Annotated in this window: 107 protein-coding genes and 2 pseudogenes (2 of these 109 only partly in view); 67 read left to right on the top strand and 42 right to left on the bottom strand. The window is 52.7% G+C overall.

Annotated elements, in window-relative coordinates; translation table 11 throughout:
* From argC to mgtE, 19 genes are all read left to right on the top strand, one after another.
* Positions 1-381, top strand: partial view of an N-acetyl-gamma-glutamyl-phosphate reductase gene (gene argC / locus ACN06F_RS18245; protein WP_120386005.1) — the 3' end only. It extends 654 nt beyond the left edge of the window; the window shows 381 of its 1,035 coding nt (coding positions 655-1,035); the start codon falls outside the window, past its left edge; the stop codon is at positions 379-381.
* 215 nt (positions 382-596) lie between these two features.
* Complete coding sequence (erpA, locus tag ACN06F_RS18240; protein ID WP_038479889.1) at positions 597-950, top strand: iron-sulfur cluster insertion protein ErpA; 354 nt, start codon at positions 597-599, stop codon at positions 948-950.
* A gap of 149 nt (positions 951-1,099) precedes the next feature.
* Positions 1,100-1,870: a transporter substrate-binding domain-containing protein gene (locus ACN06F_RS18235; protein ID WP_038479887.1), complete on the top strand. Its 771-nt coding sequence runs from the start codon at positions 1,100-1,102 to the stop codon at positions 1,868-1,870.
* A 98-nt stretch (positions 1,871-1,968) separates the two neighbouring features.
* Positions 1,969-2,640, top strand: a complete 672-nt coding sequence (locus tag ACN06F_RS18230) for an amino acid ABC transporter permease (protein WP_038479884.1) — start codon at positions 1,969-1,971, stop codon at positions 2,638-2,640.
* A 10-nt stretch (positions 2,641-2,650) separates the two neighbouring features.
* Entirely contained in the window at positions 2,651-3,409 is a 759-nt protein-coding gene (locus tag ACN06F_RS18225) for an amino acid ABC transporter ATP-binding protein (protein WP_038479881.1), read from the top strand.
* 565 nt (positions 3,410-3,974) lie between these two features.
* On the top strand, positions 3,975-5,879 hold the full coding sequence (mnmG, locus tag ACN06F_RS18220) for a tRNA uridine-5-carboxymethylaminomethyl(34) synthesis enzyme MnmG (RefSeq protein ID WP_433924467.1): 1,905 nt from the start codon (positions 3,975-3,977) through the stop codon (positions 5,877-5,879).
* The gene (gene rsmG / locus ACN06F_RS18215; RefSeq protein ID WP_038479877.1) at positions 5,876-6,541 is read left to right on the top strand and encodes a 16S rRNA (guanine(527)-N(7))-methyltransferase RsmG; all 666 of its coding nucleotides are present in this window, start codon (positions 5,876-5,878) and stop codon (positions 6,539-6,541) included. Before mnmG ends, rsmG begins: the two co-directional genes overlap by 4 nt.
* On the top strand, positions 6,541-7,308 hold the full coding sequence (locus tag ACN06F_RS18210; RefSeq protein WP_038479874.1) for a ParA family protein: 768 nt from the start codon (positions 6,541-6,543) through the stop codon (positions 7,306-7,308). Before rsmG ends, ACN06F_RS18210 begins: the two co-directional genes overlap by 1 nt.
* Before the next feature lie 24 nt (positions 7,309-7,332).
* Complete coding sequence (locus tag ACN06F_RS18205) at positions 7,333-8,265, top strand: ParB/RepB/Spo0J family partition protein (protein ID WP_433924466.1); 933 nt, start codon at positions 7,333-7,335, stop codon at positions 8,263-8,265.
* A gap of 216 nt (positions 8,266-8,481) precedes the next feature.
* Positions 8,482-8,877 (top strand): ATP synthase subunit I, encoded by a 396-nt coding sequence (locus tag ACN06F_RS18200; protein WP_433924465.1) that lies wholly within the window; start codon positions 8,482-8,484, stop codon positions 8,875-8,877.
* 12 nt (positions 8,878-8,889) lie between these two features.
* Positions 8,890-9,717, top strand: a complete 828-nt coding sequence (gene atpB, locus ACN06F_RS18195; protein WP_038479865.1) for a F0F1 ATP synthase subunit A — start codon at positions 8,890-8,892, stop codon at positions 9,715-9,717.
* Between the two features lie 80 nt (positions 9,718-9,797).
* Positions 9,798-10,025, top strand: coding sequence for a F0F1 ATP synthase subunit C (atpE, locus tag ACN06F_RS18190; protein WP_038479860.1), 228 nt, complete (start codon positions 9,798-9,800; stop codon positions 10,023-10,025).
* 78 nt (positions 10,026-10,103) lie between these two features.
* A complete protein-coding gene (locus tag ACN06F_RS18185; protein WP_038479857.1) occupies positions 10,104-10,574 on the top strand; it encodes a F0F1 ATP synthase subunit B in 471 nt (156 codons plus the stop codon).
* 11 nt (positions 10,575-10,585) lie between these two features.
* Positions 10,586-11,119, top strand: coding sequence for a F0F1 ATP synthase subunit delta (locus ACN06F_RS18180; protein ID WP_271911271.1), 534 nt, complete (start codon positions 10,586-10,588; stop codon positions 11,117-11,119).
* 16 nt (positions 11,120-11,135) lie between these two features.
* Positions 11,136-12,680, top strand: a complete 1,545-nt coding sequence (gene atpA, locus ACN06F_RS18175; RefSeq protein ID WP_193085111.1) for a F0F1 ATP synthase subunit alpha — start codon at positions 11,136-11,138, stop codon at positions 12,678-12,680.
* A 65-nt stretch (positions 12,681-12,745) separates the two neighbouring features.
* Complete coding sequence (gene atpG / locus ACN06F_RS18170; RefSeq protein WP_038479848.1) at positions 12,746-13,633, top strand: F0F1 ATP synthase subunit gamma; 888 nt, start codon at positions 12,746-12,748, stop codon at positions 13,631-13,633.
* 76 nt (positions 13,634-13,709) lie between these two features.
* On the top strand, positions 13,710-15,089 hold the full coding sequence (gene atpD, locus ACN06F_RS18165) for a F0F1 ATP synthase subunit beta (RefSeq protein WP_038479845.1): 1,380 nt from the start codon (positions 13,710-13,712) through the stop codon (positions 15,087-15,089).
* A 24-nt stretch (positions 15,090-15,113) separates the two neighbouring features.
* Entirely contained in the window at positions 15,114-15,542 is a 429-nt protein-coding gene (locus ACN06F_RS18160) for a F0F1 ATP synthase subunit epsilon (RefSeq protein WP_038479842.1), read from the top strand.
* Positions 15,543-15,697: 155 nt separating this feature from the next.
* Positions 15,698-17,080 (top strand): magnesium transporter, encoded by a 1,383-nt coding sequence (gene mgtE / locus ACN06F_RS18155; protein WP_038479839.1) that lies wholly within the window; start codon positions 15,698-15,700, stop codon positions 17,078-17,080.
* Between the two features lie 36 nt (positions 17,081-17,116).
* Here the strand turns inward: mgtE and ACN06F_RS18150 are convergent, their stop codons facing one another.
* Positions 17,117-18,310, bottom strand: coding sequence for a cation diffusion facilitator family transporter (locus ACN06F_RS18150; RefSeq protein WP_038479836.1), 1,194 nt, complete (start codon positions 18,308-18,310; stop codon positions 17,117-17,119).
* A 199-nt stretch (positions 18,311-18,509) separates the two neighbouring features.
* Between ACN06F_RS18150 and ACN06F_RS18145 the strand changes: the two genes are divergently transcribed.
* The 4 genes from ACN06F_RS18145 to nhaD all read left to right on the top strand — a co-directional run bounded on the left by ACN06F_RS18145 (position 18,510) and on the right by nhaD (position 23,618).
* Positions 18,510-19,310, top strand: a complete 801-nt coding sequence (locus tag ACN06F_RS18145) for an undecaprenyl-diphosphate phosphatase (protein WP_433924464.1) — start codon at positions 18,510-18,512, stop codon at positions 19,308-19,310.
* Between the two features lie 62 nt (positions 19,311-19,372).
* Positions 19,373-20,473, top strand: coding sequence for an FAD:protein FMN transferase (locus ACN06F_RS18140; RefSeq protein ID WP_038479829.1), 1,101 nt, complete (start codon positions 19,373-19,375; stop codon positions 20,471-20,473).
* Between the two features lie 19 nt (positions 20,474-20,492).
* Positions 20,493-21,860 (top strand): bifunctional UDP-N-acetylglucosamine diphosphorylase/glucosamine-1-phosphate N-acetyltransferase GlmU, encoded by a 1,368-nt coding sequence (gene glmU / locus ACN06F_RS18135; RefSeq protein ID WP_038479826.1) that lies wholly within the window; start codon positions 20,493-20,495, stop codon positions 21,858-21,860.
* A gap of 291 nt (positions 21,861-22,151) precedes the next feature.
* A complete protein-coding gene (gene nhaD / locus ACN06F_RS18130; protein ID WP_433924463.1) occupies positions 22,152-23,618 on the top strand; it encodes a sodium:proton antiporter NhaD in 1,467 nt (488 codons plus the stop codon).
* Between the two features lie 102 nt (positions 23,619-23,720).
* Here the strand turns inward: nhaD and ACN06F_RS18125 are convergent, their stop codons facing one another.
* The 3 genes from ACN06F_RS18125 to ACN06F_RS18115 all read right to left on the bottom strand — a co-directional run bounded on the left by ACN06F_RS18125 (position 23,721) and on the right by ACN06F_RS18115 (position 26,538).
* Positions 23,721-24,338 (bottom strand): CBS domain-containing protein, encoded by a 618-nt coding sequence (locus tag ACN06F_RS18125; RefSeq protein ID WP_120386009.1) that lies wholly within the window; start codon positions 24,336-24,338, stop codon positions 23,721-23,723.
* Between the two features lie 102 nt (positions 24,339-24,440).
* Positions 24,441-25,853, bottom strand: coding sequence for an ATP-binding protein (locus ACN06F_RS18120; protein ID WP_038479817.1), 1,413 nt, complete (start codon positions 25,851-25,853; stop codon positions 24,441-24,443).
* A 25-nt stretch (positions 25,854-25,878) separates the two neighbouring features.
* Positions 25,879-26,538, bottom strand: a complete 660-nt coding sequence (locus tag ACN06F_RS18115) for a response regulator transcription factor (protein WP_038479814.1) — start codon at positions 26,536-26,538, stop codon at positions 25,879-25,881.
* A gap of 49 nt (positions 26,539-26,587) precedes the next feature.
* Between ACN06F_RS18115 and ACN06F_RS18110 the strand changes: the two genes are divergently transcribed.
* Positions 26,588-27,502: a GNAT family N-acetyltransferase gene (locus ACN06F_RS18110; RefSeq protein ID WP_433924462.1), complete on the top strand. Its 915-nt coding sequence runs from the start codon at positions 26,588-26,590 to the stop codon at positions 27,500-27,502.
* 223 nt (positions 27,503-27,725) lie between these two features.
* On the top strand, positions 27,726-28,568 hold the full coding sequence (locus ACN06F_RS18105) for a c-type cytochrome (RefSeq protein ID WP_038486438.1): 843 nt from the start codon (positions 27,726-27,728) through the stop codon (positions 28,566-28,568).
* Positions 28,569-28,650: 82 nt separating this feature from the next.
* Here the strand turns inward: ACN06F_RS18105 and rep are convergent, their stop codons facing one another.
* The gene (gene rep, locus ACN06F_RS18100; protein WP_433924461.1) at positions 28,651-30,720 is read right to left on the bottom strand and encodes a DNA helicase Rep; all 2,070 of its coding nucleotides are present in this window, start codon (positions 30,718-30,720) and stop codon (positions 28,651-28,653) included.
* Positions 30,721-30,960: 240 nt separating this feature from the next.
* On the opposite strand from rep, the gene ACN06F_RS18095 reads away from it, so the two are divergent.
* Entirely contained in the window at positions 30,961-31,437 is a 477-nt protein-coding gene (locus ACN06F_RS18095) for a tRNA (cytidine(34)-2'-O)-methyltransferase (RefSeq protein ID WP_433924460.1), read from the top strand.
* Positions 31,438-31,446: 9 nt separating this feature from the next.
* Here ACN06F_RS18095 and pyrE read toward each other — a convergent pair whose 3' ends face one another.
* Positions 31,447-32,112, bottom strand: a complete 666-nt coding sequence (pyrE, locus tag ACN06F_RS18090) for an orotate phosphoribosyltransferase (RefSeq protein WP_095603374.1) — start codon at positions 32,110-32,112, stop codon at positions 31,447-31,449.
* 152 nt (positions 32,113-32,264) lie between these two features.
* Between pyrE and ACN06F_RS18085 the strand changes: the two genes are divergently transcribed.
* Positions 32,265-33,032, top strand: a complete 768-nt coding sequence (locus ACN06F_RS18085) for an exodeoxyribonuclease III (protein WP_009723298.1) — start codon at positions 32,265-32,267, stop codon at positions 33,030-33,032.
* Between the two features lie 99 nt (positions 33,033-33,131).
* On the opposite strand, the gene rph is transcribed toward ACN06F_RS18085, so the two are convergent.
* Positions 33,132-33,869, bottom strand: a complete 738-nt coding sequence (gene rph, locus ACN06F_RS18080) for a ribonuclease PH (protein WP_038479800.1) — start codon at positions 33,867-33,869, stop codon at positions 33,132-33,134.
* Positions 33,870-34,012: 143 nt separating this feature from the next.
* Between rph and ACN06F_RS18075 the strand changes: the two genes are divergently transcribed.
* The gene (locus ACN06F_RS18075) at positions 34,013-34,891 is read left to right on the top strand and encodes a YicC/YloC family endoribonuclease (RefSeq protein ID WP_433924459.1); all 879 of its coding nucleotides are present in this window, start codon (positions 34,013-34,015) and stop codon (positions 34,889-34,891) included.
* A 36-nt stretch (positions 34,892-34,927) separates the two neighbouring features.
* Here the strand turns inward: ACN06F_RS18075 and ACN06F_RS18070 are convergent, their stop codons facing one another.
* The 9 genes and pseudogenes from ACN06F_RS18070 to ACN06F_RS18030 all read right to left on the bottom strand — a co-directional run bounded on the left by ACN06F_RS18070 (position 34,928) and on the right by ACN06F_RS18030 (position 48,597).
* Positions 34,928-38,464 carry an AAA domain-containing protein gene (locus tag ACN06F_RS18070; RefSeq protein ID WP_433924458.1) on the bottom strand — a complete coding sequence of 1,179 codons (3,537 nt, stop codon included), beginning with the start codon at positions 38,462-38,464 and terminating at the stop codon, positions 34,928-34,930.
* Complete coding sequence (locus ACN06F_RS18065; RefSeq protein WP_433924457.1) at positions 38,461-39,783, bottom strand: restriction endonuclease subunit S; 1,323 nt, start codon at positions 39,781-39,783, stop codon at positions 38,461-38,463. The genes ACN06F_RS18070 and ACN06F_RS18065 overlap by 4 nt, the downstream gene beginning before the upstream one ends.
* Positions 39,783-41,411, bottom strand: coding sequence for an N-6 DNA methylase (locus ACN06F_RS18060; protein WP_433924456.1), 1,629 nt, complete (start codon positions 41,409-41,411; stop codon positions 39,783-39,785). Before ACN06F_RS18060 ends, ACN06F_RS18065 begins: the two co-directional genes overlap by 1 nt.
* An 18-nt stretch (positions 41,412-41,429) precedes the next feature.
* Entirely contained in the window at positions 41,430-42,500 is a 1,071-nt protein-coding gene (locus ACN06F_RS18055; RefSeq protein WP_433924455.1) for a Fic family protein, read from the bottom strand.
* 118 nt (positions 42,501-42,618) lie between these two features.
* Positions 42,619-46,152 carry a type I restriction-modification system endonuclease gene (gene hsdR / locus ACN06F_RS18050; protein WP_433924454.1) on the bottom strand — a complete coding sequence of 1,178 codons (3,534 nt, stop codon included), beginning with the start codon at positions 46,150-46,152 and terminating at the stop codon, positions 42,619-42,621.
* A 146-nt stretch (positions 46,153-46,298) separates the two neighbouring features.
* Positions 46,299-46,837 (bottom strand): annotated as a pseudogene (locus ACN06F_RS18045) (PDDEXK nuclease domain-containing protein).
* 29 nt (positions 46,838-46,866) lie between these two features.
* Positions 46,867-47,952 carry a type II toxin-antitoxin system HipA family toxin gene (locus ACN06F_RS18040; RefSeq protein WP_433924453.1) on the bottom strand — a complete coding sequence of 362 codons (1,086 nt, stop codon included), beginning with the start codon at positions 47,950-47,952 and terminating at the stop codon, positions 46,867-46,869.
* The gene (locus ACN06F_RS18035; RefSeq protein ID WP_433924452.1) at positions 47,942-48,235 is read right to left on the bottom strand and encodes a helix-turn-helix domain-containing protein; all 294 of its coding nucleotides are present in this window, start codon (positions 48,233-48,235) and stop codon (positions 47,942-47,944) included. Before ACN06F_RS18035 ends, ACN06F_RS18040 begins: the two co-directional genes overlap by 11 nt.
* Positions 48,236-48,423: 188 nt before the next feature.
* The gene (locus ACN06F_RS18030) at positions 48,424-48,597 is read right to left on the bottom strand and encodes an AsnC family transcriptional regulator (RefSeq protein ID WP_217181843.1); all 174 of its coding nucleotides are present in this window, start codon (positions 48,595-48,597) and stop codon (positions 48,424-48,426) included.
* Between the two features lie 148 nt (positions 48,598-48,745).
* Between ACN06F_RS18030 and ACN06F_RS18025 the strand changes: the two are divergent.
* Positions 48,746-49,036 (top strand): annotated as a pseudogene (locus ACN06F_RS18025) (alcohol dehydrogenase catalytic domain-containing protein); the annotation flags it as partial.
* A 469-nt stretch (positions 49,037-49,505) separates the two neighbouring features.
* Entirely contained in the window at positions 49,506-50,255 is a 750-nt protein-coding gene (gene aqpZ / locus ACN06F_RS18020) for an aquaporin Z (RefSeq protein ID WP_433924451.1), read from the top strand.
* On the opposite strand, the gene ACN06F_RS18015 is transcribed toward aqpZ, so the two are convergent.
* Positions 50,252-50,863: a DNA-3-methyladenine glycosylase family protein gene (locus ACN06F_RS18015; RefSeq protein ID WP_120386021.1), complete on the bottom strand. Its 612-nt coding sequence runs from the start codon at positions 50,861-50,863 to the stop codon at positions 50,252-50,254. The two genes, aqpZ and ACN06F_RS18015, sit on opposite strands and share 4 nt — an antisense overlap.
* 375 nt (positions 50,864-51,238) lie before the next feature.
* On the opposite strand from ACN06F_RS18015, the gene ACN06F_RS18010 reads away from it, so the two are divergent.
* A complete protein-coding gene (locus ACN06F_RS18010; RefSeq protein WP_433924450.1) occupies positions 51,239-52,438 on the top strand; it encodes an MFS transporter in 1,200 nt (399 codons plus the stop codon).
* A gap of 7 nt (positions 52,439-52,445) precedes the next feature.
* Here ACN06F_RS18010 and ACN06F_RS18005 read toward each other — a convergent pair whose 3' ends face one another.
* The gene (locus ACN06F_RS18005; protein WP_038479748.1) at positions 52,446-53,141 is read right to left on the bottom strand and encodes an extensin-like domain-containing protein; all 696 of its coding nucleotides are present in this window, start codon (positions 53,139-53,141) and stop codon (positions 52,446-52,448) included.
* Between the two features lie 216 nt (positions 53,142-53,357).
* On the opposite strand from ACN06F_RS18005, the gene gmk reads away from it, so the two are divergent.
* The 4 genes from gmk (at position 53,358) to ACN06F_RS17985 (ending at position 57,044) form a co-directional block, all read left to right on the top strand.
* The gene (gmk, locus tag ACN06F_RS18000; protein ID WP_433924449.1) at positions 53,358-53,990 is read left to right on the top strand and encodes a guanylate kinase; all 633 of its coding nucleotides are present in this window, start codon (positions 53,358-53,360) and stop codon (positions 53,988-53,990) included.
* Between the two features lie 89 nt (positions 53,991-54,079).
* Positions 54,080-54,340 (top strand): DNA-directed RNA polymerase subunit omega, encoded by a 261-nt coding sequence (rpoZ, locus tag ACN06F_RS17995; RefSeq protein WP_038479742.1) that lies wholly within the window; start codon positions 54,080-54,082, stop codon positions 54,338-54,340.
* A gap of 44 nt (positions 54,341-54,384) precedes the next feature.
* Positions 54,385-56,517 (top strand): RelA/SpoT family protein, encoded by a 2,133-nt coding sequence (locus ACN06F_RS17990; RefSeq protein WP_038479739.1) that lies wholly within the window; start codon positions 54,385-54,387, stop codon positions 56,515-56,517.
* A 137-nt stretch (positions 56,518-56,654) separates the two neighbouring features.
* A complete protein-coding gene (locus tag ACN06F_RS17985) occupies positions 56,655-57,044 on the top strand; it encodes a RidA family protein (RefSeq protein WP_009723285.1) in 390 nt (129 codons plus the stop codon).
* A 128-nt stretch (positions 57,045-57,172) separates the two neighbouring features.
* On the opposite strand, the gene ACN06F_RS17980 is transcribed toward ACN06F_RS17985, so the two are convergent.
* Positions 57,173-58,054, bottom strand: coding sequence for an SDR family oxidoreductase (locus ACN06F_RS17980; RefSeq protein WP_038479736.1), 882 nt, complete (start codon positions 58,052-58,054; stop codon positions 57,173-57,175).
* Positions 58,055-58,203: 149 nt separating this feature from the next.
* Between ACN06F_RS17980 and ACN06F_RS17975 the strand changes: the two genes are divergently transcribed.
* Both ACN06F_RS17975 and recG read left to right on the top strand, forming a co-directional pair.
* A complete protein-coding gene (locus ACN06F_RS17975; protein WP_038486431.1) occupies positions 58,204-59,133 on the top strand; it encodes a hydrogen peroxide-inducible genes activator in 930 nt (309 codons plus the stop codon).
* Positions 59,130-61,208 (top strand): ATP-dependent DNA helicase RecG, encoded by a 2,079-nt coding sequence (recG, locus tag ACN06F_RS17970; protein ID WP_433924448.1) that lies wholly within the window; start codon positions 59,130-59,132, stop codon positions 61,206-61,208. The genes ACN06F_RS17975 and recG overlap by 4 nt, the downstream gene beginning before the upstream one ends.
* Positions 61,209-61,223: 15 nt before the next feature.
* On the opposite strand, the gene yccS is transcribed toward recG, so the two are convergent.
* The 4 genes from yccS to ACN06F_RS17950 form a co-directional block, all read right to left on the bottom strand.
* A complete protein-coding gene (gene yccS / locus ACN06F_RS17965; RefSeq protein ID WP_433924447.1) occupies positions 61,224-63,455 on the bottom strand; it encodes a YccS family putative transporter in 2,232 nt (743 codons plus the stop codon).
* Positions 63,456-63,699: 244 nt separating this feature from the next.
* Positions 63,700-64,056, bottom strand: a complete 357-nt coding sequence (locus tag ACN06F_RS17960; RefSeq protein ID WP_009723280.1) for a hypothetical protein — start codon at positions 64,054-64,056, stop codon at positions 63,700-63,702.
* The gene (locus ACN06F_RS17955) at positions 64,056-64,328 is read right to left on the bottom strand and encodes an HU family DNA-binding protein (RefSeq protein WP_009723279.1); all 273 of its coding nucleotides are present in this window, start codon (positions 64,326-64,328) and stop codon (positions 64,056-64,058) included. The genes ACN06F_RS17960 and ACN06F_RS17955 overlap by 1 nt, the downstream gene beginning before the upstream one ends.
* A 104-nt stretch (positions 64,329-64,432) precedes the next feature.
* The gene (locus tag ACN06F_RS17950; RefSeq protein ID WP_433924446.1) at positions 64,433-65,623 is read right to left on the bottom strand and encodes an NAD(P)/FAD-dependent oxidoreductase; all 1,191 of its coding nucleotides are present in this window, start codon (positions 65,621-65,623) and stop codon (positions 64,433-64,435) included.
* A gap of 87 nt (positions 65,624-65,710) precedes the next feature.
* Between ACN06F_RS17950 and ACN06F_RS17945 the strand changes: the two genes are divergently transcribed.
* The 6 genes from ACN06F_RS17945 (at position 65,711) to ACN06F_RS17920 (ending at position 70,654) form a co-directional block, all read left to right on the top strand.
* Positions 65,711-66,292: a chorismate--pyruvate lyase family protein gene (locus ACN06F_RS17945; protein WP_319618685.1), complete on the top strand. Its 582-nt coding sequence runs from the start codon at positions 65,711-65,713 to the stop codon at positions 66,290-66,292.
* Positions 66,293-66,326: 34 nt separating this feature from the next.
* Positions 66,327-67,217 (top strand): 4-hydroxybenzoate octaprenyltransferase, encoded by an 891-nt coding sequence (gene ubiA, locus ACN06F_RS17940; RefSeq protein ID WP_038479706.1) that lies wholly within the window; start codon positions 66,327-66,329, stop codon positions 67,215-67,217.
* A gap of 122 nt (positions 67,218-67,339) precedes the next feature.
* Positions 67,340-68,029: a phosphate regulon transcriptional regulator PhoB gene (gene phoB / locus ACN06F_RS17935; RefSeq protein WP_009723274.1), complete on the top strand. Its 690-nt coding sequence runs from the start codon at positions 67,340-67,342 to the stop codon at positions 68,027-68,029.
* Positions 68,030-68,031: 2 nt separating this feature from the next.
* Positions 68,032-69,348 carry a phosphate regulon sensor histidine kinase PhoR gene (phoR, locus tag ACN06F_RS17930; protein WP_038479701.1) on the top strand — a complete coding sequence of 439 codons (1,317 nt, stop codon included), beginning with the start codon at positions 68,032-68,034 and terminating at the stop codon, positions 69,346-69,348.
* Positions 69,349-69,630: 282 nt separating this feature from the next.
* Positions 69,631-69,933 carry a hypothetical protein gene (locus ACN06F_RS17925; RefSeq protein WP_038479698.1) on the top strand — a complete coding sequence of 101 codons (303 nt, stop codon included), beginning with the start codon at positions 69,631-69,633 and terminating at the stop codon, positions 69,931-69,933.
* Positions 69,934-70,327: 394 nt separating this feature from the next.
* A complete protein-coding gene (locus tag ACN06F_RS17920) occupies positions 70,328-70,654 on the top strand; it encodes a hypothetical protein (RefSeq protein ID WP_038479694.1) in 327 nt (108 codons plus the stop codon).
* Between the two features lie 98 nt (positions 70,655-70,752).
* Here ACN06F_RS17920 and ACN06F_RS17915 read toward each other — a convergent pair whose 3' ends face one another.
* The 7 genes from ACN06F_RS17915 to ACN06F_RS17885 form a co-directional block, all read right to left on the bottom strand.
* Positions 70,753-71,232 (bottom strand): copper chaperone PCu(A)C, encoded by a 480-nt coding sequence (locus tag ACN06F_RS17915; RefSeq protein ID WP_095603395.1) that lies wholly within the window; start codon positions 71,230-71,232, stop codon positions 70,753-70,755.
* Between the two features lie 125 nt (positions 71,233-71,357).
* On the bottom strand, positions 71,358-72,092 hold the full coding sequence (gene cysZ / locus ACN06F_RS17910; RefSeq protein WP_038479688.1) for a sulfate transporter CysZ: 735 nt from the start codon (positions 72,090-72,092) through the stop codon (positions 71,358-71,360).
* Between the two features lie 68 nt (positions 72,093-72,160).
* Positions 72,161-72,886, bottom strand: coding sequence for a phosphate signaling complex protein PhoU (gene phoU, locus ACN06F_RS17905; RefSeq protein ID WP_038479685.1), 726 nt, complete (start codon positions 72,884-72,886; stop codon positions 72,161-72,163).
* Between the two features lie 30 nt (positions 72,887-72,916).
* Positions 72,917-73,732 (bottom strand): phosphate ABC transporter ATP-binding protein PstB, encoded by an 816-nt coding sequence (gene pstB, locus ACN06F_RS17900; RefSeq protein WP_038479682.1) that lies wholly within the window; start codon positions 73,730-73,732, stop codon positions 72,917-72,919.
* Positions 73,726-75,150 (bottom strand): phosphate ABC transporter permease PstA, encoded by a 1,425-nt coding sequence (gene pstA / locus ACN06F_RS17895; protein ID WP_038479680.1) that lies wholly within the window; start codon positions 75,148-75,150, stop codon positions 73,726-73,728. The genes pstB and pstA overlap by 7 nt, the downstream gene beginning before the upstream one ends.
* Positions 75,150-76,268: an ABC transporter permease subunit gene (locus tag ACN06F_RS17890; protein ID WP_433924445.1), complete on the bottom strand. Its 1,119-nt coding sequence runs from the start codon at positions 76,266-76,268 to the stop codon at positions 75,150-75,152. The genes pstA and ACN06F_RS17890 overlap by 1 nt, the downstream gene beginning before the upstream one ends.
* 96 nt (positions 76,269-76,364) lie before the next feature.
* Positions 76,365-77,318 (bottom strand): PstS family phosphate ABC transporter substrate-binding protein, encoded by a 954-nt coding sequence (locus ACN06F_RS17885; RefSeq protein ID WP_433924444.1) that lies wholly within the window; start codon positions 77,316-77,318, stop codon positions 76,365-76,367.
* An 84-nt stretch (positions 77,319-77,402) separates the two neighbouring features.
* Here ACN06F_RS17885 and ACN06F_RS17880 point away from each other — a divergent pair, with 84 nt between their 5' ends.
* Positions 77,403-77,816: an acyl-CoA thioesterase gene (locus tag ACN06F_RS17880; RefSeq protein ID WP_038479674.1), complete on the top strand. Its 414-nt coding sequence runs from the start codon at positions 77,403-77,405 to the stop codon at positions 77,814-77,816.
* 79 nt (positions 77,817-77,895) lie between these two features.
* On the opposite strand, the gene ACN06F_RS17875 is transcribed toward ACN06F_RS17880, so the two are convergent.
* From ACN06F_RS17875 to hexR, 3 genes are all read right to left on the bottom strand, one after another.
* Positions 77,896-78,984 carry a TRAP transporter substrate-binding protein gene (locus tag ACN06F_RS17875; protein WP_038479672.1) on the bottom strand — a complete coding sequence of 363 codons (1,089 nt, stop codon included), beginning with the start codon at positions 78,982-78,984 and terminating at the stop codon, positions 77,896-77,898.
* Between the two features lie 136 nt (positions 78,985-79,120).
* Positions 79,121-81,319 carry a DNA helicase II gene (gene uvrD, locus ACN06F_RS17870; protein ID WP_433924443.1) on the bottom strand — a complete coding sequence of 733 codons (2,199 nt, stop codon included), beginning with the start codon at positions 81,317-81,319 and terminating at the stop codon, positions 79,121-79,123.
* An 81-nt stretch (positions 81,320-81,400) separates the two neighbouring features.
* Complete coding sequence (hexR, locus tag ACN06F_RS17865; protein WP_038479662.1) at positions 81,401-82,255, bottom strand: transcriptional regulator HexR; 855 nt, start codon at positions 82,253-82,255, stop codon at positions 81,401-81,403.
* Positions 82,256-82,535: 280 nt separating this feature from the next.
* On the opposite strand from hexR, the gene ACN06F_RS17860 reads away from it, so the two are divergent.
* On the top strand, positions 82,536-82,748 hold the full coding sequence (locus ACN06F_RS17860) for a PA3496 family putative envelope integrity protein (protein ID WP_038479659.1): 213 nt from the start codon (positions 82,536-82,538) through the stop codon (positions 82,746-82,748).
* A 135-nt stretch (positions 82,749-82,883) separates the two neighbouring features.
* Here the strand turns inward: ACN06F_RS17860 and ACN06F_RS17855 are convergent, their stop codons facing one another.
* Positions 82,884-84,227 (bottom strand): sodium-dependent transporter, encoded by a 1,344-nt coding sequence (locus ACN06F_RS17855; RefSeq protein ID WP_038479656.1) that lies wholly within the window; start codon positions 84,225-84,227, stop codon positions 82,884-82,886.
* A 153-nt stretch (positions 84,228-84,380) separates the two neighbouring features.
* Positions 84,381-85,235, bottom strand: coding sequence for a DUF72 domain-containing protein (locus ACN06F_RS17850; RefSeq protein ID WP_120386035.1), 855 nt, complete (start codon positions 85,233-85,235; stop codon positions 84,381-84,383).
* Between the two features lie 320 nt (positions 85,236-85,555).
* Between ACN06F_RS17850 and antA the strand changes: the two genes are divergently transcribed.
* From antA to kynA, 10 genes are all read left to right on the top strand, one after another.
* A complete protein-coding gene (gene antA, locus ACN06F_RS17845; protein ID WP_433924442.1) occupies positions 85,556-86,944 on the top strand; it encodes an anthranilate 1,2-dioxygenase large subunit in 1,389 nt (462 codons plus the stop codon).
* Positions 86,945-86,947: 3 nt separating this feature from the next.
* A complete protein-coding gene (antB, locus tag ACN06F_RS17840; RefSeq protein WP_038479649.1) occupies positions 86,948-87,433 on the top strand; it encodes an anthranilate 1,2-dioxygenase small subunit in 486 nt (161 codons plus the stop codon).
* A gap of 19 nt (positions 87,434-87,452) precedes the next feature.
* Complete coding sequence (antC, locus tag ACN06F_RS17835; RefSeq protein WP_038479647.1) at positions 87,453-88,469, top strand: anthranilate 1,2-dioxygenase electron transfer component AntC; 1,017 nt, start codon at positions 87,453-87,455, stop codon at positions 88,467-88,469.
* A gap of 7 nt (positions 88,470-88,476) precedes the next feature.
* A complete protein-coding gene (locus ACN06F_RS17830) occupies positions 88,477-89,616 on the top strand; it encodes a muconate/chloromuconate family cycloisomerase (RefSeq protein WP_433924441.1) in 1,140 nt (379 codons plus the stop codon).
* 28 nt (positions 89,617-89,644) lie between these two features.
* Positions 89,645-89,935: a muconolactone Delta-isomerase gene (gene catC, locus ACN06F_RS17825; RefSeq protein ID WP_089040225.1), complete on the top strand. Its 291-nt coding sequence runs from the start codon at positions 89,645-89,647 to the stop codon at positions 89,933-89,935.
* A gap of 65 nt (positions 89,936-90,000) precedes the next feature.
* On the top strand, positions 90,001-90,975 hold the full coding sequence (gene catA / locus ACN06F_RS17820; RefSeq protein WP_433924440.1) for a catechol 1,2-dioxygenase: 975 nt from the start codon (positions 90,001-90,003) through the stop codon (positions 90,973-90,975).
* Between the two features lie 42 nt (positions 90,976-91,017).
* Complete coding sequence (locus tag ACN06F_RS17815; protein WP_051626399.1) at positions 91,018-92,001, top strand: TRAP transporter substrate-binding protein; 984 nt, start codon at positions 91,018-91,020, stop codon at positions 91,999-92,001.
* Positions 92,002-92,011: 10 nt separating this feature from the next.
* Positions 92,012-92,578, top strand: a complete 567-nt coding sequence (locus tag ACN06F_RS17810; protein WP_231657885.1) for a TRAP transporter small permease — start codon at positions 92,012-92,014, stop codon at positions 92,576-92,578.
* Positions 92,575-93,834 carry a TRAP transporter large permease gene (locus tag ACN06F_RS17805; RefSeq protein ID WP_433924439.1) on the top strand — a complete coding sequence of 420 codons (1,260 nt, stop codon included), beginning with the start codon at positions 92,575-92,577 and terminating at the stop codon, positions 93,832-93,834. Before ACN06F_RS17810 ends, ACN06F_RS17805 begins: the two co-directional genes overlap by 4 nt.
* A 298-nt stretch (positions 93,835-94,132) precedes the next feature.
* Positions 94,133-94,993 carry a tryptophan 2,3-dioxygenase gene (kynA, locus tag ACN06F_RS17800; RefSeq protein WP_433924438.1) on the top strand — a complete coding sequence of 287 codons (861 nt, stop codon included), beginning with the start codon at positions 94,133-94,135 and terminating at the stop codon, positions 94,991-94,993.
* Between the two features lie 181 nt (positions 94,994-95,174).
* Here kynA and ACN06F_RS17795 read toward each other — a convergent pair whose 3' ends face one another.
* Both ACN06F_RS17795 and ACN06F_RS17790 read right to left on the bottom strand, forming a co-directional pair.
* The gene (locus ACN06F_RS17795) at positions 95,175-96,158 is read right to left on the bottom strand and encodes an AraC family transcriptional regulator (protein WP_038479627.1); all 984 of its coding nucleotides are present in this window, start codon (positions 96,156-96,158) and stop codon (positions 95,175-95,177) included.
* A 204-nt stretch (positions 96,159-96,362) separates the two neighbouring features.
* A complete protein-coding gene (locus ACN06F_RS17790) occupies positions 96,363-97,382 on the bottom strand; it encodes an AraC family transcriptional regulator (protein WP_095603409.1) in 1,020 nt (339 codons plus the stop codon).
* A gap of 173 nt (positions 97,383-97,555) precedes the next feature.
* On the opposite strand from ACN06F_RS17790, the gene ACN06F_RS17785 reads away from it, so the two are divergent.
* Positions 97,556-98,833 (top strand): dienelactone hydrolase family protein, encoded by a 1,278-nt coding sequence (locus tag ACN06F_RS17785; RefSeq protein ID WP_433924437.1) that lies wholly within the window; start codon positions 97,556-97,558, stop codon positions 98,831-98,833.
* Between the two features lie 231 nt (positions 98,834-99,064).
* On the opposite strand, the gene ACN06F_RS17780 is transcribed toward ACN06F_RS17785, so the two are convergent.
* Genes ACN06F_RS17780 through hemC form a run of 4 tightly spaced genes read right to left on the bottom strand, consistent with a single transcriptional unit; the run spans position 99,065 to position 103,563 of the window.
* Positions 99,065-100,330, bottom strand: coding sequence for a heme biosynthesis HemY N-terminal domain-containing protein (locus ACN06F_RS17780; RefSeq protein WP_038479618.1), 1,266 nt, complete (start codon positions 100,328-100,330; stop codon positions 99,065-99,067).
* Positions 100,327-101,826, bottom strand: coding sequence for a uroporphyrinogen-III C-methyltransferase (locus tag ACN06F_RS17775; RefSeq protein ID WP_287706598.1), 1,500 nt, complete (start codon positions 101,824-101,826; stop codon positions 100,327-100,329). Before ACN06F_RS17775 ends, ACN06F_RS17780 begins: the two co-directional genes overlap by 4 nt.
* Before the next feature lie 16 nt (positions 101,827-101,842).
* Positions 101,843-102,622 carry a uroporphyrinogen-III synthase gene (locus ACN06F_RS17770; RefSeq protein WP_287706600.1) on the bottom strand — a complete coding sequence of 260 codons (780 nt, stop codon included), beginning with the start codon at positions 102,620-102,622 and terminating at the stop codon, positions 101,843-101,845.
* Complete coding sequence (gene hemC / locus ACN06F_RS17765) at positions 102,619-103,563, bottom strand: hydroxymethylbilane synthase (protein ID WP_038479611.1); 945 nt, start codon at positions 103,561-103,563, stop codon at positions 102,619-102,621. Before hemC ends, ACN06F_RS17770 begins: the two co-directional genes overlap by 4 nt.
* 137 nt (positions 103,564-103,700) lie before the next feature.
* On the opposite strand from hemC, the gene ACN06F_RS17760 reads away from it, so the two are divergent.
* The 8 genes from ACN06F_RS17760 (at position 103,701) to ACN06F_RS17725 (ending at position 112,269) form a co-directional block, all read left to right on the top strand.
* Positions 103,701-106,151, top strand: a complete 2,451-nt coding sequence (locus tag ACN06F_RS17760; protein WP_433924436.1) for a sensor domain-containing protein — start codon at positions 103,701-103,703, stop codon at positions 106,149-106,151.
* A gap of 114 nt (positions 106,152-106,265) precedes the next feature.
* Complete coding sequence (gene argH / locus ACN06F_RS17755) at positions 106,266-107,669, top strand: argininosuccinate lyase (protein WP_198348765.1); 1,404 nt, start codon at positions 106,266-106,268, stop codon at positions 107,667-107,669.
* A complete protein-coding gene (lptM, locus tag ACN06F_RS17750; protein WP_084183632.1) occupies positions 107,666-107,797 on the top strand; it encodes an LPS translocon maturation chaperone LptM in 132 nt (43 codons plus the stop codon). Before argH ends, lptM begins: the two co-directional genes overlap by 4 nt.
* Positions 107,797-109,068 carry a diaminopimelate decarboxylase gene (gene lysA / locus ACN06F_RS17745; protein ID WP_038479602.1) on the top strand — a complete coding sequence of 424 codons (1,272 nt, stop codon included), beginning with the start codon at positions 107,797-107,799 and terminating at the stop codon, positions 109,066-109,068. The genes lptM and lysA overlap by 1 nt, the downstream gene beginning before the upstream one ends.
* On the top strand, positions 109,068-109,901 hold the full coding sequence (gene dapF / locus ACN06F_RS17740; RefSeq protein WP_038479600.1) for a diaminopimelate epimerase: 834 nt from the start codon (positions 109,068-109,070) through the stop codon (positions 109,899-109,901). Before lysA ends, dapF begins: the two co-directional genes overlap by 1 nt.
* A gap of 16 nt (positions 109,902-109,917) precedes the next feature.
* Positions 109,918-110,628, top strand: coding sequence for a DUF484 family protein (locus ACN06F_RS17735; protein WP_433924435.1), 711 nt, complete (start codon positions 109,918-109,920; stop codon positions 110,626-110,628).
* Positions 110,621-111,529: a tyrosine recombinase XerC gene (locus ACN06F_RS17730; RefSeq protein ID WP_038479594.1), complete on the top strand. Its 909-nt coding sequence runs from the start codon at positions 110,621-110,623 to the stop codon at positions 111,527-111,529. The genes ACN06F_RS17735 and ACN06F_RS17730 overlap by 8 nt, the downstream gene beginning before the upstream one ends.
* Positions 111,530-111,531: 2 nt before the next feature.
* Complete coding sequence (locus tag ACN06F_RS17725; protein ID WP_038479591.1) at positions 111,532-112,269, top strand: HAD family hydrolase; 738 nt, start codon at positions 111,532-111,534, stop codon at positions 112,267-112,269.
* Between the two features lie 85 nt (positions 112,270-112,354).
* Here ACN06F_RS17725 and yihA read toward each other — a convergent pair whose 3' ends face one another.
* Positions 112,355-112,990 (bottom strand): ribosome biogenesis GTP-binding protein YihA/YsxC, encoded by a 636-nt coding sequence (gene yihA / locus ACN06F_RS17720; RefSeq protein WP_038479588.1) that lies wholly within the window; start codon positions 112,988-112,990, stop codon positions 112,355-112,357.
* Between the two features lie 310 nt (positions 112,991-113,300).
* On the opposite strand from yihA, the gene ACN06F_RS17715 reads away from it, so the two are divergent.
* The 3 genes from ACN06F_RS17715 to ACN06F_RS17705 all read left to right on the top strand — a co-directional run.
* Complete coding sequence (locus ACN06F_RS17715) at positions 113,301-113,930, top strand: c-type cytochrome (protein ID WP_433924434.1); 630 nt, start codon at positions 113,301-113,303, stop codon at positions 113,928-113,930.
* 105 nt (positions 113,931-114,035) lie between these two features.
* Positions 114,036-114,668, top strand: a complete 633-nt coding sequence (locus tag ACN06F_RS17710; protein WP_038479582.1) for a thiol:disulfide interchange protein DsbA/DsbL — start codon at positions 114,036-114,038, stop codon at positions 114,666-114,668.
* Between the two features lie 2 nt (positions 114,669-114,670).
* Positions 114,671-115,343, top strand: the 5' portion of a protein-coding gene (locus ACN06F_RS17705) for an endonuclease/exonuclease/phosphatase family protein (protein ID WP_038479579.1). Its footprint extends 158 nt past the window's final position; the window shows 673 of its 831 coding nt (coding positions 1-673); the start codon lies at positions 114,671-114,673; its stop codon lies beyond the right edge, outside the window.

Below are 115,343 nucleotides of genomic sequence, written 5' to 3'. Positions count from 1 at the left end.
TTGAGCGATATGCAGTCAAACGCCGTGGGGCTTACCTTTGTGCCGCACTTAACGCCTATGATCCGCGGCATTCATGCCACGCTCTATAGTACGCTGACTGAAGAGCCAGGCGATTTACAGGCACTCTTTGAGCAGCGTTACGCCCACGAGCCGTTTGTTGACGTCATGCCTGCAGGCAGCCATCCGGAAACTCGCAGCGTCAAAGGCAACAATACCTGCCGAATCGCTGTTCACCGTCCTGGCAATGGCAATACCGTAGTAGTGCTCTCGGTAATTGATAACCTCGTTAAAGGCGCATCAGGCCAAGCGATTCAAAACCTCAACCTCATGTTTGGCTTTGAAGAAAATATGGGCCTCAACGCCCCAGCGTTGATGCCTTGAATCACACCAAATACCAGCATGCAGAGGGCAGCTCAAAGAGGAGGTCATTTGCCAGGGAAGGCAAATGTAGCGTCCAAGGAAGGATTCAAAGCGCCTCCTCGGCGAGCTGCCCTCTGCTTGATACCCCAACACAATAGTTGACCATTTTGCTGGGAATTACCCATAATCACACTCCGATGCCGATTATTCGTTCTTAAAGCTCGCGGGAGGTACCCATGAGCGGTGCAGAAGCTTTTGTTCCAACGCCTCTACTATTGTCTGATAGTGCTCGGAAACGCATCCAAGCACTTATAGCAGAAGAGGCTAACCCTGCGCTGAAACTCCGCGTTTATGTCACCGGTGGTGGCTGCTCGGGGTTCCAGTATGGGTTTGATTTTGCTGAAAACGTGGCCGAAGACGACACGTTAATTGAATTTGGCGATGCGATCCTCGTCGTCGATCCTCTCTCCTACCAATACTTGGTGGGTTCAACCATTGACTATGAAGAAGGGTTAGCAGGTGCCCGTTTTCGTGTTCAAAACCCCAACGCTACGACCACCTGTGGCTGTGGAGCTTCCTTCATGGTCTAACCAACGTTGGTAACAACCCCCTCCCCGTGACTTGACGCCTTGGTGGTTTCTCGCCAAGGTTAAAAGGTCAATAACGGTTGCAGACGGAATTTATAAGAGTAAATCTTCTTTAAATCGCGTCGCTAACCAAATAAAACACGGGGAAACGAATGAATTACCTACTAAAAAAATCTGTCATTGCTACCGCCCTTGCACTGGGCTTAGGCAGTACCACTGTCGCGTTTGCACAAACGCCTACTGTCAATGTGGCCACTGACCCAAGCTTTGTACCGTTTGAAATGATGGATCCAGAAACTGGCGAAATGATCGGTTTCGATATGGATATCATCAACGCAGTCGCCGAACGTGCAGGCTTTGAGGTTAACCTCACCACTATGGAATTCTCTGGCATCATTCCCGCCGTCCAAACCGGCAGCCAGGAAATCGCCCTTGCAGGCATCACCATTACAGATGAGCGTGCCGAAGTTGTCGACTTTTCCGCTCCCTACTATGACTCAGGTCTGCAAATTATCGTGCGCGCCGACAACGAAGAGGTCTCTTCGCTTGAGGATCTAGCGGGTCTCACCATTGCCACCAAAATCGGCTCTACCAGCTACGACTTCCTTCAACAGGAGCTCGGTGAAGATGCCGACATTACTCCCTATCCAGGCACCGCCGATATGTACATGGCGCTGTTAGGGCGCAACGTTGATGCCGTGCTGTACGACGCCCCTAACGTTGCCTACTTCTCACAAACCCGTGGCGAAGGCCGTACCAAAGTGGTTGGCCCGCTGTATGAAGGCCAGCAGTACGGTATCGTTTTCCATAAAGGCAGCGAGTGGGTAGAACCTACCAACGAAGCACTTGCTTCCATGCGCGAAGACGGCACCTATGATGAAATCTACACAAAGTGGTTTGGTGAAGCCCCCAGCGCTGAATAACATCGCTGTTCGCTATCACTAACGAGCGCTTTTCATCTCAGGGCCGGGCGGCTATACCCCCGGCCCTGTGTCGTTGTTTATTTTTCTGGAGATAACGCGTGGACGTTAACTTTCAGTTTGATTGGTCGGCCGCTTTTGGGTCGATCCCTTATCTGTTACCAGGTATTCCTTGGACGCTGCTTATATCATTCGGCGGCCTAGCGATCGGCTTCTTTATTGGCATATTCTTTGGTTTATTGCGTATTAGCCCAGTGCGCTGGCTGCGCTGGCCAGCAGTTTTATACGTCGAAGTGTTTCGCGGCACGCCCATTTTAGTGCAGGTTCTGTTTATCTTTTATGGCTTACCCCAATTGCTGGGAGGCCCGATCAACGCACTCGTTGCTGGCATTGCCGCGATCGCCATTAATTCAGGGGCTTATATCTCTGAAATTGTACGAGGCGGCGTGCAGTCTATCGAACGTGGCCAGCGAGAAGCATCACTTTCGCTAGGCTTGTCTCGAACTCAATCTTTTCGCTACGTAATTTGGCCCCAAGCTCTACGGCGCATGATTCCTCCACTGGGTAACCAGGGCATCATCAGTATCAAAGATACCTCGCTATTTTCTGTTATCGGGGTCGGTGAATTAGTCCGCCAAGGGCAAATTTATATTGCCACTACCTTTACCGCACTAGAGGTCTATTTCATGGTGGCGCTGATGTACCTTGCCATCACCTGGACTCTCTCTTTGATTCTGCGCCAAATTGAGCGCAGAGGCCTCGCAGGACAATAAGGAACGTGCAATGACCTCTACCCAATCGCCAATTGTGCGTATGCAGCAGCTCAATAAGCATTTTGGCAGCCTGCACGTACTCAATAATGTTGATCTTGAAATTGTGCCTGGTGAAGTCGTCGTTATCATCGGTGCCAGTGGCTCTGGTAAATCAACGCTCATCCGCTGTATCAACGGCTTAGAAGAGTTTCAAGCCGGCTCTCTTGATGTTGATGGCAACCAATTACTGCCCAATGGTAAAAGCAGTAAAGCGCTGCAAACTATCCGTACTGAAGTCGGCATGGTGTTTCAGCAATTCAACCTTTTTCCCCACTTGAGCGTGCGCGACAACGTTACCCTTGCGCCCATGAAAGTGCGGGGATGGAGCCGCCAAGATGCCGAAGAGACCGCTGAACGACTGTTAGAGCGCGTTGGTATTGCCGACCAAGCAGATAAGTACCCAAGCCAGCTCTCGGGTGGGCAGCAGCAGCGTGTGGCATTAGCCCGGGCGTTAGCCATGGAACCCCGCCTGATGCTGTTTGACGAGCCTACATCAGCACTTGATCCTGAAATGATTGGTGAAGTGCTGGATGCCATGCGTGAACTTGCAAAAGAAGGCATGACCATGGTGATAGTGACCCATGAAATGGGCTTTGCCCGTGAAGTGGCAGATCGCGTTATTTTTATCCATAAAGGCGAAATTGCCGAGCAAGGCCCTCCCGAGCAACTGTTCGATACGCCACAACATGAGCGAACACAATCCTTCCTTGCACGTGTTTTGAAGCATTAATGTCGGAATTAATCTGACTTTTTTGCCCATTTTTGCCCCGTAAAATGGCCTGTCATCGCGACAGGCCATTTTTTTTGCCTGTGGATACTATTTTTTACACGCTGCATCATATCGCGCTACGACGCCTAGCATGAGCGCTAACCAGGTCTTTATAAGATACCAATCGCACTTGTTCACAGGTGCGGTAACAAACTCGGTATGGGTCGGTGGATAACCCGTTGTCTGTCATGCCTGTGTGTAAGTCGCACTTTCATCCACAGGAGTAGCACCGCTTCTGCGCAGGTACTCCTCCGTTTAATCATGTAAAAACTAACAATTTAAGCAACTGAAATATATTGGTTTATTTAGGTTATCAACAGATTTTGTCCACACTAGTAGTTACAACATCAACAGAACTTCTCTTATATATTTTTATTTTGTTATTAATAATAGATTGATGCTTAGCTTGGGGTGTGGAAAAACCTGACGGTTACCCACAGGAGGTTTATACTGGCGGGCTTACTCAATCAGTGAACCAATACTGACTCACATCATCCGTGCCAAACGGCGCAAGACGAGGTGCCTCTTGAACTATCCCGACCGCTTTGACGTGATTGTCATCGGCGGTGGCCATGCGGGAACCGAAGCCGCATTGGCCTCTGCTCGTATGGGTTGTCAAACCCTATTGCTAACCCACAACATCGAAACGCTCGGCCAAATGTCGTGCAATCCAGCGATTGGTGGGATTGGCAAAAGCCACCTGGTAAAAGAAATTGATGCACTCGGTGGTGCAATGGGGCTAGCCACGGACTTAGGCGGCATCCAGTTTCGGGTATTGAACGCTCGTAAAGGTCCAGCCGTTCGAGCAACACGTGCTCAAGCAGACCGAATTCGCTACAAAGCTGCTATTCGGGGAATGCTGGAAAACCAGCCGAACTTAACGATTTTTCAGCAAGCCGCTGGCGATCTGGTTGTGGGTAACAACACTGTTCGAGGCGTTGTGACCGAAACAGGCATCCGCTTCCATGCGGAGTCCGTTGTGCTGTCAACCGGTACGTTTTTGGGTGGCGTTATCCACATTGGGTTAGATCAAAGCCGCGGTGGCCGCGCCGGTGACCCGCCTTCCAACGCGCTAGCTGAACGCTTACGCGCACTACCGTTTCGCGTTGATCGGCTAAAGACCGGGACGCCTCCACGAATTGATGCCAAAACCGTTGACTTCACATCGTTGGAAGAACAGCCAGGCGACACCCCAACGCCAGTCATGTCATACCTTGGTTCACGGGAGATGCATCCACAGCAGGTGAGTTGCCACATAGCGCACACTAATGAGCGCACCCATGAAATCATCATGGCGAATCTTGATCGCTCGCCTATGTATTCCGGTGTGATCGAAGGTGTTGGTCCGCGATACTGCCCATCGATTGAAGACAAAGTTCACCGCTTTGCCGACAAATCAAGCCATCAGGTATTTATCGAGCCTGAAGGGTTGGATACCCATGAGCTCTATCCCAACGGAATCTCGACGTCGTTGCCTTTCGATGTTCAGCTACAAGTGGTTCGCTCAATTAAAGGGTTAGAAAACGCTCATATCACACGGCCTGGCTACGCTATCGAGTACGACTTTTTTGATCCCAGGGATTTAAAACACTCCCTGGAAACTAAATTTATCCACAACCTGTTTTTTGCCGGGCAAATTAATGGTACTACCGGCTACGAAGAGGCTGGAGCTCAAGGGTTGCTGGCAGGTTTGAATGCCGCTCGTCGCGCCAAACAGTTAGAGGCGTGGCATCCCCGCCGTGATGAAGCTTATCTCGGTGTGTTGGTGGATGACCTGATTACTATGGGCACCAAAGAGCCCTACCGCATGTTTACCTCGCGTGCGGAATACCGTCTTCTGCTACGCGAAGACAATGCTGATCTACGTTTAACGGAAAAAGGGCGTGAGCTTGGGTTAGTCGATGACAAACGTTGGGCGTTGTTTAGCCAGAAACGCGAAGCCATAGAGCGTGAAACAACACGGTTAGCTACTGTTTGGGTGCAGCCCAATACACCAGCCGCCGCGAAAATTGCTGAAAAAACCGGTAGGCCGCTTCCCCGAGAATACTGTTTAAGTGACTTGTTAAAGCGCCCAGAGCTTAGCTATTCAGATATTACATCGCTGCCTGGCATTGAAAGCGGTGGTGTTGACGATGAAGCGGTTGCCGAGCAAGTACAAATTCAAGCGAAATACCAGGGTTATATCGACCGTCAACAGGATGAGATTGATAAACTCAAGCGCCATGAAGCAACACCGCTGCCAGCCGAGCTGGATTATCAACGGGTAGAAGGACTATCCAATGAGATCCGCCAAAAGCTTAGTGAAACGCGTCCTGAAACCCTGGCGCAGGCGGCTAGAATTTCAGGCGTGACTCCTGCAGCTGTCTCTATTTTGCTCATACATTTGAAAAAACGTCGCTTAGTCAGTACTACCGAGGTCGTTAACGGATGAGTCAATTAACGCCGTTGATTAACAGCTTGCCTGAAACCGTTGCCCCTCGGTTAGAGGAAGGATTAGCAGCACTAGGAGCCACTGTAACCCCACAACAGCGCGAACAGCTGCTAGGCTTGCTCGCGCTGTTGCACAAGTGGAATCAGGCTTATAACCTCACCGCTGTACGCGATGTTGAAGAGATGGTCTCACGGCACGTGTTGGATAGTGCTGCTGTCGCACCTTATGTTCATGGGCCACAGATACTTGATGTAGGCGCTGGCCCCGGTTTGCCCGGCCTTGTGCTTGCTATCATGAAGCCTGAACTGCAGGTAACGCTACTCGATAGCAATGGCAAAAAAGTTCGCTTTCAACGTCAAGCAGTGATGGAGTTAGCGTTGACCAACGTCACGCCAACTCAAGCGCGTGTCGAGCAATTCAATGGCCAGACGTTTGATCAAGTAATTTCCCGAGCCTTTGCCAGCTTGGTAGACTTTATCTCGCTAACCCGAGCGCTACCGGCAGCTCATGGGCAGTGGCTTGCTATGAAAGGCCCTGGCGCTGATGATGAGCTGCGGGAGTTGCCTGACTATGTTGAGCTCCAGGCGCGTCACCTACTGCGTGTACCCTTCGAGACGGCCGAGCGGCAGCTGTTGATTCTGACCCCAAAAGGAGTTGAGTAGTGAGCCAGATCATTGCCCTGACCAACCAAAAAGGCGGTGTGGGCAAGTCCACTTCAGCCGTTAATCTCGCCGCCAGTTTGGCAGCACTTGATCGTCGTATCTTGCTGGTAGACTTAGACCCACAAGGGCATGCCAGCATGGGCAGTGGCATCGACAAGTACGCACTCGAAAAAAGTGTACTTGATGTGTTGCTGGGAGAAACAAGCGCAAACGATGCCATTGTTCGCGGGCTTCCAGTGAAATACGACGTCCTACCAGGTAATGGCGACTTAACAGCCGCTGAAGTAGAGCTGCTCGATAGTGACCAGCGGCAAAGTCGTTTGTCGTTAGCACTGCAGACGGTGGCAGATGACTATGATGTCGTCCTAATTGACTGCCCGCCGTCGCTGAATATGCTTACCGTGAATGCGTTGACAGCCGCCAATGGTGTGCTTATTCCCTTGCAGTGTGAATTCTACGCATTGGAAGGGCTATCAGCGCTGTTGGATACTGTTGAGCAGATTAAACAGAGTGTTAATCCTGATCTAGCCGTTTCTGGCATTCTGCGTACTATGTACGATAAGCGCACCAGTTTGACGCGTGAAGTTGACAAACAGCTGAGAGATTTTTTTGGCGATGCGCTGTTAAAAACAACCATTCCGCGCAATGTAAAGGTTGCTGAAGCACCAAGCCATGGCTTGCCTGTTACTCAATACGCACGTTTTTCGCGGGGTAGCCAGGCTTATCGTGTGCTTGCAAAAGAGATGATTCGGCGGCTATCGCTGTAACGTAAAAAGTACGAGGGGAAGCGAATGACGCGTAAACGCGCGCTAGGACGTGGCCTGGATGCCCTGATTGGTGCGGGCGCCCGTCGTCGTGACAGTTTAGATCTTACCGGTGGCGTGACGCTGGATAGTGCAGACACGGCACTGCTGCCTGCAGCACCAACGGAAGAAGCGGCGGCTGAACGGCTAGAACGGTTACCTCTTGGCCAACTTACCCGTGGTAAATATCAGCCGCGTCGGGATATTCAGCCAGAAGCATTGGAAGAGCTTGCCGATTCCATTCGTGCACAAGGGGTGATGCAGCCTATTGTGGTTCGCCCAGTGGGTGAAAACCGCTATGAAATTATCGCGGGTGAACGCCGCTGGCGTGCTGCGCAGTTGGCTGAATTAGATGTTATTCCCGCCGTTATTCGCGATGTCAGTGATGAAGTAGCACTTGCACTGGCGCTGATTGAAAATATCCAGCGCGAAAACCTTAATGCCATTGAAGAAGCACTTGCCTTAAAGCGCCTTGGCGATGAGTTTGAACTTACCCAGCAGCAAATTGCTGATGCAGTTGGTAAATCACGCACTCAAGTCGCCAATTTATTGCGCTTGTTAGCGTTAGACCCTGAGGTGCAAACGCTGCTGGAACGTGGCGATTTAGATATGGGGCATGCGCGAGCCCTGCTATCGCTTAACAGTACCCAGCAACGCCAAATTGCCCATGAAGTGGTCAATAATGATTTGACCGTTCGTGACACAGAAGCGTTGGTTAAAAAAGTACAAGCTAACCAGACGCCTGCCCAGACACCGCCGCGTACTGCCAAAACACCGGATGTTGCACGACTTGAAACACATCTGGGGGAATTACTTGGCGCGCCCGTCTCTATTGATCACGGGCAAAAAGGGAAGGGGAAAGTGACAATTCGTTATACCAGTCTTGAAGAGCTCGATGGGATCCTAGCGCATATTAAATAGCAGGCTTACTAAATAGGCGCTTATTTTAACCCTTTGGTCGCAAGTCGACACTTAATCGCGCGAAATCGGCGCAACTTCGGTTGAAGGTATGATAGCGCTTCCCTATAATCGCGCAAGATTTGTGCAGGTGACTGATGATTTATTGAGCAACAAGTTGTAAGCGTGACTCATTTATTGGGCTGGGGAATCATGTGCTGAAGATCTATCTGAAGAACTATGCAGCGACTTGAGACCCAACGGCGAAAAGCTTACTTCTTCAGGCTGACAGCAATTCAGCTGCTAATGACGCTTGTTGGTATGCTATTGGCTTTCCCTGTTGCTCATATGGCAGGCGTATTGTCGGTAGTTACAGGAGCATTAGTGGCGCTGTTGCCGCACATTTTTTTTATACAGCGAATGGGAATTTTTCGAACAAGGCATCGCGCTCCGCGCGCAATGGACCTATTTCGCGCCGAAGCAGGCAAGTTTGGTTTGACGGTGGCACTTTTTACATTGGTGTTCGTTGTAGTGCCCCCCTCAAACCCCGCTTTCTTTTTTTGCGCTTACGTTGCGATTGTTCTGACGCATTGGTTAGCACCATGGCTAATGCTTGGGAATCGCACAACTAATTGAGGTGACATGTCTATGGCCGCAGGAAACGAAGTCTCAACGACTTACTATATCCAGCACCACTTGCAGAACCTAACCTTTGGCAAGCATCCAGAAAATGGTTGGTCGCTGGCACATTCGGCAGAAGAAGCGAGTGAGATGGGCTTTTGGGCTATCCATCTGGATACCATGGGCTGGTCCATTGCGATGGGCTTGTTGTTTATCTGGCTTTTCCGTAAAGCTGGTAAAATGGCAACCACTGGCGTGCCAGGCGGACTGCAAAATGCCGTAGAGATGGTGTTTGAATTTGTTGAAGATATGATCAAAGGGGCTTTTAAAGGGCATAACCCGATTATTGCGCCGCTTGCATTAACGTTGTTCGTGTGGATTCTGTTCATGAACACGCTGAAAATTATCCCGGTCGACTATTTCCCAGTGTTGTTCAGTAAACTGGGCGTCGATTACATGAAGATTGTGCCGACTACTGATGTTAATGCCACATTGGGGTTAGCACTGGGTGTTTTCGGTCTGATTCTTTACTACAGCTTCAAGGTGAAAGGCGTTGGTGGCTTTGCCAAAGAGCTTTCATTGACACCTTTCAACCATTGGGCCTTGATTCCTTTCAATTTGCTGCTTGAAATCGTTGCCCTACTTGTTAAACCGTTCAGTTTGGCGATGCGTCTTTTCGGTAACATGTTTGCCGGTGAAGTTATTTTTATCTTGATTGCTATGCTGCCGTTCTGGGCGATCTGGGTACTCGACGTGCCGTGGGCGATTTTCCACATCTTGATTGTTGTTCTTCAGGCATTCATTTTTACCGTATTGTCAGTGGTGTATTTAAGCGCTGCGCACGAGCATCACTAAGACGTGCTGCTTGTTAGAAATTAACCCTTAACATCAACCCTCAACCTTGACCTTTAACTTGAAAAACTAGGAGCATTACCATGGAACTAATCTACATTGCTGCCTCCATCATGATCGGCTTAGGCGCTCTGGGCACCGGTATCGGTTTCGCTATCCTCGGTGGCAAATTGATCGAATCTACGGCTCGTCAGCCGGAGCTTGGTGACCAACTTCAAACCAAAACCTTCCTAATGGCTGGTCTGCTGGATGCTGTACCGATGATCGGTGTTGGTATCGCGATGTACCTGATCTTCGTTGTTGCCGGTTAATGACAGCTTAGCCGGGCGGCAGTCCCGCTCGGTTTTGTTTCACTCCGGTCGCCACGAACTTGTCAGAGGTACATCCCTGTGAATATCAACATGACGCTTATCGGGCAGACGATCGCCTTCGCGATCTTTGTCTGGTTTTGCATAAAGTATGTGTGGCCTCCGATCAGCAACGCGCTTCACGAGCGTCAAAAGAAAATTGCTGATGGCTTAGACGCAGCCAGCCGTGCTACTCGCGATCTTGAGCTTGCTCAAGAACGTGCAGAGCAAACACTGCGTGAAAGCAAGGAGCAGGCTTCTCAAATCCTCGAGCAAGCCAATAAGCGCTCTGCTCAAATGGTTGAAGAAGCACGTGAACAGGCCCGCGCCGAAGGCGAACGCCTCATGGTTAGTGCACGTTCTGAAATTGAGCAAGAAGTTAATCGTGCAAAAGACGAGCTTCGTGCCCAAGTTTCTCATCTTGCCATTATTGGTGCCGAGCGTGTGCTAGAAGCTTCGGTCGACGAGAAAGCACATCGCAAGTTACTTGATGAGCTTGCTGCTGAACTGTAAGGAGGTGACCCATGGCGGAATTACTTACCGTCGCTCGTCCTTACGCTAAGGCGGCGTTTGAATACGCGCGTGATCATAAGGCGCTTGATAGCTGGACCCAAGCGCTTGGTTTTTTAAGCGCTGCGGTAGCTAACAGCGATCTACGTCGTCTGTTGGGTAGTCCAAAACTTGAAAACGACAAAAAGGTAGCGCTGCTTTCGGATATGTTGCCCGAAAAGCAGGAAGACCTGTCGCGGTTTTTGGATACCCTGGCTGACCAAGGTCGTTTGTTAGCACTGCCCTTCATTGCTGAACAGTTCGAGTACTTACGTGCCGAACATGAACAGCGTGTTGATGTGACGGTTACGTCAGCTTATAAGCTGACTGCCGCACAGCAGACCAAGCTAGCGAACGCGCTTAAGAAACGTCTGAATCGCGAAATCTCCATTACTACTCAAGTGGACAAGACGCTTATTGGTGGTGTCATCCTACGTGCTGGCGATACCGTTATTGACGGTTCGGTACGTGGTCGATTGAACCGCCTTTCCGAAGCGCTGACCGCTTGAGTCTGAGGGACATGGCATGCAGCAACTGAATCCTTCCGAGATCAGCGACATCATCAAGCAGCGAATTGAGAAGCTTGACGTCGCATCCGAAGCCCGTAATCAGGGCACCATCGTCAGCGTTTCCGACGGTATCGTGAAAATTCACGGCCTCGAAGACGCGATGTTTGGTGAAATGATTGAATTCCCTAACAGCATTTTTGGCATGGTACTGAACCTGGAGCGTGACTCCGTTGGTGCCGTTGTCTTGGGTGACTACCTGCAACTTCAAGAAGGCATGACCGCTCAATGTACGGGTCGTATCCTAGAAGTGCCGGTAGGCCCTGAGCTGGTAGGTCGTGTGGTCGATGCGTTGGGTAATGCCATCGACGGCAAAGGCGATATCAACGCCAAAATGACTGATGCGGTAGAAAAAGTAGCGCCTGGCGTTATTACCCGTCAGTCCGTTGACGAGCCGATCCAAACAGGTTTGAAGTCCATCGACGCCATGGTGCCAATCGGTCGTGGTCAGCGTGAGCTGATCATCGGTGACCGTCAGATTGGTAAGTCTGCCATTGCTATCGATGCGATCATCAACCAGAAAGGCAAAGGCGTTACTTGTGTTTACGTGGCGATTGGTCAGAAGCAGTCGACCATTGCTAACGTGGTACGCAAGTTAGAAGAACACGGCGCTCTGGAACACACCATCATTGTGGCTGCTGGCGCTGCTGATCCGGCACCGATGCAGTTCTTGGCCGCTTATTCTGGTTGCACCATGGGTGAGTACTTCCGTGACCGTGGTGAAGACGCACTGATCGTTTATGACGATCTTTCCAAGCAGGCTGTGGCTTACCGTCAGGTATCACTACTGTTGCGTCGTCCGCCTGGTCGTGAAGCCTATCCTGGTGACGTTTTCTATCTCCACTCACGTCTGCTAGAGCGCGCTGCGCGCGTTAATGCTGATTACGTTGAGAAGTTTACTAACGGTGAAGTAAAAGGCAAAACCGGTTCTTTGACCGCACTGCCGATTATCGAAACCCAAGGTGGAGACGTTTCTGCGTTCGTTCCGACCAACGTTATCTCGATCACCGATGGTCAGATTTTCTTGGAAACCAACCTGTTTAACTCCGGTATTCGTCCGGCGATTAACGCAGGTCTATCGGTTTCTCGTGTTGGTGGTGCTGCGCAGACCAAAATTATCAAGAAGCTGGGTGGCGGTGTTCGTCTGGCCTTGGCTCAGTACCGTGAGCTAGCGGCGTTCTCGCAGTTTGCTTCTGATCTTGATGAAGCGACCCGTAAGCAGCTTGAGCATGGTCAACGCGTTACCGAACTGATGAAGCAAAAGCAGTACTCGCCGATGTCAGTGGCGGAAATGGCGCTGTCTCTGTACGCCGCTAACGAAGGTCACCTGGATGATGTGAGCGTCGATAAAGTGCTGGACTTCGAACGTGCTCTGCACGATTACATGAAGTCTGAGCACAACGATCTGCTCGATAAGATCAACCAGACCGGCGACTACAACGGCGAGATTCAGGACGGCTTGAAGTCAGGTCTCGAGAAGTTCAAGGCGACTCAGAGCTGGTAATGTCCGGCCCGCCTGCGGGCGGGCTTGCATGCTTTCTGAGAGCCACGAACGAAGGGTAGATCGCTATGGCAGCTGCAAAAGAGATACGCACCCAGATCGGGAGCATTAAAAATACGCAGAAGATTACCAGCGCCATGGAAATGGTAGCTGCATCTAAAATGCGTAAAGCACAAGATCTGATGAAGGCTGGCCAGCCGTATGCCAAGCAGATTCGTAATGTGGTAGGCCACATTGCTGACGCAAACCCCGAATACAAGCACGACTACATGGTCGAGCGGAGTGAGGTGAAGCGCGTTGGTTATATTGTGGTATCTACTGACCGCGGTCTGTGTGGTGGCTTAAACGTCAACCTGTTTAAGGCAGTGGTGAAAGATGCCGTTGTCTGGAAACAGCAAGACGCTGAGCTAGACTTCTGCGCCCTCGGCTCTAAAGCCGGCGCCTTTTTCCGCAACTATGGAGGCAACCTGGTTGCTGCCAAGAGCGGATTGGGAGAATCGCCGTCTGTCGAAGGACTGATCGGTAGTATAAAGGTCATGTTAGAAGCGTACGACGCAGGACGTATTGACCGCTTGTTTGTGGTGTATAACGAATTTGTTAACACTATGACGCAGCGGCCCGTCGTACGTCAGCTTCTTCCGTTGTCGTCCGATATGGGCGAAGACGCGAAGCATGACGAAGAAAACGCCCGTCCCGGAAGCTGGGACTACCTGTATGAACCGGATGCCAAGGCGTTGCTAGACAGCCTGTTGGTTCGATTCATCGAATCACAGGTGTATCAGGCGGTAGTCGAAAACGGTGCGTGCGAACAGGCCGCCCGAATGATCGCTATGAAGAGTGCCACTGATAACGCGGGCAACCTGATCGACGATCTGGAGATGGTATACAACAAGGCCCGTCAGGCCGCCATCACCCAGGAAATTTCCGAGATCGTCGGCGGCGCTTCTGCCGTATAACGCCTAGGGGGCTAGCTATCGCAAAGGTAGCTCCCGGCAGACAGGTTTCATTTGCAGGTTTTTGAGAGGAACCAAGATGAGCGGACGTATCGTACAAATCATCGGCGCGGTGATTGACGTAGAGTTTCCGCGGGACTCTGTGCCCAAGGTCTACGACGCGCTGAAGGTCTCTAATGCTGAGACCATCCTCGAAGTCCAGCAACAGCTGGGCGACGGCGTGGTGCGCACCATTGCCATGGGCTCTACTGAGGGCTTGAAACGTGGCTTGGACGTGACCAACACAGGTACCGCGATTTCCGTACCCGTTGGTAAGGAAACGCTAGGTCGCATCATGAACGTGCTCGGTGAGCCGATTGATGAAGCTGGCCCGATTGGCGAGCAAGAACGCATGCCAATCCACCGTAAAGCACCAAGCTACGCTGACCAAGCAGCTTCCAATGAGCTGTTGGAAACCGGTATCAAGGTTATCGACCTCGTTTGCCCGTTCGCTAAGGGCGGTAAAGTTGGTCTATTCGGCGGTGCGGGTGTTGGTAAAACCGTTAACATGATGGAGCTTATCCGCAACATCGCCACCGAACACAGCGGCTACTCTGTATTCGCCGGTGTAGGTGAGCGTACGCGTGAGGGTAACGACTTCTATCACGAAATGACTGAATCCAACGTTATCGACAAGGTATCGCTGGTTTATGGTCAGATGAATGAGCCGCCCGGCAACCGTTTGCGTGTTGCGTTGACCGGTCTAACCATCGCTGAGAAATTCCGCGATGAAGGCCGCGACGTTCTGCTGTTCGTCGATAACATCTATCGCTACACCCTGGCTGGTACTGAAGTATCTGCACTGCTGGGTCGTATGCCATCTGCGGTAGGTTATCAGCCGACGCTGGCTGAAGAGATGGGCGTTCTGCAAGAGCGCATCACCTCTACTAAAACGGGCTCTATCACGTCTGTACAGGCCGTTTACGTACCTGCGGATGACTTGACTGACCCATCGCCGGCGACGACCTTCTCGCACTTGGACGCCACCGTTGTATTGGCACGTTCAATTGCAGAGCTTGGTATTTATCCTGCGATTGACCCGCTGGACTCTACGTCGCGTCAGCTAGATCCGCTGGTCGTTGGTGAAGAGCACTACAATGTAGCACGTGGTGTACAGAACGTTCTGCAGCGTTACAAAGAGCTGAAGGATATCATCGCGATTTTGGGTATGGACGAATTATCTGATGAAGATAAGTTGGCTGTATCTCGTGCGCGTAAAATCCAGCGCTTCCTGTCGCAGCCGTTCTTCGTCGCTGAGGTATTCACTGGTTCGCCCGGTAAGTATGTTTCTTTAAAAGATACAATTCGTGGCTTCCAGGGCATCCTCGCGGGCGAGTACGACAACCTGCCGGAACAGGCCTTCTACATGGTCGGCTCCATCGACGAAGCTGTCGAAAAAGCCAACCAGATGAAGAAGTAATCCCGTCCATTAGGGGGATTCGCTATGGCGAATAGCTTCACTTGCAATATCGTCAGCGCTGAAGATTCCATCTTCTCAGGTACTGTCGAGATGGTGGTAGCTGCAGGGATTATGGGTGACCTCGGCATTTTGCCGGGGCACACTCCGCTGCTGACCGAGCTTCAACCGGGCCCGGTTCGCGTGATCCACGATGGTGGCAAGGAAGAGAACTTCTTTGTCTCTGGTGGCTTCATGGAAGTACAGCCGACCATTGTTACGATCCTGGCAGATGCAGCGACGCGTGCTAGTGACCTCGACGAGGCCGCTGCTGAAGAAGCGCGTCAGCAGGCGTTGAAAGCCTTTAATGAAAAGTCATCGGAGCTGGATTATACCCGTGCTGCCGCTGAACTTGCCGAAGCCGTTGCACAGCTGCGAACGATTCAGCAGCTGCGCAAAAAGGCGGGTAAAGGCTAAGACACGCGCTAGCGTGCATAAAGCGCTCCTTGAACCCGAGAGGGTTTAAGGGGCGTTTTTTTTGTCTGGTACTATGAGAAAACGCATTCAGCGTAGGGATGCTCGTCTGTAACACTTCACCTGCACAATATGCGTCTGCACAAAGGGAGATAGCGATGTCATTGAACGATGAAGCCTTGCAGGAATTAAAAACCGAACTGCTCAACGAGTTGGCCAAGGAAGCGCCTAGTAAATCAGTACTATCTTTGCGTTTGGCCGAAACCCGCTCGGCGGATATCGGTGAAGTGCTTGAGGAGATGATTGAAGACGATGAGGAGTTGCCTGCGGCACTTTGTCTGTTGGATATTCTGTCTGCCGAGCGCGCTGCTAATGTCTTGGGTTATTTACCAGGAGAAAGCCAGCTTGAGGTAGTTGGTAAGCTGTCTGATACCCAAGTGCTTAAGCTTCTCGAAGAGATGGGGTCTGATGAGCGAGCGGATCTGTTTAATCTGCTTGGTGAGGACCGTCGCGAAGCGTTGTTGCGTCGTATGGCCCACCAAGAACGTGAAGATCTTAAACGCCTAGCAAGCTACGAAGAAGGCACGGCAGGCGCCATCATGACCTCTGACTATGTCGCCATAGCCAGTGGCATGACGGTGTCTCAAGCCATGATGCGGGTTCGCCAAACGGCCCCAGATGCGGAAACGGTGTATCAGCTTTATGTGCTCGACAGTAATGGCCAGTTAATAGGGACTATGTCACTGCGCCAGTTGATGGTGGCTCGTCCTGGTGCGTTAGTTGACGACATTATGATTAAAGACGTTATCAGTGCACCGGTCGATGAAGAGCAAGAAGAGGTGGCGCGCATTGTGGCTCGCTATGATCTGCTGGCATTGCCTGTGTTGGATGCTGATGGCCGTATGGTAGGCATCGTCACCCACGATGACGCCATGGACGTTGCCGAGTCGGAAGCTACCGAGGATATTCATAAAGGGATGTCTATCGGCCAGCTAGAGGATGGTGTTAGCCGTGTTCCGCTGTGGAGCCTTTACCGCAAGCGTGTTACCTGGCTGGTACTGCTGGTATTTGCCAATCTTTTTTCAGGAGCTGGCATTGCCTACTTTGAGGACACGATTGCAGCCCAAGTTGCGCTGGTGTTTTTCCTGCCGTTGCTGATTGGTAGTGGAGGTAACGCGGGGGCTCAGGCAGCCACGTTGATGGTACGCGGTATGGCGACTGGCGATATTGGTGTGAAAGACTGGAGTAAGATGTTAGGCCGTGAACTGCTGGTAGCTGGCTCGCTGGGCATCACCATGGCAATTGCAGTAGCACCTATAGGGATTTTTCGTGGCGGTGAAGCAGTCGCTATCATCGTGGCATTAAGCATGGTGACCATTGTTCTGTTTGGTAGCATGATCGGTATGTGCCTACCGTTTGTACTAGAGCGCTTTAAGGTCGATCCTGCTACTGCTTCAGCCCCATTGGTGACAACGTTAATTGACGCCTCTGGAGTATTGATTTACTTCACTATTGCCACCGCCATATTAACAAACGTATAGCTTGTTTTTGGGCAGCCAATTTTAACTTAGACAGTTTTAACGCATCGCACTGCTGGCAGCGCGGGTAATAAACATAACTTCCACGTGGCCTAGCCACTCAATATCGCTGGCGAGCGCCTTTAGTTGGCTGGCTAAGCACTGGGGGGGCTGGTGTACGGAATCGCCGATAATCAGCGATACCGACACTTTATCGTCTAAATAGTGGAGTTGCAGCTCGGTTAATGTGCGCCAGACAGGATGCATATACCAGCGCTCGTTCAGTGCGGCTTCCACTTCGGGCCGCAGCGGGAGGCCGGGGAGACGGCTGGGATCGCCTTCTCCAGCATCATCTTCGGGGTCAACGTGAAAAATAACATCGGTGAGCAATGGAAACTCATGCCGTAAACGTCGACTTACTTCGTTGCCGATTTCATGGGCTTCAGACACAGTGATTTTTGGCCCGACCACCACATGTAAGTCGACCATGACCCAGCCTGCAGACTGGCGGGTGCGTAAGTCATGAACACTGTCTACCCCTGGGACGCTTTGAGCAACATTATGCATTTGTCGTTGAACGCTTTCAGGTAGCGCGGTATCCACTAGTTCTCTTGCTGACTCCCAGAGTAAATCCCAACCTACTTTGCCAACTAGTAAGCCAACAATGATAGCGGCAACAGCGTCTAGCCAGCCCAAACCAAACTGTGCGCCAATTAATGCAACCAATACTACTGCGGTGGAGAGTGCATCGCTGCGGGAATGCCAAGCGTTTGCTTCCAATAGCTTAGATTTAACGCGTTTAGCAACGCGCATGGTATAGCGAAAAATCCACTCTTTACTGAACAAGGCAATGATTGTAATGACAATAGCCACCATGCCAGGGGCACTAACCTCAGTACCACTAAACAAACGATCAAGGCTAGACCAGGCGATACCACCTGCCACAAATATCAGTACGCTACCCAGCAGTAGCGTCGTTAGGGTTTCGATACGGCCATGACCGTAATGATGATCATCGTCTGGTTCCTGGCGGCCGTAGTGGATAGCAGCTAGTACAAAACCGTCGGTCACAAGATCTGAAAGTGAATGGATACCATCGGCAATCAGCGCCGCCGAGCCCACCCAAAAGCCTACCACGACTTTAACAATGCTCAACAAGCCATCCAGCCAAGCGCCAATATAAGTAACACGCTTGGCCTCTCGGCTATCTAGCTCATGCTTGGGAACCACTGGCGATTCTACGGTCTGAGTCATGAGGAACCTTGCTGGGGCACATACTTCCAATAGATGTCTATTGTAGCGCACAGTGTCTAAGCTCTATACCTTCTTGTGAATTTGCTCGTATGCTGGATGCGGACAATGAATTAAGGGATGTGTATCCTTAGCGCCATTGCGAGCGCATGAATGTCACAAAGCACATAAATATCATTAATAGTTAAGCACAGGATAACCCATGGATTGGTTACAGGTAGTTGTGTTAGCGGTAGTTCAGGGGCTCACCGAGTTTTTACCTATATCGAGTTCAGCCCACCTTATATTGGTACCTGTTTTGACTGCCTGGGAAGATCAGGGCCTTGCCTTCGATGTGGCGCTGCATCTTGGCAGTTTAAGCGCTGTTGTGATCTATTTTAGGCATGAAATTGGCAGAATGATCGCTAGCAGCTTGGCCGCACTTCGCGGCCAAGCGGTTAATAATGATGCCATGTTGGCGTTTTGGGTCGTTATTGCCACGTTGCCAGTGTGTATCGTCGGTTTTTTGCTTCACGATGTGATCTCAGGTTACATGCGCTCTACGCTAATCATTGGTGCCAGTTTGATTGTTTTTGGTCTGCTACTTGGTTACGCAGACTGGAAAAAACGCGGCACGCGTAGCGAATACCAGATGACGTTAAAAGATGTGCTCATCATTGGTGGCGCTCAAGTATTGGCACTTATTCCTGGTACCTCGCGCTCAGGCATCACCATTACGGCGGCATTAATGGTGGGGATGAGCCGAGAGGGCGCAGCACGGTTTTCATTTCTACTGTCAATTCCTGTCATTGTGCTGGCAGGTGGCCTTGAGGCAATAAACTTACTGAAAGACCCTCAGCTTATCGATATACCGGCCATGCTGGTAGGTACTTTACTCTCGGGCATTAGCGCCTATGTGTGTATCCACTACTTCCTGGTTGTGATTAAAAAGCTGGGCATGCAGCCATTTGTGGTGTATCGGGTGCTGTTTGGGGCTTGGTTGCTATGGTTTTTCCACTTCTAGTTCTTTCAGCGATAGAGGTTTTCCATTGTTAACCCAGTGCGTTTTATTCAAGGAAAAATAAAATGAAGATTAATTCTCGGTGGTTAAAATGTTCGGGACTATTGCTCATTGCTGCTGGGGCATTAATGGGGTGTTCAGAAAATGATCGGCCTTTAGATACTCCTGTTCGCTTTGAAGGCGGTATTTTTGGGACGTTTTATCAAGTCACCATTGCGGACCCGCTAACCCAAGGCGAAGCGAATGCATTGGAAGAAGGTTTCCTAGCGGAACTCAACGACGTTGATCAAGCGATGTCGACTTACCGCGATGACGCCGAGCTTGTGGTCTTTAATGATGCTCCCCTTAATGAATGGCAACCGCTTTCTAACGAGTTAATTGAAGTGCTTGCGATTAGCCATTCGGTATCAGAAGCAAGCAACGGCGCGTTTGATATTACCGTTGGCGATGTGGTCAATTTATGGAGTTTTGGCCCTGAAGCACGCCCTGAAGAGGTGCCTTCAGACGCGGAGCTTAGCGAACGCATGGCCACGATTGGCTATGATGCGGTTGAAATCGATACTCAGCTTATGCAGGCGCGGCGCTCGCGGGATGTATTTGCTGATTTGTCGGGTGTGGCTAAGGGGCATGGCACTGACCGCGTTGGGGCATATCTGGATCAACAGGGGATTGAAAACTACCTCGTTAATATTGGTGGCGAATTAATTGCCCGTGGATACCGTGACTTAGAAGAGCAAAGCCCTTGGCGTGTTGGGATTGAGGTACCACATAACGGCGTACCAGAAGCACAGCATGTTATTCCTCTTGAAAGTATGTCGGTTGCAACATCTGGGGATTATCGCAACTATTTTGAAGTAGATGGTGAGCGTTTTTCCCACACTATCGATCCTCGCACCGGTCGGCCGGTTAAGCATCAGTTAGCGTCCGTGTCTGTTTTTCACCCCTCTAATGCATGGGCCGACGCGTGGTCCACGGCTATCTCAGTCGCAGGTAGCGAAGAGGGGATGCAGATGGCAATTGAGAATAACCTCAATGTATTGATGTTAGTGAAAGAGAACGATCATTGGCGAAGCGTGGCCAGTCCCGCCTTCGTGGAATACTTCGATGAAGCGCTTATAGATGAACTGGGTATTGAAGCCTGGGAAGCTCCCGCCGCCAACCGTTAAACCGTTACAGGTGACTAAAATGCAAGACCTTGATGTCGTTATCCTTGCCGCTGGAAAAGGCACACGTATGCGCTCACAAACACCAAAAGTGCTGCATACGCTGGCAGGCAAATCTATGGTGCAACATGTGTTAGATACTGCCAGTGGTCTTACACCTACTCGTACGCATGTCGTGATTGGCCATGGTGCAGACCAACTACGCGAAGCGCTAGCAGAGAGCAATGTAACGTTTGCGGTTCAGGAAGAGCAAAAAGGTACTGGCCATGCAGTTGCTCAAGCGCAGTCTCAATTAGGTAATGGGAACGTGTTGGTTCTGTATGGTGATGTTCCTATGATCCGCCGTGAATCACTGATGGCACTTCTCAGCCAGGTTGATGAGCAGCACATGGGGCTACTGACCGTTACGTTGGAAGATCCGTCTGGTTACGGACGTATTGTTCGTAATGATGACGGTGAGGCAGTGGCTATTATTGAGCAAAAAGATGCCAGTGCCGACCAGCTTGCCATTACCGAATGCAATACCGGCATCATGGCGATGACCAGTGCTCAGCTTAAACGGTGGCTACCACAGCTTTCTGCCGAAAATGCCCAGGGCGAGTACTATTTAACTGATGTGATTGCGATGGCGGCAAACGAAGGCATCAAAGTGTGTACTGCCCAGCCAGCCAGTGCAGTAGAAGTTGAAGGCGTGAATAACCGTTCACAAATGGCTCGTTTAGAGCGCGCTTATCAACTGCAGCAAGCTGAGGCGTTAATGGCCCAAGGCGTTGCATTGGCCGACCCGGCAAGAATTGATATACGCGGTAAGCTCACCTGTGGTCATGATGTGTTTATCGACGTGGGCTGCGTGTTTGAAGGTGACGTAGAGCTGGGTGAAGGGGTGCGGGTTGGGCCTTACTGCGTGATTAAAAACAGCACGATTGGCGCTGAAAGCGTTATCGACAGCCATAGTGTGATCGATACAACAGTCGCTGCTGGATTGAACCAAGTTGGCCCCTTTGCACGGCTGCGCCCCGGCACACGCCTAGCAGTCAAAGCTAAAGTAGGAAACTTTGTTGAAACCAAAAATGCAGATGTCGGTGAAGGAAGTAAAATCAATCACTTAAGCTACGTTGGTGATGCTCGCCTGGGGCGGGATGTGAACGTGGGCGCGGGCACTATTACCTGCAACTACGACGGCGTGAACAAACACCGCACCGAGATTGGTGATAACGCCTTTATTGGTTCTAACACCGCCTTAGTGGCCCCTGTCACGGTGGGTAAGGGAGCCACTGTTGGTGCGGGCTCAACGATTGCTAAAGACGTTGCTGAGCACGCATTAGCGGTAACCCGCAGCCGACAGTTAGAAAAACCAGACTGGCCTCGCCCGGTTAAAAAAGCTAAATAAATTTATTATCTAGCTGACTTGTTAGGTTCTAACAGTGTTTTACCCTATCTAGAGATTAATGGTTATGCGTGGCGGTTCTAAAAAGCACGGATGTGGATCAGCCACGTCACCTAGCCAAGCGTGTTATGGTCGAGTAAAGCACTACTAGAGTAAATTTTTCGGGCAGTGTAAAACTGCTTTACAAGATGCGGCAAATGGCCGCATCTTTAGCACGCCCGCTGCGTTGCAGCACGTAATTAGTGTGCTTATCATCGTGGCGGTCTTTCTTAACCCTGCCAGGATCACTTCACTATGAAACCACCTAACGTCCTTGCAATGCGGCAGTCTACTTGCCGGTTTGCTTGGTTGTTGATTGCGCTATGTTTGTTTGCTTTTCCCACCCTCTCCTATGCCGCTTCTGGCCCTTTAGACCTTACCGTTTCGTTTGTTGGTATCGCCTCTGTTGTCATCTTCGTTCTTGCCTATGCCTTGGTGATGAGCGAAGAATTGATTCATATGCGCAAATCTAAACCAGTCCTGGTAGCCGCTGGGCTTATCTGGGCCCTGGTGGCGTGGGTCTATGTACAAGCGGGCATGCCTCATGAAGCGGAAGCTGCTTTTAAAGAAACGCTGCTTGAGTACACCGAGTTGTTACTGTTCTTGCTGGTAGCGATGACCTATATCAACGCCATGGAAGAGCGCCGTATCTTTGATGCCCTGCGGGCATGGCTTGTTCGCAAAGGCTTTAGTTACCGTAGCCTGTTTTGGATTACGGGCTGTCTTGCCTTTGGTATTTCTGCCATTGCCAACAACATGACCACGGCGATGTTGATGTGCGCGGTTGTGTTGAAGGTGGCCGAAGGCGATAAAAAGTTTATTAGTCTGTGCTGTGTCAACGTGGTGGTAGCATCAAACGCAGGCGGCGCGTTCAGCCCGTTTGGTGATATCACCACGTTGATGGTGTGGCAGGCGGGCCAGGTACCGTTTGGTGGTTTCTTTGCACTATTGATGCCTGCCATCGTCAACTTTATGGTGCCTGCGGTGATCATGAATTTCTTCATCGTTAATCGCCAGCCTGCATCGCTCAAAGAGAATGTCTGGCTCAAACGTGGGGCGCGGCGAATTATCGTACTGTTTTTGATTACTGTGGCGATCTCAGTGCTGTGCCACTCGGTGCTTTATTTGCCCCCGGCGATGGGCATGATGTTTGGCCTTGGCCTACTGCAATTCTTTGGTTACTACCTACGCCGCAGCCTGCCACGCTCCCTGGAGCGCAAGCGTGAGCGTTACTCACGTCGCGGCGACTGGAAGAAGCTGGAGCAACTGGGAAGTGTTGTTCCTTTTGATATCTTCAGCCGTATTGCCCGCTCAGAGTGGGATACGTTGTTATTCTTCTATGGGGTCGTGATGTGTGTTGGCGGCCTGGGTTTCATGGGCTATTTAAGTCTATTGTCAGAAACCCTTTACGGTAGCTGGAACCCGGTGTGGGCCAACGTGGTGCTGGGGATGATTTCAGCGGTCGTCGATAACATTCCGGTGATGTTTGCGGTACTTTCTATGGCACCGGATATGTCGGAAGGCAACTGGCTGCTGATTACCTTAACCGCCGGTGTGGGCGGTAGTCTGCTTTCGATGGGATCTGCAGCGGGTGTGGCGTTAATGGGCCAAGCACGGGGTATTTATACCTTTATGGGGCACATACGCTGGGCGCCCGCTATTTTGTTGGGCTATGCTGCCAGCATTATGGTTCACCTATGGATTAATGCAGCGCTGTTTTAAATTAGCGGCTAATTCAGATAGGTAAAACAAACGCCCCTTATCAATTGATAAGGGGCGTTTTGGTAAATGCTAGCGGTAGACTTGACCAGTTTGTCTTCGAGACTATAAATCGTGCCCGGTAATGACTTTGCAAATATCGGCAAAGCTACTGGCCGTTGGCACTGCTGAAGAGGTGGCCTGCATCGTGGTTTTATTGCCCATGGCGTGTTGTATATCGGTGGCAGAAATAATACCGCGTACGCTTAATGGTTGATTTTGTTTATGCTCAGTAATCAACAAGTGCTGTTCTGTAAAACGCTCCATGGAAAGCACAAGGTCTTCAATCGTTAATGAGTTAAGTTGCTCAAAGGGCATCGCACTAAGTTTTTGCCAGGGCGTCATAATCATATCGGCTGTAATTTCCGTACGATCAAGGTTTCTCTGCTGCATCGCCAAGTTAATGCGCCGTGTTCCGATGACTTCTTTGGCGGTGAGCACGCCAATGCAGTGGTTTGCTTTGTCGAGAACAAACAATAGGCGAACACCGCCATGGCGCATTTTTAAATGGGCATCGTCGATGGGCGTATCAGCGGATACTGACTGAGGCGTGACCTGAGTAAAATCTGTTAGCACCGATAACGCAGGGCTTTCAGGTGTTAACTGTTTTGCTGTTGGCGTAATAAGCAGTGGCGTTTCACCAAACTGGATCAGTGGTTTGGGGGAGTGGACGAGCATATTCATTCAGGGAATCTCCGTTATGTGAATAGATAGGTCGTTAATGGCATTGCCTATCTTGTACTTTCACACTTGCACGGAATTCTTATGGGAATCTTAACAGCTCTCTTATGGCCGATTATTTTTTGGCTGACGCTGTGTTAGGGCGTGCCTGCCCAACGTTACTCGCACGCGAAGCCCGCCGCTAGGGGCATGATCGAGCTGTAAGACGCCTTGATGGCGTTTGACTAAGCGCTCGACAATGGATAGCCCCAAGCCCGCGCCAGCACTAGTCCCTGCACGTTGGAAGCGCTCCATCACCCGGCTGCGTTGCGCTGCAGGAATACCGGGTCCTTGATCATCAACAGTGACGATAACGTCTCTTGTCGATGCCTCAAGCGTGACCGTGATAGCACCTTGCGCAGGCGAGTGTTGAATGGCGTTACCCACTAGATTTTGTACCAGTGTTTCGATAGCGCCGGGTTCTTCTTCTATTGCCCAGTTAGCTGAGTCATCCGCGTCCAGTAACAGCTGTTGATGTCGCTCTGCGGCTAGCGGAGAGAGCTTTGCCAAGGTTTCGCGCGTTTCATGTAATACATCGGAACAGCGATACTCTGGTAATGGTTCTTCTTCGGGGTCTAGGCGTGCCAGGGTTAATAGCTGAGAGACTAGCCGCGTTGAGCGGGCCACGCCGCTGCGTAAGTGGTGCAGGGCTTCCTCTCGGTCATCGGCGTTGTCAGCAGTGAGCGCATTTTGCGCATGCAAATCAAGTACTGCTAAGGGGGTGCGCAGCTCGTGGGCCGCATCGGCAATAAAGCGCTTTTCGCGAATACGCAGTTGGCGGAGCCGTTCCAACAGCCGGTTTATGGCGCCAGAAATGGTCTCCAGTTCTAGGGGAAGTGGATGAAGCGTCAGCGGTTTTAGGTGGTGGGGATCGCGGGTACGGATTTGCTCTGCCATACGCGATAAAGGAGCGAGCCCCCAGCCGATCGACCACCAGAGTAATAGTGTCAGTAACGGTAGACCAATGAGATCAGGTAATAAGGTGCGTAGTGCCACTGCACTGATCAGTTCACCACGCGCGTCCTCTCGCTCGCCCACCACCACGCGTTTGTCTGTGCCAGTAATTTCCAGGACGTAAATGCGCCAGTCATGCTGATTCACCGACAGCGTTGAATAACCCGGTGGTTGCTGGGTAAGCGGTGTATCGGGGGCGCTGGCGGAACGCAGCAGAAGACGGTCGCCTTCCCAAAGCTGAAACGCCAGCTTGGTTTCATAGCGATGGCCTGCAAAACGGTTATCGGATTGCTCTGCACGTAGCAGCGCATCCTCCACGCTATTTAATAAAAGCGTACGGTCGCTATCAGGCAGTGGTGCCTGTAGTAGCCCTTCTAGCAAACGGGCATTTTGTGCCAGGCTAGCATCATGAAGTTCTTCAATCTCATGGGCAGCATAGCGATAGCTAATAAAGCCAATCACTAGCATGCTCGCGCCAAACACAAGCAGCGCAAGCCCCAGGGTGCGCTGACGAATAGAACTCATAGGCTTGCCTGGTGCCATTTAATCATCACGATTTATCCATGACATAGCCGATCCCTCTTACGGTGCGGATGACCTCAGGAAACAGCTTTCGCCGTAAATGGTGGATATGCACTTCGATAGCGTTGCTTTCGACATCTTCCTCCCAGCCGTAGACTAATCGCGTTAAGGTATCGCGGGTGAACACACGGCCTGGATGGCTCATAAACTCCTGCAGTAGCGTTAGCTCACGGCGCGAAAGTGTGATCACTTGATGTTGATAACTCACCTGTAAGGTCTGCGGGTCCAGGCTAATCTCACGACAGGTGAGCAAGCCGCTGGATTGTCCTTGGCTACGGCGTAACAAAGCACGCAGACGCGCTTTTAATTCTGCTACTTCGAAAGGTTTAGTGAGGTAGTCGTCGGCACCCGCATCCAATCCCTCGATGCGGTTATCCATCGCATCGCGGGCGGTCAGAACCAAAATCGGCAGTTGGCTGCCATGCTGGCGAATAGCGCGCAGCACTTCCATGCCATCAATCGTCGGCAAACCAAGGTCTAGGATGACCGCATCAAAGGGTTCATTTTTAAGCGCATGAAGCGCGTTATTGCCATCGGCTAAATGATCTACCGTATAGTGCTCAGGTTTCAGCGCCATACGAATCCCCAACGCCAAACTAGGGTCGTCCTCAACCAGTAAAATGCGCATATCGATGGATGACTCCTTTCATTCACGGCGGGCTACTCAGGAACGTAACATGACACGTCATTCTTCTTTCGGCCACCGCTCCTTAGCCTGCGCAGTAATGCAGTGCCCACCTGAACAACGGCGTGAAGCATTACTGCATTTAGCTGCGGTGCATGATCCTGCGCAGCAGCCTGCATTACAGCATGCCTTATCAACGATAAAAGCTGGCTCTGACGCTGTTTGGCAGGGCCTTTGGATAGCTACCCAAGCGGGCCATATCGAAGCCGCCGCCTGGGTACAGCCATTGGCTAATCAAACGGCTCAGCTTTGGCTGCCCAGGCAACATAATTCGGCATCTGATGCGCTGTTGAAAGCCTTGCAAGGCTGGGTAAACGAGCAGTCGATAGCGCTATGTCATGTGGTGTTACCTGATAATGCAACCAACTGGGAAACGGCACTAGTCGCCCACAACATGCGGGTACTTGCCACCCTGGAGCACCTTATGTGGCAGTGCCAAACCGTTCAATCGCTCGCTAACATGCTAACGCTAAGCCCCTTTGCTGAATTGTCTCCCGCGCAACAGCGGGCGCTGGTAGCGAACGTCAGTGAAGGCTCGTTAGACTGCCCAGGGCTTCGCGAAGCGCTCACCATTGACACCTTGCTTGCTGGATTTTATGACCAAGCGCCGCAGGCACCAGAGCACTGGTATCAAGTGCGGCATCAGGGGGAAACCGTCGGCGTGCTATTACTTGCTCCTAACCATACGACCCAGCGCTGGTCATTGCAGTTGATGGGGCTGTTGCCTGAGTGGCGTGGCGGGGGAATGGGCAAGGCAATTATTCAACAAGCGCAGGCGTTGGCTAGCCAGGCGGGAGCCAGTGACATCACGCTCACCGTTGATGCGCAGAATATCCCCGCAAAGCGTGTATATGCTCAGGCAGGGTTTACGCGTTATGCTCAGCAGCGTTTACTGGCTTGGTGTTAACTAGGTGATCGTTGGCACCTTTTTTAAACTGCTGAATAAAGCACAGAGTACGGCATAGGTTGAATTGCCGCGCTTAGTAGCATTTTCTTACGCTTAGCGTTCTCGGTATACTAATGCGATATGCACGTCTTGGCGTCTCGGTTGCCGCAGGTTGATGATGTCGCTGCCGCGCGCAGGGGTTAAGCACAAAACGTTTTATGACAAAACTCAAGAGGTGGTGAGAGTGAAATCTAAGCTGATCATGAGCGGGCTGGCGGCCCTAGGCGTCATGGCAGGCACATCCGGTGCTTATGCCCAAGACGCAGCACGTGACGCAATCGCTGAGCGCCTAGCGCCGGTAGGTCAACTTTGCTTGCAAGGCCAAGACTGTGGTACCGCAGCAGCGCCGGCTGCCGCTAGTGGCGGCGGCGATGAGATCGATGGCGAAGGTATTTACAACAATATCTGTATGGCGTGCCACGAAACCGGCGCTGCTGGCGCTCCGGTGCGTGCTGATGAAGCCGCATGGGCTGAACGTACTGAGCAAGGCTTTGCCACGTTATTAGAGCATGCCATCAACGGTATTGGTGCAATGCCCGCTCGAGGCGGCAACCCCAACCTTTCTGACGAAGAGATGGAAGCGGCGGTGGCTTACATGGTTGAGCCTGTCATGGAGGTTCCCGAGCTAGGGGGCGGTGAAGAAGAAGCGGCTGCTGAAGCGACTGAAGAGGGCGCCAGCGACGATACGGCTGTGACAGAGGATGCCGGTGAAGAGACAACTGACGCTGCAGCTAGCGAAGAAGAAGCAGTCGCCAGTGAAGACGAAGCTTCTAGTGGTGGCAGCGGTTTAGATGGTGAAGCGCTTTATGCCAGTGCTGGTTGTGTGGCTTGCCATGCTGCCGGTGTCGCTGGTGCGCCCAAGCTAGGCGATGCCGAAGCGTGGGGCCCGCGTATCGAGCAGGGTACCGATGCGCTCTACCAAAGCGTATTTAACGGCAAAGGCGTGATGCCACCACGCGGTGGTAGCAGTGCCTCTGACGAAGAGATCATGGCCGTTGTCGATTACATGGTGTCTCAGGCACAGTAATTATTGCCGTTGCTGAATGATGTATCCACAGGCGGGTTGCTAAAACCCCCTGTGGATATTTTTTTGCTTATGATTTGTTTCTTCAGCCTAACAGTGAGCGAATGCCTGCCAAGGCATCTTTGCCACGCGCCTGCTTTTTCTCGGGATCTTCTTTATCGGCGCGTCCCTCCCACTCCAAATCATCAGCGGGCAGTTCGTCTAAAAAGCGGCTGGGCTGGCAGTCCATCAGCTCACCATACGCTTTACGCTGGCGGGCTAGCGTGAGTGTTAGCGTGCGTCTTGCCCGAGTGATGCCGACATAAGCCAAGCGGCGCTCTTCTTCTACTGTCTCCATTTCAATAGCGTTACGGTGGGGCAGCAAGTCTTCCTCTAAGCCCATCAAATAGACATGGGGAAACTCCAGCCCTTTCGAGGCATGCATAGTGAGTAGTTGCACACGGTCGGAGTCGTCTTCTTCGGCCTGTTGCTCAAGAATATCCCGAAGCACTAAACGCGAAATAGCAGCTTCGACGCCATCGGTTTCCGTCGCAGTGGAATCATCTGCATCTTCGGGGTCGCGGTTTAGCGACTTTTCTAGCTGATCAATCAAAATCCATACGTTGGCCATGCGTCGTTCGGCGACGGTCGGGGCACTGGCGTTTTGGTACAGCCAGGCCTCGTAATCCATATCGCGCAGCATGTCGCGAATGGCCGCGATGGCATCGTCTTGATCCATGCGTTTGCGCACGCCATCAATAAAGTGCGTAAAGCGTGACAGGCGCTCCACGGCCCGAGTCGGCAGCGTTTGCTCTAACCCCAGCTCGTGGCAGGCAGCAAACAGCGAGATAGAGCGTTCTGTTGCATAGTTGGCCAGCTTTTCCAGCGTGCCGGGGCCGATTTCACGGCGGGGCACATTCACAATGCGTAAAAAGGCATTGTCATCAGCGGGATTAATTAACAGCCGCAGATAGGCCATGGTGTCCTTGATCTCATTGCGAGAGAAAAACGACGTACCACCGGAAAGCTTGTAGGGAATTTGGTAATGCTGCAGCTTGAGCTCTAATAAACGTGCCTGAAAATTACCCCGATAGAGCACCGCAAAATCTCGCCATTCTGCCTTCTCTTTGATGCGCCGAGTCAGCATTTCGCTGGCTACCCGCTCGGACTCCGCCTCTTCATGGCGGTTGACGATAACCCGGATAGGCGCGCCATCGCCCATATCCGACCACAGAGTTTTATCGTAAACGTGCGGGTTATTGGCAATTAACGTGTTGGCCGCGCGCAAGATAGTGCCGGTCGAGCGGTAGTTCTGCTCCAGCTTAACCACTTTCAGGCGTGGGAAGTCTTCGCCAAGGGTCACCAGGTTTTCAGGCCGTGCGCCGCGCCACGCGTAGATTGACTGGTCGTCGTCGCCGACCACGGTAAAGGTCGCCCGCTCGGCCATCAGCAGTTTCACCAACAGGTACTGGGAAACGTTAGTGTCCTGGTACTCATCCACTAGCATGTAGTGGATTTTGTTCCGCCAGCGGGCCAGTGCCTCTGGGTCGCGTTGCAGGAGCACCACCGGCAGCAGAATCAGGTCGTCGAAATCCACCGCGTTATAGGCTTTCAAGTGGCGTACGTAAGCTTCATAAACCCGTGCGGCAAAGTGCTCGTCATCATCCGCGGCAAACGAAAGCGCATCACTGGGCAGCACTAAATCGTTCTTCCACGTGGATATTTTGGCTTGCACAGCGTTGATCTGCTCAGCGTCTACCTGAGCGTCTTTGTTCATCAAATCGCGCAGCAGTGCTTTGGCATCTTCCGGGTCGAACAACGAAAAGCCCGGCTTGTAGCCCAGGGTTTTCAGCTCGCCACGAATAATATTCAGTCCCAGATTGTGAAATGTCGACACCGTTAGCCCGTGGCCCTCTTTACCCTTCAGCATTTGCCCAACGCGCTCTTTCATCTCCCTGGCGGCTTTATTGGTAAAGGTAACCGCCGCTATTTTGCGCGCGCTCATGCCGCACTCTTGCACCAGATAGGCAATTTTGGTGGTAATAACGCTGGTTTTACCAGACCCGGCGCCCGCCAAGACCAAACAGGGGCCATCGATATAGCGCACCGCTTCCTGCTGGCTCGGGTTTAGCCCTTTGATGCGGCTAAGAATGCTCTTTGGCGGTTGGGGCGTCATGGTTAAAGGTGACCTCTACAAGTGTTTCTGGAAAACCTCTGATTAACTATTACGCTTTGCCATACTGCGTTAAAAATCGCCTCAAAATGCTCATTTACAACCCGTAAACTCCGCTTTTTCGTTGATTTTTGCCTTGTCTGGCCTGCGCTCATCACATTAATCAAAGGCTTCCTAGGCAAATTCCATTACAATCAGCGGCGCTGGGCGAACGCACAATGAGTTAATAATAGGCAGGTGGTAATGTTTGAAGTAGCGCTATTTGAACCGCGTATGGCACCCAACACGGGTAACATTATGCGCCTGGTGGCTAACAATGGCTGCCGATTACATTTAATTGAACCGCTGGGCTTTGATCTCGAAGAGAAAAAGCTGCGGCGCGCTGGGCTAGATTACCGCGATCTAAACAATGTTACCCGCCATGCCGATTTTACGGCGTTTCAAGCGGCGATGCAGGGGCGCACACTATGGGCGATTACTACCAAAGGCACCCGTGCTCACAGTGACGCGACCTTCGCCCCGGGCGACGTATTGCTGTTCGGTTCAGAAACCGCAGGGCTTTCACCCCAAGTGCACGCTGCGCTGCCTGAAGAACAGAAGCTGCGCATCCCCATGCAGCCCAATAACCGTAGCTTGAACCTTTCCAACGCGGTGGCCATCGTTAGCTATGAGGCGTGGCGCCAGCAAGGCTATGCTGGCGCATTAGGCAGTGAGCAATAGATTCAGCGATTAGCCCGTGATGCCGTAGCGGTCGCGATAAGCGCGCACGGCCTCGGCGTAAGCCAGCATTTCGCCTCCAGCATGCTCTTCAAGGTAAGTAAGCACTTGCTCTAAGGTGACAATACTGACAACCGGCATGCCGTACTGAGCCTGCACTTCCTGGATAGCGCTTTGCTCGCCCTGGCCGCGCTCTTGACGGTCAAGTGCAATAATCACGCCGCCTGCGCGGGCACCGCATTCCTCAATCAGGCTCATCACTTCACGGATAGCCGTACCGGCCGTAATCACGTCATCAATGATCAAAATATCGCCGGCCAGTGGCGCGCCGACAATATTGCCGCCTTCGCCGTGGGTTTTGGCTTCTTTACGATTAAACGCGTAGGGCATATCGCGGTCGTGATGGTCGGCTAAGGCCGCGGCGGTGACCGCTGCCAGCGGAATGCCTTTATAGGCTGGGCCGAACAGCACATCCGCCTGCAGGCCGCTATCGACAATCGCCTGGGCGTAAAATCGGCCTAACTTGGCCAAGGCACGGCCGGTTTGAAACAGGCCTGCATTGAAAAAGTAAGGGCTTACTCGCCCCGACTTAAGCGTGAACTCGCCAAACTTGAGCACGCCCTGCTCAATAGCGAAGGCAATGAAATCGCGTTGGTAGGGTTGTAGAGTGGTGGCCACGGTGGTCTTCTCTTGTCGATAGGAATGTAAGTAATAGGAATCTAAGTAAACGCAACAATAAAACGGGGTTAAATAGCAAGATTTGGTTTGTCTATTTACCCAAACGTCTAAACGTCGGGTATCATACAGCAGCGACGCAAAAGGGACGATTTATGAAAATTGCCAGCATCAATGTCAATGGTATACGTGATGCCGTCGACCGTGGCTTCCTGGACTGGCTGGCTCAGCAGGATGCCGACGTGATCTGCGTGCAGAACATCAAGGCAAAAAGCTTTGAACTGGACGACCATATTCTCTATCCGGAAGGCTACGAAGGCTACTTTCTGGATGCAGAAGAAGATGGTTTCTCCGGTGTGGCACTTTATTGCCGCAAAATTCCCAAGGCGATTATGTACGGTCTTGGGTTCCCTCAGTGTGATCACGAAGGGCGCTTTCTGCAGGCGGATTATGACCGCTTCAGCATCGCCACCTTCTTGATGCCTGATGGAAGTGATCAAAAAGCCAAACAGGCGTTTATGGAGCAGTATCAAGAGTACCTGACGAAGATGTCGCGCAAACGCCGCGAATACATCATCTGCGGTACCTGGCACGTTGCCCATAAAACCATTGATTTGGCCAACTGGTCGGACAATCAGCTTACCTCTGGTTTCCGCCCTGAAGAGCGTGCCTGGATGGATCAGGTACTTGGCCCAACCGGCTTTATCGACACCTTCCGCGAAATTAATCGCGACGCGGGTGAATATACCTGGTGGCCAAAGCTCGACCAAGACGTGCCCCGTGAGCGCCAAGAAGGCTGGCGAATCGACTACCAGCTGGTCGGCCCCAACTTCCGTCGCCATGTGGTTGACGCGTGGATTGATTACGATGCGACCTTCTCCGAGTTCGCACCGCTGATCGTTGAGTATGACTTAGCGCTGTAAGCGCTCACTTTCCCGCGTCGCGTTACCCGTCTCAGCAACAGGCCAGCTTAAAAGCTGGCCTGTTTGCGTAAGCGCGTAAGTTATTTGCCAAGTAACGCCTTAGCCGCGAATACCCAGTGCTTCGCGCTGTTTTTCGCGTAGCTCAGAGCCCGCTTTCTCAGCGAGATCAAGCATCGCATTCAGTTCAGTACGGTTGAACGCGCCCGATTCTGCAGTACCCTGCACCTCGATCAGCTCGCCGCTTTCAGTCATCACCACGTTCAGATCGGTGTCGGCTTTGCTATCTTCCGGGTAGTCCAGATCTAGTACCGGCACGCCTTTATAAATACCCACCGAAATCGCGCTAACCAGCTGTTTAAAGGGGTCACCTTTAATTTTCTTCTCGCGCTGTAGGTAGCGAATGGCATCCACCAGTGCCACGCAGCCGCCAGTAATCGACGCGGTACGAGTGCCACCGTCGGCCTGGATCACATCGCAATCCACGGTAATGGTGAATTCGCCCAACTTCTTCAAGTTCACTGACGCGCGCAGGCTACGGCCGATCAAGCGCTGAATTTCCAGCGTCCGGCCACCCTGTTTACCACGCGTCGCTTCACGGCCACTGCGGGTGTGAGTGGCACGGGGCAACATGCCATACTCAGCGGTAATCCAACCCTGATTTTTGCCACGCAGCCAGCGTGGTACGCCCGCTTCTACGCTCGCATTACACAGCACCTTGGTATCGCCAAACTCCACCAGTACCGAACCTTCTGCATGGCGGGTGTAATCGCGGGTTATGCGAATTTCACGAAGCTGGTCGGCTTCACGACCACTAGGGCGAACAACATCAGGACGCATAGCACCTCACATCAATTTAACAGTGGGAAAGCGCTCTATTGTACACGTCAACGCCGCCACTGATGGGCCTATTCAAGGCAGACGCATCTACCAGCACAAGATCGGTTAGACTGACCTAAATGCGCGATGAACAGGAAACTTTAATGGCCAACCCACGCCACGTACACAGCATGACCGCCTTTGCCCGCACCGAGCAGGCCGCCCCATTTGGCACCCTGCAGGTAGAAATCCGCTCGGTGAATCAGCGCTACCTGGAACCGCACTTTCGGCTGCCCGACGCTCTACGCGAGCTGGAGCCAGTGCTGCGCGACGCCTTACGCACGCGCCTAGCACGGGGCAAAGTAGAGTGCAGCCTGCGTTTTGAAGCCGCTGAAGCCAACCAAGCCCCTGCGGTTAACGCCCAACGCTTAAAAGAAATAGCCGATGCCCTGGCCGCTATTCAGCAACAGGTGCCCAGTGCCGTGCCGCCCACCACGCTGGCGTTGCTTAACCAACCCGGCGTTATGGAAACCCAGCATCTAGATCAAGACGCCATTAAAGCCGCCGCCAAAACGCTATTTGATCAAGCACTGAACGAGTTGATCGACGCCCGCGTCCGGGAAGGCGAAAAACTCGCTGAGATGATCACCACTCGCCTAACGGCTGTCAGTGAACAAGTCGCCACTGTGCGCAGCCTGTTGCCGCAAATTTTAGAGCGCCAGCGCGCCCAACTATTGGAACGCTTAGAAGTCGCCAAAACCGAACTCGACCCCCAACGTCTGGAAGCCGAACTGGTACTGGTGGCACAAAAAGCCGACGTAGATGAAGAACTGGATCGCCTCACCGCACATATAGAAGAAGTGAGCCACCAGCTGGCTCAAAAAGGCCCTAAAGGCCGCCGTTTGGACTTTCTAATGCAGGAACTCAACCGCGAAGCTAACACGCTGTCGTCAAAATCGGTGGTGGCTGAGACAACCCGCTGCGCGGTAGAGCTAAAGGTGCTGATTGAGCAGATGCGGGAGCAGATTCAGAATATTGAGTGATTGATCAAAGCTCGGCCTCAGCCGAGCTTTACCTGATTATTTGTTTAAAAGAATACGTCCATCCAACGCTGCCAACTGAACCTGTATTTCCTCACTTAAATCTCCACTATAGAGCATAGAAGTTTCCATATTTTTATATAGGCCTTCTCGCGCTGCGCTGGCCCAGTTATAAGATCCCACACAAAAGAACCTATCGTCGGCCATGATCAGCTTGCTGTGTACCTGATGAACCACGTTAATGGTCAGTCCCATTTCTGATAACGCTTTGCAGCACTGTTCAAAGCGCTGCTTTTTACCTTCATCTGGCACGTTATTGCTGGTGGTATTGAAATGGTGATCGGTATAAATCGTAATCGCGATATTTCGATGAGAAGCTTGGCGCAACGCCTCCAGTAGGCCCGTTTCGTTAAGACGCCTTAAAGAGATCCAAGGAGACACCATGGCGACCCATTGACGAGCGGTTTCAAGCAACTCTCGAATGCACTGATCATGCGCTTCAGAATCATTGATGATCTGAGGCGTCTGGCAAAGCGCGAGCAGATCAGGACGAGCAACGCTGGGGGTAAACGCTAGTTCGTTTTGCTCGTTGTTAAACAGATATCGGGCAAGCAAGTGGCGCGGCGTTCCTCGTGCACCTCTACCAATCACATCCATATCGCCAAACACAAGGAAGCTATCCTTGGCTCGTGATACTGCTACATTAAGTAGCGAAGGGTCTTGGTCGATAAAGTTGCCATCGTCGTGCCGCGAGTATACGGCTGAAAAAATGACGATAGGGCGCTCGGCTCCTTGCAGGGCATGCACGGTACCGACTGTCATCTCGCAGTCGCCGCGGCCTACCTTTATATCCCGTGCTCGGCACTCGATCTCGATCAATGTGGCCTGTGCCTTGAAAGGGGTCACGATGCCTACAATCTTTTCCAGTGGCTTGCCATGCACTGCTTCCAGCCGATCACGCTGGTCTGTCAGCCATTCGGCTATCGTGATCGCTTCAAGCCGGTTAATACGGCTGCCTGAAGGTGGTGTCTCAGCCCGGCCATCAACATGCACGTAGCCAAAGGGCGGCAGTTCGTGATCAGTAGCCAATGTGGTGCGCAGTGGTTGCAGCAATCCTCGATAGCAGAGGTCATTGCAGTAGGCGATGATGTCGTTTAGGCAGCGGCGATGCTCGCGCAGGAACATACCCGGTTCGGCCTGTTCGAGATAATGGTAACGGCTGGCCTGCTGAGCGATCCGCATCACGCTGCCATCGACCACGGAGCGCCCACCCTCACGCAGCCCTTCATACTCATCCAGAGTTGTCATGATACCTTGATGAGAAAGGTTGCCAACATCGACTGCCTGTGACTGCGTGGCAACCGGTTTAATCTGATGCACATCGCCAATGGCTAGTATCCGCTTGGCCAGTGCTATGGACGCTCCCGCCACATCAGGGGCCACCTGCCCCGCTTCATCGATAATCAGAAGGTCAATTTCATTGATGAGGTACTCGTTCCGATACTGGCCTTCGCCTTCAAATATGCTGTGGGTCATGTGTGAAGGTAACGAGTGCAACGTCGAAACGATGCAGGGAGTCAACATCATGCGTCGACGCCAGCGGGGGCGCACTTTACTAAGGCCCGGCTTTTCACGCCCTTTGGCCGTTTGTTCAGCCAGCTCCTCTGAACGCTCCGCGCACTCTTCGAGCCAACGCGCCTCCCAGTAATGCACGGACAGCTGGAAGAGGTGAAAACGCAGCGATGTATCCAGCCTCTGATCAAAGGCGTCAAAAGACGCCGGTAATTCATCGAGGCTCAGCTCTCGATAAGCGGATTCGAGCTTTGCCGTCGCCAGTTCTACCTCTTGTTGCCATTGCTGGCACTCTGTTAGGAAGGCTGCTTTCTGCTCAATGGCCTCGCGCTGCTTAGCTAGCCATGGTTTCAACACGGACTCTGGAGCGCTCGCCGCTGACGCTTGCTCGATCAACCGCTGCGTATCAGCGCTAAGGTGCTCATCGATAAACAGTTCTCGCCTCAAACTGCGCTTTTTGGCCACCGGTGGTAGCACTGCGAGCAGTGACAGCCATATTGGCTCTTCGGCACAGAAGCGTTGCCACTGCTTGAGGTCTGCCTGAATGACATCGTGATCCGTTTGAAGAGCGGAGAGTACCTTCTGCTCGCGCGCTAGCGTTTCCTCGGGCGTATCTCCCAGCGTTTTAATCAGCTGTGTTTGAAGCGCCTCTCTTACCGTCCAGTGCTGTTGCAAGGTAGACAGTTGTGCCTGCTTACTTTCCAGCCGTTGATGGAGCTGCTCTCGGACGCTATCTATACGATCAAGTGTCTCATCACCAAGGGCCTGGCGGGCACGTTGCATAAACAGCGACTCGGCGCTATCAAGATACTCCGGCGATTCGATTCGGCGATAGAACGATGGCGTCTGATAGTGTTTTGCCGCCTCGTTCTCCTTGCTACGGGCCGGATAGTAGCCGCCGTAACTGGTGATCTCAGGCAGCCAGCGCCCACCGAAGGCGTCATCCGTTTCTTCAAACTCCTTGGCGAAGGCTTCAAGCACATTGGTGACAGCCTGGTTATTGGTTGAAGCTGCCACAATCAACGGTGGTTCTATCTGATCAAGCGCGGCTTTTACCCATAGCGAAGCGACGGCCGACAGAACGAACGTGGTTTTCCCTGTGCCCGGTGGGCCGTTGACCGCCAGCACTTCACCTTCTTCCATCGCCATGACCTGGGCCAACGCATCGCGTTGGGCGACTGCCAGGGGGTATAGCGTATTGGCGTGACCAAGACGGTTCGACATACCCGATAATGGCTCTACGCAAGATTGGTACTGTTCGACCTTCGCCAGGGCATAGGTGTCTAGCAGTGGCAATGGTTTATCTGTGGTGGAAAGCCAGTCGTAGAGCTTAATGATATGGTGCGCAGCGCCCTGCTGTTCATCAACCTTGACGATTCGTGCTTCATCCGCGCTCACGAATGCCGTTTTAAGCAACTCTTTCGGGCACAGCTCGTCGAACAATTGACGCGAGATGTTGTAATACGTTTTCCATCGTGTCTGGTGTTCGTCTTGCTCACTTTTCTCAAGCAGCGTTTGCGCTTCGCTCTCTGACCAGACCTTAGGTTCAGCCTTGCTCAAGAAGCGGTCCTGATCCGCAACATCAGCTAACGTAAAGCGGTCATCGGCCTGGGGGCGAAGAAGATCACGGGGGATGACAGGCGGTTCGGCGGGAATCAAATGACCGTCGCGGGACACCCACAAACCACAGATTAAAGGGGTTATGACATCGGGGAAAAGCGCCTGCTTTTTAGCCCCATGTTCCAGCAGCACCTTGTACACAGCCGGGCGCAGCACGACGCGTACCAGTTGGGTGGCGTCCTCCTCTCCTTCGAAAAGGCGCGCGAGTGCCGGGTGGTTCTTCGGCAGTCGCCCTTCGCGATAGACCGTACTCGCGAGCGGCTCTGTTTTTCCCAGCTCTTTTTTAGTCAAAGCACCGCGACCGCTCTCGGCATCTGCTAGCGAGTTGCGCCAGTAGCGAAGCCACTGCTGGGCCGAGGGAGTGATGGTCTCTGCCTGCGTCATGCCGTTGCCTTCTTCCTTGTCCGTTTGGCAGGCGCTTTCGCTGCCCGTTCTGCCTTAATACGTTCCAGTAGTGCCTCGGCGCTGTTCTCGCCGCTGATCAGTTCAGGGTTATCCTTGCGCCACTGCTCGGTCAGCTCGCCACGAAACGCTTTAGCGAGGATGGATTGGGTGAGGTTTTTTACGCGTACTAGCGCTTGATTGACCTGCTGCTCAATACGGTCGGCGTAGGCGAAGAGTTGTTCGACTCGGCGGACGATTTCGGTTTGTTCTGGTAGAGATGGACGGGGGATCTTTGCTTCTCTGCATTGAGTTAGAGAAATATTCACTTGCCCAACGATACCTTTCAAATCATGGGTCACATCCCGCACCATAGAGCCTTCGCATAAGACGTAGTACAAAAAATTTGGTAGTAGTTCCTTCGGATCAGGCCGGAATAAAGTTATTGCCTGATTGAGATTCCATTCTGTATAGCTGTCAGGAAGAATGGCAACTTTGCCGAGAGGTGGCCCTACGATGTTCATCAAAACATCCCCCGGATAGCCAATTGATCTTTTCAGCTTCGTGTTATGAACTTCTTCGGTGATGAATTGCGGTCGGTATTCAAAGTCGATTTCCTGGTTAACGATGTTATAAACCTTCAGGAAAGGGATTGTACCGTTTTGATCGAACGGGTTGTTTTTCGGGGTTGAGCCGCTCTGTATTTTTTTGCATAGATCGAGTGCCGCCTGAACACCCCAAGAGCCGTGCTCAACCCCATGCTGTTTCCGCCACTCCTCCGTCAATTGTCCACTCACCGCCGCCGCGAGCACGGTTTGACGAAAGCGTTTGAGGATTTGCGGGATGCGCTCAAGGCGGGCTTTGGTGTTTTCTACCTGGGCCAGCAGGGTGTCGAGTTTGTCGGCGATGACTTTTTGTTCGGCGAGGGGAGGAAGTGCTATTTCTTGCGCATATGCGTCATCCCTGTTTAAACCAGGGATTGCAGTTGATCTGTTCAATTGGTTTAAAGGAAGAAAGGCTAGCTGATAAAACCAATATCGAACTGGTTGCTCGTAAAGCTGATTTACAAAGTAGGTAGTGTCAATTGGATAGAAGGGTTTGTCAGAAAACTGAACTTCTCCATAAGACCCTTTTCTGCCGACAATGATACCTGGCTCTGTAACGAGAGCTTCACTATGACTGCCTACAACCCCATTTGAGCCATAAACCGGAAATTCACCACCATCTCGCGTTTTTGCAGGGAGTGATTTTCCGTAATTAAGCTCTATTATTGAACCAAGATTAGTTTCAACCCAACCCATTGAGCCCGGTTTAGAACACATCAATTGACCTCACCCATCATTTCTTTCAACAACACCCGCTGCCCATCCGCCTCTTCCTCAGCCCCCAATTCACGCATCAAGCTATCCAACTCACCTATCGCCTGCACCAGCTCGCTCATCGCTTCACCGGCCAGCACCTCGGGCGCAGGCAAATCAGCCGCGTCGATGCTGTCCTTGTCCTTGAGCCAACTGATATCCAGTGAATCGCCTTTATGCTCGGCAATCCACGTGCGGCTGAAGCAGCGCCAGCGGCTGTGAAGCATGCGCTCGTCCACGCCCTGGTTTTCATCCGTGGCCTTGGTGGCTTCCGGCAGTTCGATCTTGTCTGAATGAAAGCTGTATTCGCCTTCCTGGCGCTGGCTGTCGCCATTGGGGCTTTCGCCGTACACCGCTTCAAACGGCTTCAGGTGCGTTTCACCGAAGGGCGTGCGTTTGCCAAAGCTGGGCATATTGGTGCGCAGGTCATACACCCAGACGTTTTCCGTGCAGCGCTCTTCCTGATACTTGTCTGCCGTGCTGCTCTTGGTGAAGAAGAGCACATTGGTTTTCACGCCCTGGGCGTAAAAAATGCCGGTGGGCAGGCGCAAAATGGTGTGTAGATTGCACTTGTCCATCAAGTCGCGGCGCACGTCGGTGCCCACACCGGCTTCAAACAGCACGTTATCCGGCAGTACCACGGCGGCGCGGCCACCGGGTTTTAGGTTGCGGTAGATATGCTGCAGAAACGCCAGTTGCTTGTTGTTGGTTTTATACGTCAGGTCGTCGCGGGTAATGCTGGCGTCACCGCCTTTGCTGGTGCCGAAGGGCGGGTTGGCCAGTATTACATCGGCTTTGGCGAGGCTTGTGCCTGCTTGGCCTAGGGCGTTGCCTAGATGCACCACGCCTTCGTCATCGCCTTCCATGCCGTGTAGCAGGCAGTTCATCAGCGCCAAGCGGCGTGTGCCGGGCACCAGCTCAATACCGACAAAGGCTCTGTTTTGCTGGAATAGCTGCTGTTGAGCGTCTAGGTCAGCGAGGTCGTCGGTGTGTTCTTTAATGTATTGGTCGGCAGCGGTTAAAAAGCCCGCGGTGCCCGCTGCGGGGTCTTGAATAAGCTCGCCGGGCTGGGGCTTTAGGCAACGCACCATGCTGTTTATCAGCGCGCGGGGCGTAAAGTACTGGCCCGCGCCGGATTTGGTTTCGCTGGCGTTCTTCTCCAGCAGGCCTTCGTATAAATCGCCCAGGCCGTCTTGTTGTGCGCTGAACCAGTCGATCTGATCCAGGGCTTTGATCATCTGCTCTAAATGACGCGGCTCCCGCAGGCGGGTTTGCGCATCGGCGTAAACGGCGCTGATCAGCGGGTCGGTATGAATCAATCGGCCGGTGCCATCGCGGCCGCTGGAGAGGCTGAGCAGAATACGCTTGTAGTCGTCCAGCAGATTAATGCCGGATTTATTGTTCAAGTCAGTCCAGCGGCAGCCTTCTGGCAGCGGGTGCTTTTTCAGGGTGCCCGCTTCGGTATTCTCATGCACCATCTTGATAAACAGCAGCAGCACCAGTTCGGTGACGTAGTCGGAGTAGTTGATGCCGTCATCGCGCAATACGTCACACAGATTCCAGAGTTTTTGAACGATGTCGTTGTGGGTCACGTTTGTTTCCAAGTTGATTTAACCGCGCTCAAGAAAAAGGGTCATCAGCGGCGTATTGATATAAAAGTTGCTGCGACCTACTTTGGTTTTATCCAGTAGGCCAGTGCTTACCAATTCTTCTAGGTACTTAGTAGCGGTGATGCGGCTAACGCCTAAATCATCCATCACAAATTCAATTTTGGTATAGGGGTGATTGAACAGGTTGTTAAGCAGCTCCTGTCGATAAATCTTGGGGCACTCCTCGCGCATTCTGTGCTTGGTGTGTTGTATTAGCTCGCGAATGTGGCCGATTAAGTCGATGGTTTGCTGAGCCGTTTGGCTTACCCCCTCCAGCATGTAAAGCAACCAGGGCTCCCAGTTGCCGGTGTCTCTGACTGCTTGCAACTCTTCGTAGTAGCGTGCCTTGGTCTGGATTAGATATCGGCTGAGGTAAAGCACGGGTAGATCCAGTAAGTCTTTGGCAACCAGGTACAGCATATTGATGATTCGTCCTGTTCTACCATTACCGTCATAGAACGGGTGAATGCTTTCAAACTGATGGTGAATGATCGCCATTTTAACCAGTGGGTCGGCATCGCAAAGAGTGTCATCATTGATGTAAGCCACTAGGTTCTCGATTAAATCGACGATTTCCCGTGCGGACTGGGGTGGTTCGTAAACTACTTCGCCAGTCGCTTGGTTTTTTAGTGCCGTACCCGGTAGTTTGCGTAAGCCTGCGCGATTTTTCTCAAGTGTTTCCTGGATAACGAGAATGTCATTGAGGCGAAGTAAATGGCTTTGCCGAACGCTGTTGAACCCGGCGCGTAGGGCAGTAGCGTAATCCTGAACTTCTTTGGTTTCGGGAGCTATGCTGGCTTCATCGGCTACCACTGCCCGATAAAGGTCATCCTGAGTGGTAATGATATTTTCAATTTCAGAACTATGCCGTGCTTCCTGCAGCGTGAGCGTGTTGATCAGAATTTCTTCATTGGGAATAGTCGCGGCAACGCCTTTAAGCTCGGCCAAGTAACGGTGCGCCTGAGCCGCTTGTTTTAATACGGCTCGGGTTTCCCACTGCTCTATGGCATCAAGAGGAAGGGTTGGCAGCACGGTTGATCCTTTTAATGTATAGAAAAAAGGAAAATCTATACATATCGAACGTCATATGCAAAGAAAATAGCGTTTTTCTATATATGAGAGGTATTACTTGTCTAGAAAAATGCGAAAACTATGCCCTTTTGGGCGGCCATATTGCCTCATTGAGTTCTTCCAGCACACTGTCCAACTGCTCCCCGAGCACCTTATCCAGTTGCTTCGCGCCGCCATGGAAGGCGGGGAGCTGGTTAACGGTGTCCCGGTCGAGAATCACTTCCTTGGTAAGCTGTTTGGCCAGCTTACCCAGCCACTTGCGCTGGTTGGGTGTCCAGTCGTGCTGGGTGTAGAGGCGATCCATGGCGTCAGCCACGCGCTGTTCAAACGGCTTTAATGGCTCACCTAGGGCGGCGCGGCGGATATGGCCGATGATGCTGGCGGCAATATCCTGGTTGGTGTGGTTGCGCACGGCGCTTTGCAGATTGGCTTCCGAGTAGCCGTGGTTATCCAGCAGCACTTTAACGTCTTTTAACTGCTGGCGAGTAAGGTCGCGAGGCTGGTTAACCACCACGGCCAGGGCGGCGGATTGGTTGATCTGCTCTTTGATAAACGCATTGAAGCTATCCAGGTAATCTTCCGGGCGTTTATGAACGCCGTAGCTCTGGCTACGCTCGCGAATCTCATCGTCGTGGTCGGAAATCACTGGCATACGTTCGCTGCCCACCAGCTGTTTTACCTCGGCTAGCTGGTGTATCAAGCCGCTATGCTGGCGAAGAAACGCGGATGCCTGCCTTGGGCCCAGCTTATGTAAATGCTCGTGGAGCTTATTTGGCTCCACGCCCCATAGGCTATGTAGGTCATCAAGCTTTTGCTTTAGCGCGGGTTTGTTTTCTGCTTTGGTCTCGGCTTTGCGTAGTACACGCATTACTTTTTGGCTGAGCTGGCTGAGCACGACATCAGCCTGGCTTTCGCCCTGCTGTTCGCCGGGGCTATTTAGCGCATTTTCCAACTGGTGCTCATCGGTCAGCTCATCTACCAACTGCTCAAGGCTGATATTAGGGTCTCGCACCAGCGGCTTCATGGTGTTGACCTCCGCCAGGGCGGCGTAGATATCCACCGGGTCGTAGATGGTGAACACCGTTTTGCCAATCTCGTCACAGCGGCGGGTGGCGCGGCCAATCATCTGTTCAAAAAGAATCCGCGAGCGCACCTGACGCATAAATACCAAGTGGCAGATTTTTGGCACGTCGATACCGGTGGTGAGTAGATCCACGGTAATCGCAATATTGGGGTAGCGTTCGTTTTTATAGCGACGGATCAGTTGGTCGACCTTATCGCTTTTGCCGGTGATTTTAGCCACCGCTGCCTGGTGATAGTTGCCGTTATATTTTGCTTTAAAGGCATCATCCAATAGCCGTTTGACCATGTCAGCGTGAAGGTCGGTGGCGCAGAAAATCAGCGTTTTTTCATCGCCAAACGGATCTAGCTCTTCGGCCAGCTGCTCGCAGATCACGCGGTTGAAGTTTTCGTTGATGACCTGGCGATTGAAGGCGTCGACGTCAAAGCGCAGCTCGTCTTCAAGCTCAGTGGTATCGACTTCGCCGGTTTGGGTGTTGATGACCTCGATGGGCTTACCTTTCTCAAACAGGATGCCTTCTTGGGTCAACAGGGTTTCATATCGGATGGGCGGCTCATGGTCGATCAGCCAGTCGTCTGCCACCGCTTCTCGGTAAGAGTAGGTGTACACTGGTTTGCCGAAAATCTCGCTGGTGTGCTTGGCTGGGGTGGCGGTAAGCGCGATTTTGATTGCATCGAAGTAATCAAGCACCCGGCGATAGCTGGAGAGGTACTGGCTGGCGTCACGGGTGGCCAGCTCGCCTTCGGTCATTTCCTGATCTAGCGTGTAGCCGCGGTGGGCTTCGTCGATAATGATGCAGTCGAATTGATCAATCGGCGGTGGCTGGTCGCTCATGAAAATGCGCTTCACCATGGCCTGCACGGTGGCGACCTGTACGCGAGTTTCGGCTTCTGCTGCCATATCGCCCAGTTCTGCCACGTTGTAGATTTTGCTCAGGGTTTGGTTCTGCTCCAGTGGCGCTTCGTTGAAGGCATCAATCGCTTGGTCGCCAAGGGCGGTGCGGTCGACCAGAAACAGAATGCGGTGAAAACGCTCGGTTTTAAGAAACCGGTACATCAGGCCAATAATGGTGCGGGTTTTGCCGGTGCCGGTGGCCATGGCTAGCAGGGCAGAGCGGGTGCCGCGAGCCAATGCATGTTCAGTCGCCAGAATCGCCTTTTGCTGGTACTCCCTGAGCCGGAGGTAACCGAAAGGCTCTTGTTTGAGCAGCTTGTCGGCGTTTTCTCGATCGCGTTCCAGTAGATTTAATAGGCCGCCGGGAGTATGAAAGCGGGGTAAGGCGCGGCGGGTGTTGCTGGGTTCTCGTGTATCTCGAAACCAGGTGCCCGACTGTTCTGCCAGCTGTGGCAGGTAAGGGCGTCCGTTGCAGGAGTACACGAAAGGTACTTTAAAGTGCCCTTCATCATCCGCGGGCCATGCAATGGTTCGCCCGGCAAGCTCCCAGGCACCGACCATCGGTGGCTCAACGCTTAGGCCTTTGCTGTAGCGCTCGGATTGATCAATCTTGCCCGCTACATTGATGTTCTCTTTTTTAGCTTCGACCACGGCAATTGGCGTTAAGCCACAAAAAAGCACGTAGTCGGCTCGTTCCTTTGGGCCATTGGTTTGATGCACTGGCTGAGTAGGCCATTCAGCAATAGCGCGGTAGATACCTTTCTCGGGGCGAGCGCCTTTTTGATAGGTAATCTCTTGGCTGTCGGCTTCCCAGCCCGCTTCATTGAGCTGCTGATCAATCAGTATTCGCGTTAACTCTTCACTCAGCACTAATGTGTCGCTGGCGGCTTTGGTTTTACTGGCTACCTGCTGGCGCTGCTGATTAACGCTGCTTTCGCCCTGTGCGGTGAGTTGCCTTTGTAAGGCGCGAATTTTGGCTTCGTAAGCCTGTTGTTGCTGGGCTAGTGCCTGTTCGTGGCTGTGCGCCTGTTTTGCTAGGGCGCGGGATTCTTCATCCATGGCTAAGGCCAGCGCCTCGTATTCCTGCTTTTCTTGCTCGACCAGTTGGCTGAGCTGCTGGCTACTATCCAACGCTTTATTGGCGTGTTGAAGCTCGTGGCGGAGTTTTTCAATATCGGCCTGAAGCTGGCGCGACTGTGCGCTGGGGTCCGTGGGTGGCACAAAGGGACCAGGCTTGAAGGTGGTGCCTGCCTTGCTAAAGGAGCGGTGGAACCAGATGGCCAGTTCACGGGCAAGCTTCAGGCCATCCATGGCTTCTTTGTGGCGGGTGCGAAACTGATGAGTGGCTTTGTTACCCTCGATGCGCAGGGTGTGAAACAGTTCTTTGACCTGGGGCTCAAGGCGCAGCTCGCGATTTAAACGGTAGAGTAAGTCGGCTTGGCTGGTTTGGTTGTCAAACGCTACCCCGGACATCGCCGCCATATGCTGGGCGAGCGCTTCCCCCAACTGGCGCAACTTAATTAATGTGGTGTTAGGGTCGCTGGCAAAGGCGCGTTCGGCAGAGGCCGTTAGTTCGACAAATAGCGCATCATGCTCTGCTAAAAAGCCAAAGTTGCTGGGAGGATAGGGTGTTGTCATTACATTTACTCTCCACGTCTTGGCAGTTTGGCTTTGTCGCGAATGCTTTATTACAGCCCATACTAATAAAATAGAGTGTGCTTAGCTAAGTCTACTTTTGGGGATGGCGACAGTGGTGTTCGGTTTACGTTTTCGAATGCTAACGTTCACTCCTTGCTCAATTCCGACTGCTGAAGCTGTTCAACCGCCTTTGCCCGTTCGCGCTCTAACTCGCGCTTGAGTTCATCTTCAGAGGGCAGATACGGCAGGTACTTCGCCGCAAACAGCTGTTTTTGCTCGGCCAGCACTGAGTACTTCACGACCGCCTCGCTTTTTTCGCTGCACAGCACCAGGCCGATGGTGGGGTTATCGTCGCTGCCTTTGCGTTGCTCATCGTATAAGCGCACGTAGGTATCCATCTGGCCAATATCCTGATGCCTGAGTTTGCCGAGTTTTAGATCCACCAGCAAAAGCACTTCAGTTTGAAGTTGTAAAACACCAAATCGATATAGAAATCTTCGTCGTCAAAGCGAATGCGCTGCTGGCGCTCCACAAAGGCAAAACCTTTACCCAGTTCCAGTAAAAACTGCTGCAGGTTGCTGATAATGGCCTGTTCTAACTGGCTTTCCTGATAGGTTTTATCCTGTAGGTTAAGGAAATCAAGAATGTAGGGATCACGCAGGTAATCTTTGGCGGTTTCCGCCAATGGCTGGGTGTTTTGTTGAGCTTCAGCTTCTACCAGTGATGTTTACCGTAGCCTATGTAAGCAGTCGCGTGTTCTGCATAAGGGTGAGGGCTAAACGTTACGTCATAGAAAGGCGCTGGTTTCCATTCGCCTCGGTCGTCCTGCAAAAACGCCCAGTTTTTACTGTGATCATCCTGATTGCAGGCAAACAGGTTAAACAGGGCGCGTCGGAATTGGAGTTGGCCGACGGCGGGGGATTTACACAGCTGGCGGCTGGCTTTGATAAGGTCGGCGTAATCAAGACTAGGAGTTCGAAAGTCGGCGTCCAGCAGACCACAGGCGCTATGCATATGCAGACGCCCCGCAGGGCTTTGATTAATCCAATCGAACCGTTTGATGGCAAGCCAAGCGCGTTCCCCCTGAGGCGTCGGTATGCGCAGCAACTGCCATTCCGGCGGCTCAAGGCCTGCCTTTTTAGCCAACTCCAGGTATACCTCTTCGCATAGGCCTTCTTCGTGACCCAAAGGCAAATGTTGGGAGGTAAACTTGACCAGCCACGCGTCATCCTCTGGCCGGGCCTTGGTTCGGCACTCGCTGAATTGGCCTGGAGCCATAAAAAGCTGTGCTTTTGGCCTTGCCCCACCGGAGCTACCCGCTGCGACTAGAGCACTTAGTACGTCTTCGGTTTGCCCATCAAAAACGGCTTGTGCTTGGAGTCCGAGTGTCGCTAGGTGCTCATTATCGCTTTGTGTCGGCGCAGCATCTGATGTTGGCTCAAAGGCCAGTGCGCCCATGCCGCGCTGGCCAACAAATGCCAGTCGATCCATCGCCGTAAGCTGCATAGGCGCTATACCATGCTGACGGAATACCCGGTCTTGTAGCAGCAGTCCCCACCCATCGGGTAAACAGTCGCCAAATACGCCGTGCAGCCCTTGATGCGGTGTTTTAGGGGCGGGCTGAAGCGCTAGGCCTTGCTGTAACGTAAAAGGCGATAGGTTGCCATGTCGTTCCTCATAGCCTTTCGCGTACTGAAAAAATACCCCCTGGCGGTTTTGCGCTAATACGCCCGCAGCAACCTGTTCCCCGGTTGATAGCGTGCGGGTCACATTCAGCCGTTGCGTGGGTTTAAAGGCCATCTTTGAGCACCTCATCGATAGAGGAAGGTGTCTTTGTGTTGAATGCGTCTTGTTGGGTCAGCGCATATAGCCGTGCCAAGTCGTCTAGGCTTTGCCATAGCAACAGCAGTTGGCGAAACGATATTTGCCCGGTGAGCTCAAATTTTTTGATGGTTGGGGCAGGCACACTGCTGCGCTGTGCCAGTGCCGCACGGGATAGCTTGGCCTGTTCGCGTAAGTGGCGCAGGTGGGCCGCAAAGGCTTGCTGGACATCGGTATCGTCTAACAGCAGAAAACGGTGCATAAGCTATGCATTCCTAAAAAGGATATTACTGTATCCATTTTAGCTTTTTTAAACCTATTTTGGATACTACTGTATCTGTTTTTCTGTTTAGTACTTATCGTACCGCGGCCTGCTGCAGAAGTTATTCAAGTGCGTAAAGCCTGCTGGCAGCCTATTTCCTATTTTTACAACCTACCCGACTAATTTGTTTACAGGCCTAGCAACTCAGTACCTGAGAGCTGGCCTGGATAATGCGCTCGAACTCTGCCGTCGTGGCTTCGCTGTGCTGGGTGCAACTGCTCGGCCAGCCGTGCGTTGGAGACACGCCCGTCCGCCTGGAGCAACGTGGCTAACCGGGCATCCTTTTTATCCAGCGCGCTCATTCTGAACTCTTCTTTCGATTTACTGCTGCTATTAGAAAGAGTGCTTCAAAATGACGAAGAATGTCCATCAGAAGGAAACGTAATTTCGGGCAGGGCCCGTTATAGTGGGTGCATTCAACTTGCCGCTAACGCGTTCAGGAATCCCCCCATGAGAGACGTGGTTTTTGAGCAATTTTCCGCCCCACCACAGATCCAGCAACTGCCTGATCCCACCCCCGAGCCGCATGGCGTGGTTGTGAAGTTAATGGCGAATGGGGTGTACCGCAGTGACTGGCATGGCTGGGTAGGGCATGACACCGATATTCAACTTCCTCATGTGCCGGGGCATGAGCTTTACGGTGTTGTCGAGGCCGTGGGTAAAGACGTAAACACATGGCGCATTGGCGACCGGGTCACGGTTCCCTTCGTTGGCGGGTGCGGCACTTGCCCTGAGTGCCACTGTGAATGCTGCCAAGTTTACTTCCGCTAACTCACTAGCGCACATTGTACGTGGCGTTCCCTGAATGGTTAATATTAGTCAATTAAAAATAAATTGTTAAAGAAACACTTTTTAGCGATTTAATTGATTAATGATTTTTTAGCGCATAATGACTAGTGCGCTAATTGTTTCTTATTGTTTATTTTAATGTCGCTGGTGATATTTGTTTGCCCATTTTTAAAGGCTGTTATATAAAAGCTTGTCTTTGTTTCAGGTGCTTAGTTAAATGGTTTTTTACACTAATTCGTTGTAAAAGAAATTAACAATGCGCCTGGTATTTAAGAACTGGTTTCTTGCTTTAAATTAATTAAAAAAGTGTCGTGCACTGAGTGCGCGCATTACTGCGTACACATTAATGAGCGGCCTTATGGGTGCTTAATTAGCTGGCGCGGTATTCCCAATGATACTTGGTCATTAGAGGAGTAGGGATATGAAAAAGTACGCAGCGGAGTTAATCGGTACGTTTTGGTTAGTCTTGGGCGGTTGTGGCAGCGCGGTGTTAGCGGCGGCTTTTCCAGACGTAGGCATTGGCCTATTAGGGGTGTCGCTGGCTTTTGGTTTAACGGTTGTTACGATGGCGTATGCGATTGGACATATTTCGGGGTGCCATTTAAATCCTGCGGTATCGATAGGGCTTTGGGTGGGAGGGCGCTTTCCAGCTAAAGAGTTGCCTTACTATATTGGTGCGCAAGTACTGGGTGCCGTTGTTGCCGGTGGCGTGCTGTATCTGATTGCGAGTGGCCAAGCAGGGTTTGATGTGTCGGCTGGGTTTGCATCGAATGGCTATGGAGAGCATTCACCCGGCGGTTATAGCATGACGGCGGCGTTACTAACGGAAGTCGTAATGACCATGATGTTTATCTTCATCATTATGGGGGCAACCGATGGCCGCGCACCGGCAGGGTTTGCGCCGTTGGCGATTGGCTTGGGCTTAACGCTGATTCACCTGATCAGTATTCCGGTGACCAATACCTCGGTGAATCCAGCGCGTAGTACGGGCGTTGCTCTGTATGTAGGAGATTGGGCGACGGCTCAGCTGTGGCTGTTTTGGATAGCACCGATGATCGGCGCGGCGTTAGGGGCACTAGCGTATCGCTTTATTGCTCAGCCTGAGGCACTCATAGCGCCGCCAGCGCCTTCTGATCACGACGATGATCTAACGGGTAAGATCGTCCCTTAAAGCGGCTCTCCACGATAGTAGTGCCATAAAAATAGCGAACCCACGCTACGCCAGGGGGCCCAGTGTTCAACTAACTGGCGAGCCTGTTTAGGCGTGGGTTTGTCTTCCAGTTTTTTTAGACGGCCAAGCGCTACACGTAAGGCAAGGTCGTCGGCGGGAAATATATCCGCGCGTTGGAGCGAAAACATCAGGTAAATTTCGGCGCTCCAGCGGCCAAAACCACGTAGTTGAGTGATGGCGGCAATCGCCTCGTCATCGCTCAGCGTGGCCAACCCATCGGCGCTGAATGTGCCTGCAAGCTCTGCCTCCGCCAGCCCTTTGGCATAGGCTACTTTGCGCCAGGAAAGCCCTGCATCACGCAGCGCTTGGTCTTCAACATCGATAACTGCTTGCGCGTGCAATTCAGGTAGTAATGAAGTGACACGGCCCATAATAGCGCGCGCCGCTTCCGTCGAAATCTGCTGGCTAACAATCGTACTAAAAAACGTTGCGAAGCCTTGGTCGCGTTGGCGCGGTGCGGGTGCTCCCACGAGTGGATAAGCACGGGCAATATCGGGGTCTGCTTTAGCCAGTGCCTCCATGGCGTACTCGATAGTCTCTAGTGTCATGAACATTTCACCTGCTTATAAGTTTAAAAACACACTAACAAAACTAGAAAACCTCTGATTAACTATTGCGCTTGTCCATACTGCGTTAAAAATCACCTCGTGCGCGAGTCCGATCAAAATGCTCATTTACAACCCGTAAACTCGAACGCGAGCCCGGTCCTTTTTTCGTTGATTTTTGCCTTGTCTGGCCTGCGCTCATAACGTTAATCAGAGGCTCCCTGGGATATTACCGTTGTAATCCGTAGGAATTGCCTCGTTCGCCCGCTAACTTTTTTGGTGTTGCGTATTTCTACTTTTGTCTAATCCTGCGATCATTTGCAGCTATACAAGACCGTTTTGTTAAGCAGGTGTTGAATGCGCCTGGGGGAGAAAAGTATGCAGGCGTCGTCATCGGGATTGGCACGTAACCCGCGGTTGGCAGAAGTCGTGTTGGCGTTAGGCGGGTTTGGTATTGGCACCAGCGAATTCGTCATTATGGGGTTAATGAACCGTGTCGCGGAAGATCTCGCCGTTACGGTGCCACAGGTGGGCTATGCCATCAGTAGCTATGCCTTGGGTGTGGTCGTCGGTGCACCACTGATATCTGCCTTTGCAGCGCGGGTACCTAAGCGTGCGTTACTCATTGTGCTGATGTTGGTCTTTGCCGTCGGTAATATCGCCAGTGCCATGGCGCCCGGATTCTGGTCATTTGTAGGGCTACGCTTTATCGCCGGGTTGCCGCATGGTGCTTATTTTGGCGTAGCCGCATTGGTGGCCGCGGGTGCAGTGCCAGTTGATCAGCGGGCACGCGCTATTTCACGGGTAATGATGGGCTTGACGTTGGCGATTCTGATTGGCGCGCCGTTAGGCACGTGGACAGGTAATCTGTTTGGTTGGCAAATTGCTTTTGCAGCCGTAGGTGTTATTGCACTGTTGACTGCGCTATTGATTCGTTTGTGGGTACCTGTACAGCCGTTCGATGCCTTAGCAAGCCCGCTACGTGAACTGTCGGCATTGATAAAGCAGCGTGTATTGGTGACGGTGGCCATTGCCTGTATTGGCTGTGGCGGTATGTTTGCTATTTTTAGTTATGTGATGCCTACGCTTACTCAGCAAGCGGGTATGAGTGAAGCGCTGGGGCCGCTAGTGCTGGTCATCTTTGGTCTTGGCTCTATCGCTGGGAATTTAATTGGCGGTCGTGCAGCGGACAAGAACCTGATGCGTGCAATTCCCGCTACCTTGGTGTGGTGCGCAGTAATTCAGGGATTGTTCTATTTTGCTGCTAATAATGTTTGGACGGGGCTGTTATTTGTAGGATTAGTCGGCTCTAGTATGGCGCTAGCGCCTGCGCTGCAGACCCGTTTAATGGATGTAGCAGAAGATGCCCAGACGATGGCGGCTTCGCTAAACCATGCGGCTTTTAATGGGGCCAATGCATTAGGAGCGTGGTTAGCGGGGCTGGTCATTAGCGCAGGCTTTAGTTGGTCGAGCACAGGGTTAGTCGGTACCGGTTTAGCACTTTGCGGGCTGGTGATTTTTGCTTGGGGGCGCTGGCTTGAGAAACGCACTTTCACTACGGCTGAACGTTATCAATGAGTGTTTACTAACGACATAGCCTAAAGCCGCGCATGCCTAGGTGAAAGTGGTCAGCATGTGCGGCGTTGTAGTCTGGCCCCAACACGTTACCAAAGGTGTTGCAGGCGCCATCTCTCGCTGCTCTTAGAAATTCCCCGGTTTCGCCTTCGTCATCCCAGTGATTGATCAGCGTAATGTGCTGGCCATTTTCAAACTGAAATCCCACCACATCCAGTGCTTCAGCGGTGGCGTGTTCACTGCGCCTGCCTGTTTCGCGGCCATAGACGTTACGGCAGGCAAAGCTACCAACGTGATTGACTTGGGCCACACGGCTACCCATGATTTCCAGGGCGGCAGGTTGAAGGACATGGCGCTCGTACATTACCCAGGCCATCGCCATTGGGCAGGTGGCGACAAAACTTTGGTTAAAACGAACGCTGCTAGACTGCATACGCACGATATTCGTCAGTGGGCAGCTAGCGGTTGGGGAATAATCGGCTAAAGGTGTGTAACTAAGCTCGCTCTCTGGCACGGTGTCCAGTGCGGCTAAACAGGCACCCCGGTCATCGTTTAGACGTTTGAGCTTTAGCTGGGTGATGGGCGTTATTGGGTCATCGATATAGAGTGGCGCCCAGGGTGCCCAATGGCGGGGAATCTCAATCAGCCCTTTTTGGAACGCTACGCCCAGGGCAATTAAGCATAAAATAACGATCGTACTGCGCATAACGACCTCCTTGTGACTGCGCCGAAACGCTACAGTCCATAGCATAGGTGTGCGATACTGCGCGCTACTTTATTTGCAGAACCTTATTCGCAGTGCTTGATAAACAGTACAACGTATTGCCGTTGTGCTGTTTATCTTCATCAACGATCTTTCGCTGACTATCATTTCGCTATCTATCTTTTGCTAACTATCTTTCGCTAATTAGGGAAGCGCTTCATGTCCCAGGGTACGCTTTTTATTATTTCTGCCCCGTCGGGTGCTGGTAAAACCAGCTTGGTCCGCGAGCTGATCGAGAGCCTGGATGGTATTCAGGTCTCGGTATCACATACCACGCGAGCTAAGCGCGAGGGGGAAGTGGATGGTGTGAATTACCACTTTACTCACGTAGCCGACTTTGAAGCGATGATTGAGCGCGGTGAGTTCTTTGAGTATGCCAAGGTCTTTGATAATTACTACGGTACGTCTCGCTGTGCGGCGCAAACTGTTCTGGACGCAGGGCAAGACGTTATTTTAGAGATCGACTGGCAGGGCGCTCAGCAGGTACGTGAGCAAATGCCTTCGGCAGTGTCGATTTTTATCTTGCCACCCTCGCGTAGCGAACTAGAGCGGCGTCTTTCTAGCCGCGGAACCGATGAGCACGCAGTGATTGCTCGGCGTATGCGTGATGCCGTTAGCGAAATGTCCCATTTTGATGAATATGACTACTTAGTCATCAATGATGATTTCACCACAGCACTGCAAGAGTTGCAGTCGCTGGTGATCAGTCGCCGCTTAACACGTGAGGCGATGCAGGTGCGTCATGCGTCACTACTCGATGCGCTCTTGTCACAAGCGCCTAGCGTCGAGTAATCTAGCAGGTTCCATTACCACTTTTTTTGCTGGGCCCGCGGCGTTTCACCACAACGCTGGCCCAGCGTTGTCATTACAGGAAGGCCCCCATGGCTCGCGTAACCGTTGAAGATTGTCTGGAAAATGTTGAGAACCGCTTCAAACTGGTGATGATTTCTACCCAGCGCGCGCGCCAGCTTGCCCGTGGCTCCCGTGAAGCGCAACTGCCCTGGGAGAACGATAAACCTACCGTTATGGCACTGCGTGAAATTGCCGCCGGCCTGGTAAATCACACCGTGCTAGATGAGCCGGTTGAAGCTGCGGTTCGTACGCGCCCAGCAATGACGCCTACGACACATATCGACGACTAAGGTTGACTAGAGACTGGACTTAGAAGCGACTAGGGGCGCGGTAAATGTTCACCATTGATGACCTGGCCGATCGACTTGGCGGCTATTTACCTCCAGACGAAATACAGCAGGTCAAACGCGCTTTCTATTATGCCGAGCAAGCCCACGACGGCCAGCGCCGTCGCTCTGGTGAGCCTTATGTGACCCACCCGTTAGCGGTCGCTAATATATTGGCTAATATGCACATGGACCATCAAAGTTTGATGGCTGCCATGCTGCACGATGTCATTGAAGATACGGGTGTCTCGAAAAAGGCGCTGTCTGCGCAGTTTGGTAAGCCTGTCGCCGAACTGGTGGATGGTGTTTCCAAGCTGACCCAGATCACCTTTGAAGACAAAGCCGTCGCCCAGGCGGAAAATTTCCAGAAGATGGTGTTAGCGATGTCGCGGGATATCCGCGTCATCATCGTAAAATTGGCTGACCGTCTGCATAACATGCGCACGCTGGGAGCATTGCGCCCAGATAAAAAGCGCCGTATTGCCCGAGAAACGCTGGAAATTTATGCCCGTATCGCGGGACGTTTAGGTATCAATACGATTCGTGTTGAACTTGAAGATCTCTCTTTCCAGGCTATTCACCCAATGCGTTCAGAACGCATCAAGCGCGCGGTCGCCAGCGCGCGGGGGAACCGCCGTAGTGCGATGCGAGAAATTCAGTCATCGCTACAGCAGAGTCTGGACGATGAAGGGCTTAAAGGTACCGTGATCGGCAGGCAGAAACATCTGCTGTCGATTTATAAAAAGATGCGCGACCAGCGTAAGCCGTTCGCAGAAATTATGGATGTCTTCGGCTTCCGCATCATTACCGAAGATGTCGCTAGCTGCTATCGCATCTTAGGCGTGGTGCATAATCTCTATAAGCCCGTACCAGGGCGATTTAAAGATTATATCGCTATCCCAAAAGCCAACGGCTACCAAAGCCTTCATACTACGCTGTTTGGTCAGGGCGGGATGCCAATTGAAGTGCAGATCCGCACCCGTGAAATGGAGGCGATGGCTAATAATGGCATCGCTGCCCACTGGCTCTATAAAGCAGGGCAAACAACCCACCCCATTGCCGAAGGCAGCCATGCCCGCGCCCGGGCTTGGGTAAAAGGGCTGCTAGAAATGCAGCGCCATGCGGGTGACTCGCTAGAGTTTATTGAGCACGTTAAAAACGATCTTTTTCCAGACGATATCTACGTATTTACCCCTAAAGGCGACATCATGGAGCTGCCTCAGGGCGCAACGGTGATCGACTTTGCTTATAGCGTACACACCGATATTGGCAATAACTGCATTGCTTGTCGTATTGATCGCCATTTAGCCCCGCTCTCAACGCGTCTTGAAAGTGGCCAAACGCTGGAAATTATTACTGCTCCTGGGGCACGGCCTAACTTGGCATGGCTCAACTTCGTCACGACAGCAAAAGCGCGTTCCGCGATACGCCATGCATTGAAGCACCAGCAGCAGGCAGAAGCGGTTATCTTAGGGCGACGGCTGTTGAATAAGGCGCTGGCACCGTTTGAAACCAGCCTGGAAGAGATAGATGAAAGTGTTTTTACTAAAGCATTTAAAGAGCTGGATGTCGTTTCGCTAGATGCTTTGTTAGAGTCACTTGGCTTGGGCAATCGAATGGCCCATGTGGTGGCGCGGCGCTTGGTTGATATCTCCAATGGCGGAAACTCTGACTACGTTCTCAGTGGGGATAGTGAAAAAGCCGTCGTTATCAGCGGTAGCGAAGGTATGGTGATTAATTTTGCCCGCTGCTGTCATCCATTGCCGGGCGACCCCGTTGTCGGCCACTTATCCGTTGGCAAGGGGCTGGTGGTGCATCGCAGTGAGTGCAAAAACCTAGGTGATCGTAAAAACGACCCAGAGAAGCTGTTTGCTCTTGAGTGGTCGGACAGTATAGATGAAGACTTCCCGGTCGCGCTGCGCATTGAAATTGAGAGCCGTCGTGGGCTGGTGGCCGAGCTGGCGGGCGTGGTGACCGATGCCGACGCCAATATCGAGCGTATCGGCATTGAAGAGCGTGATGCGCGGCTTTCAATCGTTAATTTAACCTTATCGGTAAAAGGCCGAGTGCATCTTGCGCGCATTATTAAGCGTATACGCAACCTTCCTAATGTCGGCAAAATAACCAGAATGACCAATTAATCACCCGTTAGTAGGCTGCTGGCGATGGGCTGGCAGCAACTGCTATGGCGGACCATTAGAATTAATGTTTAACGCTATCACCCTATCTATAACATACGTCTAAAAATATATTAAACACGACAGGAGAGTGCTATCTCATGAGCAACAAAGCGGTTATTAATACTGATAAAGCCCCCGCTGCCATCGGCCCTTATTCTCAAGCAATTAAGGCTGGCAACACAGTGTATCTTTCGGGTCAGATCCCACTGAACCCGGCGACGATGGAAATTGTTTCTGACGACTTTGAGGCGCAAGCACGTCAGGTATTTACCAATCTACAGGCGGTATGTGAAGAGGCTGCCGGTACGCTTGGCGATATCGTCAAACTCAACTTATATCTTGTTGATTTGGATAACTTTGCGATCGTAAACAAGGTGATGGAAGAGTTCTTCTCGTCGCCTTTCCCTGCCCGTGCAGCGGTCGGCGTCAAAGCGTTACCCAAAGGCAGCCAAGTAGAAGCAGAAGCTGTGATGGTCATTGGCGACTAAGCCTCTGAGCCGAATGTCTTCAGCAACTGTCTTCACCAAAAACGGGCGAGCACTTTATCATTAAGTGCTCGCTCTTTTTTTGAGGGTAGTGCAAAGAGGTTAGTGCAAAGGAATTAGCACCGAAACGATTAGGCTTTTTGTGGTGTTAAGAAGCCGCCCTCTTTTAGCACCTGTGCGTAGCCTTCTTTGTAGGTTGGATAGCGAAATTCATAACCCGTTTCACGGATGCGGCTATTATCGCAGCGTTTGCTGGTGCGACGGCGCAGTGGTGACTGCATGGTCTCGGTAGATTCAACCTTGAGCTGTTTGGCTAACCACGCCATCACGTTATGCAGGGTGACGGGCTCGCAGTCGCTACCTAGGTAAAGGTCGGCGAGTGGCGCGCCTTTTTCCTGACAACGAATTAAGTGCGCCAGAATACCGGTGCAGTCATCACGGTGAATACGGTTGGAGTAGCTGACTGGCGTGACAGCGGCAATGCGGCCTTCCGCGACCTGATGAATCAAACGATCACGCCCAGGGCCGTAAATACCCGAAAAGCGCACGACCGTGCCGGGAATCTGATGGTTAATCAGCGCTTGTTCGGCATCGCACATCAGCTTGCCAGAAAAGCTGGTTGAACCGGTTGGGCTGTCTTCGCTAACGACCTCGCCTTCCTGCTGGCCATAAACACTGGTCGACGACACAAAAAAGATGCGCTTTGGTGGCGTTTTATGCTGCTCAAGCACGCCAAGCACACGATTGAGGCCATCCGGATAGGCGCTTTGGTAGGCACTTTCTTCGAAACGGTCAGCGCTGACAGTATAAATAACGTAGTCAGCACGAGGCAGGGCGTCAGCACCAGCGCCTTCAAGATCGTTAAGATCAAGCGCCAACGGCTCAATGCCCGTGTCTTTTAATGCCTCGACATGACGGCGCACGCCGATAACATGATGGCCTTCGCTGAGTAGCTCGCGCCCGAGCGTTATGCCGATATCTCCGCAGCCAATAATCAGTACCGTTAGCTTCACCTTGGTCACTCCTCTTGATTAATATTCCCTATCAGATACAAAGTCCCTATGAGATGTGCCATCTTCAATAGGGTTTGTTTGTCCTTTTCCATCTCGCTATCACGATGACCTGTAACGAGCTGCAACGAGAGGATGCCACTGGCACCACTATGACTTTAACAGAACTACGCTACATCGTAACCCTTGCCCAAGAACGTCACTTTGGTCGTGCTGCCGAACGCTGCCATGTTTCGCAGCCAACGCTCTCGGTGGCGGTAAAAAAGCTCGAGGACGAGCTTGATACACCGTTGTTTGAACGTTCCAAATCAACCGTGCAGGTCACCCCGTTGGGTGAGAAGATTGTTGCTCAAGCCCAGCGCGTACTGGAACAGAGCCGACTTATCTACGAAATGGCGAATGCTGGCAAAGACCAGTTGGCTAACCCGCTGCGCATAGGCGCAATTTATACGATTGGCCCCTACTTATTTCCCCATCTAGTGCCAGCACTGGCTAGCGCCGCGCCGCAAATGCCGTTGTATATCGAAGAAGGCATGACCGGCTCTCTGCGGGCAAAGTTACGCAGTGGCGAGCTGGATGTCATTATTGTGGCGTTGCCTTTCACAGAGACCGACGTAGTTACCAAGCCGATTTACGATGAGCATTTTGAGGTATTGATGCCAGCCAGCCATCGCTGGGTAAGTCGTGATGCGATCCACAAAGAGGATTTGTTAGAAGAGCGCTTGTTGCTGCTGGGGGAAGGGCACTGCTTCCGTGATCAAATTTTAGAAGCCTGTCCGGCGATTACCCAAAAGCTTAACAGCCCCAATAATACGTTGATTGCTGAGGGTGGTTCATTGGAAACCATTCGCCATATGGTGGCATCTAAATTAGGCATTACGGTACTGCCACAGTCGGCGCTGGGCACTGATCAGTATGAAAATGCCATGCTAGTGAGCCGGCCCTTTGTTGAGCCCGCGCCTTCGCGCACCGTTGCCATTGCGTGGCGGGCAAGCTTTCCTCGCCCAAAAGCAATTGATGCGTTAGCCAAGGCGATTAGCCAATGTCAGCAACCTGTACACACTGCTAGTCCATCCTCATGAGTGACCTTTCTGCATCGGTTTCGTCGCTGAAAGGGGTTGGTGAGGCGCTCGCGCTAAAGTTGGCGCGATTGGGAATAGACTGCGTAAGCGACCTGCTATTTCACCTGCCGTTGCGCTACCAGGACCGTACACGGCTAACGCCCATTGGCCTGCTGCGCGCAGGGAGTGAGGCGGTGATAGAAGGGGAAGTCACCGCGTGCGATGTTGTTAAGGGACGTCGGCGTAGTTTGTTAGTCAGAGTGCGCGATGGAAGCGGTATTTTAAGCCTGCGTTTTTTTCATTTTTCGCCTGCCCAGCAGCAACAGATGCGCCCCGGTGTTACGGTGCGTGCATTTGGGGAGGCGCGCGCGGGGGCAACAGGGCTGGAAATTTACCATCCTGAGTACCGGCTAAGCGGCGGTAACGATACACCGGTTGAGGAGTATTTCACGCCGATTTACCCGACCACTGAAGGGTTGCATCAGACGCGTTTGCGCGCACTTACCCAGCAAGCGCTTGTACTACTGCAGCGCTCCCCTGAGTTACTTCCAGACGTTATTCCAGATGCTCTGCGCCAGCGGTTCAACCTGCCTGGGTTACACGCTAGCCTGCAACTGCTACATCAACCGCCACCGGATGTGGACATTGAGCAGCTTGCCCACGGCCATCATCCCGCCACACGTAGGCTGGCACTGGAAGAGCTACTGGCTCACCAACTCAGCCTGCGTGAAGTGCGGTTACGTATTCAGGCGGATGGTGCGCCATCGCTGCCCTCGGGCCGCAGCCTGCAAACCCGCTTTTTAGCCCAGCTGCCGTTTGCCCTTACCGGTGCGCAGCGCCGCGTGCTGGAAGAGATTACCCTAAACCTTGCGCGGCCCGCCCCGATGCTACGGCTCGTGCAGGGCGACGTCGGCTCGGGGAAGACGGTCGTTGCGGCGATGGCGGCGCTTTCAGCGCTAGCGGGCAATTGCCAGGCGGCGATGATGGCCCCCACGGAAATTCTTGCTGAACAGCACTATCGAGCGTTTAAAGCCTGGTTTGAACCGCTGGGCATCGAAGTGGCTTGGTTGGCAGGTAAGCTCAAAGGTAAAGCGCGGTTAGATGCCAAAGCCGCTATTGCCGATGGTCGTGCGCGTATGGTGGTGGGCACCCACGCGCTGTTTCAGAGCGACGTACACTTTCAGTGTTTAGGGTTGGCAATTATTGATGAACAGCACCGCTTTGGGGTTCATCAACGCTTGGCACTGCGCGAGAAAGGCGAAGCGGGCGGGTTAACACCCCACCAACTAATCATGACTGCGACACCAATTCCTCGCACGCTGGCCATGAGTGCTTACGCGGATTTGGATGTATCGGTAATTGATGAGTTGCCGCCAGGGCGTACGCCGGTTAAAACCGTAGTGGTGTCTGATGAGCGGCGGCCTGAAGTGGTTGAACGCATTCGCAACGCCTGCAGTGATGGGCGTCAGGCCTATTGGGTGTGTACGCTGATTGAAGAGTCTGAGGTGCTGCAGTGTCAGGCCGCCGAAGTCACTCGCGATGAACTAACCCAGGCGCTGCCTGAACTCGCTATTGGACTGATTCATGGGCGCATGAAGGCCAGTGAAAAAGTTGAGGTGATGGAGGCCTTCAAAACGGGCGAGCTCGACCTGCTGGTGGCCACCACCGTTATTGAAGTGGGCGTAGATGTCCCCAATGCCAGCCTGATGATTATCGAAAACCCGGAACGCCTGGGGCTTTCTCAACTGCACCAGCTGCGCGGTCGAGTAGGGCGCGGCAGCACGGAAAGCTTCTGTGTGCTGCTTTATCACCCGCCGCTTTCGAAAAGCTCTCGGGAGCGCCTGGGGGTAATGCGTGAAACGACCGACGGTTTCCGTATTGCCGAAAAGGACTTGGAAATTCGTGGTCCCGGGGAAGTGCTCGGCACTCGCCAAACCGGCCTTGCCCAAATGAAAATTGCTGATCTTGAGCGTGACGCCGACCAGCTAGAGCGCGTCACTGCCCTGGCCCAGGCGCTTCAAGGCAACACTGAGGTCACCGCCGTATTAGTGCGGCGCTGGCTAGGCGAAGCCGCCGGGCGCTACGGGCAGGTGTAGGGAGTGATACAACGCTTAAGCTGCGGTGCTCGCTTCTTGATGATTCTCTACTGGTGTCTCCGTTAAGCGGTTGGCGGCTTCACCAAGAGGTCCTAGCTGTTCAGCAATCAGGCGTAGCTGGCTTTGGATGGGACGGTAAAGGGCAATGGCGTTTTCGTCTCCCTCTGAGCCCTTCTTATCGAAGGAATCTGAGGCATTCTGCTCTAGCTGCGCGAGTAGGTCGTTGACTTGGTCAGCCAAGGGCGTGACGGGTTGGCGCTTGGTGAGTTGTTCTGCCAGTTGCTCCAGCAGCTCGCTGATGCGCTTGGCAAGGGGCACTAAGGCGGCGTCGTCCTCGTCTTCAGCCAACTGATGGCGGTGAGCGCCAAGGGCAGATAAGTGGCTTAGCAGCGTGTTAGACAGCACTAGAAAGCGTAGGCCGCTGTCGGCGTCCTGTTTGCGATAGTGCCCCGGCTCGTGGAGCATATTGGTGAGTAGCGTTGAGAGCGCTGCATCGGCATTGTGGGCATTGCGGCGGGCTAACCGGTAAGCCAAATCGTCCTGCTTTCCCTCTTCATACTGGTGAACTATCTCATCTAAATAACGGCGGTGGTTGGTGAGGACTTTTGCGGCCTCTCGGTACAGCCGACGCCCTTGCCAGTCAGGCAGAATAAAAAATACCGCTAGCCCGGCAATCAACGAACCCACCAAGGTATCCAATAGCCTAGGTAAGATCAGATTAAAACCGTCGCCGACCTGGTTAAAGCTGCACAGTACCAGCAGTGTGATTGAAGCAGTGGCGATAACGTAGTGACGCTCGCGGTTGGCAAAAAAACAAACGCCCGCAGCCACCGCAATCATGCTTTGTATGCTGGCTTGGGGGAACAAGCTAATGGATGCCCAACCTGCAATGAGGCCAAGCACCGTGCCGAAGATGCGCTGTGAAAGAAAACGACGCGTGGTGGCAAAGTTCGGACGGCAGACGAACAGCGTGGTGAGTAAAATCCAAAACCCCTGTTCAGGGTCAAGCCACTGGAGCAGCCCATAGCCTACTAACAGCGCGGTGGATAAGCGCACCGCATGGCGAAACGTGGGTGAACCCAGCGTCAAATTTAGCTGAACGCGTTTCCACGCTTCTAGCACGCTGGAGGGGGAGCGGTCGTAAAGCGAACTATCACGACGATCATCGTCGGTATCTGGGTTGTGAGCACTGGCAATCTGAGCTTCCAGGATAGACAGGTTATCGGCAAGTGCATTGAGCGGGTGCATAAGCGGACGCCATTCCGGCTTACCGTGCTCGCTTAAGTTGTCGATAGAAGCGCGTAGATCGGCCAGCGCCTGCTCACTCTGTTCATGACCAAAGGGGCGGTTAAGCAACAGCGATTTGGCTAGCTGGCGGCAGGCGCGGCCTTGCTGGTCTAAGAGTCGCTGGCAACGAAACAGAACGTCATGGTGAAAAAACGCTTCGGTGAGCGCGCTATAGGGGTAGTGGGTAGAGCTTGCCCGCTCGTGTATATCCTGGGCGATAAAGTAAATCTGTAGATAGCGATTTAGCTTACGGCTGCCACGTTGCCCCTCTAGGCGGCGGAAAATCATCTCTTTCGCTTGGTTGAGTGCATCGACTACCTTGCCGTTTTGCCTGGCTAGCGCCACGCGGCGCGCCTCTAGATCGACCCCACGAACAGGCTCAAACAGCGCAGACTTTAAGATTAAAAACTCACCTAGCGCTTTATATACCCGCGCCATACTTTGTTTAACTGGCTGGCGCGAAAAAAGGGCGCACCATAGGATTGAGATAACCCCATACCACGCGGCTCCTGCAAGCAGCAGCAACTGCCTGGAAGCCACGTCTTCATCCACGCCACCGTGCTGTTCAATGTTGATCATTGAGTAGATCGACAGGATTAACGTGCCTGACGCAATGGTCGCGTACCGCTGACCAATGGCACCCAGCATAATTAACGTGAAGGTAGAAACCGCCAGCCCAACCGCAAACAGCCACGGCCAAGGGAAAAGCCACTGAACAACAAACGAGGCCGAGGCAAAGCAAGCAAGTGTCACCACCAGCGCCTGGAAGCGCCCCTGCCAGCTGTCATCAGTTTCAGAAAGCGCACTCGCAATAATGCCCAGAAACAGCGGAATCACCAGCGCGATGTCTCCTGCCAAACCGCTAAACAGCAGCGCCCCGCTGAACGCGATAAACACGCGCAGGCTGTAGGCAAACTTGTCCAGGGTCCATAGACGCCGCAAAGGCAATGAAATAGGCATAGAGTCTCTAATGGGTCGCTTCTTTTAGACTTTAGTTTAATGCTTAGTATAGAGTGAAGCGTGTGTGCTTGTCTTTACCCGCTGTTTTCAACGGCTGTGCTCAATGGCTATACAAAACGTAACCGAGCAAGCGTGATGCTTGGCAGCGAGGGGCTGGTCAGTGAGAGCCTAGTCTGAAAGATAGCAGGGGCAATAAGAGAAATCTTAGGAAGGAACCCGCCACCTTGAGGTGGCGGGTTAGTTATTACATATTTTTCAGTAGCTTTTGAAGCTTGTTCATATCGGCGGAGTCGCCCACTAGGCGGACTTCACCGGCTACCATGCCATCTAGAAATGCCTGTTGCGTTGGCTTTTTAAGGATTTTCAACGCGGCATCCTGATCGCGAAAACGAAGCTCAAGGTCTAGGTCAACGGGTAGCCCTTTGCCGGTATCAATGCCTTTCGAGGTCATTCGATAATACCGGGCAATGCTGAGGTCTTCCGTGGCAACGCCCCAGTCCAGTCCGCGCATTCGCTCAAGTTGCTCACGAAAGCGCGGCTTGCGTCGCAGGGCTCTTTTAAGCAGTAAGCTCAGTAGCCACAGCGTCAGCTTGAGTTTCATTAGGAAACGGCGTCCTTAAGCGCTTTGCCCGGCTTGAACGCAACGTTTTTACTGGCGGGAATCTGTAAAGGCGCGCCAGTTTGCGGGTTTTTACCAGTACGTGCGGCACGCTGGCGCACGGTAAACGTTCCAAAGCCAATCAGAGCGACATCTTCGCCTTTGGCAACGCTGTTAGTGATTTCGTCCAAGATAACGTTCAGGACTTGGCCAGCTTTGTCTTTGGATAGATCAGCGCTTTCAGCAATTGCGGCGGCGAGTTCAGGTTTGCGCATAAAGGTATCTCCCTATGTGAAAATCAAGCGTAAGTTCATCTGTGTTGTTAGAAGCACTGCCCAGCTGGTTAACTTTTTTAGCCTAGTCGCTAAGGCGGCGAAAATCAGCCTAGCAGCGCAGGTGCTACTCTGGAAAGCTCCACTTTCCTTCTCACGCAGCTGCCTGTCAACGCAAATCCAATCAAACGACCGTCTTTATTTTCAGCAATCGCTGTCATTTCACCGCCTTCTCCCTCAATTCTCCACCGTGCTGGTGTGGTTACCGGTGGGTAGGCAACCACGGGTAGTAATGGCGTTTTCACAATGACGGGCCACGCCCCAAAGCTGACGCTGGTTGGTTTTCCGGCGAGGGTCGACGCCAGTGCTTTTACGCTCGCCTGCAGGGGCTGCACGTACATAGCGTTAACTCCCTCAACGCAAGCCACATCGCCCAACGCAAATATGTTCGGTCGAGAGGTGCGTAACTGGCGGTCAACCACAATGCCGCGAGGGCTAACCGCCAGCCCGGCTGCTTCGGCAAGTTGAGTGCGCGGAACTAAGCCAGTGGCGAGTAACGCGATGTCGGCAGCATAAAGGTCGCCATTATCAAGACGAAGTGATAGAGCGTCATCTACGTTAAGTGCCAGTGTTGTCAGGTTATGTCCTAAGGCAAGTTGGATGCCTGCCTCTTGGAAAGCATCAGCCAGTGCCTGGCCGAGCGGTTCGGGGAGCAGGCGTTGCAGCGGTGTACTTTCTGGCGCAATGAGAGTGACTTGGTGGCCGCCAGCATGGAGATCATTGGCGAACTCGCAGCCCACCAGCCCAGCACCGACAACCGCGACACGTTTAGTAGGCGTTGCTCCTAATGCGGCATAAAAGCGGCGATACTCGTCTAAGTCGTTAATGGTGAAGCATCGTTTGGCGACACTTTCGGGCACGCTGAACGGCCTATGGGGAGCCGCCCCAGTGGCTAACACCAGATCGTCATAGTGGAGCTGTTGGCCATTACTTAGTTCTACGCGTTGGTTATCCACATGCAGGTGTGCGACCTGGGTGTGGGTAATTAACTCAGCGTCCAGTTCTTCTGCGACGCTGCTGGCGTCACGTTGGGCGAGTTGGTCTGGCGTTAAGCGTTTCGCAAAGCCTGTAGAAAGCAGCGGTTTACTGTAATCATCGCCACTATCGGCACTAATAAGGGTAATGGCACGTGTATCACCCTGTCGGCGTAGGGCGCGCGCAAGGCCAATCCCCGCCATACCGGTGCCAATAATAATCAGTGTCGAATGGGAATATAGCGATATCTCGTGTGAGGGCATGCAGTCACCAAAAGTCGGCAGAACAAAAGCCTGTGAGGTCACCATGTTACACTAGCTTTCTGTGTATTGACCGCCTTGGAGACTTTGGTGATCGCCCCTACTGTTCGGCAAGCTTCCCTATTTCCTCATCGACTATTTCCTCACTGGCTCCCTGTTGCTGCGGCTCGCCCTGCAATGAGCGCTTCGTGGTGGCAGTGGGTGGCATCGACGGACTCCTTAACGACGCGGTTAACCGTCGCAGGCGGCACAAACGCGTTTCGGGTGCAATTGTTACGTCAAACGATTGGCTTACCTCTGCGGGACGAAGCGCTAGCGCTGGGAATTGAACCGCGCCGCTATGCATGGCTGAGGGAAGTAGCGTTGTGTGTAGGTGATAAGCCCTGGGTAGTAGCACGCTCGGTAGCGCCACTTAGTCAATTACAAGGTAAGGGGTTAGAAGGGCTTGGCGAGCGTTCACTAGGCAGCTGGCTGTTTCAACAACCTGACTTGGTGCGTGGGCCACTCTACGCCACTCGCCATCAGCCACGCTTTGTCGCGGAATACTCTGCGTCGCTTTTAGATAGCGTATGGGGTCGGCGCTCAGTGTTTCAGCACAGTGGGCTGTCGCTGTTAGTGCAGGAATACTTTTTATCAACCATGGCAGATGATCTTGCCCTGTCTTCGCGCTAGGCTATCGCCAGCGTTTTCTTTTTGAGAGGTAAGCATGGACCGTTCTCTGTTGAGGCCAACGGGATGGGCACGAGTGGCTGATTTTTTACATTTAATGCGGTTGGATCGCCCGATTGGTACTTGGCTATTGATGTGGCCCACCTTGTGGGCTTTGTGGATAGCGGCAGAGGGCGTGCCTGGACGGAATGTTCTGCTGATCTTTATTGCTGGCGTTTATGTGATGCGCGCTGCGGGCTGCGTGGTTAATGATTATGCTGATCGTCATTTCGATGGCCATGTAAAGCGCACTAAACATCGTCCTCTAGCCACTGGTCGTATCAGTGAAGCCGAGGCGCAGCTGCTGTTTATAGCGCTGGTAGCCACTGCTTTCATTTTAGTGCTATTGACCAATTGGTTTACGGTGCTGTTGTCGATAGGTGGTGTTGTATTAGCGTTCATTTACCCGTTTATGAAGCGCTACACCCATTTACCTCAGGTGGTGCTGGGGGCTGCATTCTCTTGGGCGATCCCCATGGCATTCGGTGCGGTATTGGGTCATGTACCGTTTGAAGCATGGCTATTGTTTAGCGCTAATGTGCTGTGGACCGTTGCCTACGATACTCAATACGCCATGGTTGACCGCGACGATGACCTAAAAATTGGTATCAAATCTACCGCGGTGCTGTTTGGTAGCGCTGATCGTCTGATAATTGGTGTGCTGCAAGTGGCGGCACTTGGACTACTTGCCTGGGTAGGATGGCGTGTTGGTTTAGGTGGCTTTTTCTGGCTTGGGCTAGCCGCTATGGCTGCCACGTTTGTCCACCAACAACGATTAATTGCTGGCCGTGAGCGCGACCGCTGCTTCCAGGCATTTCTTAATAATCATTGGTCAGGCTTGTTAATTTTTGCAGGTATTGCACTAAGTTGGTGGCCAATAACTGGCTAAATATCCTCTATGTCATAGAATTGTCATCAAGTCATGGTGTTATCGTCACTGACATGTCTTTGAACTGTTTTTTTGAACTATTTTTTTAAATTAGTTTTCATTGAACACCGTGAGGCCCTGGAATGACCGCCAAGACCGTTTTGATTGTCGATGATGAGGCGCCTATTCGCGAGATGATCGCAGTGGCGCTGGAAATGGCTGACTATCGCGTGCTTGAAGCGGATAACGCCCAGGATGCCCACGCGATGATGGTTGACCACCAGCCAGATCTGCTTTTGCTGGATTGGATGATGCCGGGCACCAGTGGTATTGAGCTTGCAAGGCGCTTAAAGCGTGAAGAAGCCACTGCCGAAGTGCCTATCATTATGCTGACCGCTAAAGGCGAAGAAGATAACAAGATTCAAGGACTTGAGGCCGGGGCGGATGACTATATCACCAAGCCTTTCTCTCCCCGCGAACTGGTGGCTCGCTTAAAAGCAGTATTGCGACGTACTACCCCCCGTGGTGTCGAAGATCCTATTGAAATTAATGGCTTGCTATTAGACCCAGTAAGCCATCGTGTGAGTGCTTACGGTAAGGCGTTAGAAATGGGGCCGACGGAGTACCGCCTGCTGCAGTTTTTCATGACGCATCAAGAGCGCGCCTATACACGTAGCCAACTGCTCGATCAAGTGTGGGGTGGTAACGTATACGTTGAAGAGCGGACGGTAGATGTTCACATCCGACGTCTACGTAAGGCCTTAGGGGAAGCTCACCAGAGTCTCATTCAAACGGTGAGAGGCACTGGGTACCGTTTTTCCGCGCGGGTGTAACGGTGCGCCTGTGGAGCCGAGAACTATGGCGGATTGCATGGTTAGCTGCCCTGGGGGCTTGTCTCGGATGGTTGCTAGGTATGCCAGGGCTTGGGGTTGCTGCAGGCCTTGCCGTTTGCTTGGTTTATCAACTGCGCCAACTGCGTGCACTCTTTAAGTGGTTAACGCTCCACCCTCATGATGAACCCCCTGCTGCAAGCGGTATGTGGGGCGAACTTTTTGATCGCTTGTATCGCTACCAAAAGAGCCAACGGATTACCCAGAATCGCTTACGTGCCACCCTTGCACGTATCCAGGAATCATCCGAAGCGATGCGTGACAGTGTCGTTATGCTAGATCGACATGGTGACTTAGAATGGTGGAACAGTGCCGCGACCGAAATGCTGGGCTTACAAACGGCCCACGACCGTGGCCAGCATATTACCAACCTGCTTCGTGATCCTCGATTTATCAGCTACTTTAATGCGCGTAAATACGGTGAGCCGCTGACCTTAACGTCGCCCATCGATGAACGGCGTATCCTGCAATATCAAATTACACTCTATGGTGATGATGAACGCTTGGTAATGGCGCGAGACATTACCCGTTTGCATCGCCTAGAGCAGATGCGTCGTGATTTTGTCGCCAATGTTTCCCATGAGCTGCGCACGCCGCTAACAGTACTGACGGGTTATTTAGAAACTTACGGCGACTTGAAAGAGCAACTTCCACCACGTTTGGGCCGAGGTATTGCTCAAATGGAAGAGCAGACGAAGCGTATGCAAAACTTAGTCAATGATCTGCTACTGCTCTCTCGGTTAGAAATTGACCAAGGTGGCGAGGATCATCATGCGCTGGTGTTAGGGCCGATGCTCGACAGTATTCGCCGCGATGCGCTAGCGCTCTCTAATCAACAGCACAATGTCCAAGTCGTGCTTGAAAGTGATGCGCGGCTCATTGGCAGCGAGCAAGAACTGCATAGTGCGATTTCAAACCTAGTGTTTAACGCTGTGCGGTATACGCCAGAGGGTAGTCAGATAACACTTCGCTGGAAAACCATGCCGAATGGCAGTGCTTGTATTGAAGTCGACGACGACGGCGAAGGAATAGATCCTGTCCACATTCCGCGTTTAACCGAGCGTTTTTATCGTGTTGATAAAGGTCGCAGTACGGCTACCGGTGGAACGGGCCTTGGTCTAGCGATTGTGAAACATGTGCTGCTGAGACATGATGCACTGCTACAAATTGAATCCCACCCTGGCGAAGGGGCTCTCTTTCGCTGTGTTTTTCCGCCATCACGCGTTGTCGAAGACGAGTCCATACCGCGCAATGCTGTCTAGATGTTGTATAAGTGTGTCACGGTGTCATGTAAGTATGGTCAAATAATGCTCATGTGCCATTTGTAGCCACTTTTCCTGCCTAAGTTGAAAGATTCTAAACGTCTTATTTATTTCTTAAAATATATAAATTAATGTTTATTAACGTTTTTTTTATTATTTTTTGCTTTTTGGCATGGCATATGCAGTGTCTTAGATAAGAGAGAAAACCACAGGAACTGGTAAGCCGAAAGGCAGTCTTTCTTACCATTTAGCAGTATTGAACAGCGATCGAGGAGATGGAATATGATGTCCAAGGAATTACTCAAGAAAGCTGGTATTTTAAGTGTAGCGTTTGGTCTGGTTGCTAGCCCTGCGGTATTTGCTCAAGAGCCAGCGGATCCAGCAAACAATATTTCCCCAGATGAACAGCCTGTCGATTCTCAGCCTGGAAGCACAACAGATTCAAGTGATTATGACAGCCAAGATTTGACCCATGACGAAGGTGATAACGCCAGCGACATGAATCCTAGTTCAACGAGCCAGGACGATTCAGAGTCCGGCTATGACAGCACAGATGAGTTGCCTGAAGAAAATAGCGGCATGTAACATTAACTTTGGTTACATATCTTTTCAAAAGGTATTATAACTCTTACGCTTATGGATGAGCTATTCAGAGGCAAGGATGTCAAATCGCATGGATGCTCCTAGATTCAAGGATTGAATCTTTCGACGGTCAACACGCTAGTTAGGGTTAATTCCAAGGTTGGAGCCCCTCAAACGGATAGGAAGCTAGCGTTACGTATCGCGATACTAAGAGTGCTCAAGACCCCACTTCGGTGGGGTCTAATTTTTTGTGTATAGTATAATCATTGTTACATTGCCCACTGTTTCTTGGTATTAGAAATGCAATTATTCAGATGACACGTTCAGCGACTGGCAAAAAAGGGTACCTTGTATCATTACATTGTCGGTTGCTCCATGTAGTAAGGAGCTTTTATTTATGTTGTTGAAATCATTTGTTAAAAATACTTCAGTTTTGGGCCTCTCGCTGGGCCTTATCGCAAGCCCAATGGCATTTGCGCAATCTTCCATTGAGTTGAACCAAGAGCGTGCTGATAACCAAGAAATTATTCAGCCTCAATCTCGTAACACATCGGGCCCTGCGACCTATTCAGCTAAGGATCTGATTAACGACAATGACAATACTCTGATATACACTCCCTCAAGCCGTTCCAGCACAACCGATGATGACTCTAAAGCTAAAGATAGAGCAGGATATCACGCTGAAGAACTCAACCGTGAAGAGGGTAGCAGTACACGCTGGTAAAGAAGGCTGTGGTTAAAAGTGAGTGACAAATAAGTTTTTTAGTAAAAACCCCGCTTTGACGGGGTTTTTATGGTTAAGACGATTATCGATTGATCCCGTTAATGCTGATGATGGCGATCAGCCGCGTTGCTTCCTTCTTGGGCGCTTTGAACCCAAACTTCTATTTCAATATCGTCTTGCTGGGCAAATTCGAGTGTGATTGGAAACCGGTCACCTTCTTCCAGTGGCTGGTGTAATCCCATTAGCATTAAGTGATAACCGCCACCCGGGCGCATTGTCAGCGTTTCGTCTTTAGCGATTTCGATAGCACTGACGTGGCGCATTTTCATCATATCGCCTTCCATCTGCATATCATGTAGCTCAACACTTTCGCTCACAGGTGTCTGCGCGCTGACCAGTGTGACGGACTCTGTATGAGCCGTAATATCCAGATAAGCGGCACCATTTGCCACACCTGGGGGGGTTGGCGTGGCAAAAGGATGAGCGATCCTTAACTGGTCGGTTTGAACGTCGTGAGCCGACGCGAGAGAGATTGAGCCAGTGAGGAGAGCCGTCAACCAGAGTGCGCGGGTCAGCATGGTCGTATTCCTTTTAGGGGCCTTATCTTCTTAACAAGGCTTATGCTTAATCTTGAGAATAATAGTGCAGCCAAACAACCTTAAGGTAACAAATAGGTTGTGTCAGCGTTATAGCGATTAAGCCATCAGCGATGAGGCGTAATGTCGCGCGTGCCGCGGTAGTGGTCGTCCCACATTAATACGGCGCCTGCCACTGCACCGGGAATTAAGAACAGGTTGGCGAGAGGGATCCAGGTCACTAGCATAATCAACCCGCCGTAGGTGAGACTTGGCCACCACCGTTGCGATAGTCGTGTCCGCATATCGCGAAACGTTATCTTATTGTTATCCATAGGATAATCTAAATAAGTGATTGCCATGATCCACGCGGAAAAAAGGATCCACAAAACAGGAGCTATCAGGTTTAGGCCGGGTATCCAGCTAATAATAAACAGTATGACCATGCGTGGCAGGATATAGCCGAGTTTGACTAGCTCGCGACCCAAGGCATCGACAGCGGTTTTAGCGAGCCCACGGTCATCCAGGGGTTCACGCCCTGTCGCTTGACGTTCTACCTTCGCTGCTAAAAAACCATAGAAAGGTGCGGCGATTAAGTGGGTGACCAGGGTGAAGGTAAAAAAGATCACCAGCAGCAGGCTGATAAAAAACAGTGGCCAGATTAGCCATGAGAGCCACTCAAGCCAGCTTGGTACCATTGTCATAGCACTGTCTAGCCAACCAGAAAAGCGGTTGACCACGAAACTGAGCATGCTGGCATAAACGATTATATTGACCACGATGGGTAGGAAAATATAGCGCCGCAGACCTTTCTGGTATACCAAACGAGTGCCTCGGCTCAGCGCTGTCATCGCATCCAACATGTTTGCTCCTTAGAAAAAACGCCCAGAGGGGATATCTGGGCGTATTGCAGGAGGAATCGCGTGCTAGGTCAAGATTTTTTAAGTACCTGCGGGTCGATCGCGTCGGGATCGCTATGGCGAATATCTAACCCTTTGACCAAGTAGACAACGTACTCCGCCAGGTTGTTGGCATGATCACCCACGCGTTCTAAGGCACGTAGCACCCACATAATGCTAAGTACGGAGCTAATCGAACGTGAATCTTCCATCATAAAGGTCATCAGCGAGCGCATGGCGCTACCATACTCGTCGTCAACGAACTCATCTTCGCGCACAACTTGCATTGCAAGATCGGTATCAAAACGAGCAAAAGCGGTAAGTGCATCGCGAAGCATTTTACGTACATGCTCGCTGATATGGCGTACTTCCACTAAACCGCGAATGTTGCCACTATTTTCGCTTAACAGCAGCGCATTTCGAGCAATTTTGCTGGCTTCATCGCCAATACGCTCAAGGTCAGACGTTGCGCGAATAACCGCCAGCACTAAGCGCAAATCGGAAGCCGCTGGCTGACGACGCGCTAATACCCGCGTACATTCATCGTCAATTTGCAGTTGCAGGTCGTTCACTTGGCGGTCATTGTCGCGCACTTTCTCAGCAAGACGGCTGTCACCTTCCAGTAGCGCAAAAACAGCATCTTGCACTTGTTTTTCCACCAGACCGCCCATGGCCATCAGGTGGGTTTTTAGCTCCTCCAGCTCTTGGTTGAACTGGCGAGAGATATGTTGGCTGTGGCTATCGCTCGTAATATCCATTGAGCACTCCTGACGTGATGTCTTTGGGGCCTAGGTGATGCGGCCGGTGATGTAGTTTTCGGTGCGTTGTAAACGCGGGTTGGTGAACACTTGATCCGTTGGCCCGTACTCAACGAGTTCACCGTGCTGCAAAAAAGCCGTGTAGTCAGAAACCCGCGCGGCTTGCTGCATATTGTGGGTAACCAGCACAAGCGTTAGCTGTGATTTAAGGTTACGAATCAGCTCTTCAATTTTCAGCGTCGAGATCGGGTCTAAGGCTGACGCTGGTTCATCGAGTAGCAGTACATCCGGCTGTACGGCAAGCGTACGAGCAATGACCAAGCGCTGCTGCTGGCCGCCAGATAGCTGCCAAGCCGAGCGGTGCAGACGATCTTTAACCTCATCCCACAGTGCTGCCGATGTAAGTGCCCATTCGATAATGTCGTCCCGCTTCCGCTTGGGTAAGCGTTGCTGTAAACGCAGGCCAAAGGCCACGTTTTCATAAATTGACATAGGGAAAGGGTTGGGTGTTTGAAACACCATCCCAACGCGCCGTCGCAACTCGGTAACATTCATGTCCGGGGCATGAATATCCTGACCTTCAAGCTGAATATGGCCACTGTGTGTTACCGATTCATTAAGGTCGTGCAGTCGATTAATCGCGCGTAGCAGCGTTGACTTTCCACAGCCTGAAGGGCCAATAAAGGCCGTTACACGGTGGCGTGGTAGGTCTAATGTTAGATCGCGCAACGCCATTTTCCCCGCATAAGCGAGGTGAAATTTTGCAATGCTCAAGCAGCGCTGTTCGGCAGGAAAATGCGTCACGGGCGCGAGAGCCGCTTTGTTGGACGATAAAGACGCTAACATTCGTTTCCTCGCTGACGCCTTAGATAATGACGCAGAAATATGGCAGTTAGATTAAGCACGAGTACGATTAACACCAGCAGCAGTGCGGTGGCGAAAACCAGCGGAATTGCGGCCTGCACATCTTCACCATGAAAGGCGGTATCAAATAAATGATAGCCGAGGTGCATAAACTTGCGCTCTAGATGAAGGTAGGGAAACTCACCATCTACAGGCATTTGCGGCGCTAGCTTGGCGACGCCCACTAGCATTAGCGGCGCCACTTCGCCCGCGGCTCTGGCGACGGCTAAAATCATCCCCGTTAGCATGGCGGGCGTTGCCATGGGCAACACCACCCGCGTCAACATTTCCAAGCGTGTCGCACCCAGCGCAACGGCGCCTTCCCGCTGGGCATCGGGTATGCGTGCTAGCCCTTCTTCGGTAGCGACAATCACTACAGGTAACGTGAGCAAGGCAAGTGTTAGCGAGGCCCAAAGAAGGCCGCCGGTTCCAAATGTGGGTGAGGGCAGTTCATCGCTAAAAAACCAGCTGTCGATAGAACCGCCTACTCCGTATACAAATACGCCAAGGCCAAACACGCCATAAACAATTGAGGGCACGCCTGCCAAGTTGCGTACTCCAATGCGAACTAAGCGTGTTAGGCGGTTTTGGTGAGCGATTTCGTTTAAGTAAATAGCCGCGAGAACCCCAAACGGAGTAACGATCACTGACATCAGAATGACCATTAAGACGGTGCCAAAAATGGCTGGCCAGACACCTCCGCCAGTATTTGCGGCGCGTGGCCCTTCACTTAGAAATTGCCAGATGCGTTGCCCCCAGGCGATGGTTTTTTGTCCCCAGGACATGGCATTTGGTGATTGAAAGTAGGTAACACTTGCCAGCGGCTGTCGAAGTATTTGGCCATCGGCAGTGGCTAGCACTAACGTTCCAGGGGGCCGCTGCTTGACGGGTAAGGCAAGCGCATCATGGATGAAAGTCCAGGCAGCTTGTTCTGTTAACCGTTGATCGCCACTCTCCACCGTCATTAAACGGCCTATAAAATCACCCCATGGGGTGCGCGTTAAGCGGATAAGGTCGGCTGGCTCGGCCTGTTGGCTAATATCATCAATGGTAATCCACTGCCAGTTGCTTCCTGTAATATCCTGATTACCAGTGAAGTAGAGCCGTTCTGACCCTGCTCCCTTGGGCAGCGTCGTTTCACGAACTGGCTGCCCAATGACGATATCGCCTGACTTGAGGGTAACTTCCTCTAATGGCGCTGGCCAAAAATGGCCTAACCCCCGAATCGTCAGCAGCGTTAATAATGCTGCCAACATTAATAACGAAAGCGCCACGCAGGCAGCACAAAGCCAAGGCCAGAGCCCGCTGCCGCTCATTTTTAAAAAACCAACGTTTGAAAAAACAGCCCGCTGCCAACGCATCAGAGTGAGCTCCCTAAGCGTTGATAGCGTCGGCGCAATCTCTGTCTGACAATTTCAGCTAACGTGTTCACCACAAAGGTAAAAATGAACAAGGCCAGTGCCGCCAGTATCAGTAAGTGATAGGTCAGCCCGCCTGGTGAAGCCTCGGGAAGCTCAATGGCGATAGAGGCTGATAGCGAACGTAACCCTTCAAACGGACTGGCACTAAAGAGCGCGGTGTTACCGCTGGCCATTAACACAATCATGGTTTCGCCCACGGCGCGGCCAGCGCCAATCATCACCGCTGAAAAGACTCCAGGACCTGCCATGGGTAGGGCAACTTTCCACAGTGCTTGCCAGCGGCTAGCGCCTAGCGCTTGAGCACCTTCCATTAAGGTAGGGGGAACATCGGCAAGTGCATCTTCCGCGAGCGAATAAATACTGGGAATCACCGCAAATCCCATCGCAATACCCACAATCAATGCATTTCGGGTGGCGTAATCAAGGCCGTAACGTTGATCAAGCAAGCGTCGCAGGTCGCCGCCAAGCCAGTGTTGTTCAATGATGGGAGCAATCCATATTGCCAGTACAGCCATGCCAGCCAACCAGGGAATAAGCCATAAGCCTGCCCACGAAAGCGGTAGTTGTTGGCGAACGTGAGCGGCCGTCCGATACCATAGATATCCCGCTAAGGCTGCACTAAGAGGTAGCCAAATAATGATCATCAAGGCACTGGCCAGGTTTCGTTCCACCCAGGGGGCGAGTAATAAACCGGCAATAAATCCGATGACAACGCCAGGCACTGCTTCCATCAACTCAAGTGTTGGCTTCAAACGGCTACGGAGCCGTGCTGACATAAATAGCGCAGAGTACATTGCCGCGCCTAGGGCAATGGGCGTTGCGAATAGCATAGCAGCCAGCGCGGCTTTTAACGTGCCCCAGGCAAGAGGAGAGAGTTTAGCGAGGCTGAACGTGTCGCCAAAGGCGAGCAGCGGTAGCGTTTCCCATACAAGGAAGACGCCAATAGCTAAAATTGCCAACAAAACACCAATACCACCGGCAGTGATAAGCCCGGTAGCAAGTCGGTCTTGTATATGGCGCAGCGGCTGACGCGAAAAGGGTAGCCGGGGAAGAGTCATGTCGACATCATAGAAAAGCGAAAGCCATCACGAAAATAAGCATGCATGGTCGAGTCTCCTTACCCTATCGTTTATTTATGACAATTAAATGACAGTTCACGGGTGTTGGCGCTGAGCATCACGCAGCTGATTGGGTAGCGGCACAAAGCCAGCTGCTTTGACAATCTGCTGACCCTCTTCCGAAAAGATAAGTGTCAGAAAGGCTTGCTCCACGGGCGGCAATGACTCGCTGGGTGGCAGGTTCACGTAAAGATAGAGATCGCGTGATAATGGGTACTTTCCTTGCTGAATCGAGCGTTCGTTGGGCGCAACGGCTGTGCCGGATTCATCTACTAGGCGCAGTGCGCGCACCATCGGATTTAAATGGTTATAGCCTGCATAGCCCATAGCATTGAAGGACTCTCCTACCGCAGCAATGACCGCCGATGAACCTGGGTGTTCACTGATATCTAGGCGAAACTCGCCATCGCACAGGGCTCTTTCCTGAAAGAGGCCATGGGTACCTGACGCTAGGTTACGACCATGCAGGGCTATTTGGCCATAAGGCCAATCCGTCGCCGGTACCAGCGTACTCCAGCGCCGGATGGGGTGGGGAGCACCGCAAGCGAGGCTAGTTGAAAAAATCGCATCAACTTGTTGGAGTGTCAGGGTATCCAATGGGTTATGGCGATGTACCACCACCACTAATGCGTCCCGAGCAACACGAAGCTCAAGCGGTGGATAACCGTAGCGGTCAATAAACTGCTGGCGTTCTGCATGGGTCATGGGGCGTGACATCGGCCCTAGGCGGGTGGTGCCAGCCACTAAGGCAGTCGGCGCGCTGGCTGAGCCGCCGGCCTGAAATTGCAGGTTGATATCCGGGTGGCGGGCGCTTAAGGCTTCGCCCCAGCGCAGCACTAAGCCTGCCATAGTGTCAGAACCGACGGCACCTAACGTGCCGCTCACCGAGGTTGGCTGCCCCCAGGCAAGATTGCCCGCCATTAGAAGCCAGCCAGTCAGAAGCAGTAGCAGTTGATGTTTTCTCACACGTCGTAAATTGTAACGCTTCAAACGACACCCCTCTTGTGATTAACTATTACCAGCCTATTGCGATGCAGCAACATCACAACAATAACCTTTTGAAGCGACCACCTTATGACACCGCTGGACACCGATTTGGACGATGTACCTGCTCCGCAGGGGCAGCTCACCTTAAAGTTACTGGCTTCTCGGCAAGATACCAATCTCTATGGTGATATTCCGGGCGGTTGGTTAGTTAACCAGATGGATCAAGCCGCCGAGCTAGCTGCGGGCCGAGAGGCAGGCGGTCGCACAGCGACCGTGGCTATCGAAGCGATGGATTTTTTAAGCCCGGTGCGCGTGGGGTCTATGGTGAGTGTCTATACCTGCGTGCAGGAAATAGGCCATAGCTCGATTAAGATTGATGTTGAGGTATGGGTGCGCCCACCTCAAGGCCGTCACTTGGAAGAGCGACAAAAAGTGACCGAAGCGCGCTTTGTTATGGTGGCGTTGGATGATAATGGGCGTATCCGTGCGGTGCATAGCTGAGAGATTGGTTGACCATTAACATCGCAAAAGGGCGCCTCGGCGCCCTTCTTTGTGTCGCTACTAAAAGATGGCGGAATTTCTAGGCGCCGACATTATCGCGGTTTTTCAGGTAAGCGTATTCGCCTACATCACTGAACGGACGCACCAATTTCTGGAAGGCTGAGTAAGAGTCATAAACGCGGCGAGACTCTTCGTCATTGTCTACTTGGCGTTGGATCGCCTCTTTTGAAGATTCATACAGCGCTGCCATCACGTCTTCTGGGAAGGTGCGCAGTTGAACACCGTGTTCATCGACTAGTGTTTCAAGCGCCTGAGCATTACGGTAGGCAAATTCACTGATCATGGCGAGATTAGAGGCCCGTGCGGCTTCACGGATAACGTCTTGCAGATCTTCTGGCAGGGAATTCCAAGCGTCTAAATTGACAGTGCCTTCCAGCACGGCTGTCGGCTCGTTCCATGCGGAGGTGTAGTAGTAATCCGCCACTTGGTGAAGGCCAAACGCCATATCATTGTAAGGCCCGACCCAGTCCGCTGCATCAAGTGCGCCGGTTTGCAGCGAGGTGAAAATTTCTGAGCCTGCCATAGTGACGGTACTGACGCCAATGCCGTTCATCGCTTCGCCAGCAAGGCCTGGCAAGCGAAGTTTTAGGCCCTGCATATCGTCTAGGGAGTTAATCTCTTTTTTGAACCAGCCGCCCATTTGCGTGCCGGTATTACCGACAGCGAAAGGCTTAAGGTTGTGGTTGGCGTAGATTTCATCCCACAGTTCCTGACCGCCTCCGTGATACAGCCACGCATTCATTTCGGTGGTGTTCATACCAAACGGCACAGCGGTGAAAAACTGTGAGGCCGCGACCTTGCCGCGCCAGTAGTAGGATGCGGAATGCCCCATCTCTGCAGTACCCGCAGCGACCGCATCAAACACTTCAAGTGCAGGCACAAGTTCACCAGCACCGTGTACACGTATGCGCATGCGGCCATTGGAGAGCTGCTCGACCCGGCGCGCGAAGTCATTGGCACCTGTGCCAAGCGCTGGGAAGTTTTTCGGCCAGGAGGTCACCATATCCCAGGTATAGGTTTCGTTGGCGCTAGCAGTGGAAACAAAAGGTGCAGCAGCGACACCGGCGGCACCGAAGCCGGCGGTTTTTAGAAATTGGCGGCGTTGCATGGCGGGCATAACTCCGAAATTATCTGATGTTTTTTTATTAACGCGCAGTGAGCGCAGTGTCCATCAGCCAGTATGCGCTAAGCAGGTTTTAGTGGGCAAGTGCTCGCCTACAGCTTTACGCTTACGTTAACGCCACTCAAAGAGGGGCGAGTTTGGCAAACCCTAGCACGAGCCATTTCACCCCTTCACCTTCAAAGCTGACCTGTACGCGGGCGCGGGCCCCTTCGCCCTCCGCATTAAGAATGATGCCTTCGCCAAACACCGGATGCATTACCCGCTGGCCAACATGCAGGGCAGGCAGGTCGCCGTCGCTTTCAACACGCTGCTGCGCAAAACTTGAGCGTGAAGCGGTAACGGGACGGGAAATATGACCACGTAGGCGGACTTCTTCCAACAGATGAGGCGGCAGTTCGCGTAGAAAGCGCGATGGCCTGGGGAACACTTCTTTGCCGTGCAGGCGGCGAGTTTCAGCATGGGTCAGGTAGAGTTTCTGCATCGCACGGGTAACGCCGACATAGCAAAGTCGTCTTTCCTCTTCGAGCCGCCCTGGCTCTTCGATCGACATTTTATGAGGAAATAGGCCCTCTTCAACACCGGTAATAAAGACTATGGGAAACTCCAAGCCCTTAGCAGAGTGCAGGGTCATCAGCTGCACGCTATCTTCAAACTCATCGGCTTCATGGTCGCCTGCATTAAGCGCCGCTTCGGATAGAAACGCTTCCAGCGCTGCCATGCCTTCGCCTGCCTCCGGGGTTTCGAAAGCATCGCCATGGGTAAAGGCGCGCGCAGCAGTCACCAGTTCTTCCAGGTTTTCCACGCGCGCCTGGCCTTTTTCGCCGCGCTCGCTTTTGTGATGCTCGATCAGGCCAGTATGAGTGGTGATGTGGTCGATAATTTCATGCAGCGGCAGGCCAGATGCATCGTTGTCTAATTGCTCAATGAGGTTGGCAAATGTCTGCACCGCGTTGGCTGCACGGCCTTTTAGCGTGCCGTCTTGAATGGCATCGTGCAGCGCCTGCCACAGTGAAATGCTTTGCTCTCGGGCGCGATGGCGCACAATCTCTACCGTGCGGGTGCCAATCCCGCGGGTGGGCACGTTAATCACACGTTCCAGAGAGGCATCGTCATCACGATTAAGCAGTAGTCGCAGGTACGCTAGGGCATTTTTGATCTCTAAGCGCTCATAGAAGCGATGCCCTCCGTAAATACGGTAGGGCATACCTTGGCGGATCAGCGTCTCTTCCAGTAAGCGCGATTGAGCATTGGAGCGGTAAAGAATGGCAACGTCGCGGCGATTAAACCCTTCATCGACCTTTTCTTTGATGGTATCGACGATATAGCGGGCTTCTTCTAAGTCGTTAAACCCGGCGTAAACAGAAATAGGGTCGCCTTCGACACCATCAGTCCATAGGTTTTTACCCAGCCGCTCGCTGTTATGACTGATCAGCGTGTTAGCGGCCTCCAGAATCGCGCTTGTGGAGCGGTAGTTCTGCTCTAGGCGTACGGTGTGAGTGTTAGGAAACTCCTCCTCAAAGCGGCGAATATTTTCCACTTTGGCGCCACGCCAACCGTAAATTGACTGATCATCGTCACCGACGGCGGTCATGGGTGTTTGCAGCCCAGTGAGTAGTTTTAACCACGCGTATTGCAGCGTATTGGTGTCCTGAAACTCATCGACTAATACATGACCAAAGCGCTCGCGGTAATGATTTAGCAACGGCGGGTTGTCACGCAACAGTTCTAGGCTGCGCAGTAGCAGTTCACCGAAGTCCACTAGGCCGCCGCGTTCGCAGATAAATTGGTAGCGCTCATAAAGCTCTACCATCTGGCCAAGATAACCATCGCCGTCCACGTTTACTTGGTGGGGGCGAAGTCCTTCCTCTTTGCAGCCAGAGATAAAGCCTTGCACTTGGCGGGGCGGGAAGCGCTCATCATCGATGGAATAATCTTTGAGCATCCGTTTTACCAGCCGTAACTGGTCATCGGAGTCGATGATTTGGAAGTGCTGTGGTAGCCGAGCATCCTGCCAGTGAGTGCGCAGTAGGCGGTGAGCGATAGAGTGAAACGTGCCGACCCAGACATGGCGCATGGAGATGCTCAGCAGCGCTTCCAGACGAGTGCGCATTTCCCGCGCGGCCTTGTTGGTAAACGTGACCGCCAGCAGGGCATAGGGCGAAAGCCCTTCGGCCTGCATTAGCCAAGCAATGCGATGAACCAGCACGCGGGTTTTACCGGACCCGGCACCCGCCAGTACCAGTAAGTTACCCTGAGGCGCGCTTACCGCTTCGCGCTGGGCAGGGTTAAGCTGATCAAGTATCGCCGTGACGTCGTCCATATAAGCCGCTGCCGGTTCGAAAAATGGGCGGCCAGTTTAGCACAGCCAGCGAACTGGCTGTGCATACAGTCGAATGGGCAACTACGGCTCTTCAGGAAAACGCAGCGTATTCAGGCTCTTCTTGACGGCTTTCAACTGCTCAGCCAACTTCGGACCGCGCGTTTTGGCAACGCCGACGGCGAGGACGTCGATAAGCACCAAATGGGCGATTCGTGAGCTAAGCGGCGTGTAGATTTCGGTATCTTCATGCACATCGATATACAGCGGCAGACTCACTTCGCCGGCCAGCGGTGAGTCACTCGGGCACAGGCCAATAACGGTAGCGCCTGCTTCGCGCGCCAAGCGAACGCTAGCGACCAGTGCTTTGGTACGGCCTGTTTGTGAGATGGCGACCACGACATCACCCTCTTTTAGCGTGACCGCCGACATATTTTGCATATGCGGGTCAGCATAAGCGGAGGTCGATATCTGCAGGCGGAAGAACTTGTGCTGGGCATCGAAAGCCACGGCACCGGAGGCCCCAAAGCCATAGAACTCAACGCGGTTTGCCATGGCGAGAGCGTTGACCGCACGCCCGAGGGCATCATTATCAAGCCGGTCGCGCACCGATAAAAGTGTGCCCACGGTGGAGTCGAAAATGCTGTGGGAAAACTCGGCAACCGAGTCGCTATCGTTCATAGAGAACTGGGCAAACTGACTACCACTGGCCAGCATCTGGGCAAGTTGGAGTTTAAAGTCCTGGAACCCGTTACAGCCGAGTGCGCGACAAAAGCGTACAACGGTGGGTTCGCTAACTTTAGCCTCTGTTGCGAGGTCGACAATCCGCATATGGATGACCTCGTCTGGGTTGCGCAGTACGAACCGCGCAACCTTTTGCTCGGAGCGACGAAAGTGCTCCATGCGGCGTCTCATTTCATCGAACAGGGCGCGGCTCACATTAAGCTCCTTAAATTCTCTTTAGTACTTATGCAGATATGCTCACGACAGTATGCCTGAGTGCTTGTTGCAGCGTATGTTGCAGCAAGCACGATGCAGAAACAGTATAAATGCGATTTACTCATGCGTTTAAATGCCGTTAGGGCATTTCAACTGGATTCGTCATCATTTTGTCAAGTAGGTTATAGTAAGAAGTGAAGTGCCGCACTGCATCATTTAAATAAACAGTCGTCACGGATGCAGGTGGACGTAGGCATATTCACCTGGAGGAACGTCGATTATGAGAAACGTCGAACGAATCACCTCGGTAAAAAGCGAACTACTCGACATCTTTATGAGTATGGAAGTGGATGAGCATGTTGAGCGTCGGCGTAGTGCCGCCCAGCGCAGCCTGAGGGCGCGTAGGGGCATAGAGCTGCATCGGGAATTTCAGAAGTTATCGCGGGATATCGCCCCCTTGGCAGATGATGAGCAAGAGAGCGAACTGCATTAAAAAAGTGCACTAAAGAGTGCACTTAAAAAGGTAGGCTTAAAAAGTATACCTAAGGGATTGTAGAACGCTGAAGCAGATCCGCCCCGCTCATGCACAGGGCGGTACTGCTCAATAGTGCTGATTGTCAGTGAGGGCTTAGAGTAGCCCGGTGACGAACACTGCAATAACGCCTGCGGGCGCTATAAAGCGCGCGATGACGTTCCATACGCTAACGCCTGTGGACGAAAGCCCCAGTTCAGCCTCTACACTGTCACGCTTCAAACACCACGCAACAAATATAATTGCCCCTAGCCCGGTTAATGGCAGCAAGATCTTGCTGGTAAACGTATCGAGTAGATCAAAAATATTAAGGCCGAAGAAAAGCACCTCAGACCACACGTTAAACGACAACAATGCGGCGACGCCCAGTACCCAGACACCAATCCCGCTTGCTAACGTGGCGGTAACGCGAGACATTGCAGTGCGCTCTTCAAGCATTTCTACCGTCGGTTCCAACAGTGAAATCGCTGACGTTAAGGCAGCAAAGGTCAGCAGCAAGAAAAACATCAAGCCCAAAATTGTACCGCCTGCCATATTACCGAAAGCCAATGGCAACGTGACAAAGATCAAGCCTGGACCTTCTCCAGCACTGAGACCATTAGCAAACACAATGGGGAAGATGGCTAGACCCGCCAGTAGTGCAATCACCGTATCAAGAATGATCACCGTGCGTGCCGTGCTGATCAGGTTAACGTCTTCGCCTAGGTAGGAACCGTAGGCCATCATGATGCCCATACCCAGCGATAGGGTGAAGAACGCTTGTCCCATCGCGGCGAGTACAACACCGCCGTCAAGTGCATCCCAATTCGGGCTGAACATAAAGGCTAGCGCTTCACCAAAATAGCCGCTGGTCATGCCGTAGCCCACCAGTATCAGCATTAATACCACCAGAGCAGGCATCAGCAACCGTGCTGCGCTCTCAAGGCCCTTGGTTACGCCACGTGCGACGATACCAATGACGAGGACCATAAAGGCAGTATGCCAAAGCAGCAGGGTAATCGGGCTAGCCAGCATGCCGCCAAAAAGGCCACTAATCGCATCAGCATCTTGGCCGTTAAACGTACCAATGACTGAACTGAGGGTGTAGTTCAGCGACCAGCCCCCAATGACGCTGTAAAAAGACAGAATCAGGAACGCCGCTAATACGCCGCTCACCCCGATTAACGCCCACGCCTTGGATTTACCATGATCGGCTGCTAGGTCCGCCATAGTGTTGATTGGATTTTTCTGGCCACGACGACCAATCATCCATTCAGCCACCAAAATGGGCAGGCCCACCAACGCCACGCAAGCAAGGTAGACAAGCACGAAAGCTGCCCCACCACTGTCGCCCACCATGTAAGAAAAGCGCCAAATGTTACCAAGGCCAACGGCTGAACCAGCGGCCGCTAGCACAAACCCCATGCGCGATGACCACTGTGCATGTGCAAGTTTTGCCATGAAATCACCTGTTTAGTTAATTGTAATAAGGCGTTATTAGCCTAATGTGCCGATTTTCGGAAAATAGAAAGGTTCCAGCGTCATTTTCCGAAAGTACGCGCAATTTATCCGATCATGGTGGGGGTTGCCAGTCAGTTAGCCTAAAAAGATCGGTCAAAACAGTTGGCTCTGCTTCTCGTCGGCGAATGGCGAAAGCGCTGGCAAAGTGATGCGTTGTTGAACTTCATGGTACAAACAGCGCGCCAGTTCTGGTGACGCTCGGTTATCAGCGGTATGCACAAATAAGAAAGGGGTTTTCCCCTGACTTATCCACAGGATGAGCCTGTCTATCCACGGCGTGAAATAGTCCCTATTAATTGTTTTGTCAATATGGCCAATAAAGCGAATGACTGGATAATTTGCTGTGGAAAGCACGTGTAGCGGGAGTTTCGGCTTTTCTTGCTGTGCATGCGCTAAACCAGGATGGTCATTGGCGGGTGTTGAAAATACCGGACGAACATCAAGCATTACGCGATTGGCTGAATAAGTTATTAACAAGCGGTTAAGGGCTTTTTCTGCCTCTCCTTTGAGGAAAAAAGCGGGGTGGCGTACCTCCACTGCGCACGGTAAGTAGGCCGGCCATTGAGCAAGAAGCGCTTCTAGCTGGGGGAGCTCCGAAGGGCCAAAATCACGTGGTAGCTGAACCATGGTAGGACCAAGGCGATCATGGAGGGGCGTGAGTGCCTTGAGAAACGCCCAGGCATTTTCTGGCTGGGTTAAACGCTGGTCATGGGTGACTGTGGCAGGAAGTTTAAAGCAGAAACGAAAATGAGGCGGTGTTTGCCGCGCCCACGCGGCCACCGTTTCTGCCTTTGGTGCGCCGCTATAAAACGTTGTGTTGCCCTCAACGCTTGAAAAGACCGCCGCATAATCGCTTAACAGGTCAGTTTTGGCATGCCTTGGATAGAGAGTGCCAAGCCAATCCTGATTGGCCCACATGGGTAGGCCAAGGTAAAGCGGTAGCGTCATGTTAAGGCCTTTCGTGGTTATCTTTATACTAGTGTAACTGTTTCATAGAAGCGTTTAGGCGCTTTTCTAGGGCATTGTTTCTAGGGCATTGTTTCTAGAACATTGTTTCTAGAACATTGTTTCTAGGGCACAGTTTCTAGGACATTGTTGCGACGATTAAATAGACTAGAACTACTTGGGTGAGCATTGGCGCCGATCCGGACTGCTCTCGGAGGATGAGCAAAAAAGTGCATAGTGTTCCTCCAAGAACTGCATAGTGAAGGCTGGGGGAAGCCTCTAGGGTTAGACGTACCTCATAAGTAATAAAAAGGTAACGACCCATGACTGCATATCGCTCCCCCTCCGACTGGCAGGCTTTCGTCGAGAGTTGTATCGACTTCCGTCCTGATGAAGGCGTTTTTAGGGTTTCTCGTGACATGTTCACCGATCGGGCGCTGTTCGATCTCGAAATGGAACTCATCTTCGAAAAGCAGTGGATCTTCGCCTGCCACGAAAGCCAAATTCCCAATAAGAACGACTTTATTACCATGCAGGCTGGCCGTCAGCCGATGATCATCACTCGTGATGGCAAGGGAGAACTGCGGGCGCTGGCCAACACCTGCCAGCACCGTGGGGCCACCCTGACCCGGGTTGGCAAGGGCAACCAGTCCACCTTCACCTGCCCGTTCCACGCCTGGTGCTACAAGTCCGATGGCCGCCTGGTCAAGGTCAAAGCGCCGAGCGAATATCCCGAAGACTTCGATAAGGCCAGCCGTGGCCTGAGCCAGGCGCGCATCGAAAGCTACCGTGGCTTTGTCTTTATTAGTCTGGACACAGAATCCACCGTCAGTCTCAAGGAGTTCCTCGGTGACACCACGCTGTTCTTCGACATGATGGTCGAGCAAGCGAAGGATGGTGAGCTGGAGGTGCTATCCGGTGAGTCCCGTTACACCTTCAACGCCAATTGGAAGCTGCAGAACGAGAACGGTCTGGATGGCTATCACGTCAGCACTGTGCACTATAACTACGTTTCTACCGTACAGCACCGCCGTGAGCTGGAAGCCCAGAAGCACGGCAGCAGCGGCGATACCCTCGACTACAGCAAGCTAGGTGCCGGCGACAAAGATACCGACGATGGTTGGTTCTCCTTCAATAACGGCCACAGCCTGTTGTTCAGCGACATGCCTAACCCCCAGGTACGCCCTGGTTACGCTGCGGTGATGCCTCGCCTACTAGAGCAGCTCCCCCAGGAGCGTGCTGAGTGGACCATGCATCGCCTGCGTAACCTGAATATCTACCCCAGCCTGTTCTTCATGGATCAGATCAGTTCCCAGCTGCGCATCGTGCGCCCGGTGGCTTGGAACAAGACGGAAGTGATCAGCCTCTGTTTGGGCGTGAAAGGCGAGTCCGATGCTGATCGCGAGAATCGTATCCGCCAGTTTGAGGACTTCTTCAATGTCTCTGGCATGGGGACCCCCGATGATCTGGTGGAGTTCCGTGAGCAACAGCGTGGCTTCGAAGCGCGGGCCACTGAGTGGAATGACATTTCCCGGGGCTACCAGTGCTGGGAGTACGGCGAGACCCACAACAGCCAGGTGCTCGGGATTAAACCGGTGATCACCGGAACCGAGTTCACCCATGAGGGGCTCTACGTCAACCAGCACGGCAGCTGGCAGCAAATGCTGCTCGCGGGTCTCGAGAAGAAAGCACTCAAGCTCCAGGAGGTATAAGTCATGAGCCAGCAGCAATCCATCGAACAGTTTCTCTATCAGGTCGCCGAACTTTGTGACAGCCAGGATTGGGATGCTTATTTAGACCAGTTCGCCCCAGAGTGTGAGTTTCATATCCCTCAGTGGAAGGGCGACCATGAGATCACCCAGGACCCGAAGCGTGAGATGTCGCTGATGTACTACGCGGACCGCACGGGCATTGAGGATCGCATCTTCCGCCTGCGTACTGGCAAGTCCGCTGCTTCCACGCCGATGCCCCGCACGCTGCATCTGATTAATAACGTGCGCTGGGCGCCACGTGATGATGGTCAGGTGCAGGCTAAGGTGAACTGGGTCACTCACTTCCACCGCTTCGGTGAGAGCGGCTACTTCTTCGGCACGGCCAGCTATACGCTGCGTGGTGACGGCGACGACTGGAAGATTACCCGCAAGCACACGGTACTGCTCAACGACAAGATCGATTCCGTCTTGGATTTCTACCACGTCTGATGTTGCTGGAGGGCGAGTCATGCATAACACAGCCGCCATTGTCTTTCGGGACGGCACCACCCGCTTCGTCAAGGTCGATAAGAATGAGCTGCTGATGGATGCCGCTCAGCGTCACGGAGTCAATCTGCCGGTGGATTGCCGGGAAGGGGTTTGTGGTACTTGCCGCTGCCTGCGCGAGTCCGGTGATGTCGATGTCGAGTATATCGATGAGGAGGCCTTGACCGAGGAGGAGATCGCCGAAGGGCATGTATTGGCTTGCCAGACTCGCCTGCGCTCCAGTCAGGCTTCCTTCTATTTCGATATCGATTCCAACGTCTGCAGTGTGGCTACCGAGGTGCATAACGGCACTGTCAGCGCCGTGGAGCAGGTCTCCGATGGTGCTGCCATCCTCGAGATCACCCTCGACGATCCCACTCAGGCATTGCCGTACCTGCCTGGTCAGTATGCTCGCATTGAGGTGCCGGGTAGCGATCAGTGGCGGGCTTACTCCTTTGCCACCTCGGCGGTACAGGAGGGAAAGTTACGCTTTTTGATCCGCCTGTTGCCGAGCGGTGTGATGAGCGACTACCTGCGCGACTGTGCCAAGGTGGGCGATGCCATCTCTCTGGAGGCGCCCTTGGGAGCCTTCTATCTCCGTGAGGTACAGCGCCCGTTACTGATGGTGGCCGGTGGAACGGGCCTTTCTGCCTTCCTCGGTATGCTTGAGGAGCTGGCTGAAAAGGGCGAGTGCCAGCAGCCGATCCGTCTCGTCTATGGAGTAACCCAGGAGCAGGATCTCAGTGAGCTCGAGCGTCTAGAAGCTTTCACCGAGACGCTGCCCGACTTCGCCTTTGGCACCGTTGTAATGACGCCTTCCGAAGCGTGGCAAGGCAACAAAGGCGTGGTCTGTGACCTTTTTGATCTCGACTTCCTCTCCCAGCCCTTCGATGCCTACCTGTGTGGGCCGCCGCCGATGATTGAGGCTAGCAAGACTTGGTTTGAGGAAAATCCGGTGGGCGAATGCCGAGTGTTTTTTGAGAAATTTATCTCTAGTTGAGGTTTCTATGCGCGGCGTCTCTATTGAAGACATTCAAACAGTGCTGGTCGATTTACCGACCATCCGTCCACACAAGCTTTCCATGACCACTATGGCCTGCCAAACCATGGTCATTGTGCGCATGCGCCACTCGGATGGGGTTGAAGGGCTAGGCGAAGGCACCACCATTGGTGGTCTTGCCTACGGCCCAGAAAGTCCAGAGAGCATCAAGCGCAATATTGATACCTACCTAGCGCCGCTGCTGATCGGTCAACCGTCAGGCAATATTCATCAGCTACGCGCCCGTCTTAACCGCCACATCCGCGGCAATATGATCGCCAAATCGGCGTTGGAAACCGCGCTGCTGGATGCTCAGGGAAAACGTTTGGGGCTAAGCGTGGCCGAGCTGCTCGGCGGCGCCCGCCAAACACATTTGCCGGTGCTTTGGACGCTGGCCAGTGGCGATACCGCCAAAGATATCGACGAAGCGCAGTTGCGCTTAGAGCAGCGTCGGCATTGTGACTTTAAGTTGAAGATCGGCGCACATCCGGTGGATCACGATGTACGTCACGTGGCGGCCATCAAAGAGGCCTTGGGGGATCGCGCCAGCGTGCGCGTTGACGTCAACCAGGCATGGGATGAGTCCACTGCGGTTCGCGGTATTCAGGCACTGCAGGAGGCCGGTATTGAGCTGATTGAGCAGCCCATTCCTGCTCGTGAGCATGCCGGGCTGATCCGACTGGCTAACCGTTTCAATGTGCCAATGCTCGCTGATGAGGCAGTACAAGACGCTCGCGACGGGCTTGACCTTGTCTGCGGCGGTTTCAGTGGTGCCTTCGCGCTGAAGATTGCCAAAGCCGGTGGCATGTACGGCGTGCTGGAACTGGCCCATGTTGCCCAAGCTGCGGGGGTTGGCTTGTACGGTGGCACCTTGCTGGAGGGCACCATCGGCACTGCCGCGTCACTCCACGCCTGGGCAACGCTACCTGAAATGGCCTGGGGTACGGAGATGTTCGGCCCGCTGCTGCTCAAAGACGATATCGTCGTTAAACCGCTTAATTACCATGACTTTGGCGTCGACTTACCGACAGAGCCAGGGCTGGGTATCACGCTAGATGAAGACAAGGTTACGCACTACTCACGTAAAGACTGCTCACGTAAAGACTAGTCGCGTACGAGCCGAGGAGGAGAGCGCCATGCTGTATCAGGTAGAAATGACCGTTAAATTGCCGACGGATATGCCCGCCGAGCAAGCGGCAGACATCAAGGCTGCTGAAAAGAGCTATTCCCAAGACCTGCAGCGCCAGGGCAAATGGCGCCACTTATGGCGGGTGGCAGGCAGCTACTCGAACGTCAGCATCTTTGACGTTGAAGATAACGCTGAGCTGCAGGCATTGGTTAGCAACTTGCCACTGTTTCCCTATATGGAAATCAGCGTCAAACCGCTGTGTCGTCACCCCTCTTCAGTGCGTGACGACGATAGCTAATATACCCAGGTGCAACGTTAGTTCTTATTAATAACAACAGCTTATAACAAACAGAGGGTTTCACCATGACCGTGAAGATTTTTGACACTCCCGACGTGCAAGACTTCATCAAAACCGTTGCTGGCTTTGGCCAAACCGGTGGCAATGATCGCGCCAAACAAATTGTGCATCGCTTGGTATCTGATCTGTTCAAGCTAATCGATGACTTCGATGTGACCGAGGAAGAGTACTGGGCGGCTGTCAATCTGCTCAATTCGCTGGGTAGCCAAACTCAGTTTGGTTTGCTGTCTCCTGGACTTGGTTTTGATCACTACCTTGATATGCGCCAAGACGCTATCGACGCCGAAGCCAAACGCACCGGCGGCACACCGCGTACTATTGAAGGCCCGCTGTATGTCGCTGGTGCCCCGGAAGCCGAAGGTTTTGCCCGCATGGACGATAGTCAGGATAACGACGGTGAGACCATGTGGCTGACCGGTCAGGTGCGTGACGTGAACGGCACGCCGATTGCTGGCGCGAAGGTCGAGATTTGGCACGCCAACTCCCATGGAGGTTACTCCTTCTTTGATCCTTCGCAATCTGAGTACAACCTGCGTCGTACGATTTATACCGACAGCGAAGGTCACTACACCGCGCGTAGCATTATCCCCTCTGGTTACGGCGTACCCGAAGGTGCGCCCACGGATGTAGTGCTGAAATCCCTGGGACGTCACGGGCAGCGTCCAGCGCATATTCATTACTTCGTCTCCGCTTCGGGCCACCAGCACTTGACCACTCAGATTAATCTGGCGGGTGATCCCTACACCTATGACGACTTTGCCTTTGCCACCCGTGAAGAGCTGGTCGTCACTGCCGAACGTATTGAAGACCCCGCCGAGATTGCCAAGCGTGAACTAGACGGCCCGTTTTCTCATGTGGTGTTCAATGTGGCACTGGCCAACGTTGAGGCGCCCGAGCTACAGGTGCGCCATGCCCGGCCGCGGGCTAAAGAAGATGAGCAGGATCTCGCCAGTCAACTGGCCGGTACAGCGAAGGTTTGAGTCTGTTTTAAAACCACATAAAAACTATATAAGAGACCCATTATGACTCCTACAAAAGCCTTTCTGAGCACTGCCGTGGCGGCCTCTCTACTCTTTGGTGCCGTTTCTGCCCAGGCTCGCGATTTCCGCCTGGGGGTAATTACACCTCCCCAGCACCTCTGGTCCACCGAAGCTGTGGCCTTTGCCGATACCCTTCATGAGCGTTCTGATGGCGAGCATAGCGTCAGCGTTTTCCCGGCCCAGCAGCTTGGTAACGAAGCACAGATGGTTCAGCAATTGCAGACTGGCGCGCTGGACATGGCCTTTCTGACCATCGCTGAAATTTCCAACCGGATTCCTGACTTCGGTGCCCTTTATGCACCCTATCTGGTTGATGATGTAGATCATGCTGCGCGCTTACTGCGTTCCGACACTGCCGGTGAACTGCTCGACCTGATGCCCCAGGGCGTGGGTATGGTCGGCGTTGGCTATGGCATGGTAGGCATGCGGCAGGTGCTCTCTCGGGCACCTATCGAGAACCAGGCCGATATGAGCGGGAAGCGCTTGCGTATCACCCCCTTTGAGCCAATCCGTGACTTCTATACTGCCACTGGCGCGGCTCCAGCCCCGCTGCCACTGCTCGAAGTCTATGACGCTCTGGCTAATGGCCAGGTAGATGCCATCGATATGGACTTTGATTCTATCTTGATCCTCAAGTTTTATGAGCAGGCGCCTAACTTACTGATCTCCAACCATATGATGTTCCCTATGGTGGGTGTGGTCTCTGGTCGGGTTTGGCGCGAACTCTCAGTGGAGGATCGTGAGTTGATCGAGACCGCCATGGCTGAGCACCTGGAGAATGTCCTGTCCGGCTTTCAGGCTAAGGATGCGGCCCAAGAAGCTGAGATCCGTGAGCTTGGTCTGAATATTGTCGAGGCCGATGCTGAGTTCTTCGGCGACGCCATTGCCGAGTGGGAAGCAATCTGGGGTGAGAAGGCTCCGAGACTGGAGATGCTTCGCCAGGAAGCCGACCGTCTACGTGAATGAGGGTGACGTGATGTTGTCACGACTTTCTGACCGACTTGCCAAAGGAGAGGAGATCACTGCCGCTGTCCTAGCGGCGGCAGTGACCCTGCTGATCCTTATCAATGTGGCCTTTCGTGCCGCCGGCAATCCGATCTACTGGATCAGCGAGCTGGCTATCTACGCCATGATCTGGATGACTCTGCTGATCTCCAGTGCGGTTTTCAAACGGCGCCAAGGGATTGCTGTGACGCTGTTCACTGATCTCTTGCCGACCTCTTGTCAGCGCCTGGTAGGTTTGTTCGTGGACCTAATGGTGGCGCTCTTCGCGCTGATTCTGCTGTGGCTTTGTTGGCGCTGGTATCAGCCACTACTGCTGTGGCAGACCGGCTTCGATATTCAGGCTTTTCAAGGCGAGACCTTCAATTTCATCTATGCCGAGAATACCTCAACGCTGGGTATCAAGAAGTTCTGGGTATGGCTGATTCTTCCTTGGTTCGCCGCTTCCTTGTTGTTCCACAGTCTGATCAATTTATGCCAATCGCTGTGCAATCTTGGTCGTCCGGCATCCCACACCACTCAAGAGGAGGTGGCCCGATGACTGTCGCTGTCTTTGCTTTGCTACTGCTGGGGGCGGTGCCCATTGCCCTGGTGCTGGCACTTACTGCCCTGTTCTATATCTTGGTATCGGGTAATACCGTGCTCTTTGAGTCCTATCCTCAGCAGTTGTTCGGGGCTATCGAGAGCTATGGGCTGCTAGCCATTCCACTCTTTATGCTAGCCGGAGAGCTGATGAACGAAGGTGGGGGAACTCGCCGATTGATCGACCTGGCACGGCTGCTGGTGGGTGGTTTTCGCGGTGGCTTGGCCTACATCAATCTGGTTGCCAACATGATGATGGCGGCGATTATCGGTTCTGCCGCCTCGCAGATCGCCATCATGTCCCGGGCGATGGTGCCAGCCATGGAGCGGGAGGGCTATGACAAGCCCTATAGTGCGGCCATTACCGCTGCTGGTGGCTTGCTGTCACCCATTATCCCGCCCTCGATGCTGTTCGTGCTGTTCGGTGTGATGGCCCAGGTGCCCATTGCGGATATGTTTATCGCCGGTATCTTGCCTGGCCTACTGCTAGGGGGAACCTTCTTTCTGACTATCGCCATCATGGGATTGGTACAGCAATACCCCAAGGGAGAGTGGCTGAGTCGACAAGAAGCAGTGCAAGCGCTGAAGATGGGCCTGCCGGCCATGTCGATACCGCTGATTATCATCGGCGGTATTCTGCTGGGCTTGGCGACTCCCACCGAATCGGCGGCGCTCGCCTCGCTAGCGGCGTTGCTATTAGGGCGCTATCTCTATCGTGATTTGAAAGTCGCCATGCTGCCCGAGATACTCAAACGCACCGCTATCAATGCCGGCCTGGTGATCATGTTGATTGCTGCCGCTGGAGTCTTTGGCTGGGTGGTCGTCTACGAGCAACTGCCGCAAATGGCTGCCGCCTGGATCGCTGCTTTGACCACCGACCCCTTTATTTTTCTGCTGCTGCTGGTGGGGGTGTTGCTACTGGTGGGAATGATCATTGATGGTATCGCTGCGCTCATCCTGGTAGTTCCCATCCTGCTGCCGATTGCCACCCAGCAGTTTGATATTACTCCCTACCAGTTTGGTGTGGTGGTCTGTCTGACGTTGGTACTGGGGCTTCTGACGCCGCCAGTGGGTGCAGGACTGTTTATTGCCTCTTCCATGACCGGGGTGCCGCCTATGCGTATCTTCCTGGCATTGTTGCCATTCCTGCTAGCTAGCCTTATTACGTTGGTGTTGTTAGCTTGGCAACCCTGGCTGACGTTGGCACTCCTCTAGAAAACGGATGTGCAGCATGTAATTAGCAGAGCTCCCTCAAGGTGTGACCTTAAGGGAGCCGCCCACCTTCAAACTATTCATGGCTACTTGGCTGGCAATATCACGGATGCCTTCCATTGGGCTGACCGTGGTCGAGAGGGAGAGGGAGAGGGAGAGGGAGAGGGAGAGGGGGCGATTACTTCGAAATTATCGAGTATTTAAATGCCAGTTTCTTCTTAAACAATTAATAGTATGAGATTGTTTAAAACAACCCTGTGGAGGGTAAATAAAAGCTATAAATATCTTAAATGGAGTGACTATGAGCGATCATGATAAAAAAAACGCTAGCCAAAGCGCATTAAGCTTGAAAGGCGAAAGAAATGTTCACTGGAATCAGGATATCAGTTATGGGCAATATCTGGACTTAGAGCCCCTGCTGTCTTGCCAGCGCCCACGCTCTGACGTACACGATGAGATGCTGTTTGTTATTATTCACCAAGTCTCTGAATTATGGCTCAAACAGTGTCTTCATGAAGCCCATGCGGCCGCTAATAATATTATGGTCGACGAGCTGCGGCCAGCTCTAAAGATGTTGACTCGGGTAGCACGCATCCAAGAGCAAATGATTCAGGCTTGGGAGGTATTAGTTACCATGACGCCAGCAGATTATATTTCCTTCCGTGATAGTCTTGGAGAGAGTTCAGGCTTCCAATCCTATCAATACCGTGAGCTGGAATTTCTTTTGGGTAATAAGCATCCAGGGTTAGTTGAAGTGCATCGCTCGCACCCTAAAAACTATCAGCATCTGACGAATGTTTTAAACGCCCCCAGCCTTTATGATTGTTGTCTTAAGTTATTGAGTCGACGCGGCTTCTCTCTTCCCGAAAAAGTGATTAACCGAGATTGGTCTGAGCCGTATGTGGCTTCACCCGAAGTAGAGGCCGTTTGGGCCGATATTTATCGTGATACTAACCAGTATTGGGATCTTTATGAGCTAGCCGAGAAGTTGATTGATACCGAATACAATTTCCACAAGTGGCGCTTTAGTCATATGAAAACGGTAGAAAGAATTATTGGCTATAAAGCGGGGACGGGAGGAACAACGGGTGTGTCTTATCTTAAAAAGGCATTGGATTTGAAATTTTTTCCTGAGCTTTGGTCAGTTAGAACCACTATGTAGCCAACGATTGGTGGGTTCTATTTTGATAATAAAAATGATGTCTCATGGTTATTGAAACCGCTGTGACTCTTTACCATGCTATGTGCTAAAAGATGATTTATATGCAAAATAAACCATCTTTTTTGGCGGTTTCATTATCGTAGATAAGTATCTGTGCTTGGCACTGGTAAGGCAGGAGCTTTTATTGCAACAGTACAGTGGCCGAGCGCTTTAGGGTTTCCGAGGGCAATTCGCTGAAACGCACCTTGTACTCCTGTGAGAAGCGCCCCAACTGCTGGAAGCCGCAATCCATGGCGATGCTTGAGACACTTTCGTTGGGGGTGGCTCGTTCCAGGCGCTGGCGCACATAGTCGAAACGCAGCTGGCGGAAGTAGGCTATGGGAGAGACCCCGTAGTGGGTATGGAAGTCTCGATAGAGCCGTTCTCGGGAGACGCCAGCCGCTTGTTCTAGTTCGGCTAGGCCGAGGGAGCGATCCAAGGACTCATGGAGTAGCGCTTCTAAGTCACTCAGGTAGGCAGGGCGCCCCTGTTGGCGACCGAGTAGCTCGCTTGTGTAGTTGTGAGGTTGGGTATAGAGCAGGCTGGTAATTAGCGAGTTCTCGAAGTTGCCCCACACCTCGGGAATATCGCAGAGCGAGCCTTCGGCATGCAGCATTTCCTGCAGGTTAGCTACCATCTGCCACCACTCCTTCACCGTTCCGCTTAGAAGCATGCGTGGTTCAAAGATGACTGGCTGTGATAAATGGCGGTGCAACAGCTGCGATAGTTTGTGTTCAAGGGCTTGGCGGGAGAGGCGTACAAGGCGTTTCTGGCATTGCTCGTCCATGCTCAGGCGCAACGTTTGGCTAGGCGAGATGATCGCTCCCACGGCGGCATCAGAGTCGAAGACTTTATCTTGATACTCCATGCTCTGGGTGCCCTGAAGGGGCAAACTAATACTGTAGCTGTGGGTCAGATCGGCAATGTCGACGGTTACCCGAGTGGCGTATTCGATGGTACCAATCGAAACACTGCCTAGGCAGGTGCCTTGATGACGAAAGCTGAGCTGACGCGGTTGAGGTACTTCCAGGCGATGGGGGCCGTTGACTTGGCTCATCCAGCGGCAGGCCGAGTCAGGATGACGAAACTCGGCGGTGATCTGTTGTCGGGTCATAGGTACGGTCATGTTTCCTCCTAGCCTCGCCGCAGTAATCATTATTATGTGGCCTTGAAGCCATAGAGCGGTCGAGGGTTTGTTCGCATGTCGTCTTTAAGTGCGCATTACGAACTTGTATTGTTATTTTGCCACTTTGGTGAAGCAATGGCCATTCGTCTAAAAGTATTGCTTTTAGCCGCCTGAATAAAGACAAAACCGCAGACTTTCTGCTCGCTACCGGCCGACGAGACACCGGCTTCGTAGTGTCTCGCTGGGCGATTCGCCAAATACCTGACGATAACTGAGGCTGAAGCGCCCCATATGAGTAAAGCCCCAGCCCATGGCAATTTCGGTGATTGTCGCCGTGTCGGTGTCGGTTAGCAGCGCCTGGCGGACTCTTTCTAAACGTACCTGACGTAAGGTTTCCATGGGGCTCTGATGGCGAAAATCTCGGAAGCCAGCATAGAGGGTTCTCAGGCTAACACCAGCCACCGACGCCAACTGAGCCGGCGTCAGCGGCTCTTGGGCATGGGCCTCGATATACTCCTCCACCCGTTTGACGTGGCGTGGGGCGAGGCGTTTATCCCCTTGGCGCAGCGCATCGCTGTAGTTATGGGGCTGGGTCGTTAACAGGGTATGGATGATCAATTGCTCAAGCTGGGGGGCAATCAGCGAATCTTGGTGTGCCTCCGGTGACTCCTTGAGCAGCCGAGTGATATAGCCGATTAGGTTGAACCAGCTGGGCGTGTCGCGCCAGTACATTACGGGGTGAAAACTTAAAGGGGCGCGTAGAGGGCGCCCTAAAAAGCGGCTACAGGCATGCTCTAGTGCTTCACGCTCGATACGTAACATCAACTGATCACAATCTTCACTATAGTGCATCCTGAGTCGTGCCGTGGGGTTAAGCACTGAGGCCAGCAGCTGTCCCGAGTCGATCTGCTCGCCGTCGTTGTCAATCCGGGCTTGTCCCTGTAGGGGCATCTGAATCAGGTAGAAGTGCTCGAGCCGCTCAGGGTCGATGCGCACAGCTCCGCCATAGGCGAGGCGGTTATAGGAGACGCAGCCCAGCGCTACTGAGTGCAGGCGGGCAGATAGTTTGCCACCGTGACTCAACGGTTCCAGATGATGTGACTTAAAGATATTGGCGACGTTTGTGCGTGTTTCCTCTGCGGCAGTCGAGCTGAATACCAAGTTCCGATGATCCTCCATCAGGGCTTGCTTCATCCAACGGGGTAGTGATTGTTGCGTTGTCATAAGGATCTCAATTGTTGTTATGTGCCCGCATCAATGGGGAGTGTCGAAAGTCCTTTCAGTATAAATAGCGATTTTCTTGATTCATTTCTTGGCAAATTACTTTCTGCACTCAGCGGATAGAGATGGCAGTTAGCGGATCGTGAAGTGCTTACTTTCTTGTCTAAGGTGATGGCGTGGACTTTAGCAATGACCCGCCAACAACAACGAAAGGTATCTACATGGGCACTTCTATCGAGATCAAGGCGGCGGATGGCCGCGGAAATTTCACTGGTTATCTGGCCGTTCCCGCCTCCGGCAGTGGCCCCGGGATTGTGCTGCTGCAGGAAATATTCGGTGTTAATGCCACCATCCGTGAAATCGCCGACTACTACGCTGAAGAGGGTTATGTGGTGCTGGCACCGGATCTGTTCTGGCGTCAGGCGCCTAGCATTGAATTAGACTATACCCCGGAGGATTGGCAACGTGCCTTTGGTTTATTTCAAGGCTTCGATCAGGAGCTCGGTATTGAAGATATCGCCGCTGCTATCGAGACTCTACGGTCGCGTCCAGAGTGCAGTGGTGCCGTAGGTGCCCTGGGATTCTGTCTCGGTGCCCGCCTGGCCTATTTGACGGCTTGTCGTTGTGATGTAGATGCCGCGGTGGGTTACTACGGCATGGGAATCGAGAACCATCTGGACGAGGCAAAAAACATCCGTGGGGCTCTAGTGCTGCACTTCGCCGAGCAGGATGAATATTGCCCCACCGTCGCCCGCGAGGCGATTGAAGCTTCCCTGGGCGAGCAGGATAATATCGAGCTGTATCTATACCAGGGTGTAGATCATGCCTTTGCCCGCCCTCATTCAGAGCACTACCACAAGCCTTCAGCGCTCATGGCTCACCAGCGCTCGGTGACGGCTTTTCGCAATGCGATGGGACCTCATTACGACCTCTCGGCGCTGTGGGATAAGCATTGCGAGTATGAGTTTTCTACCCGCAACGTGGACGACACCATGGCCACCATGGTGGAACAGCCCTATGTTAACCATATCCCGACGCTCACGGGCGGAGTGGGGTATCGGCAGCTCTATCGCTTCTACAAGCACCACTTCGTCGATAGCAACCCCGACGACACCACCCTGATTCCCCTATCACGCACTATCGGGGCGACTCAGATCGTTGATGAAACATTGTTCTGTTTTACCCACGATCGCGAGATCGACTGGTTGCTACCAGGGGTTGCGCCCACCGGTAAGTATGTGGAGATCCCGCTCGTCGCCATCGTCAAGTTCCGTGGTGACAAGCTCTATCATGAACATATTTACTGGGATCAGGCTTCGCTACTGGTGCAAGTAGGGGTGCTCGACCCGACAGGGTTGCCAGTAGCAGGTCATGAGACAGCCGTTAAATTGCTAGACGAAAACTGGCCTTCCAACGAACTGATGCATACCTGGGGCAACAGCGCCAATCGCTGATCTATTTGTGCGTGCCTACTCGTAGCAATCACCTCAAAACCACTTGATGCTAAGAGAGCGTTTCCTGCTTAATCAGCGCAAGCTGCTCGGTTTTTTACCATTGTACGTCTGAATTAGCTGCTGATGACGCGCTTGAAACACCGTCAGATTTGGCAAAACAATGCGTTAACACGCAAAGAAAAAGGGTGCCCATCATGGGCACCCTTTTTCATTAGCGGCTTGCTAACGACGTTAAGCGCTTTGTTTAACGTCTTTTTTGAGCTCACTTTGTTTGCTGTCATTGGCATCGCTTGGTTGTGGAAGCGAGGGCAGTGATTTAGCGAGCATATCGACACTATGTCGGTAGTAGAGCTGGCTCTTGTTGTGTTCACCAAGGCTTGCATAGAGGCGAGCAAGCTCGGCACATACTTCACCGCTGGGGCGTTGACGTTGACTGGCTTCAAAGTACTCCAGTGCTTTTTCCCACTTACCAGTGCGCAGCGATAGGCGGCCACAGGTCAGCAATAGTTCGGGGTCGTTGGGGCGTTCTTGCAGCCATTTTTCCGCTTTTGCTAGCTGGCGCGCAGCGTCTACGTTTAGTAGGCCGTAGCGTTTTACTAAGCGCGCATCCCAGTGGTTGTCCAGTGAGTGATTAAGCAAACGCTCAGCAATAGGCTCTTCGTTGGCCTGTAAAAGCGCCTCGGTATAGAGCACGATTAGCTCGGTATTGCCGCGGAGATAGTCCGGCATATCGGCCCATAGCCCGCGTACACGCTCGATATTCGTGGGGTTTTTGGCCTCAAAAATAATCAATTCACGGTATGCTTTGAATTCCAGTTGCTCACGCTCTTGCTGAGTGATCAGCTTTTGCGCTGCCAAACGGGGTATTAATTGGCGTAAGCCTTCCCAGTCGTTAACGCTTAGGTGCACTTGCTTAAGAAGCTTGAGGACTTGCGGGTGGTTGGGCAGCTTCTTATCTAGGCGATTCAGAATGGCCAGCGCCTCTTCAGGCTGCTGACGATCAATCATCAGTTGAGCTTGCATCAGACCAATCGCCGTATCAGCCCCTTCGGTAGTGAGCTGAGCCTGATTTAAATGCTCCTGAGACATTTCATGGTGACCTTGGTAATGCGCCGCCAGTGCCGCAGAGAGATAGTTCACAAGAGGTGTGCTGGAATCGTCAGCCGCTCGCACCAGCGTTTTCTCGGCTTTTTTCCAACGGCCTTCGGTTAAGGCAACCAAGCCGCGCACGGTGCGTTTCATGGCACGACGATTGCGGGCACGGCTATTCCAGGTGCGAAAACGTCCGACCGGGCGAATAATGCCGCTGAGCAGGCGTAATGCAAAGTGCAAAACGATGAAGGCACCCAGTAGCAGCACCAAGCCGAACCAGAACGACGTTTGTACCGAGGTATCACCAACGCGTATTAACCAGTAGCCTGGCACCGACATCATCAGGTGCCCGAACAGTGCGCCGACCGCTAAGCCGGCAACAATTAAGAGGATTAGCTTTCTCATGCATCACCTCCACCTTGGCGACGCGACTCAAAGCGGTTTTCAATGAAGCCCGCTAGTGCCTGTTGCGAAGCACTGATGTCTGGTAACTCAGGCTGCACCTGGGTTTGCTTCAGTTCTTGCAGGCGAGCAATAACGCTTTGCGTCTCTTCTCGTTCGGTATCGTAGTAGCCGTTGAGCAGCGCCAGTGCCTTATCGATGCTTGCCTCAAAAAGCGCTTGCTCTTCTTTAAGCAGTGCCAACTGAGACTGTTCAAGAATCAGGCGTAGGCTTTGACGCAGATAGGACTCTTGTTCGGGTGTAATCAGTGTTTCTAACGCTTCGTCGTGCTGACGAATCACCACAAGATCTTTTAGCTCTTCCCCAAAGCGAGCCAATTGACGTTGGAAGGTGCCCGTGGGCGGCTGTTCAATGCTAGAGGTAACGGCGCGCTCTTCGATCTCTTGTGATAGACGTAGGCCAGCAATACGCTCTTGCTGAGCGTTCAATGCAAGATAAATACCTGTGCGATCAACCTGTGGTACGGCGTCCAGGGCGGCAAGTTCGTTAGCAATTTCACGACGTACTGGCGTTAATGCAGGGTTGTCGGCATCGACCAAGCGAGCATCGGCGGTGCGCAGCAGGGCGGCAGCACCTTCAACGTCACCTTCCAGTTGCAGGCGCTGGTTGGCTAACCGTAACAGGTAGGCGGCTTCGGCATGTAGCCAGTCTCGCTCGTCGGTCTCCTGCTCTTGAGAAAGCTGTGCTAGCACGTTGTCTAATGTGTTGTTGACCTCGCCACGATAGTTGTCCAGCTCGCTACGCAGTTCGCTCATCGTGCTGTCTAGCGCTTGGGTGCGCTCGGCTTCGCTGCTTTCAATACGTGATGCTAGGTCGCTAACCTCTTGCTGTGAGGCACTGCTTTGCGTTTGCTGGGCCAGCTCGTCTATACGCTGCTGCTGATTATCCAAGCGCTGCCAGCCTTGCCAAGCAGCAAACGCGACGGCAAGTGCCAGGATAATCACCAGCGCAATGGCGATACCACTGCCTTTGCCACCACCATTGCCACTGTTCGTGGTGCTGTTCTTAGAAGAGGGCGGGACATGTGCAGCATTGCCAGACGCGCTATTGCTAGACGTGCTATTGCCACCGCTCGTTGGCTTGGTGTTTGCCGTCTGCTTGGTACCTGCTGAAGGCTTAGTATCTGCAGAAGATTTAGTATCTACAGAAGATTTAGTTTCAGCTGTCTGTTTGGGCGCGTCGCTTGGTTGGGGCGAGGCTTGGTCATTATTGACGTTCGCTGATACGGTGCTGGCACTGGGCGCGCTAGAGCCCGCTTTATTACGGCGACGCGAGCGGCTGTTTTTAGCGGCATAAGAAGATGCTGCCGTATTGCCTGCTGTTGACGTTTCGCCGCCCGACGCGGCTGACGCGGAGGTGTCGCTCGGTTTAGCGTCGTGTTGAGATGCATCGGCAGACGCGTTGTGTACGCCTTCCTGATCGTTTGGTTGTTTGCTCATCTGTCGCTAGCCCTTATTAAGTTCCTTGATCGACATCGGCACCCTTCGGGTTGCAGGACCGACCCAACGCCGCTGCCAGTGCAGCTGGTGTTGCTCCCGACGCCACCTTGAGGTCACGAAAACCCAGTTTACCGGCCAGTTTAGCTAAACGGTGACTGGAAACGATTAGCGGTTGGTTCAACGCTGCTTGTTCACACCATCTTGCCAGATGTTGAAGCAGTTCGCCGCTGGTAGCGATTAACGCTCGATAATCGCCGGTTAATAGACGTTGTTGCAGGGCAGGCGTTGGCGCTTGATATACGCGTCGATACACTGCGATGCGGGTCACGTTGGCCCCGCGTGCGCTCAATGTATCGGCTAGTAATGAGCGACCACCTTCACCAGCCACTAGCAATATACGCTGATGCGTAAGTGTTTTGAGTGAGGCCAGTGACAGCAGCGCCTCGCTCGTGTCTTCTCCGTAGTCAGGCGAAGGAATATGGACACGCACACCCAGTTGTTCAAAGAGCATGCTTGCCGTCGCACGGCCTACACTATAGTAATCAATGCCCACAGGCAGCTGTGGCCAATAGCGATCGAGCGCCTCGCTTAAACAGTAAGCGGCGAAGGGGCTGACCACCACTATTTTATGGTACTGATCAATATCTAACCATACGCTTCGTTGAACGTGGTCCTCGGGCAGCGGCTCTAAGCGCATAACATTGAGGTGCTCTACAGAAGCTCCCTGAGCACGCAGCGAGTCTGCTAGGGCTTCGCCCCGGTTACCAGGGCGGCAGATCAGTACCGGTTGACTCATACGTTGCGGCCATACACCTCGGCTAATATATCGCCTGCCCCTTGGTCCAATAGGTCCTCGGCGATTCGGATACCCAGGGCTTCGGGCTCATGAATGGAACCGCTGCCCTCTGCACGCAATACCTCCGTGCCTTCTGGGTTGCCAACCAAACCGCGCAGCCAAATAGTGTCGCCTGCCTTATCAAGCACGGCATGGCCTGCGATAGGCACTTGGCAACCGCCTTCCAGGCGGGTGTTCATGGCGCGTTCAGCACGCACACGGGTGGCGGTATCGGGGTCATCCAACGGGGCTAATAATCCAATCAGCTCGGGGTCATGGAGGCGACACTCGATGCCTAGTGCCCCTTGGCCACAGGCGGGAAGGCATATTTCAGGCGGTAAGGCTTGGGCAATGCGCTCATCGAGACCTAAGCGTTTCAAGCCAGAAGTGGCGAGAATAATGGCATCAAATTCGCCAGCATCTAATTTTGCTAGGCGAGTCTGCACGTTTCCGCGTAGATTAAGAATCTGCAGGTCAGGTCGCGCTTCGCGCATTTGCAGGCCACGACGTAGACTAGCAGTACCAATACGAGCACCCTCTGGTAGCTCGTCGATGCTGGTATAGTGGTTAGAAACAAACGCATCGGTCGGATCGGCGCCTTCCAAAATGACAGAAAGACCGAGCCCTTCAGGAAAGTGCATAGGAACATCTTTCATTGAATGAACGGCGATATCTGCACGTCCATCCAGCATGGCATCTTCTAGCTCTTTCACAAAGAGCCCTTTACCGCCAATCTTGGAAAGCGGTGTGTCGAGAATTTTATCGCCCTTAGTGGAGAGCGCAATAAGTTCGACTTCCAGGCCGCTGTGTGCCGCCATCAAGCGGTCGCGGACGTGCTCGGCTTGCCACATAGCAAGCTGGCTTTTACGCGTGGCAATGCGCAGTTTAGTGATGGATGACACGTGATTCTCCCTTTGTCGCTGACAGATCGCGACGAACTATGATAAGTCTCATCATAAAGCACCCAGCCACACAGTAAAAATAACCGGCTGAATTTAAGGCCAGTGCTGTCAGGCAATCCACATGTTTAGGTAATGCCATGCCCCTTGTTAAATCTGAAGAAAAATTAGACCAGTTTTTTTTATTATCGCAAGATTTGTTCTTCAGTATTGATTTCGCAGGCATTTTACTTAACGTCAATCCTGTGTTTGAAACCTTGCTGGGCTATTCCGCTAGCGAATGGATAGGCAAGTCATGCGGCAAGGTAGTGGACCGTCGCGATATTCCGGTTATTGAGGAAGCGTTGGCGCGTCTTCAGTCCCAAAAGAGAGTGCCTTCGTTTGACGTTCGAGCGCTGACGGCCGAGGGACAAATGGTGTGGTTGGAAGTTACCGCCGCGATGGGGGAAGGGGTCATTTACGTGGTTGCCCGTGATATTTCGCGACGAAAAGCCATCGAGAAACAGCTCATCCGTAATCAGAGGCTCTTCCAAATAGTTGGCGAGACAGCGCTGATTGGTGGTTGGTACGTTGATATGTCCGAAAGGCTGCCCATTTGGTCGAACGAGGTATGTCGTCTGCATGGCGTTTCGCCCGGGTTTCGACCCACAGTTGAGGAGGCAATTGACTTTTATGCGCCGAGTTCAAGGCCAAGTATCCGTGAGGTTTTTGAAGCCTGTTGCGAGCACGGTATCAGCTTTGATGAAGAGCTAGAGATCATCACTCGACAAGAAGTAAGGCTATGGGTAAGAGTGATTGGAAAAGCCGTACGAGACGAGCAGGGGCAAGTTGTTCAAGTTCAGGGCTCAACCCAAGATATCACTGAGCGAAAAGCGACGGAACGGCAGCTCACACTGCTGGAGAGGAGCGTTGAATCAAGTATCAATGGTGTCATCATCGTTGATGCCCAGGGGCATGATTTGCCAATAGTTTATGTGAACGCGGCATTTGAGCGAATTACCGGCTACTCCCGGGATACGGTGTTAGGGCAAAACTGCCGCTTTTTGCAGGGCGAAGAGACGGATCCCACCACGCTGGATCAACTGCGCAGAGGGATTCGTGCTCAGCAAGAAGTTCATGTCGTGATGCGCAATTACCGTCGTAACGGCGTGCCATTTTGGAATGATCTATATGTTTCCCCTGTGCGCGATACTGCTGGCGCTGTAACGCACTTCATTGGTGTGCAGAATGACATTACTGCCCAGCGCGAATACCAAGCGCAGCTTCGACATAACGCTTGCCACGATGCATTAACAGGCTTGCCTAATCGATTGTTACTCGACCAGCGACTGGCTCAGGGCTGCCTGCTGGCTAAGCGGTATCACCGCTATATAGCCGCGCTATTTGTCGATTTGGATGATTTTAAACCGATTAATGACACGCTTGGCCACGAGGTAGGCGACTATATGTTAATTGAGGTCGCCAAGCGCCTTGAAGAAGAGCTGCGCCCTTGGGATACCGTGGCGCGTTTTGGGGGAGACGAGTTTATCGTTCTATTGCCTGATTTAGCCCATGAAAAAGATGTCATGCAGGTCGTTGAGCGGCTGCTCGCTCGTCTCTCTGCGCCCTACTGGTATCGAGGCAGCGAGCTGCGTATTACTGCCAGCATAGGAATTGCCACTGATGATGGAACGATTAGCGAACCGCGCCAGCTTATACAGCAGGCGGATCTGGCGATGTATAAAGCCAAGCGGCAAGGGCGTAATACCTATCAGTGGTATACCGATGAGCTAAATCGTAAAGTTTCCGAACGGGTTAATTTACGCCATGCGTTGCAACAAGCCATAGAACAGTCGCAATTTGAGCTGCATTACCAACCGCAAATACATGGCTCCACTGGTCGAGTTTCTGGCGTAGAGGCGCTGATTCGCTGGTATCACCCTGAGCGTGGCAACATTGCTCCTGGCCAGTTTATTAGTTTGGCAGAAGATACCGGACAGATTATGCCGATCAGTGAGTGGGTGTTGGAGAGGGCGTGTCGTGATGCTGTCAGATTAAACGCGAACGCAAGTATACCTATTACCATGGCGGTTAATATTTCGCCCATGCAATTTCAGCGCGCGGGATTTTTGTTATCTATTGAACGGGTGCTTGAGCAGACAGGCTTGGCACCCGAATTATTAGAGCTAGAGCTTACTGAAGGCGTGCTGATGGACAGTACGGAGCACGTCATACAAACATTGCAGGATCTGCGTTCGCTGGGTGTGCATATTGCGCTGGATGATTTCGGAACCGGCTTTTCCAGCCTTAGCTATCTCAAACACTTGCCGATTAACAAGCTTAAAATTGATCGATCATTTGTTCGAGACGTGGTCAACGACACTCGGGATGCTGCGATTGTAGACGGCGTGGTAACCATGGCGGCCAAGCTGGGTCTTGAGGTATTAATCGAAGGCGTAGAGACGGCAGAGCAGTATGCATATCTCAGCGCACGCCATAGCACGCATTTTCAGGGCTTCTACTTTGCTCGTCCGATGCCATTTTCAGCCATACGTAGCTTATTACACGAATCTCCTTATCCGTTTAATGACGCTGATCCCTCGCCGACATGAAAAACGACTATAAAACGGCATGCCGCTGAGTGCGGCGACTCTGGTACACTTTCTGATAACGATTACTTTAGTTTTTAACGACTCCTTCAGTTTTGTCAGCAGGATATGTCTCCGATGAGCCAAGCTACGAACCAGTCTTGGGGCGGTCGCTTTAGCGAGCCCACCGATGCTTTTGTCGCACGCTTCACCGCGTCTGTGACTTTCGACCAACGCCTGGCGCGCCAGGATATTCAGGGCTCGATTGCCCACGCCACCATGCTAGCGCGAGTCGGTGTACTGACCGATGAAGAGCGTGACACCATTATCAATGGTCTCACCGAGATTCAGGGTGAAATCGAGCGAGGCGAGTTTAACTGGTCGATTCCGCTTGAAGATGTACACATGAATATCGAAGCGCGGTTGACCGACAAAATTGGTATTACCGGCAAAAAATTGCACACCGGCCGCTCACGTAACGACCAAGTAGCGACCGATATTCGCTTGTTCATGCGTGATGAGATCGATGTGATCGAAGCGGAGCTGGTGCGTCTGCGTGAAGGCATGATTGAGCTTGCTGATCGTGAAGCCGATACTATTATGCCCGGCTTCACTCATTTGCAAACGGCGCAGCCGGTGACCTTTGGCCACCATCTATTGGCATGGCAAGAGATGCTAACCCGTGACCACGAGCGCTTACTGGACTGCCGCAAGCGGGTGAACGTGATGCCCCTTGGCGCCGCGGCGCTAGCGGGTACCACGTACCCCATCGATCGCCATGTCACTGCTGAATTACTCGGCTTTGATCGCCCGGCAGAAAACTCGCTGGACGCCGTCTCTGATCGTGACTTCGCTATCGAATTCACCAGCTTTGCCAGCATTCTGCTAATGCATCTATCGCGGATGAGTGAAGAGCTGGTGCTATGGACCAGCGCCCAGTTTAACTTTATCGACCTGCCTGACCGCTTCTGCACCGGATCTTCGATTATGCCGCAGAAGAAAAACCCTGATGTTCCCGAACTGGTTCGCGGTAAAACGGGCCGTGTGTATGGTCATTTAATGGCGCTGTTAACGCTGATGAAGTCTCAGCCCCTGGCCTACAACAAAGACAACCAGGAAGACAAAGAACCGCTGTTTGATGCCGTTGATACCGTGCGCGACTGCTTAAAAGCCTTTGCTGACATGGTGCCTGCTATCGAGCCGAAAAAAGACAGCATGTATGAAGCCGCACGACGTGGGTTCTCAACCGCCACGGACCTTGCTGATTACTTGGTTCGCAAGGGCGTCGCCTTCCGCGATGCCCATGAAATTGTCGGTCAATCGGTGGCTTACGGTTTGAAGACTAAGAAAGATCTGTCTGAAATGACCCTTGAAGAGCTGCAGCAGTTCTCTGCCACGATTGAGCAGGATGTGTTTGAGGTGCTTACATTAGAAGGCTCTGTGGCCGCCCGTAACCATATCGGTGGCACCGCGCCTGACCAGGTGCGCGCCGCTGCCAGCCGTGCCCGCGAGGCGTTAGCCGCGCTTAAAGGTGATGCATGAAACGCTGTGTTACCACCTTGAGCGCGGTACTGCTGATTGCGCTGCTATTAGTGGGTTGCGGTCAGAAAGGGCCGCTCTATTTACCTGATGAAGACACCCATGGTTCGGCTGCCGAGCAGGAGGGGTAATGGATCACTTTAACTACCGCGATGGCGTGCTTTATGCCGAAGACGTCCCGCTTACCCAGGTCGCCGCTGAGCTGGGCACGCCCTGTTATGTTTATTCGAAAGCGACGTTAGAACGCCATTTTCGTGCTTATACCGAAGCCCTGGGGGGACATCCCCATTTAATTTGTTATGCGGTGAAAGCTAACTCTAATTTGGCAGTATTGGGTTTGCTTGCTCGCTTGGGCGCTGGGTTTGATATTGTTTCGATTGGTGAGCTTGAGCGCGTGCTGAAAGCGGGTGGTGATCCGAAAAAAGTCGTGTTTTCAGGCGTTGCCAAGCAGCCTCATGAAATGGCCCGTGCGCTAGACGTTGGCATTAAGTGCTTCAATGTTGAATCCCGTCCCGAGCTTGAGCGATTAAACGCTGTTGCGGCGGAACTGGGTAAGGTGGCACCGGTATCGCTGCGGGTAAACCCGGATGTGGATGCTGGCACTCATCCCTATATTTCCACTGGGCTGAAAGACAACAAGTTCGGTATTCCAGTCGACGAAGCGCTGGATGTTTACACGCTGGCTGACAGCTTACCCAACTTGCGTGTCACCGGACTAGACTGCCATATTGGCTCTCAGCTCACTGAAACGGCACCATTTTTAGATGCTCTTGAGCGGCTGTTAATGTTGATGGAGCGGTTGCGTGAGCGCGGCATCGAGATTGATCATTTAGATTTAGGTGGCGGGTTAGGTGTCCCTTATCGTGACGAAAAGCCACCTCAGCCGTTTGATTATGCGAGCCAATTGCTGGCACGCCTTTCTCGCTGGGAGGGCGGTGAAGCGCTTACTTTGCTATTTGAGCCGGGCCGCTCTATTGCCGCTAACGCAGGTTTAATGCTGACCCGCGTAGAGTTCTTAAAGCCCGGCGAAACCAAAAATTTCGCGATTGTTGATGCCGCCATGAATGACCTGATCCGCCCTGCGTTGTACCAGGCATGGCAGGCGATTGTGCCGGTGGATACCCGCCAGCAGCGTGAGCGTGCGGTCTATGATGTGGTCGGTCCGGTCTGTGAAACCGGCGATTTCCTCGGTAAAGAGCGCGATCTGGCAATTGCTGAGGGCGATTTACTGGCCGTTCGATCAGCCGGTGCTTACGGCTTTGTGATGGCGTCAAATTACAATAGCCGTCCACGCCCTCCGGAAGTGATGGTCGATGGTAGCCGCTATCATGTGGTCCGCGCTCGGGAAAGCCTGGAAAGCCTGTGGGCCGGTGAAGCTCTGCTGCCGGAAGGGGAGCGCTGATGCTGTTGCACTTCACCAAAATGCATGGTCTGGGTAATGATTTTATGGTGGTGGATCTGGTGACTCAGCGAGCGCGTCTGCGTGATGAGCAGATTCGTCAACTAGCAGACCGGCGCTTTGGCATTGGCTTCGACCAATTATTGGTGGTTGAGCCGCCCCGTGACCCAGAGATGGACTTTCGCTACCGTATTTTTAATGCGGATGGCAGCGAAGTTGAAAATTGCGGCAATGGCGCGCGCTGCTTTGCACGTTTTGTTCGCGATCAGCGCCTGACACATAAGCATGAAATTCATGTGGAAACTGCCGGTGGGCCACTAGTACTTAATGTTCAGCACGACGGTATGGTGCGTGTCGATATGGGGAGACCGCGCTTTAATCCCGCCACGTTGCCGTTTGAGGCACCGGGGGATCAACCCTTACACGCCGTTGAGGTCGACGGTGATACGCTGGAGCTGGGAGTTGTCTCTATGGGCAATCCCCATGCCGTGCTGCAGGTGGAAAGTGTTGATAGTGCACCGGTTGAGCATCTTGGTCCATTGCTTGAGTCTCACCCTCGCTTTCCGAAGCGGGTGAATGTGGGATTTATGCAGGTTGTGTCGCCCAGCGAAATTCGCCTGCGAGTGTATGAGCGTGGTAGCGGCGAGACGCTTGCTTGTGGCACCGGCGCCTGCGCTGCTGTGGCTAGTGGTATTCGCCAGGGGTTATTGAAAAGCCCGGTCACCGTTCACTTGCCGGGTGGTCAGTTAAGCATTGAGTGGCCCGATCCCGAAGCGCCGTTGGTGATGGTGGGCCCTGCTACACGCGTCTTTGACGGTCGTGTCACACTCAACTAATTCGAGGAGAACGGCGATGTCTCAAGCCCCCGAGCCGCGCAAAACGCTCGACCCTGATCAAGTGGCGTTTTGGCTGGCCCGTCATCCCGATTTTTTTGTTGGTCGTGAAGGCTTGCTGCAGCAACTTAAGGTACCGCACCCCCACATTGATGGGGTGGTATCGCTGCTAGAGCGCTTGGTAATCGATTTACGTCAGCGTGCTGAAACAGCAGAGGGGCGGCTTGAGCATCTTCTAGAAACAGCGCGGCATAATGAAGCCCAATACCGTCGACTGCGTGAGACGCTACTCAGTCTGGTGGGAGCAGAAGATCGTGATGCCTTGGCCCAAGCGCTCGCTGTTCAGTTAAGCGAGCACTTTCAAACGCCGGCAATGGCGCTATGGTGCCCATCCTCATTGAGTGACAATGAGCCGACGCCGCCTCAACCGCCACGCCACGTGTTGGACCAGCATGCCAGCGCTCGTTTGGCTGCGCTGCTAGATGGGCGCACCAGCCGTTGTGCCAAGCTCAGCGTTAGCGACTGGAAATGTCTGTTGCCGCATACTAAAGCACCCCGGCGCGCGGGTTCCTGCGCCATTTCGCGTCTTTCGGCGGGCGAGCAACTGGGGTATTTGCTGCTCGCAAGTCCTGACCCCGACTGTTACCGCGCCAGTATGGATACGCTGTTTACAGAGTATCTGAGCGATATCGTGGCACGGCTACTGCTTCGCCTAGAACACCATGGATAGCCCAAGCTCATTAACAACGCAGGTCGAGGCGTATTTACGTAAGCTTGCGACCCACGCAAGCCCTGCCACCGTGGCTGCGTATCGTCAGGATTTAACCGCCCTGCAGCATTTTTCTGAGCAACGTGGCGTCACCGAGGCAGCGACGTTAGACACTACATTTCTACGCGCCTTTTTGGGGGCGGAGCGCAGTCGCGGCCTCGCGCCGAGAAGTTTAGCCCGCCGTCGCGCTGCACTATCACGTTTTGCTGACTATCTTGTGCAGCAGCACGTGCTTGCCGACAACCCTGTGGGGTTACTACGCACGCCAAAGCAGCCAAGCCACTTGCCCAGACCGCTTGATGTGGATGCACTCGCACGCTTTTTAGACACGCCTCACGACGGCACACCGCTGGCAATACGTGACCAAGCCATGCTCGAGTTGTTTTACTCCAGCGGCCTACGCTTAGCGGAACTTGCTGCGCTGGATTTGGGGCACTTAAATGCTCATCATGTGCGGGTGATGGGGAAGGGCAGTAAGCCCCGGCAAGTGCCCGTTGGTCAGCGAGCGGATCAAGCGATTAAGGCGTGGTTGTCGTGTCGGCCTGAACTGGCAGCAACGGGCGAAATGGCGTTATTTGTTGGTCAACGTGGGCAACGTCTGGGACACCGTGGTATTCAAAAGCGCTTGGCGCAACTTTCTATTGTGCGTGGTTTGCCTGAACACCTTCATCCCCATCGCCTGCGTCACTCGTTTGCAAGTCATTTATTGGAGTCCAGCCAAGATCTGCGGGCGGTGCAGGAACTGCTAGGCCACGCTAATTTATCGACTACCCAAGTCTACACCCGCCTGGATTGGCAGCACTTGGCCGAAAGCTATGATGCTGCTCACCCCCGCGCAAAACGCCGCCCGACACGGAGTTAACCATGGCTTCTTTGCAAGCGATTACGTTTGATCTTGACGATACGCTATGGGACAACCAAGGCGTGATGTTAAAAACGGAAGAGGGTCACTATCGTTGGCTAATTGAAGCGCTGGCAACGTGGCGCAAAGCACGCCATGAAGCGCCATTAGCGCTAAGTTACCAGCAGGGGCTGGCTGATTATCTGGAGCGCCGCCAAGAGTGGGCCAAGCGGGTGCCAGAACGGCGTGGTGATTTTACCTGGCTGCGTTTGCGGGCGTTAGAAGCACAGTTGGAAGCCCAAGGCTTAGCACGTAGCAGTGCGTTGCTATGGGCTGCCGCTGCTATGAATGAGTTTCATCGCTTGCGGGTACAAGTAACGCCGCACCCCGAAGCCGCGGGGCTATTAACCGCGTTGAGCGAGCGTTATCAACTAGCCGCTATTACCAATGGCAATATTCACCTTAAGCGTCAGCCGTTAGCAGCGTACTTTCCAGTCGCTATTGCTGCAGGCGAATTACTGGCACCAAAACCAGATCCTAAGCCGTTTCTCACCGCCCTGGAGCGTCTGAATGTTGTGCCACACCAGGCCATGCATGTAGGTGACTCTTGGCAAGAGGACGTACTACCCGCACAGCAGTTGGGCATGCACGCCGTATGGATTGCCGCACAAGGCGACCAAACCTTGCCAGCACGCACCCACCGCATTGCCCACGTGAAAGAATTGCCCGAGCTGATCGAGTGGTTGGAGCGACGCTCGTGAAAAAGTGGCTTATTTAAGAAGACTGAGTTTGTTTGGCAAGATTCCGTTTAATGGTGAAAGCTTGGCTTGTTCGGCGATCCTTGGTTTACTCAGGGGTATGCAGCCACTGGTCGAGCTTTTGAGAAAGCGTATCTACACCATCGCGCTTGAGCGATGAGAAGAGCTGAACGGAGACTAAGTCTTCCCACTCTTTAAGACGAGAGCGGACTTTTTGCAGCGCGGCACTAGCAGGGCCTTTTTTTAATTTGTCGGACTTAGTAAGCAGAATGTGCACAGGCATTTCGCGCTCATCTGCATAGTTGAGCATCATTTGGTCGAACTCGGTTAGCGGGTGGCGCACGTCCATTAGCAGTACAAGGCCACGTAGGCTAAAGCGGCCACGCAGATAGTCAGACAGGTGCTGCTGCCACTCTAGTTTTACCGCTTCAGGCACTTTGGCGTAGCCGTAGCCGGGCAAGTCGACTAAGCGACGCGATTCGTCGTTCATGACGCTGAAAAAGTTGATCAATTGAGTGCGGCCTGGCGTACGCGAGGTGCGGGCAAGGGCATTTTGTTGAGTAAGTGCGTTAATCGCGCTTGATTTACCCGCATTTGAGCGCCCAGCAAACGCGACTTCTGCGCCGGTATCGTCTGGACACAGAGCAAGTGTTGGTGCGCTAATCATAAAACGCGCTGTGGGGTAGTTCAGTCGAGCGACTGGGTGATCATTGGCAGTAGACATGGTGTTAATCCTGAAAAACAGACGTATAAGACGGCCCGTTTCACCACGTTAACGTGAGTAAATGACGGTACCGCGACGAATTACCCCAAAAGCAGACCTGGACTTGCATTCCCGCCGCTAGGGTGATTCGTTATAATGCAAGCGGTTTATAACTGCGACCTGGGGCGCTAGTGTACCATCGCGCTCTAGCCAGCAGCGACCAACACGGCATGTTGTTCGTTTTGGCGGAGCTGACCCTGGTAAAGTGCTGAACCTGGGCAGCGCCCGGGATGCGTACCAGTCAATAATCAAACGGCATAGTGGAATAGCAATGAGAAAGTTACTGGCAAGCCTGGCAATTACCATGGGTGCCGTTGGCACCGTGCACGCTCAAACCGACCACCAAGCTGACGCGGATGCGGCGGCAGGTCGTGAACTGGCTCAAACCTGTGCGGCCTGTCATGGTCAGCAAGGTATCAGCGCAGTGGGTACCTTCCCTAATTTGGCAGGGCAGCAGATGTCCTATCTGGCCAAGCAAATCATGGATATTCGCGACGGCAACCGCTTGGTTCCCACCATGGCTGGTCAAGTCGATGCATTCTCTGATCAAGACGCTTGGGATGTTGCGGCTCACTTTGCAGGCCAAAACGCCAATCTTGGCCAAACTAACGATGAAGACTCAGAGTTTTTAGCACGCGGTGAAGAGCTGTACCGGGCGGGTGATATGTCCAAAGGTATTCCTGCTTGCAGTGCTTGTCATACACCTGCGGGGGCTGGTATTGGCAGCGCGGTATATCCAGCGCTTTCAGGTCAGCACGCAGAGTATACGGTGTCCACGTTGCAAGACTTTGCTTCCGGTGAGCGTGCTAACAGCCCGAACAACATCATGGGTGATATCGCTTCCAAAATGAGCGATAACGATATGGAAGCTGTAGCGAATTACCTGTTAGGCTTGAACTAGTCGTAGCTAATCAAGGTTCCCTATCTCGCTGGTAATTAAAGAGATAGGGAACCTCTATGCATGCTCGGCAGTCACAGTCTCGCTCATTCTTGGAGAATTTTCGCTATGTTGAAAACGTTAATGGTCGCGATTGCTGGCTTAGGTTTATCTGCGGCAGTAAGTGCTCAGGAGTTGGTAGAGGGTCAGCACTACACACTGCTTGAGTCGCCAGTGGAGACACAGGTCGACGAAGGGCAGATTGAAGTGACCGAAGCGTTTTGGTTTGGTTGCCCGCATTGCTATCGGCTGCAAACACCAGTAAATGAGTGGTACGAAACACTTGAAGACGACGTTAGCATTGTGCATATGCCGGCTACCATGGGTGGTGCCTGGAATACCCACGCGACGGCATTTTATGCAGCAGAATCTCTAGGTATCGAAGATGAACTGCACGCTGATTTCTTTGAGGCCATTCATGAAGATGGTCGCTCACTGACAGATGAGGATGAAATCGCCGAGTTTTTCTCTAATTACGGTGTCAGTGAAGAAGAAGCTAAGCAGGCGTTGAAGGCGTTTGGCGTTCGTAGCGAAGTCAATAAAGCCAACAGCCGCATGCGTGAAATGCGCCTGATGGGTGTGCCAGCGCTAATTGTTGATGGCCGCTACGTTGTGTCGCCAAGCACGGCGGGTAGCTTGGAAAATATGCCGCAAATTGCGGATGCGCTTGTCGAGCGCGTGCGTAACGAGCGTGCACAATAACGGTGTTAAAGCATGGTCACGCAGGTGGGCAAGTAGGCTCGTCTGCGTTGTCTTTGGTTGAACGTGGCCATATCCGCTTACTGACGTTTAATTTGCAGGTAGGTATTCAAACGTCAGCGTATCACCACTACCTCACGCGGAGTTGGCAGCATGTTTTGCCTCACCCTCAACGTCTGGAACGCTTGGCGCAAATGGGTAATGTGCTAGAGCCATTTGATGTGGTGGGCCTGCAAGAGGTTGATGGCGGTAGTTTTCGTTCCGGTCGCGTAAACCAAGTTGAATACCTTGCCGCTAAAGCACGCTTTCCCCACTACTTTCAGCAGCTAAATCGTAATTTAGGGCAGTTTGCTCAGCACAGTAATGGGCTATTGTCACGTATCGTGCCTAGCCACATCGAAGAGCATCGTCTGCCAGGGATGTTGCCAGGGCGTGGTGCAATTCACGCACGCTATGGTGAGGGGCCAGATGCACTGCATATCTTTGTCGCCCACTTGGCGCTGAGTCAGCGCGGGCGTGTGCGTCAGCTGAATTACTTAAGCAATATTATTGAGCCGCTGCGCCATGTGGTGGTCATGGGTGATTTAAACTGTACGCCTGACCAGCTTCATGCTCATGAACGTTTTAGTACCTCGTTGCCACTTCACCCGGTTAAGCCGCTGCTTAGCTATCCATCCT

Source organism: Vreelandella sp. 21 (assembly GCF_050995515.1).
Classification (GTDB): Bacteria; Pseudomonadota; Gammaproteobacteria; order Pseudomonadales; family Halomonadaceae; genus Vreelandella; species Vreelandella alkaliphila.
The sequence above is the reverse complement of the archived record's forward strand: the minus strand, read 5'-3'. Positions and strand labels throughout refer to the sequence as shown.

Coding starts and splice junctions, on each gene's coding strand:
- erpA (WP_038479889.1), top strand. CDS start 597: ATGAGCGGTGCAGAAGCTTTTGTTCCAACGCCTCTACTATTGTCTGAT.
- ACN06F_RS18235 (WP_038479887.1), top strand. CDS start 1,100: ATGAATTACCTACTAAAAAAATCTGTCATTGCTACCGCCCTTGCACTG.
- ACN06F_RS18225 (WP_038479881.1), top strand. CDS start 2,651: ATGACCTCTACCCAATCGCCAATTGTGCGTATGCAGCAGCTCAATAAG.
- rsmG (WP_038479877.1), top strand. CDS start 5,876: ATGAGTCAATTAACGCCGTTGATTAACAGCTTGCCTGAAACCGTTGCC.
- ACN06F_RS18205 (WP_433924466.1), top strand. CDS start 7,333: ATGACGCGTAAACGCGCGCTAGGACGTGGCCTGGATGCCCTGATTGGT.
- ACN06F_RS18200 (WP_433924465.1), top strand. CDS start 8,482: ATGCAGCGACTTGAGACCCAACGGCGAAAAGCTTACTTCTTCAGGCTG.
- atpB (WP_038479865.1), top strand. CDS start 8,890: ATGGCCGCAGGAAACGAAGTCTCAACGACTTACTATATCCAGCACCAC.
- atpE (WP_038479860.1), top strand. CDS start 9,798: ATGGAACTAATCTACATTGCTGCCTCCATCATGATCGGCTTAGGCGCT.
- ACN06F_RS18180 (WP_271911271.1), top strand. CDS start 10,586: ATGGCGGAATTACTTACCGTCGCTCGTCCTTACGCTAAGGCGGCGTTT.
- atpA (WP_193085111.1), top strand. CDS start 11,136: ATGCAGCAACTGAATCCTTCCGAGATCAGCGACATCATCAAGCAGCGA.
- atpG (WP_038479848.1), top strand. CDS start 12,746: ATGGCAGCTGCAAAAGAGATACGCACCCAGATCGGGAGCATTAAAAAT.
- atpD (WP_038479845.1), top strand. CDS start 13,710: ATGAGCGGACGTATCGTACAAATCATCGGCGCGGTGATTGACGTAGAG.
- ACN06F_RS18160 (WP_038479842.1), top strand. CDS start 15,114: ATGGCGAATAGCTTCACTTGCAATATCGTCAGCGCTGAAGATTCCATC.
- mgtE (WP_038479839.1), top strand. CDS start 15,698: ATGTCATTGAACGATGAAGCCTTGCAGGAATTAAAAACCGAACTGCTC.
- ACN06F_RS18150 (WP_038479836.1), bottom strand. CDS start 18,310: ATGACTCAGACCGTAGAATCGCCAGTGGTTCCCAAGCATGAGCTAGAT.
- ACN06F_RS18145 (WP_433924464.1), top strand. CDS start 18,510: ATGGATTGGTTACAGGTAGTTGTGTTAGCGGTAGTTCAGGGGCTCACC.
- ACN06F_RS18140 (WP_038479829.1), top strand. CDS start 19,373: ATGAAGATTAATTCTCGGTGGTTAAAATGTTCGGGACTATTGCTCATT.
- glmU (WP_038479826.1), top strand. CDS start 20,493: ATGCAAGACCTTGATGTCGTTATCCTTGCCGCTGGAAAAGGCACACGT.
- nhaD (WP_433924463.1), top strand. CDS start 22,152: ATGAAACCACCTAACGTCCTTGCAATGCGGCAGTCTACTTGCCGGTTT.
- ACN06F_RS18125 (WP_120386009.1), bottom strand. CDS start 24,338: ATGAATATGCTCGTCCACTCCCCCAAACCACTGATCCAGTTTGGTGAA.
- ACN06F_RS18120 (WP_038479817.1), bottom strand. CDS start 25,853: ATGAGTTCTATTCGTCAGCGCACCCTGGGGCTTGCGCTGCTTGTGTTT.
- ACN06F_RS18115 (WP_038479814.1), bottom strand. CDS start 26,538: ATGCGCATTTTACTGGTTGAGGACGACCCTAGTTTGGCGTTGGGGATT.
- ACN06F_RS18110 (WP_433924462.1), top strand. CDS start 26,588: ATGACACGTCATTCTTCTTTCGGCCACCGCTCCTTAGCCTGCGCAGTA.
- rep (WP_433924461.1), bottom strand. CDS start 30,720: ATGACGCCCCAACCGCCAAAGAGCATTCTTAGCCGCATCAAAGGGCTA.
- ACN06F_RS18095 (WP_433924460.1), top strand. CDS start 30,961: ATGTTTGAAGTAGCGCTATTTGAACCGCGTATGGCACCCAACACGGGT.
- ACN06F_RS18085 (WP_009723298.1), top strand. CDS start 32,265: ATGAAAATTGCCAGCATCAATGTCAATGGTATACGTGATGCCGTCGAC.
- rph (WP_038479800.1), bottom strand. CDS start 33,869: ATGCGTCCTGATGTTGTTCGCCCTAGTGGTCGTGAAGCCGACCAGCTT.
- ACN06F_RS18075 (WP_433924459.1), top strand. CDS start 34,013: ATGGCCAACCCACGCCACGTACACAGCATGACCGCCTTTGCCCGCACC.
- ACN06F_RS18070 (WP_433924458.1), bottom strand. CDS start 38,464: ATGACGCAGGCAGAGACCATCACTCCCTCGGCCCAGCAGTGGCTTCGC.
- ACN06F_RS18065 (WP_433924457.1), bottom strand. CDS start 39,783: ATGTGTTCTAAACCGGGCTCAATGGGTTGGGTTGAAACTAATCTTGGT.
- hsdR (WP_433924454.1), bottom strand. CDS start 46,152: ATGACAACACCCTATCCTCCCAGCAACTTTGGCTTTTTAGCAGAGCAT.
- ACN06F_RS18040 (WP_433924453.1), bottom strand. CDS start 47,952: ATGGCCTTTAAACCCACGCAACGGCTGAATGTGACCCGCACGCTATCA.
- ACN06F_RS18035 (WP_433924452.1), bottom strand. CDS start 48,235: ATGCACCGTTTTCTGCTGTTAGACGATACCGATGTCCAGCAAGCCTTT.
- ACN06F_RS18030 (WP_217181843.1), bottom strand. CDS start 48,597: ATGAGCGCGCTGGATAAAAAGGATGCCCGGTTAGCCACGTTGCTCCAG.
- aqpZ (WP_433924451.1), top strand. CDS start 49,506: ATGAAAAAGTACGCAGCGGAGTTAATCGGTACGTTTTGGTTAGTCTTG.
- ACN06F_RS18015 (WP_120386021.1), bottom strand. CDS start 50,863: ATGACACTAGAGACTATCGAGTACGCCATGGAGGCACTGGCTAAAGCA.
- ACN06F_RS18010 (WP_433924450.1), top strand. CDS start 51,239: ATGCAGGCGTCGTCATCGGGATTGGCACGTAACCCGCGGTTGGCAGAA.
- ACN06F_RS18005 (WP_038479748.1), bottom strand. CDS start 53,141: ATGCGCAGTACGATCGTTATTTTATGCTTAATTGCCCTGGGCGTAGCG.
- gmk (WP_433924449.1), top strand. CDS start 53,358: ATGTCCCAGGGTACGCTTTTTATTATTTCTGCCCCGTCGGGTGCTGGT.
- rpoZ (WP_038479742.1), top strand. CDS start 54,080: ATGGCTCGCGTAACCGTTGAAGATTGTCTGGAAAATGTTGAGAACCGC.
- ACN06F_RS17990 (WP_038479739.1), top strand. CDS start 54,385: ATGTTCACCATTGATGACCTGGCCGATCGACTTGGCGGCTATTTACCT.
- ACN06F_RS17985 (WP_009723285.1), top strand. CDS start 56,655: ATGAGCAACAAAGCGGTTATTAATACTGATAAAGCCCCCGCTGCCATC.
- ACN06F_RS17975 (WP_038486431.1), top strand. CDS start 58,204: ATGACTTTAACAGAACTACGCTACATCGTAACCCTTGCCCAAGAACGT.
- recG (WP_433924448.1), top strand. CDS start 59,130: ATGAGTGACCTTTCTGCATCGGTTTCGTCGCTGAAAGGGGTTGGTGAG.
- yccS (WP_433924447.1), bottom strand. CDS start 63,455: ATGCCTATTTCATTGCCTTTGCGGCGTCTATGGACCCTGGACAAGTTT.
- ACN06F_RS17960 (WP_009723280.1), bottom strand. CDS start 64,056: ATGAAACTCAAGCTGACGCTGTGGCTACTGAGCTTACTGCTTAAAAGA.
- ACN06F_RS17955 (WP_009723279.1), bottom strand. CDS start 64,328: ATGCGCAAACCTGAACTCGCCGCCGCAATTGCTGAAAGCGCTGATCTA.
- ACN06F_RS17950 (WP_433924446.1), bottom strand. CDS start 65,623: ATGCCCTCACACGAGATATCGCTATATTCCCATTCGACACTGATTATT.
- ubiA (WP_038479706.1), top strand. CDS start 66,327: ATGGACCGTTCTCTGTTGAGGCCAACGGGATGGGCACGAGTGGCTGAT.
- phoB (WP_009723274.1), top strand. CDS start 67,340: ATGACCGCCAAGACCGTTTTGATTGTCGATGATGAGGCGCCTATTCGC.
- ACN06F_RS17925 (WP_038479698.1), top strand. CDS start 69,631: ATGATGTCCAAGGAATTACTCAAGAAAGCTGGTATTTTAAGTGTAGCG.
- ACN06F_RS17920 (WP_038479694.1), top strand. CDS start 70,328: ATGTTGTTGAAATCATTTGTTAAAAATACTTCAGTTTTGGGCCTCTCG.
- ACN06F_RS17915 (WP_095603395.1), bottom strand. CDS start 71,232: ATGCTGACCCGCGCACTCTGGTTGACGGCTCTCCTCACTGGCTCAATC.
- cysZ (WP_038479688.1), bottom strand. CDS start 72,092: ATGTTGGATGCGATGACAGCGCTGAGCCGAGGCACTCGTTTGGTATAC.
- phoU (WP_038479685.1), bottom strand. CDS start 72,886: ATGGATATTACGAGCGATAGCCACAGCCAACATATCTCTCGCCAGTTC.
- pstB (WP_038479682.1), bottom strand. CDS start 73,732: ATGTTAGCGTCTTTATCGTCCAACAAAGCGGCTCTCGCGCCCGTGACG.
- pstA (WP_038479680.1), bottom strand. CDS start 75,150: ATGCGTTGGCAGCGGGCTGTTTTTTCAAACGTTGGTTTTTTAAAAATG.
- ACN06F_RS17890 (WP_433924445.1), bottom strand. CDS start 76,268: ATGACTCTTCCCCGGCTACCCTTTTCGCGTCAGCCGCTGCGCCATATA.
- ACN06F_RS17880 (WP_038479674.1), top strand. CDS start 77,403: ATGACACCGCTGGACACCGATTTGGACGATGTACCTGCTCCGCAGGGG.
- ACN06F_RS17875 (WP_038479672.1), bottom strand. CDS start 78,984: ATGCAACGCCGCCAATTTCTAAAAACCGCCGGCTTCGGTGCCGCCGGT.
- uvrD (WP_433924443.1), bottom strand. CDS start 81,319: ATGGACGACGTCACGGCGATACTTGATCAGCTTAACCCTGCCCAGCGC.
- ACN06F_RS17860 (WP_038479659.1), top strand. CDS start 82,536: ATGAGAAACGTCGAACGAATCACCTCGGTAAAAAGCGAACTACTCGAC.
- ACN06F_RS17855 (WP_038479656.1), bottom strand. CDS start 84,227: ATGGCAAAACTTGCACATGCACAGTGGTCATCGCGCATGGGGTTTGTG.
- ACN06F_RS17850 (WP_120386035.1), bottom strand. CDS start 85,235: ATGACGCTACCGCTTTACCTTGGCCTACCCATGTGGGCCAATCAGGAT.
- antA (WP_433924442.1), top strand. CDS start 85,556: ATGACTGCATATCGCTCCCCCTCCGACTGGCAGGCTTTCGTCGAGAGT.
- antB (WP_038479649.1), top strand. CDS start 86,948: ATGAGCCAGCAGCAATCCATCGAACAGTTTCTCTATCAGGTCGCCGAA.
- antC (WP_038479647.1), top strand. CDS start 87,453: ATGCATAACACAGCCGCCATTGTCTTTCGGGACGGCACCACCCGCTTC.
- ACN06F_RS17830 (WP_433924441.1), top strand. CDS start 88,477: ATGCGCGGCGTCTCTATTGAAGACATTCAAACAGTGCTGGTCGATTTA.
- catC (WP_089040225.1), top strand. CDS start 89,645: ATGCTGTATCAGGTAGAAATGACCGTTAAATTGCCGACGGATATGCCC.
- catA (WP_433924440.1), top strand. CDS start 90,001: ATGACCGTGAAGATTTTTGACACTCCCGACGTGCAAGACTTCATCAAA.
- ACN06F_RS17815 (WP_051626399.1), top strand. CDS start 91,018: ATGACTCCTACAAAAGCCTTTCTGAGCACTGCCGTGGCGGCCTCTCTA.
- ACN06F_RS17810 (WP_231657885.1), top strand. CDS start 92,012: ATGTTGTCACGACTTTCTGACCGACTTGCCAAAGGAGAGGAGATCACT.
- ACN06F_RS17805 (WP_433924439.1), top strand. CDS start 92,575: ATGACTGTCGCTGTCTTTGCTTTGCTACTGCTGGGGGCGGTGCCCATT.
- kynA (WP_433924438.1), top strand. CDS start 94,133: ATGAGCGATCATGATAAAAAAAACGCTAGCCAAAGCGCATTAAGCTTG.
- ACN06F_RS17795 (WP_038479627.1), bottom strand. CDS start 96,158: ATGACCGTACCTATGACCCGACAACAGATCACCGCCGAGTTTCGTCAT.
- ACN06F_RS17790 (WP_095603409.1), bottom strand. CDS start 97,382: ATGACAACGCAACAATCACTACCCCGTTGGATGAAGCAAGCCCTGATG.
- ACN06F_RS17780 (WP_038479618.1), bottom strand. CDS start 100,330: ATGAGAAAGCTAATCCTCTTAATTGTTGCCGGCTTAGCGGTCGGCGCA.
- ACN06F_RS17775 (WP_287706598.1), bottom strand. CDS start 101,826: ATGAGCAAACAACCAAACGATCAGGAAGGCGTACACAACGCGTCTGCC.
- ACN06F_RS17770 (WP_287706600.1), bottom strand. CDS start 102,622: ATGAGTCAACCGGTACTGATCTGCCGCCCTGGTAACCGGGGCGAAGCC.
- ACN06F_RS17760 (WP_433924436.1), top strand. CDS start 103,701: ATGCCCCTTGTTAAATCTGAAGAAAAATTAGACCAGTTTTTTTTATTA.
- argH (WP_198348765.1), top strand. CDS start 106,266: ATGAGCCAAGCTACGAACCAGTCTTGGGGCGGTCGCTTTAGCGAGCCC.
- lptM (WP_084183632.1), top strand. CDS start 107,666: ATGAAACGCTGTGTTACCACCTTGAGCGCGGTACTGCTGATTGCGCTG.
- lysA (WP_038479602.1), top strand. CDS start 107,797: ATGGATCACTTTAACTACCGCGATGGCGTGCTTTATGCCGAAGACGTC.
- dapF (WP_038479600.1), top strand. CDS start 109,068: ATGCTGTTGCACTTCACCAAAATGCATGGTCTGGGTAATGATTTTATG.
- ACN06F_RS17735 (WP_433924435.1), top strand. CDS start 109,918: ATGTCTCAAGCCCCCGAGCCGCGCAAAACGCTCGACCCTGATCAAGTG.
- ACN06F_RS17730 (WP_038479594.1), top strand. CDS start 110,621: ATGGATAGCCCAAGCTCATTAACAACGCAGGTCGAGGCGTATTTACGT.
- ACN06F_RS17725 (WP_038479591.1), top strand. CDS start 111,532: ATGGCTTCTTTGCAAGCGATTACGTTTGATCTTGACGATACGCTATGG.
- yihA (WP_038479588.1), bottom strand. CDS start 112,990: ATGTCTACTGCCAATGATCACCCAGTCGCTCGACTGAACTACCCCACA.
- ACN06F_RS17715 (WP_433924434.1), top strand. CDS start 113,301: ATGAGAAAGTTACTGGCAAGCCTGGCAATTACCATGGGTGCCGTTGGC.
- ACN06F_RS17710 (WP_038479582.1), top strand. CDS start 114,036: ATGTTGAAAACGTTAATGGTCGCGATTGCTGGCTTAGGTTTATCTGCG.